The organism is Lacrimispora sphenoides JCM 1415 (assembly GCF_900105615.1).
GTDB classification, from domain to species: Bacteria; Bacillota; Clostridia; order Lachnospirales; family Lachnospiraceae; genus Lacrimispora; species Lacrimispora sphenoides.
Window position 1 is genome coordinate 115,343 of record NZ_LT630003.1, and the last position, 115,343, is coordinate 230,685.

The 115,343-nt window shown below is 45.3% G+C and carries 101 protein-coding genes and 1 riboswitch (2 of these 102 running past the window's edge); of the genes, 85 read left to right on the plus strand and 16 right to left on the minus strand.

Translation table 11 applies throughout. The annotated features are described in order from the left end of the window. The 21 genes from BMX69_RS00460 to fsa form a co-directional block, all read left to right on the plus strand. Positions 1 to 288, plus strand: the end of a protein-coding gene (locus BMX69_RS00460; protein WP_100041232.1) for a nitrogenase component 1. It extends 972 nt beyond the left edge of the window; only the last 288 of its 1,260 coding nucleotides appear in the window; its start codon lies beyond the left edge, outside the window; the stop codon is at positions 286 to 288. After that, the gene (locus BMX69_RS00465; RefSeq protein WP_100041233.1) at positions 285 to 1,454 is read left to right on the plus strand and encodes a nitrogenase component 1; all 1,170 of its coding nucleotides are present in this window, start codon (positions 285 to 287) and stop codon (positions 1,452 to 1,454) included. Before BMX69_RS00460 ends, BMX69_RS00465 begins: the two co-directional genes overlap by 4 nt. A gap of 24 nt (positions 1,455 to 1,478) precedes the next feature. Then, positions 1,479 to 2,669, plus strand: coding sequence for an ABC transporter substrate-binding protein (locus BMX69_RS00470; RefSeq protein ID WP_054790643.1), 1,191 nt, complete (start codon positions 1,479 to 1,481; stop codon positions 2,667 to 2,669). A 2-nt stretch (positions 2,670 to 2,671) separates the two neighbouring features. Beyond that, positions 2,672 to 3,688, plus strand: a complete 1,017-nt coding sequence (locus BMX69_RS00475; protein WP_100041234.1) for a FecCD family ABC transporter permease — start codon at positions 2,672 to 2,674, stop codon at positions 3,686 to 3,688. Next, complete coding sequence (locus tag BMX69_RS00480) at positions 3,685 to 4,473, plus strand: ABC transporter ATP-binding protein (protein ID WP_100043732.1); 789 nt, start codon at positions 3,685 to 3,687, stop codon at positions 4,471 to 4,473. The genes BMX69_RS00475 and BMX69_RS00480 overlap by 4 nt, the downstream gene beginning before the upstream one ends. A 150-nt stretch (positions 4,474 to 4,623) precedes the next feature. Further along, entirely contained in the window at positions 4,624 to 6,450 is a 1,827-nt protein-coding gene (locus BMX69_RS00485) for a sensor histidine kinase (RefSeq protein WP_100041235.1), read from the plus strand. A gap of 20 nt (positions 6,451 to 6,470) precedes the next feature. After that, on the plus strand, positions 6,471 to 7,982 hold the full coding sequence (locus BMX69_RS00490; RefSeq protein ID WP_100041236.1) for a response regulator transcription factor: 1,512 nt from the start codon (positions 6,471 to 6,473) through the stop codon (positions 7,980 to 7,982). A gap of 3 nt (positions 7,983 to 7,985) precedes the next feature. Further along, positions 7,986 to 9,242 (plus strand): ABC transporter substrate-binding protein, encoded by a 1,257-nt coding sequence (locus tag BMX69_RS00495; RefSeq protein WP_100041237.1) that lies wholly within the window; start codon positions 7,986 to 7,988, stop codon positions 9,240 to 9,242. 309 nt (positions 9,243 to 9,551) lie between these two features. Then, the gene (locus BMX69_RS00500) at positions 9,552 to 10,973 is read left to right on the plus strand and encodes an extracellular solute-binding protein (RefSeq protein ID WP_054790650.1); all 1,422 of its coding nucleotides are present in this window, start codon (positions 9,552 to 9,554) and stop codon (positions 10,971 to 10,973) included. Between the two features lie 112 nt (positions 10,974 to 11,085). Next, complete coding sequence (locus tag BMX69_RS00505) at positions 11,086 to 11,964, plus strand: carbohydrate ABC transporter permease (RefSeq protein ID WP_100041238.1); 879 nt, start codon at positions 11,086 to 11,088, stop codon at positions 11,962 to 11,964. A gap of 12 nt (positions 11,965 to 11,976) precedes the next feature. Then, the gene (locus BMX69_RS00510) at positions 11,977 to 12,798 is read left to right on the plus strand and encodes a carbohydrate ABC transporter permease (RefSeq protein ID WP_100041239.1); all 822 of its coding nucleotides are present in this window, start codon (positions 11,977 to 11,979) and stop codon (positions 12,796 to 12,798) included. Positions 12,799 to 12,818: 20 nt separating this feature from the next. After that, complete coding sequence (locus tag BMX69_RS00515; protein ID WP_100041240.1) at positions 12,819 to 15,959, plus strand: alpha-mannosidase; 3,141 nt, start codon at positions 12,819 to 12,821, stop codon at positions 15,957 to 15,959. Positions 15,960 to 16,172: 213 nt separating this feature from the next. Then, positions 16,173 to 16,868 (plus strand): FadR/GntR family transcriptional regulator, encoded by a 696-nt coding sequence (locus tag BMX69_RS00520; RefSeq protein WP_100041241.1) that lies wholly within the window; start codon positions 16,173 to 16,175, stop codon positions 16,866 to 16,868. Between the two features lie 349 nt (positions 16,869 to 17,217). Next, the gene (locus BMX69_RS00525) at positions 17,218 to 18,207 is read left to right on the plus strand and encodes a sugar ABC transporter substrate-binding protein (protein WP_054790653.1); all 990 of its coding nucleotides are present in this window, start codon (positions 17,218 to 17,220) and stop codon (positions 18,205 to 18,207) included. Positions 18,208 to 18,259: 52 nt separating this feature from the next. Continuing rightward, on the plus strand, positions 18,260 to 19,768 hold the full coding sequence (locus BMX69_RS00530) for a sugar ABC transporter ATP-binding protein (protein WP_100041242.1): 1,509 nt from the start codon (positions 18,260 to 18,262) through the stop codon (positions 19,766 to 19,768). Continuing rightward, a complete protein-coding gene (locus tag BMX69_RS00535; RefSeq protein WP_025231612.1) occupies positions 19,762 to 20,769 on the plus strand; it encodes an ABC transporter permease in 1,008 nt (335 codons plus the stop codon). The genes BMX69_RS00530 and BMX69_RS00535 overlap by 7 nt, the downstream gene beginning before the upstream one ends. 34 nt (positions 20,770 to 20,803) lie before the next feature. Continuing rightward, positions 20,804 to 21,616 carry a transketolase gene (locus tag BMX69_RS00540; RefSeq protein WP_025231613.1) on the plus strand — a complete coding sequence of 271 codons (813 nt, stop codon included), beginning with the start codon at positions 20,804 to 20,806 and terminating at the stop codon, positions 21,614 to 21,616. 4 nt (positions 21,617 to 21,620) lie between these two features. After that, positions 21,621 to 22,556: a transketolase family protein gene (locus BMX69_RS00545; protein WP_100041243.1), complete on the plus strand. Its 936-nt coding sequence runs from the start codon at positions 21,621 to 21,623 to the stop codon at positions 22,554 to 22,556. Beyond that, positions 22,553 to 23,191 carry an RpiB/LacA/LacB family sugar-phosphate isomerase gene (locus BMX69_RS00550; protein ID WP_054790654.1) on the plus strand — a complete coding sequence of 213 codons (639 nt, stop codon included), beginning with the start codon at positions 22,553 to 22,555 and terminating at the stop codon, positions 23,189 to 23,191. Before BMX69_RS00545 ends, BMX69_RS00550 begins: the two co-directional genes overlap by 4 nt. A gap of 10 nt (positions 23,192 to 23,201) precedes the next feature. After that, entirely contained in the window at positions 23,202 to 23,576 is a 375-nt protein-coding gene (locus BMX69_RS00555) for a VOC family protein (protein WP_054790655.1), read from the plus strand. A 34-nt stretch (positions 23,577 to 23,610) separates the two neighbouring features. Continuing rightward, positions 23,611 to 24,264 (plus strand): fructose-6-phosphate aldolase, encoded by a 654-nt coding sequence (gene fsa / locus BMX69_RS00560; protein WP_054790656.1) that lies wholly within the window; start codon positions 23,611 to 23,613, stop codon positions 24,262 to 24,264. A gap of 166 nt (positions 24,265 to 24,430) precedes the next feature. On the opposite strand, the gene BMX69_RS00565 is transcribed toward fsa, so the two are convergent. Further along, positions 24,431 to 24,943 (minus strand): AraC family transcriptional regulator, encoded by a 513-nt coding sequence (locus tag BMX69_RS00565; RefSeq protein ID WP_054790657.1) that lies wholly within the window; start codon positions 24,941 to 24,943, stop codon positions 24,431 to 24,433. Between the two features lie 287 nt (positions 24,944 to 25,230). Between BMX69_RS00565 and BMX69_RS00570 the strand changes: the two genes are divergently transcribed. The 9 genes from BMX69_RS00570 to BMX69_RS00610 all read left to right on the plus strand — a co-directional run bounded on the left by BMX69_RS00570 (position 25,231) and on the right by BMX69_RS00610 (position 35,742). Continuing rightward, positions 25,231 to 25,806, plus strand: coding sequence for a MarR family winged helix-turn-helix transcriptional regulator (locus BMX69_RS00570; RefSeq protein ID WP_100041244.1), 576 nt, complete (start codon positions 25,231 to 25,233; stop codon positions 25,804 to 25,806). Between the two features lie 131 nt (positions 25,807 to 25,937). Further along, a complete protein-coding gene (locus tag BMX69_RS00575) occupies positions 25,938 to 26,366 on the plus strand; it encodes a hypothetical protein (RefSeq protein ID WP_100041245.1) in 429 nt (142 codons plus the stop codon). A 37-nt stretch (positions 26,367 to 26,403) separates the two neighbouring features. Then, positions 26,404 to 28,581: a protein translocase subunit SecF gene (secF, locus tag BMX69_RS00580; protein ID WP_100041246.1), complete on the plus strand. Its 2,178-nt coding sequence runs from the start codon at positions 26,404 to 26,406 to the stop codon at positions 28,579 to 28,581. A 250-nt stretch (positions 28,582 to 28,831) separates the two neighbouring features. Further along, positions 28,832 to 29,344 carry a ferritin gene (locus tag BMX69_RS00585; protein ID WP_054790660.1) on the plus strand — a complete coding sequence of 171 codons (513 nt, stop codon included), beginning with the start codon at positions 28,832 to 28,834 and terminating at the stop codon, positions 29,342 to 29,344. 107 nt (positions 29,345 to 29,451) lie between these two features. Then, on the plus strand, positions 29,452 to 30,465 hold the full coding sequence (locus tag BMX69_RS00590) for an AraC family transcriptional regulator (protein ID WP_054790661.1): 1,014 nt from the start codon (positions 29,452 to 29,454) through the stop codon (positions 30,463 to 30,465). A 121-nt stretch (positions 30,466 to 30,586) separates the two neighbouring features. Beyond that, positions 30,587 to 31,906, plus strand: coding sequence for an ABC transporter substrate-binding protein (locus BMX69_RS00595; RefSeq protein ID WP_054790662.1), 1,320 nt, complete (start codon positions 30,587 to 30,589; stop codon positions 31,904 to 31,906). 24 nt (positions 31,907 to 31,930) lie between these two features. Then, on the plus strand, positions 31,931 to 32,824 hold the full coding sequence (locus BMX69_RS00600) for a carbohydrate ABC transporter permease (RefSeq protein ID WP_100041247.1): 894 nt from the start codon (positions 31,931 to 31,933) through the stop codon (positions 32,822 to 32,824). Next, positions 32,817 to 33,623 (plus strand): carbohydrate ABC transporter permease, encoded by an 807-nt coding sequence (locus BMX69_RS00605; RefSeq protein ID WP_025231634.1) that lies wholly within the window; start codon positions 32,817 to 32,819, stop codon positions 33,621 to 33,623. Before BMX69_RS00600 ends, BMX69_RS00605 begins: the two co-directional genes overlap by 8 nt. An 82-nt stretch (positions 33,624 to 33,705) precedes the next feature. Further along, on the plus strand, positions 33,706 to 35,742 hold the full coding sequence (locus tag BMX69_RS00610; protein WP_100041248.1) for a beta-galactosidase: 2,037 nt from the start codon (positions 33,706 to 33,708) through the stop codon (positions 35,740 to 35,742). 95 nt (positions 35,743 to 35,837) lie between these two features. Here the strand turns inward: BMX69_RS00610 and BMX69_RS00615 are convergent, their stop codons facing one another. From BMX69_RS00615 to xdh, 3 genes are all read right to left on the minus strand, one after another. Further along, complete coding sequence (locus BMX69_RS00615; protein ID WP_100041249.1) at positions 35,838 to 37,031, minus strand: FprA family A-type flavoprotein; 1,194 nt, start codon at positions 37,029 to 37,031, stop codon at positions 35,838 to 35,840. A gap of 101 nt (positions 37,032 to 37,132) precedes the next feature. Then, positions 37,133 to 38,161, minus strand: coding sequence for an XdhC family protein (locus BMX69_RS00620; RefSeq protein ID WP_100041250.1), 1,029 nt, complete (start codon positions 38,159 to 38,161; stop codon positions 37,133 to 37,135). A gap of 86 nt (positions 38,162 to 38,247) precedes the next feature. After that, the gene (gene xdh, locus BMX69_RS00625; RefSeq protein ID WP_054790666.1) at positions 38,248 to 40,866 is read right to left on the minus strand and encodes a selenium-dependent xanthine dehydrogenase; all 2,619 of its coding nucleotides are present in this window, start codon (positions 40,864 to 40,866) and stop codon (positions 38,248 to 38,250) included. 471 nt (positions 40,867 to 41,337) lie between these two features. Between xdh and BMX69_RS00630 the strand changes: the two genes are divergently transcribed. From BMX69_RS00630 to BMX69_RS00645, 4 genes are all read left to right on the plus strand, one after another. Continuing rightward, positions 41,338 to 41,805: a 2-thiouracil desulfurase family protein gene (locus tag BMX69_RS00630; protein WP_100041251.1), complete on the plus strand. Its 468-nt coding sequence runs from the start codon at positions 41,338 to 41,340 to the stop codon at positions 41,803 to 41,805. Between the two features lie 44 nt (positions 41,806 to 41,849). After that, positions 41,850 to 42,431: a hydrolase gene (locus tag BMX69_RS00635; protein ID WP_100041252.1), complete on the plus strand. Its 582-nt coding sequence runs from the start codon at positions 41,850 to 41,852 to the stop codon at positions 42,429 to 42,431. A gap of 121 nt (positions 42,432 to 42,552) precedes the next feature. Continuing rightward, complete coding sequence (locus BMX69_RS00640; protein WP_025231645.1) at positions 42,553 to 43,872, plus strand: aspartate kinase; 1,320 nt, start codon at positions 42,553 to 42,555, stop codon at positions 43,870 to 43,872. A 180-nt stretch (positions 43,873 to 44,052) separates the two neighbouring features. Then, positions 44,053 to 44,790, plus strand: a complete 738-nt coding sequence (locus BMX69_RS00645; protein WP_025231646.1) for a MurR/RpiR family transcriptional regulator — start codon at positions 44,053 to 44,055, stop codon at positions 44,788 to 44,790. Positions 44,791 to 44,849: 59 nt separating this feature from the next. Here BMX69_RS00645 and BMX69_RS00650 read toward each other — a convergent pair whose 3' ends face one another. The 6 genes from BMX69_RS00650 to BMX69_RS00675 form a co-directional block, all read right to left on the minus strand. After that, positions 44,850 to 46,469, minus strand: coding sequence for a glycoside hydrolase family 13 protein (locus BMX69_RS00650; protein WP_054790668.1), 1,620 nt, complete (start codon positions 46,467 to 46,469; stop codon positions 44,850 to 44,852). Between the two features lie 16 nt (positions 46,470 to 46,485). Next, positions 46,486 to 47,316 (minus strand): carbohydrate ABC transporter permease, encoded by an 831-nt coding sequence (locus tag BMX69_RS00655; protein WP_100041253.1) that lies wholly within the window; start codon positions 47,314 to 47,316, stop codon positions 46,486 to 46,488. Beyond that, a complete protein-coding gene (locus BMX69_RS00660) occupies positions 47,316 to 48,194 on the minus strand; it encodes a carbohydrate ABC transporter permease (protein WP_330387568.1) in 879 nt (292 codons plus the stop codon). The genes BMX69_RS00655 and BMX69_RS00660 overlap by 1 nt, the downstream gene beginning before the upstream one ends. 24 nt (positions 48,195 to 48,218) lie before the next feature. Continuing rightward, positions 48,219 to 49,496: an ABC transporter substrate-binding protein gene (locus BMX69_RS00665; protein WP_242941334.1), complete on the minus strand. Its 1,278-nt coding sequence runs from the start codon at positions 49,494 to 49,496 to the stop codon at positions 48,219 to 48,221. Positions 49,497 to 49,603: 107 nt separating this feature from the next. Beyond that, positions 49,604 to 51,139 (minus strand): response regulator, encoded by a 1,536-nt coding sequence (locus BMX69_RS00670; protein ID WP_160117902.1) that lies wholly within the window; start codon positions 51,137 to 51,139, stop codon positions 49,604 to 49,606. Between the two features lies 1 nt (position 51,140). After that, positions 51,141 to 52,958: a sensor histidine kinase gene (locus BMX69_RS00675; protein ID WP_100041255.1), complete on the minus strand. Its 1,818-nt coding sequence runs from the start codon at positions 52,956 to 52,958 to the stop codon at positions 51,141 to 51,143. 211 nt (positions 52,959 to 53,169) lie between these two features. Here BMX69_RS00675 and BMX69_RS00680 point away from each other — a divergent pair, with 211 nt between their 5' ends. The 21 genes from BMX69_RS00680 to BMX69_RS00780 all read left to right on the plus strand — a co-directional run bounded on the left by BMX69_RS00680 (position 53,170) and on the right by BMX69_RS00780 (position 75,665). Continuing rightward, positions 53,170 to 54,084 (plus strand): AraC family transcriptional regulator, encoded by a 915-nt coding sequence (locus tag BMX69_RS00680; protein ID WP_100041256.1) that lies wholly within the window; start codon positions 53,170 to 53,172, stop codon positions 54,082 to 54,084. A gap of 86 nt (positions 54,085 to 54,170) precedes the next feature. Beyond that, on the plus strand, positions 54,171 to 55,835 hold the full coding sequence (locus BMX69_RS00685) for a glycoside hydrolase family 13 protein (RefSeq protein ID WP_100041257.1): 1,665 nt from the start codon (positions 54,171 to 54,173) through the stop codon (positions 55,833 to 55,835). 61 nt (positions 55,836 to 55,896) lie between these two features. After that, entirely contained in the window at positions 55,897 to 56,478 is a 582-nt protein-coding gene (locus BMX69_RS00690) for a DUF1349 domain-containing protein (RefSeq protein ID WP_100043735.1), read from the plus strand. Positions 56,479 to 56,756: 278 nt separating this feature from the next. Further along, positions 56,757 to 58,364, plus strand: a complete 1,608-nt coding sequence (locus tag BMX69_RS00695) for a PTS transporter subunit EIIC (protein ID WP_100041258.1) — start codon at positions 56,757 to 56,759, stop codon at positions 58,362 to 58,364. Positions 58,365 to 58,375: 11 nt separating this feature from the next. After that, complete coding sequence (locus BMX69_RS00700) at positions 58,376 to 59,707, plus strand: 6-phospho-alpha-glucosidase (RefSeq protein ID WP_100041259.1); 1,332 nt, start codon at positions 58,376 to 58,378, stop codon at positions 59,705 to 59,707. A gap of 232 nt (positions 59,708 to 59,939) precedes the next feature. Beyond that, the gene (locus BMX69_RS00705; protein ID WP_100041260.1) at positions 59,940 to 61,055 is read left to right on the plus strand and encodes an aldo/keto reductase; all 1,116 of its coding nucleotides are present in this window, start codon (positions 59,940 to 59,942) and stop codon (positions 61,053 to 61,055) included. Between the two features lie 32 nt (positions 61,056 to 61,087). Continuing rightward, on the plus strand, positions 61,088 to 62,587 hold the full coding sequence (gene pap, locus BMX69_RS00710; RefSeq protein ID WP_054790674.1) for a polyphosphate:AMP phosphotransferase: 1,500 nt from the start codon (positions 61,088 to 61,090) through the stop codon (positions 62,585 to 62,587). A gap of 145 nt (positions 62,588 to 62,732) precedes the next feature. Next, positions 62,733 to 63,989, plus strand: a complete 1,257-nt coding sequence (locus BMX69_RS00715) for a BaiN/RdsA family NAD(P)/FAD-dependent oxidoreductase (protein ID WP_100041261.1) — start codon at positions 62,733 to 62,735, stop codon at positions 63,987 to 63,989. Continuing rightward, complete coding sequence (cmk, locus tag BMX69_RS00720; RefSeq protein ID WP_100041262.1) at positions 63,986 to 64,681, plus strand: (d)CMP kinase; 696 nt, start codon at positions 63,986 to 63,988, stop codon at positions 64,679 to 64,681. Before BMX69_RS00715 ends, cmk begins: the two co-directional genes overlap by 4 nt. Continuing rightward, positions 64,672 to 65,523, plus strand: a complete 852-nt coding sequence (gene ispH, locus BMX69_RS00725; protein ID WP_100041263.1) for a 4-hydroxy-3-methylbut-2-enyl diphosphate reductase — start codon at positions 64,672 to 64,674, stop codon at positions 65,521 to 65,523. Before cmk ends, ispH begins: the two co-directional genes overlap by 10 nt. Beyond that, positions 65,504 to 66,601 carry a 30S ribosomal protein S1 gene (gene rpsA / locus BMX69_RS00730; RefSeq protein ID WP_100041264.1) on the plus strand — a complete coding sequence of 366 codons (1,098 nt, stop codon included), beginning with the start codon at positions 65,504 to 65,506 and terminating at the stop codon, positions 66,599 to 66,601. The genes ispH and rpsA overlap by 20 nt, the downstream gene beginning before the upstream one ends. A gap of 89 nt (positions 66,602 to 66,690) precedes the next feature. Further along, on the plus strand, positions 66,691 to 68,751 hold the full coding sequence (locus BMX69_RS00735) for a M13 family metallopeptidase (RefSeq protein ID WP_100041265.1): 2,061 nt from the start codon (positions 66,691 to 66,693) through the stop codon (positions 68,749 to 68,751). Between the two features lie 262 nt (positions 68,752 to 69,013). Continuing rightward, entirely contained in the window at positions 69,014 to 69,229 is a 216-nt protein-coding gene (locus BMX69_RS00740; RefSeq protein WP_025231665.1) for a FeoA family protein, read from the plus strand. Between the two features lie 15 nt (positions 69,230 to 69,244). Further along, positions 69,245 to 69,463, plus strand: a complete 219-nt coding sequence (locus BMX69_RS00745; RefSeq protein WP_025231666.1) for a FeoA family protein — start codon at positions 69,245 to 69,247, stop codon at positions 69,461 to 69,463. 70 nt (positions 69,464 to 69,533) lie between these two features. Further along, entirely contained in the window at positions 69,534 to 71,717 is a 2,184-nt protein-coding gene (feoB, locus tag BMX69_RS00750; RefSeq protein ID WP_100041266.1) for a ferrous iron transport protein B, read from the plus strand. Positions 71,718 to 71,775: 58 nt separating this feature from the next. Further along, a complete protein-coding gene (locus BMX69_RS00755; protein ID WP_035286472.1) occupies positions 71,776 to 71,913 on the plus strand; it encodes a FeoB-associated Cys-rich membrane protein in 138 nt (45 codons plus the stop codon). A 39-nt stretch (positions 71,914 to 71,952) separates the two neighbouring features. Then, on the plus strand, positions 71,953 to 72,444 hold the full coding sequence (locus BMX69_RS00760) for a transcriptional repressor (RefSeq protein ID WP_025231668.1): 492 nt from the start codon (positions 71,953 to 71,955) through the stop codon (positions 72,442 to 72,444). 172 nt (positions 72,445 to 72,616) lie between these two features. Further along, positions 72,617 to 72,729, plus strand: a riboswitch (TPP riboswitch). Between the two features lie 63 nt (positions 72,730 to 72,792). Then, positions 72,793 to 73,089 (plus strand): thiamine-binding protein, encoded by a 297-nt coding sequence (locus tag BMX69_RS00765; protein ID WP_025231669.1) that lies wholly within the window; start codon positions 72,793 to 72,795, stop codon positions 73,087 to 73,089. Next, on the plus strand, positions 73,058 to 73,819 hold the full coding sequence (locus BMX69_RS00770) for an ABC transporter permease (protein WP_100041267.1): 762 nt from the start codon (positions 73,058 to 73,060) through the stop codon (positions 73,817 to 73,819). The genes BMX69_RS00765 and BMX69_RS00770 overlap by 32 nt, the downstream gene beginning before the upstream one ends. A gap of 22 nt (positions 73,820 to 73,841) precedes the next feature. After that, positions 73,842 to 74,852, plus strand: a complete 1,011-nt coding sequence (locus BMX69_RS00775) for an ABC transporter substrate-binding protein (protein ID WP_100041268.1) — start codon at positions 73,842 to 73,844, stop codon at positions 74,850 to 74,852. A 69-nt stretch (positions 74,853 to 74,921) separates the two neighbouring features. Next, positions 74,922 to 75,665 carry an ABC transporter ATP-binding protein gene (locus tag BMX69_RS00780; RefSeq protein WP_054790693.1) on the plus strand — a complete coding sequence of 248 codons (744 nt, stop codon included), beginning with the start codon at positions 74,922 to 74,924 and terminating at the stop codon, positions 75,663 to 75,665. A gap of 79 nt (positions 75,666 to 75,744) precedes the next feature. Here the strand turns inward: BMX69_RS00780 and BMX69_RS00785 are convergent, their stop codons facing one another. After that, on the minus strand, positions 75,745 to 76,515 hold the full coding sequence (locus tag BMX69_RS00785; RefSeq protein ID WP_100041269.1) for a MurR/RpiR family transcriptional regulator: 771 nt from the start codon (positions 76,513 to 76,515) through the stop codon (positions 75,745 to 75,747). A gap of 184 nt (positions 76,516 to 76,699) precedes the next feature. On the opposite strand from BMX69_RS00785, the gene BMX69_RS00790 reads away from it, so the two are divergent. The 10 genes from BMX69_RS00790 (at position 76,700) to BMX69_RS00835 (ending at position 89,047) form a co-directional block, all read left to right on the plus strand. After that, positions 76,700 to 78,313 carry a PTS transporter subunit EIIC gene (locus tag BMX69_RS00790; protein ID WP_100041270.1) on the plus strand — a complete coding sequence of 538 codons (1,614 nt, stop codon included), beginning with the start codon at positions 76,700 to 76,702 and terminating at the stop codon, positions 78,311 to 78,313. 3 nt (positions 78,314 to 78,316) lie between these two features. Further along, on the plus strand, positions 78,317 to 79,642 hold the full coding sequence (locus BMX69_RS00795; protein WP_100041271.1) for a family 4 glycosyl hydrolase: 1,326 nt from the start codon (positions 78,317 to 78,319) through the stop codon (positions 79,640 to 79,642). Positions 79,643 to 79,668: 26 nt separating this feature from the next. Continuing rightward, on the plus strand, positions 79,669 to 80,388 hold the full coding sequence (locus tag BMX69_RS00800; protein ID WP_197678655.1) for a ChbG/HpnK family deacetylase: 720 nt from the start codon (positions 79,669 to 79,671) through the stop codon (positions 80,386 to 80,388). 189 nt (positions 80,389 to 80,577) lie between these two features. Continuing rightward, positions 80,578 to 81,432 carry a MerR family transcriptional regulator gene (locus BMX69_RS00805; RefSeq protein WP_025231675.1) on the plus strand — a complete coding sequence of 285 codons (855 nt, stop codon included), beginning with the start codon at positions 80,578 to 80,580 and terminating at the stop codon, positions 81,430 to 81,432. A 107-nt stretch (positions 81,433 to 81,539) separates the two neighbouring features. Next, on the plus strand, positions 81,540 to 82,580 hold the full coding sequence (locus tag BMX69_RS00810; protein WP_100041272.1) for an NAD(P)H-dependent amine dehydrogenase family protein: 1,041 nt from the start codon (positions 81,540 to 81,542) through the stop codon (positions 82,578 to 82,580). A 283-nt stretch (positions 82,581 to 82,863) separates the two neighbouring features. After that, positions 82,864 to 83,061 carry a DUF4177 domain-containing protein gene (locus BMX69_RS00815; RefSeq protein ID WP_054790679.1) on the plus strand — a complete coding sequence of 66 codons (198 nt, stop codon included), beginning with the start codon at positions 82,864 to 82,866 and terminating at the stop codon, positions 83,059 to 83,061. 263 nt (positions 83,062 to 83,324) lie between these two features. Next, the gene (locus tag BMX69_RS00820) at positions 83,325 to 84,209 is read left to right on the plus strand and encodes a DMT family transporter (protein WP_100041273.1); all 885 of its coding nucleotides are present in this window, start codon (positions 83,325 to 83,327) and stop codon (positions 84,207 to 84,209) included. Positions 84,210 to 84,293: 84 nt separating this feature from the next. Further along, the gene (locus BMX69_RS00825; RefSeq protein WP_054790680.1) at positions 84,294 to 85,703 is read left to right on the plus strand and encodes a L,D-transpeptidase family protein; all 1,410 of its coding nucleotides are present in this window, start codon (positions 84,294 to 84,296) and stop codon (positions 85,701 to 85,703) included. A 380-nt stretch (positions 85,704 to 86,083) separates the two neighbouring features. After that, positions 86,084 to 87,409 carry a 6-phospho-alpha-glucosidase gene (locus tag BMX69_RS00830; protein ID WP_100041274.1) on the plus strand — a complete coding sequence of 442 codons (1,326 nt, stop codon included), beginning with the start codon at positions 86,084 to 86,086 and terminating at the stop codon, positions 87,407 to 87,409. Between the two features lie 114 nt (positions 87,410 to 87,523). Then, a complete protein-coding gene (locus tag BMX69_RS00835) occupies positions 87,524 to 89,047 on the plus strand; it encodes a PTS transporter subunit EIIC (protein WP_100041275.1) in 1,524 nt (507 codons plus the stop codon). Positions 89,048 to 89,110: 63 nt separating this feature from the next. Here the strand turns inward: BMX69_RS00835 and BMX69_RS00840 are convergent, their stop codons facing one another. Next, positions 89,111 to 89,893 carry a MurR/RpiR family transcriptional regulator gene (locus tag BMX69_RS00840; protein WP_054790681.1) on the minus strand — a complete coding sequence of 261 codons (783 nt, stop codon included), beginning with the start codon at positions 89,891 to 89,893 and terminating at the stop codon, positions 89,111 to 89,113. Beyond that, positions 89,877 to 90,701, minus strand: a complete 825-nt coding sequence (locus BMX69_RS00845) for a MurR/RpiR family transcriptional regulator (protein ID WP_100041276.1) — start codon at positions 90,699 to 90,701, stop codon at positions 89,877 to 89,879. Before BMX69_RS00845 ends, BMX69_RS00840 begins: the two co-directional genes overlap by 17 nt. A gap of 194 nt (positions 90,702 to 90,895) precedes the next feature. Between BMX69_RS00845 and BMX69_RS00850 the strand changes: the two genes are divergently transcribed. The 4 genes from BMX69_RS00850 to BMX69_RS00865 are packed head-to-tail and all read left to right on the plus strand — an operon-like array spanning position 90,896 to position 94,733. Then, complete coding sequence (locus tag BMX69_RS00850) at positions 90,896 to 91,636, plus strand: nucleoside phosphorylase (protein ID WP_025231684.1); 741 nt, start codon at positions 90,896 to 90,898, stop codon at positions 91,634 to 91,636. Positions 91,637 to 91,663: 27 nt separating this feature from the next. Beyond that, positions 91,664 to 92,266, plus strand: coding sequence for an ECF transporter S component (locus tag BMX69_RS00855; RefSeq protein ID WP_029701498.1), 603 nt, complete (start codon positions 91,664 to 91,666; stop codon positions 92,264 to 92,266). Between the two features lie 20 nt (positions 92,267 to 92,286). After that, positions 92,287 to 93,060, plus strand: coding sequence for an energy-coupling factor transporter transmembrane component T family protein (locus BMX69_RS00860; protein WP_100041277.1), 774 nt, complete (start codon positions 92,287 to 92,289; stop codon positions 93,058 to 93,060). Next, complete coding sequence (locus tag BMX69_RS00865) at positions 93,051 to 94,733, plus strand: ABC transporter ATP-binding protein (RefSeq protein WP_054790682.1); 1,683 nt, start codon at positions 93,051 to 93,053, stop codon at positions 94,731 to 94,733. Before BMX69_RS00860 ends, BMX69_RS00865 begins: the two co-directional genes overlap by 10 nt. Positions 94,734 to 94,818: 85 nt before the next feature. Here the strand turns inward: BMX69_RS00865 and BMX69_RS00870 are convergent, their stop codons facing one another. Next, entirely contained in the window at positions 94,819 to 95,349 is a 531-nt protein-coding gene (locus BMX69_RS00870; protein ID WP_242941335.1) for a hypothetical protein, read from the minus strand. Positions 95,350 to 95,527: 178 nt separating this feature from the next. Here BMX69_RS00870 and BMX69_RS00875 point away from each other — a divergent pair, with 178 nt between their 5' ends. The 6 genes from BMX69_RS00875 to BMX69_RS00900 all read left to right on the plus strand — a co-directional run bounded on the left by BMX69_RS00875 (position 95,528) and on the right by BMX69_RS00900 (position 102,913). Beyond that, complete coding sequence (locus tag BMX69_RS00875) at positions 95,528 to 97,225, plus strand: L,D-transpeptidase family protein (protein WP_100041278.1); 1,698 nt, start codon at positions 95,528 to 95,530, stop codon at positions 97,223 to 97,225. Positions 97,226 to 97,400: 175 nt separating this feature from the next. Further along, positions 97,401 to 97,676: a GNAT family acetyltransferase gene (locus BMX69_RS00880; protein ID WP_100041279.1), complete on the plus strand. Its 276-nt coding sequence runs from the start codon at positions 97,401 to 97,403 to the stop codon at positions 97,674 to 97,676. 111 nt (positions 97,677 to 97,787) lie between these two features. Beyond that, positions 97,788 to 99,461: a glutamine--tRNA ligase/YqeY domain fusion protein gene (locus BMX69_RS00885; protein ID WP_100041280.1), complete on the plus strand. Its 1,674-nt coding sequence runs from the start codon at positions 97,788 to 97,790 to the stop codon at positions 99,459 to 99,461. A 151-nt stretch (positions 99,462 to 99,612) separates the two neighbouring features. Then, a complete protein-coding gene (gene pdxR / locus BMX69_RS00890; RefSeq protein ID WP_100041281.1) occupies positions 99,613 to 101,061 on the plus strand; it encodes a MocR-like pyridoxine biosynthesis transcription factor PdxR in 1,449 nt (482 codons plus the stop codon). Beyond that, complete coding sequence (locus BMX69_RS00895; RefSeq protein WP_054790684.1) at positions 101,054 to 101,935, plus strand: MORN repeat-containing protein; 882 nt, start codon at positions 101,054 to 101,056, stop codon at positions 101,933 to 101,935. Before pdxR ends, BMX69_RS00895 begins: the two co-directional genes overlap by 8 nt. 15 nt (positions 101,936 to 101,950) lie before the next feature. Beyond that, positions 101,951 to 102,913, plus strand: coding sequence for an AraC family transcriptional regulator (locus BMX69_RS00900; protein WP_100041282.1), 963 nt, complete (start codon positions 101,951 to 101,953; stop codon positions 102,911 to 102,913). Here the strand turns inward: BMX69_RS00900 and BMX69_RS00905 are convergent. Further along, positions 102,910 to 104,811, minus strand: a complete 1,902-nt coding sequence (locus BMX69_RS00905; RefSeq protein ID WP_100041283.1) for a DUF5696 domain-containing protein — start codon at positions 104,809 to 104,811, stop codon at positions 102,910 to 102,912. The genes BMX69_RS00900 and BMX69_RS00905 overlap by 4 nt on opposite strands. 80 nt (positions 104,812 to 104,891) lie before the next feature. Next, positions 104,892 to 105,836, minus strand: coding sequence for an AraC family transcriptional regulator (locus BMX69_RS00910; RefSeq protein WP_100041284.1), 945 nt, complete (start codon positions 105,834 to 105,836; stop codon positions 104,892 to 104,894). Positions 105,837 to 106,282: 446 nt separating this feature from the next. Here BMX69_RS00910 and BMX69_RS00915 point away from each other — a divergent pair, with 446 nt between their 5' ends. The 10 genes from BMX69_RS00915 to rhaD all read left to right on the plus strand — a co-directional run. Beyond that, the gene (locus tag BMX69_RS00915) at positions 106,283 to 107,563 is read left to right on the plus strand and encodes a Gfo/Idh/MocA family protein (RefSeq protein ID WP_100041285.1); all 1,281 of its coding nucleotides are present in this window, start codon (positions 106,283 to 106,285) and stop codon (positions 107,561 to 107,563) included. Between the two features lie 64 nt (positions 107,564 to 107,627). After that, positions 107,628 to 108,923, plus strand: a complete 1,296-nt coding sequence (locus BMX69_RS00920; protein ID WP_100041286.1) for an ABC transporter substrate-binding protein — start codon at positions 107,628 to 107,630, stop codon at positions 108,921 to 108,923. An 8-nt stretch (positions 108,924 to 108,931) separates the two neighbouring features. Next, positions 108,932 to 109,840, plus strand: a complete 909-nt coding sequence (locus tag BMX69_RS00925) for a carbohydrate ABC transporter permease (protein ID WP_100041287.1) — start codon at positions 108,932 to 108,934, stop codon at positions 109,838 to 109,840. Positions 109,841 to 109,854: 14 nt separating this feature from the next. Then, positions 109,855 to 110,682 carry a carbohydrate ABC transporter permease gene (locus BMX69_RS00930; protein ID WP_054790686.1) on the plus strand — a complete coding sequence of 276 codons (828 nt, stop codon included), beginning with the start codon at positions 109,855 to 109,857 and terminating at the stop codon, positions 110,680 to 110,682. Positions 110,683 to 110,907: 225 nt separating this feature from the next. Continuing rightward, complete coding sequence (locus BMX69_RS00935; RefSeq protein WP_100041288.1) at positions 110,908 to 111,327, plus strand: RrF2 family transcriptional regulator; 420 nt, start codon at positions 110,908 to 110,910, stop codon at positions 111,325 to 111,327. 269 nt (positions 111,328 to 111,596) lie between these two features. Then, positions 111,597 to 111,830: a hypothetical protein gene (locus BMX69_RS00940; protein WP_054790689.1), complete on the plus strand. Its 234-nt coding sequence runs from the start codon at positions 111,597 to 111,599 to the stop codon at positions 111,828 to 111,830. A 249-nt stretch (positions 111,831 to 112,079) separates the two neighbouring features. Continuing rightward, positions 112,080 to 113,513, plus strand: a complete 1,434-nt coding sequence (gene rhaB / locus BMX69_RS00945; protein ID WP_100043737.1) for a rhamnulokinase — start codon at positions 112,080 to 112,082, stop codon at positions 113,511 to 113,513. 23 nt (positions 113,514 to 113,536) lie between these two features. Then, entirely contained in the window at positions 113,537 to 113,851 is a 315-nt protein-coding gene (gene rhaM / locus BMX69_RS00950; RefSeq protein WP_100041289.1) for an L-rhamnose mutarotase, read from the plus strand. 65 nt (positions 113,852 to 113,916) lie between these two features. After that, positions 113,917 to 115,167 carry an L-rhamnose isomerase gene (locus BMX69_RS00955; RefSeq protein WP_054790690.1) on the plus strand — a complete coding sequence of 417 codons (1,251 nt, stop codon included), beginning with the start codon at positions 113,917 to 113,919 and terminating at the stop codon, positions 115,165 to 115,167. Positions 115,168 to 115,180: 13 nt separating this feature from the next. Beyond that, a protein-coding gene (gene rhaD / locus BMX69_RS00960) for a rhamnulose-1-phosphate aldolase (protein WP_054790695.1) crosses the window boundary here: on the plus strand, positions 115,181 to 115,343 show its beginning. 665 nt of this gene lie beyond the right edge of the window; the window shows 163 of its 828 coding nt (coding positions 1-163); it begins with the start codon at positions 115,181 to 115,183; its stop codon lies off the right edge, out of view.

Sequence of the window (115,343 nt, forward strand, 5' to 3'; positions counted from 1 at the left end):
GAAAAGAAACATGCGGACTGGATCCATGAACATATGCCGGAAATTCAGATTATAAATCCGATCGGCTATGATATTCCTTCAAAGATCGGAGTATTTCCGGAGGATGGCATTGCCATTGGCTTTGAAGCCGCATATGTTACCCGTTCCCGCCATGTGTATGGTCTGGTTAACAATGAAGGGAACTTTGGATTTGACGGTATCATCCGGCTGATGCAGGGAATCGTCCATGCGGTCCAGGTGGAAGAAGACTTGGAAACGCTGATAAAAAATTATGGGTTGGTGATATGATGCATAAACTTTCGATACAACTGCCTCCCTTTGCTCCTGATTATTCCGGTGTATGCTCTGCCCTGTTTGCGTTGGGCGGCCTGCTGGTAATTCATGATGCTTCCGGCTGCACGGGGAATTATACCGGTTATGATGAACCCAGATGGTATGATTCCCGCAGCCTGTTGTACTGTTCAGGACTCAGGGAAATGGATGCGATCCTAGGCAATGATGAAAAATTTATACAAAAGATAGAAAATGCCGCAAATAATCTGAAGCCAAACTTTCTTTGCTTTCTTGGAAGTCCGGTTCCTATGGTTATTGGAACGGATCTGGAGGGAATAGCGGCAGAACTGGAAGAGCGTACCGGAATTCCTTCTATCGGACTGGCAACAACCGGTTTGCATTACTACGATAAAGGGATCTCAGATGCTTACATAGCTTTTGCAAAAAAGTTCTTTCCGTCACCGCAGGAGGTCAGCCCGTCAGGGGACAGTATCAATATTCTGGGATTAACACCCCTTGATTTCTCCAACAACAGCAATGCAGTTGACTTGATTGGCGAGCTGGAGAAACGGGGCTTTACCATTCAGGCGGATTTCTCTATGATATCTGATTTCCATAAGGTTTGCCAGGCACCGTCTGCCGGTGTAAACCTGGTGGTGTCAAAGAGCGGTCTTGGCCTGGCAGAATATATGAAAAAACGATATCAAATTCCTTACGTGACAGGGGTTCCGGCCGGGGAGCCGGCGGCGGACCGTTTGGCAGCAATGCTGAAAGAAACAATGGAAGATAAGCAGGAGAGGGTATTGGAAACGGCAGCAAATGAAACGAGTCAGATTCTGATGATCGGTGAAGAGGTTCTGATCCGGTCGCTGGCGTTTCATCTTCAGGAAGAGATGGGAATAAGGGATATTCAGCCGGCGGTTTTATTCGGAGGAACACAAGGAGTGTACCGGCAGGCCAGCCTTTCCTTAAATAGTGAGAGTGATATCAGAAAACTGGTGAACAGTGGAAGTTATCATACCATTATAGCTGATCCGCTGATCCGGCAGTTGATCCGGGAAAAAGAAAATGTGCGATTCATTGAGCTGCCTCATGTGGCGGTTTCCAGCAAGGTATGTTGGGACCATGCACCTCAGCTCATGGGAAAACGATTGAGTGGAAGCTTATTTAGCTTTCAATGATACGAAGAAGGGAGAAATGAAAAGATGAAAAAAACAGTAACGCGTGTATTGAGCATGGCTCTGTGCCTGGCTGTATTATCCGGCTGTACGGCTAAGTCAGCTTCCACGGAGACTCCGGCCTCAGCAGCCGGAGAAGCGGCGTCAGCGGAAGACAAACCGGAGGCCGGGAAAGAGGAAGAACCCGCACCGGCAGCCGGCGAGACCAAGACGATCATTGACCAGGGCGGTAATGAGGTGGTCATTCCGGTTAATATTGAGCGTGTGGCGATTGCGTCTTTATGGCCGCTGCCGTCGGTTTATGTATTGTATCAGGGGTCAGGCGCAAAACTGGTGGGCATGCATCCGGCTTCTAAAAGTGCGGCAGAACATTCTTTGTTGATGAAAGTGGCTCCTGAATTAAAGGATGTGGATACTTCCTTTATTCAGGGCGGTGAAGTCAATGTGGAAGAACTCATTAAACTGAAGCCTGATGTGATCTTTTACAATGCCAACAATGCAAAAGAAAGAGAAGTGCTGTTAAAAACCGGTATACCGGTGGTTGGCTTCAGCACTTCCATTGCCGGGTTTGATACGGTGGAAACAGTGAACCAATGGGTCGAACTGTTGGGAGAAATATTTGATGAGCCGGATAAGGTAGCCGGTATTACTGATTACGGACGTGAAGTGGCTGCTGATATTGAAAAACGCTTAAAGGATGTAAAAGAGGAAGATAAACCGAAAGTAATGATTATTTATCATTATAAAGACGGGGTATTCCAGACCTCCGGCAATCAGTTCTTCGGTCAGTACTGGTGCGATGCAACCGGAGCCATCAGCGTATCAAAAGATATTCCCGGGTCAGGCGTGGATCTGACCATGGAACAGATCTATGAGTGGGATCCGGATATTATCTATGTAACAAACTTCAGTCCCTACCTGCCTCAGGATTTTTATGACAACAGCATTGAAGGATTTGACTGGAGTCCGGTTAAGGCCGTACGGGAACATAAAGTTTATAAATTCCCTCTGGGAATGTACCGCTGGTTCCCGCCGTCTTCCGATTCTTCTCTTTGCCTTTATTGGATGGCCCAGAAAAATCACCCGGAAGTTTTTGCGGACCTTGATTTGAACCAGACAATTAAAGACTTTTATCTGAAGTATTATTATGTAGAGCTAACGGATGAAGAGGTGGAAGGCATATTTAATCCTCCCCGTGAAGCAGCAGACGGAGTATAAACATGTTGATGAAACGATATGGAACCGGAACCAGGATCTTACTGATCCTGGCTCCGGTGTTAACGGCCCTGATCTGTCTGGGCATCGGACGCTATTCTTTTAATCTGGCTGACATCTGTAAACTGTTATATACCTATGCGGTTTCCGGAAAAGATGCCATCGAACCTCAGGCATACAGTGTTGTATTCAATATCCGGCTGCCAAGAATCATACTGGCAGTTCTTTGCGGAGCAGGGCTGGCTGTCTCGGGAGCGGCTTTTCAGCCCTTATTTTCCAATGCGCTGGCGACTCCGGATACTCTGGGGGTGGCACAGGGAGCATGTTTTGGTGCGGCACTGGCCCTTTTATTTTCTGACAGTCTTTTATGGGTTCAGCTGGTGGCCCTGGTATTTGGCCTGATTGCGATTATGCTTACTTATTCCATCAGCAAGGTTAAAGGTCAGTCTTCCACGTTTATGATCATTCTGGCGGGAATCGCGGTTTCTTCTCTTTTTACTTCCCTGGTATCCCTGGTTAAATATGTGGCTGATCCGGAATCTCAGCTGCCAACCATTACCTACTGGCTGTTAGGAAGTATGGCCGGAATTACCTACAAGAGTCTGGCTATCGGAGGTCCCTTGATCTGCGGGGGAATTCTGATAATTTACCTGCTTCGCTGGCGGTTGAATATCCTGTCAATGTCTGAGGATGAAGCAAGGTCCATGGGAATTGACTTAAGAAAGCTTCGCATTATTATTATTCTGGCAGCAGCATTGATTACAGCCTCCTGCGCCTCCATGTGCGGACGGATCGAGTGGGTGGGGCTATTGATTCCCCATGGGGTCCGGATGTTATTTGGAAGCAATAACGAACGGGTCATTCCAGCCAGCATCAGTCTGGGCGCAGTATTTATGCTGGTTATGGATACGACTGCCAGGGCTGCAACGACTGCTGAAATTCCCCTGTCGATCCTGACGGCAGTGATCGGAGCCCCGGTATTTATTCTATTGCTGAGAAAGACAGGAGGAGGATGGCTGTGATTTTTGAAGTAAAGAAAGGCTGCTTTGGATATAAGGCAGGGGAAGAAATTTTAAAAGAAATCACATTCCGGCTTCAGGATGGAGAAGTACTGGCTATCCTGGGACCAAACGGCGTAGGCAAAACCACGCTGCTTCGCAATATGATGGGACTGCTGAAATGGAAATCAGGCGGAAGCTATCTGGATGGAACATGTCTGGCGGAAATGTCTGTAAAAGATGTCTGGCAGACAATCGCCTATGTTCCCCAGGCGAAAGCGTCGCTTTTTTCTTATACGGTAGAAGAGATGGTCTTACTGGGACGCAGTGCCCATATCGGAAATTTCAGCCGTCCGAAAAAGGTGGATGTGGAAATTGCCGATGAGGCGATCCGGAGTGTTGGAATTGATTATTTAAGAGGGAAGCTGGTGAGCCGGATCAGCGGCGGAGAGCTTCAGATGGTTTTAATTGCCCGGGCCCTGACTGCAAAACCCCGGATACTGGTGCTGGACGAGCCGGAGAGCAATCTGGATTTTAGAAACCAGCTGATTATTCTGGATACAATCCGCCGCCTTGCGGATGAAAAGAACATATCCTGTATTTTTAATACCCACTACCCGGCACATGCGCTAAAGATATCCGATAAGGCATTGATTTTGAACCGCAGCGGAAAAAGTATATTTGGCAAAGTGGATGAAGTAGTATCGAAAGAACATATGGAAGAGGCATTTGGGGTAAAGGTTCTGATCAATGAAATTGAAGAAGAAGGGCATCGTTTTAAATCCGTAACTGCCCTGGCATTAACCTGACATGCTTCAAAGACTAATAGAAGGCTTCGGCATTTTTGCTGAGGCCTTCTTTTTTGCCGGACTGATTGAAAATATTATCCTTATTTATAAATTATGTTATAATACAAAAAAGAAGAGATTTGGAAGATTTTAACAAAGGGGGAACATGGCTTGATCAAATATTTGGTAAACAGATACAGAGGATGGGGGATTGCCAAAAAAACATTGATCATCCTGCTTTTTGTCTCAATCGTCCCTGTCATGGTAATCGAAATCATAACCTGTATCATAGCCGCCAACACCATAAAAAAGCAGATGGATATTCTGGTGGAAAGCAATATGAAATTATCCCAGAAAGGGCTGGAAGATTTCTTTTCCGAATATGACAGCATCATCATGTCTATTTATACGGAAAATGAATATGCCCTAAAGCTGGAAAAGCTGAATGTATGGGACTCCAGGAATTACTATCTGTTAAAGAAGCAGCTGGAAGAAGATCTGGAAAATATCTCCTATCTTCATCCGGAAATATTGGGGATTGCGGTGGTGACACAGAAAAAGGAATGCATCCTGTACGATTCCATTACCAACAGCACCATGGACAGCTATTGCTTTCCGGAAAAGGATAAAAGCTGGCTGGCTGTGACCGATGAGACCTTTCATAACACCCAGACCGTTTATTCCCATGTCATAAACCGGGAGGAGGCAAACGGGACAAAAAGAAATATCATCTATCTGGGACATCGGATTGCGGATATTAATAATTACAGACAAGGAACGGTTGGAAGCATACTGATCTGCCTTGACGAAACCAATATCCGGGAAACCTATTCCCAGGAAAACGAAAGCGAAATCAATGTATCCTTTCTTTGTGATGCCAATGGAAGCATCCTTTCCAGTACCAGGGCGGATTTAATAGGGACAGGCATCTTTGAAGAATGGGAAGACTCCAGAGAGGAGCTGTTTTCCCAGCCGGAACTTAAGATCAGGCAGGCGGCGGAAACCCATCAGATCATGAACAACGGATATTACAGCATTTACACAAAGCCTGTGTTAAAAAACCAGTTTGTCCTGGTCAGCCTCCGGGATTACAGAGAGCCTTTAAAGGATTTTAAATATATCTTTGAGGTGATCATTCTGCTTACGATATTGATTATCATTACCAGCATTCTTATTATGATCCAGTTTGCAGGTTCCTTACAGGTCTGTGTTGAAAAGATCACCTCTGCCATGGACAGAGCCTATAAGGGGGATTATACGGTACAGATCGAGCACACCTGGCGGGATGAGTTTGGAAAGATTGCAAGGCACTTCAATCATATGGTACAGAAGATTGACCAGTCCGGAAAGATAGAAAAGGAAGCCCTTCTCCGTGAGAAAAATGCGGAATTAAAGGCTTTGGAGGCCCAGATCAACCCTCATTTTCTTTATAATACCCTGGATGCCATCAACTGGATGGCCATAGAAAATGAACAGTTTTTAATCAGTAAAATGCTTAAAAATCTTGGATCCATCCTGCGTTACAGCGTACATAAAAGCAATGGTGTGGTAAGTGTGAGAAGTGAACTTGAATATTTAAAGCAGTATATCTTTCTCCAGCAGCAAAGGTTTTCCTTTTCCTTTCACTGTATTATGGATGTGGATGAGGAGGTCCTGGATTTAAAGATGCACAAGCTGTTGTTCCAGCCTCTCATTGAGAATGCCATTATCCATGGATTTCCAGGTGATACCGGGCAGGATATGCTTACGGTATCCATCAGAAAGAAGGGAGATAAGCATCTGGTGGTTAAAGTGGAGGACAATGGAAAAGGCATGGATGGGGAACTGGTCAGGGAACTGAATCACTATGATTATTCAAGCGGCACCATAGAGGGAAGCATCGGAGTACGGAATGTGATTATGAGGATCAAATACTATTATGGAGAAGAAGGGCATTTCTTTATTGAATCAAATGACAGGGGAACCCAAATAACGGCTGAGATTTTGTTTGAAGAATAGACAGGGGGAACGATACTTGCATGAGAGTGGTAATTGTGGAAGACGAACCAAACACCAGGAACGGGATCATAAAAATCATTGAAAAGTATACGTCACATGAAGTGGTTGCAGGGGAGAGCGATGGAGAGACAGGGCTTGAAAAAGTGTTATCTTTGCATCCGGATGTGGTTATAACAGATATCAACATGCCAAAGATGGATGGACTTACCATGATCCACAAGATCAGGGAAGCGGGGATTATGACGGCGGCAGTCCTTCTGACCGGGTATTCGGAGTTTGAATATGCCCAGCGCGCCATACAGTTATCCGTAGCCGAATATTTGCTGAAACCTCTTGATGTGGAGGACATCATAGAGGTCCTTGGGACCGTGGAGAAAAAGTTAACAAAGAACAAGGTGGAGCAGGTTTCCGCAGAGCAGCTGCTGTTTTCTTTATTGACTGGAGACGGAAACGATGAAGAAATGGTTCAAAAGCAATTTTCTGAAAAGATACGAAAGCAAAAGGACCAGGTCATTTCCATGTTTCTGATCCAGTCGGAAAGCATTCTGGAAGATACAACGAACCAGATGACGGAAGTCCTGAAAGACAGCCTTGATGCAATCTGTCTGACCGGCTTTTTCATCTTTAAGCTTCCCTATGAAAAACAGATCCTTGTGATGATATCAGACGGCCAGAACGTTAAGTATTTAAAGACCATATTTAAAACCCAGATTCTGAAGGAGCTGAAGGAGAAGGGGGAATTTCTCATCAGCTATGGGGAACTTGGAAGTCTTTCCAGTCTTAAAGATACTTTAAAGCAGATGCAGGAATATCTTTCCTATACCTTTGTATTTCAGGACCAGCGGGTCATTGACAGGGAGCTGGTTAAGAATCTGTCCTTTGAAAGGGTGGAATATCCGGAATATTTGGAGCGCGGAGTAAAAAGGGACATAAGAAATGGAAACAAGGAGGGAATCAGAAGAAACGCCAGGAAATTTGAGGAGATGGTCATTCAAAGCAGGGAAGAGCCAAAGGTGATAAAAAACCATACCGTCCGTTTTGTTATGGCTGCCTTAAATACCGCGAGGGACCTGATGAAAAACAAAGACATTGAGGCCCTCTACCAATACCTGTTAAACGATATGATGAAAACCGGAATCAGGGAAATCTTTTTGAACAATTACTGGAAAGTGATTGACATGCTTGCAGATGACAGGGAAAAGGATGCTTTAACCGGCAATGGCATGATCTTAAATGTGATCGAATTCATAAGGCAGAATTATGATAAGGATGTTTCACTTTCCGATGCGGCTGATCTGGTGGGGATCACACCGGAATATTTAAGCAAGCTGTTTACCAGGGAAATGGGGATCAACTTTTGTACCTTTTTAGGGGAATTCCGTGTCAGCATTGCAAAAAAACTGCTGGCAACCGGCAATTATAAGATCCATGAGGTAGCTGAAATGGTGGGGTATAAGGATACGAAGTATTTTAATAAGGTATTTCGTTCCATTATGGGAGTGTCTCCCTCAGACTATAGAAAGGTATTCTAGGATATGAACAGGACCGTACAAAAACTTTTAATCGGTTTATGGCTGCTGGTTTCCTTTTTATTGATCAGCGTAATTTTAAAATATTACAGAGAATCCAATGAGGTGGCAGCTGAGGAGGAGAAAAGGGACCAGCTTGTGGTCATGGCTGTCAGCGAGGAGGATGAAAGCGGTGATTACTTAAAGAGACTTGTAGATGAATATTCTAAACTGCCGGGGAACCCGGAGGTCAGGATCCAGTATGTCTCTCAGTCCGGTTTTCAAAAGCAGCTGTGCATTGATAAGGATCAGAATAACCTCCCTGATCTGATCATTTGTGAAAACGTCATGACGCCTGCCCTTGAGTCCATGGGAATTCTTAGGGATTTGTCCGATTTCATGACAGCGGAGAGAGCCTCTCTGTATTTAAAGAATGCATACAGCAGCACGGTGGTAAACGGCATCTGCTATTCCGTTCCCTTTACCAGCAACCCCTATGTGGTGTTTTATAATGAGGATCATTTAAGGAAGCATAATGCCACCATTCCGGAAACGATGGAAGAGCTTCTTAAGCTGTGCAGGGAAACCAGTACCCTTGGCACCTATAATTTCGGTTTTGCCATGAAGAATAAAGAGGATATCGCCTCCAGTTTTCTGCAGATGATCTATTCTGCCGGAGGAACCTTAAGGAGCCTGGATACGGAAAACTGCATGAAACTATATGAAATGCTTGGCAATATGAGGGATGAGGGGATCATAGACCAGGATGTGATCAACTGGAATCAGAAGGAGCTAATGAAGGCATTTTCCAAGGGATATGTAAAGATCGCCATTGCAGAGCTAAGCTCCATGTCCATATTGGAGAATTCGGATAAGAAGTGCAAGTATAAAATCGCGGAAATCCCTTATATCCAGAAACAGACGTATCTGCTGCAGGGAGACAACATCGGGATCACGGTAACGGCGGATATGGAAGAATCCATAAAACTGCTGGATTACCTTACATCCAGGGAGGTGGTTAAGAGCTATTACGAAAACACCTGCTGCCTTTCCGTAAGAACGGATGTAACGGTAAATCCCGGACTGGTAAGAGGTCTTCCGGATGAATTCGTGGAACGGGAGAGAAACCAGAGCATCTTAAAAAATGCCTACACCACATGGTTTATCATATCAGATGGAATTGCAGGGAATCTAACGGCTTTTCTCGGAGACAAGACCATGACACCGGAGGAGGTTTCCAAAAGGCTTCAGGGTGACATCAGGAGCGCCATTTTAGAAAGGTAGGCGGTAAGAGTCAAGTTCCCACCACTTCAATGCCGGAAAGGCATAAGTGGTGGGGACTTACTTAATGAGATTAAAATTATACCCCTTTTCTAAAATTTTGGAATACTCTGTAAAACTTTCTTATGATATCATTTTCTTAACCACTATAAGAAACACGATTCACGGGTTACTTATAGTTAACGCGGCAGTCGCCGGAATAAGCATGCAGGCATAGTTATCCGGTTCGTTGCCCGCGTAGATAAAGATACCTTACAGGTATATGTTTCTTCCCAGAAAGTCTGGGAGACGAATAAGAGATGGGAGGGTTTTATGAAGAAAATGAAGAAAGTTGCAGCAGCGGTGCTTGCATCGGCCATGATTCTTTCCCTGGCAGCATGCCAGGGCTCCGGGACAAAGACGGAGACAACAGCCGGAGGAAAGACAGAAGCAGCTTCCGGGGAAACCGGAAAACCAGCAGAAACCCAGAGCACAGGCGGAAAGACGAAAATTTCCATCACCTTCCGGGATGGAGGAAGCGATGCTCTGAAGAACTGGTTTGAGAATGCGTATGAGACATATGATAAAAAGGATTCCATCGAACTTGACATTGCCCCCATTACTGCTTCAGAAGGAGATTATTTTGCAAAGGTGGCGCTGGCACTTCAATCAGCGGATACGGCTCCGGACATAGTCTGCGAAGATACGTTCCAGCTTCCCTCAGACGTGGCAGCCGGTTATCTTACCGATCTTTCAGCCTACTTAAAGGATTATAAGGAATGGAATGACGGGACCTTTTACGGGCCGCTGGTGGAGGGAGTTACATACAGTGACGGAAGCGTGTACGGAATCCCTTACTGTACCGATACCCGCGGATTGTGGTATAACAAGGACATATTTAAGGCAGCCGGCTTAGATACGGAGTGGCAGCCAAAAACCTGGCAGGATATCCTGGATACCTGCAAGGTCATCAAGGAGAAATGCCCGGACGTGGTGCCCTTCTGGTGCAATTCAGGAGTAGCGAGCGGAGAAGCCACCTCTATGCAGACCTATGAGATGCTTCTTTACGGGACAGGTGAGCAGCTGTTAGATGAAAATGACAAATGGATCGCATCCAGCGAAAATATTTTAAAATCCCTGAGTTTTATCAACACCATATATAAGGAAGGATACGGTCCCTCCCTTTCCAAGGTATTAAACGGAGAGGCAGGAAACATTGCTTCCAGAGAATATTTACCTGGAGGCAAGCTTGCCATTTCCTTAGACGGATACTGGATGACAGGAAATTACAAGGAAACAGGATCAGCTCCATGGCCGGAATATAAGGATAAGCTTGGTATCGCAGCCATGCCCACCTCTGAGGGGCAGAAACCGGGTAGCATCACCATGTCAGGCGGCTGGGCATTATCCATACCACAGCTTTCCGATCAAAAGGATGCGGCAATGGATTTTATCAAGCACTGCATGAGTTATGATATTTATCTGGATACCATCATTGCCCAGGGAAATATTGCAACCAGAACTGATATTGCAGCAGATCCTACATACGCTTCCCAGCCCTTTATGGAAAAGTGCACCGGCTTTTTATCCGGAGCTTTCTACAGGCCAAGAAACAGCCAGTATTCAACGGTTACCACCCATATACAGACTATGGTAGAATCGGTGGTGTCAGGTACGAGTCCGGAGGATGCAATGGCGCAGTATAAATCAGACGTGACGAACAGCGTTGGCGCAGATAATACCGTGACAAAATAAACGTTCAGGATTTGAAGGGGAGGGCTAACGTGCAATAACAAAGCACCTGGCTCTCCCTGTTTTTATCCAAACGGATATATGCCCTGAAAGACAGGGCGGAAATGAGGAAACCATGAATAAAAAAAGCAGCCCGCTGTTTGCGGAAGCAAGAAAATCAGTATTAATTCTGCCTTCTATGGTCCTTTTACTTATATTTTTTGTGATGCCGATTTTATTGACTGTTTATTATTCCTTTACAAACCTGGCATTATCAGGGGAGAATGCAAAACAGCTTAAATTTATCGGCCTGTCCAATTATGTCAGCATGTTTAAAGACCGCACCGTACGCATCAGCATAGTCAACACCCTTGTTTTTCTCCTTGGAAGCCTGATCGGGCAGCAGGTACTGGGTTTTCTCATTGCCCTTAACATGAGAAACAGAAACAGGATCTTCCGGGGGATCGTAGGTCCTGTTTTCCTGGCAGGCTGGATCATGCCGGAGGTGGTTGTGGCTTTATGCTGCAGCACCTTTTTCGGAGATGAAGGTACCTTAAACCAGATCTTTTCTTTTTTCCATCTTCCCACCGTGGAATTCCTGTTTGCCATTCCCATGGCAACGGTCATTTTAGCAAACATATGGCATGGGACTGCATTTTCCATGATGAACTTTCAGTCAGCGTTAGATGGGGTACCGGCGGATATTGAGGAAGCGGCAAAGGTGGATGGGGCAGGCCCTTTTCAGACCATGATCAGGATCATCCTTCCCTGCATCAAGAACACCATAGCCACAAATACCATGCTGAATACCTTATCGACCCTGGGCGTATTCGGGCTGATCTACATGATGACAGGCGGGGGACCTGGAACCAAAACCCTGACCCTTCCCATTTTTATGTACCGGCAGGCGTTTATTTCCCAACAGCTGGGATACGGCACGGCTATTTCCATGATTCTGCTTGTGATCGGGATTGTGCTCAGTGTTTTTTATACAAGAGTCATGAGAAAGGACTAGAGGAGGTGCTTCATGTATTGGAAATTAAGAAAAACGGTGCCCTATGGGGTGCTGACCCTATTAGCGGTTATATTTGTCCTTCCCCTGCTTTGGATCGTGCTGGCTTCCTTTGACGGCAACGCTTCTCAGGCGGTGAAGGTGCCCACCCAGTGGACCCTTGATAATTACAAGGTGATCCTGTCCAGTCAGACCAATCAGCGTGCATTTGCCAACGGACTGCTCATTTCCTTTGGACAGTCGGTCCTGGTGGTGTTTTTTGCAGGTCTGGCAGCCTATCCCCTGTCAAGATATGAACTTCGTTATAAAAATCTGTTTTTATATACGATTTTATTTATGACATCCCTTCCCATAACGGCAGTCATGGTCCCGGTGTATAAGATGTTCCTGACCATTGGACTCTATGACAAGACTTTAGGTCTCATATTATTTTTGACGGCTACCTCCATGCCTTATGGGATCTGGCTTATGAAAAATTTTATGGACAATGTTCCAATAGAACTGGAGGAGGCGGCCTGGGTAGATGGTGCGTCCACATTGGCAAGCATTAGGAAAATCATCGCTCCCTTAATGTTTCCGGGAATTTGCGTGGTTTTCATCTTTACCTTTTCAGGGAGCTGGGGCAACTTTTTTATACCCTATATCCTGTTGCAGACCCTAAATAAATTACCGGCATCTGTAACCCTATATCAATTTTTCGGACAGCATGGTATGATAATATATGGACAGTTGGCCGCTTACTCAGCCATCTATGCCATTCCTTCTATATTCCTTTATATTTTGTCACAAAATTATATGTCAAAGGGCTTTAATATGGCCGGCGCAGCCAAAGGCTGATGCATAAGGAGGAGATTACAATGATACTGATCAAAGAACGGATTGGAAAATTGGTGGAAGATCTTAAGGAACTTATCTATGTGAAAGAAGTTCCTGTCACCAGTTACCGGATGTTAAAATCCGGGGAACGCTTTTTAAATGTCCAGGACCTTCGTACCGATGACTGGGAAGAGCTTACTAGTGCAGAACTGTGGGGCGGCCACAGGGAATATTTCTGGTTTGAAACAGTCATTACCATTCCTGAAGATTTTAAGGATCAATGGGTGGTGTATGAATGCAAAACAGGAAGAGAAGGGCTGTGGGATGCCACAAATCCCCAGTTCACCATTTACGTCAATGGTGTCAGGCGGCAGGGGCTTGACGTCAATCACAGGGAGGTACTGCTGACGGAAAAGGCAGAGCCAGGTGAGACGTTTCGAATCGTTTTATCCGCATTTACCGGGGATCAGAATTTTAAGCTTGTCATGGATTCCAGGATAAAGGTGTTAGACAGGGAATCAGAACAGTATTATTATGATATTTCCGTTCCCTATCAGGTCGCCAGGCTTCTTCCTGACAGCGACAGTGCCTATCTCTCCATCATTCATGCAGTGAATGAATCCTTAAATCTTCTGGATTTAAGAAAGGAATATTCGGAAGAATATTATGAAAGCCTTAAAAAAGCCCGGCAATACATGAAGGAAGAATTCTATGATAAATATAGCGGAAACAGCAAAGAAACGGTTTACTGCGTGGGCCATACCCACATTGACGTAGCCTGGTTATGGACCCTTGCGGTTACGGAGGATAAGGCGGTAAGAAGCTTTTCCACGGTGCTGGAGCTGATGAAACAGTATCCGGAATACATCTTCATGTCAAGCCAGCCCCAGCTTTATAAATATGTTAAGAAGCATGCTCCTGAGGTTTATGAAGAGATACAAAAACGTGTTGCAGAAGGAAGATGGGAGACAGAAGGCGGCATGTTTGTGGAAGCAGACTGCAATCTTTCCTCCGGGGAGTCCCTTGTGCGCCAGTTCCTTCATGGCAAAGAATTTTTCAGGGAAGAATTGGGGAAGGACAATGAAATTCTATGGCTTCCTGATGTGTTCGGATATTCTGCCGCCCTGCCTCAGATCATGAAAAAATGCGGCATCAAATACTTTATGACTACTAAAATCAGCTGGAATGAATTCAATAAAATGCCCTATGACACCTTTGAATGGGAAGGAATTGACGGAACCAGAATTTTAACCCATTTCAGCCCAAGCCGTGACTATCATAAGGCAGCGGAAGAAGGCGGAACAGAAACCGAGCATTTCACCACCTATAACGCATACATAAATCCTTCACAGGTAAAAGGAGCCTGGGCCAGATACAGCCAGAAATACCTAAATGATGAGGTCTTAATGTCCTTTGGCTACGGAGACGGTGGCGGCGGCCCTACCAAAGATATGCTGGAAAACCAGCGGAGGCTTGAAACAGGCATACCAGGCTGTCCAAGGACTGTGATGAGTACGTCTAAGGCATTTTTTGAAAAGCTGGATAAAGAAGTAAGAGGAAAAAAATATCTGCCTTCCTGGGTCGGAGAATTATACTTGGAATACCACAGGGGCACCTATACCTCTATGGCAAGAAATAAAAAGTTCAACCGGAAATCAGAATTTTTATTTGAGAATGCAGAATTTTACTCCATGTTAGATGGAGTATTAAATCAGAATCCTTATCCCAGAGAGACCATAGAGGATGCATGGGAAGTGATTTTAAGAAACCAGTTCCATGATATCCTTCCGGGATCTTCCATTAAAGAGGTATATGAGGATTCCAAAAAGGAATACGAAACAATAGGGAAAGCTGGAAGGGAACTGGTGGATCATGCTCTTTCCAATGTTTTAGAGGGTGTGTCTGCCCATAAGGATAATTTGGTTGTATTTAATCCTAACAGCTTTGAGGGGGAGGGAGCCGTATCCTTTAAGGCTCCTGAGTACATGGAAAGCTTAGCGGTAAAGGATGGAGAGATCCTGTTTCCTGCACAGAAAGCTGGAGATGGTTCCTGGCTGTTTTGTGCTTCCCAGGTTCCTTCTAAGGGCTATAAGACCTTTGAACTGCGGGAAGGAAGCTGTGATACCGGCTTAAGAGCAGATGAGAGACATCTGGAGAATGAGTTTATCTGCGTGACCTTCCATGAAAACGGACAGATTTCTTCGATTTATGATAAGCAGAATGAACGGGAAGTGTTAAAAGAAAACAGGCATGCCAATGTACTCATGACCTATGAAGACAGACCTCACAACTATGATGCCTGGGATGTAAACAACTATTATGCAGAAAAGTCCTGGGAAATTACTGACGTAAGCAGCATGGAACTTGTGGAAAACGGTCCGGTCCGCGCTACAATTTGTGTAAAGAGAAGATATCTGGACTCCGTCATTGAACAGTACATCTCTCTGTTATACAACAGCCCGGAAATCATCATTCGCAATGAGATCGACTGGAAGGAAAACCATATCTTCTTAAAGTCGATTCTCCCGGTTGATATCCATACGGACGAAGCTACTTTTGAGATTCAGTACGGAAATGTAAAAAGAAAAACCCATTATAATACTATGTGGGATTATGCAAAATTTGAGGTATGCATGCATAAGTGGGTCGATGTTTCAGAAGATGATTATGGAGTCAGCATGATCAATGACTGTAAGTACGGCTGTCACGTCCATGACGGTGAGATCGGAATCTCCATGTTAAAGTCGGCAACCTATCCAAACCCGGATGCAGATAAGGAGCACCATAGCTTTGTATTTTCCATCTATCCTCACAAGGGCGACTGGAAAACGGCAAAAACAATACAAAAGGCTTATACCATGAATAATCCAATGACAGCTCTTGTAAAAGAGAAAGATGGAGGACACCTGCCCGGAGCCTTTTCTCTGGTAAAAGCGGATGCCGATAACGTTGTCATTGAGGTTGTGAAGCAGTCACAAAAGGGGAATGAACTCATCCTTCGCTTTTATGAGACAAACAACAGACGAACCGCCGGGAATATGACCTTTGGCATGGACATTCAGAGGATCATGGAATGCAACATGCTGGAAGAAGATGAGGCAGAAGTAACCTGCCAGGACAGAATGGCTTCTTTTGCAATTCATCCTTATGAGATCAAAACGTGGAAGGTTACGTTCCGGTAATCCTTTTTTCAAGCCGAAGCAGCAGACTTTTTAAGTCACTGCTTTGGCCTTTTTTTATGCAGCGGAAAAATAACTGGATTGTCTGATGGGTATGAAAAAAGTAGAAAAATCATGTTTATGTTTGCAGTTTTCTTCAAATGTGATACAATGATTGTATGACATCATGGAATATTTAGACGAAAGATGAATTTGAAGAAGAGGGAGTGTGAATAAATGGAAGAGGTTTCTAGAATTCCGATCGTGCAGCAGGTGGTGAACAGTATGAAGGAATTTGCTGCAGCAGACGGAATAGAAGTCGGGCAAAAATTGCCTACGGAAAAAGAATGGTGTGAGAAGCTGACGGTGGGTCGTGGTACAGTCAGAGAAGCTTTCCGTATTCTAGAGGCCCGTGGCCTGGTGGAGATCAAACCCGGACGAGGAGCATTTCTGGTCAGTAAAAAAGAGCTGGGGCAGGAAGAACTGGCAGAATGGTTCCTTAAAAATGAAGTGGAATTAAAAGATTATATCGAGGTCCGAAGTGCCGTGGAACCCTTATGTGCAAGGATCGTAGCGAAACGGGCCACTGATGCGGAGCTTGAGCAGATTGAACGGATCCATTTCCGGTTTATCCGCGCAGTGGAGGAAGAGGACATCGCCGGGATGGCAAAATATGATGAGAAGCTGCACCGGCAGATCGTGGAAGCCAGCAAAAATAAGATGCTGATTTTTATGAGCAGAAAGATTGATGAGTGCATACGGGATTTCCGGTTAAAGACTTTCCAGGTACCGCAAAATGCACAGAATGCCATAAAAGCACATCATAATATAGTGGAAGCCTTAAAAGCGCGGGACGAAGAGGTGTCAGAGCTTTATGCAAAGAGGCATATCTCTCTGATCAACACGGATTTGAATGTTATCATTAAGCGGTAAGAGGTATAAAAAGCAGCAGCAGAACGAATGGAAGTAGATCGTTCTGCTGCTTTTTTAGGGGAATTTCCAGAAAATGGAAGAGGTGTAATACAATCTCAGAGGGAAAGTGTATGACAGACCTTTGTTAGTTTTGCATAATTTTAAAAATCCTATTGACAAATTTCGATAAAAAATGTATTATTTAGTTGCGATATTGTATGACAGCAGACAAAAATGCAAACCCGGGAACGCAATAGAGAATGATATCATACAATGGTTTAAACATTTGTAACAAAAACTAGGGTATAAAAACAAAAACAAATCAAAGTATGCTACAAAAGAATGAAAAAATGTTGAGAGGTGGATTATTATGAGAAAAGTTACTGCAATTGTATTATCAGCCATGATGGCCTTATCTTTAAGCGCTTGCGGTTCCACTGCAAAGGAAAGCAATGTAACGGAAACCACAGCAGCAAGCTCTGGATCAGAAACAACCGCAGCAAAAGCAGAAGAAACCAGAGAGCCGATTAAGATCGGAGTTTCTGCACCGGATTTAACCAATGTGTTTTTCATCCAGATCAAGGATGCCATGCAGGCAGCCCTTAGCGACCCGAAGGATGAACTGATCATTCAGGATGCCGGCGGTGACCAGAATAAGCAGATGAATGACGTGGCTGATATGATCAACCAGGGCTGTGACGTTATCTGTATTTCCGCGATCAACTCAGAAGGAGTACGTGCCACTCTGGAAGCATGCAAGGAAGCTGACATACCAGTCATTGCATTCAATACCTCAGTAAAGAACCCGGAACTGGTTCAGTGTACGGTTGTTTCTGATAATAAAGAAGCCGGAAAACTGTGTGCACAGGCTCTGGCAGATTCTTTAGGCGGTAAAGGTAAAGTAGTAGAAATTACATATAGTACCACAGAAGTTTGTTATGACCGTCAGTTCGGTTTTGAAGAAGAATTAAAGAAATATCCAGACATTGAAATCATCCAGGCCAAAGACGTTGAGAAGCCAAAGTCTGATTATTCTCAGCCGATCATGGTAGACTTTATCAACGCAAACCCGGTAATCGACGGAGTATTCACAATCAATGACCCGACAGCACGCGGTGCCATCGCAGCCCTTAAAGAAGCAGGCCGCTTAGACGCTACCAAGGTTGTTTCCGTGGACGGCTCTGATGAAGGTAAAGGCTTTATCCGTGCCGGCGAAATGGTAGCATCTGCAGCACAGGATCCGGCAGGAATCGGTACAACCTGTATCGAAACCGCTTATCGTCTTCTGTCCGGACAGACCATTGAGGAGAAGGTAGTCGTACCGATGTCTATCATTACAGAGGAGAACGTAGATCAGTAATCCGTAAAGTGTTGACCCGTAGCGAAGAATGCAGAACAGGAGTGTTAAAAACATGTCAAATGAATATGTTTTTGAAATGAAAGATATAACCAAAGCGTTTGGTCGCAATGTTGTACTTGACGGAGTCAGTATTTCCATAAAGCCCGGAGAAGTCCGGGCTCTTATGGGAGAGAATGGAGCAGGAAAATCCACCTTAATGAAGATCCTTGGCGGAATTTTCAGTGCTGATTCGGGCATCATCTACATGGACGGGAAGGAAGCTTCCATAAAGACCGTAGACGATGCCCGCAAGTATGGTGTCAGTTTTATTCATCAGGAAATCACCAACATTCCTGAGATGACGATTGCAGAAAATATTTTTCTTGGCCGGGAACCAAAAAACCATTTGAAGTTGGTGGATTACCGGAAAATGAAGCATGAGGCGCAGAAAGCTCTTGATGCGCTGGGACTGGATCTGGATGCTGGAATGCTGATTCGGGGGTTATCCGTAGCCCAGCAGCAGATGATAGAAATTGCAAGAGCGGTGAATGAGGGGGCAAAAATCCTGATTCTGGACGAACCCACAGCATCTTTGTCAAAAAGCGAGACAGACAATCTGTTTGCACAGATCGACCGTTTAAGAAAAGCCGGAGTTGCGATGATCTACATCTCCCATCGTATGGAAGAGACCTTTAAGGTCTGCGATTCGGTAACGGTACTCCGTGACGGTAAGTTTATAGGAACCAGAGATACAAAAGAAACAACAGAAAATGAATTAATCAGTATGATGGTAGGCCGTGAATTTAACAACATGTATGGAAACAAACGTGTCATCGGCGGGGACGTCATCATGGAAGTGAAACATTTAACAACCGATAAGGTATTTGATATCAGTTTTACATTGAGAAAAGGGGAAATACTTGGATTCTCAGGATTAGTAGGGGCGGGGCGTACCGAGCTGGCACTGGCGTTATTCGGCATTGACAGCATTCAGTCAGGAGAGATCTGGCTGGAAGGGAAAAAACTTACCATCAGTAAACCGGGGGATGCAATGAACGCAGGCATCGCACTGGTGCCGGAAGAGCGTAAGGAGCAGGGGCTTTTCCTTAGCCATAGCATTGCAACCAATCTGACATTCCAGGTGCTTTCTGATTTTATACATCAGTTACGAGTGGACAAGAAAAAGGAATCGAATATTGTAGATGAGTTCAAGCAGAAGCTTTCTATTAAGATGGCCTCCGTGGAACAGACGGCAGGAGAGCTTTCCGGCGGCAACCAGCAGAAGATCGTTATATCCAAATGGCTGGCAGCAAAGCCGAAGGTACTCATTCTGGACGAACCGACCCGAGGGATCGACGTAGGCGCAAAGGCAGAGATATATAAGCTGATGCACAGCCTGGCCAGTGAAGGAGTTTCTATTATTATGATCTCTTCGGAGCTTCCTGAGATCATCAATAACTCCAGCCGGGTTGCCATCATGAGGGAAGGACATCTGGCCGGAATTCTAGACCAGCAGGAGACGGAAGCTACACAGGAAACGATCATGTCATTTGCAGTGGGAGGAGAACATACAACATGTTAAGCAAGAAGAATCAATCAGAGACATCTGAGATACAAGCACCAAGCCTCTGGAACACCAATCCCTTGATGATCTGGCTGAAGCGCAATATGGCAGCCATGATCGCGTTGGTATTCCTGTGTATTATTTTATCGATTACAACCGATACCTTTCTTGTTAAAAATAACCTGCTCAGCGTATTGCGCCAGGTCTGCGTCAATGGTTTTATTGCATTCGGTATCACATGCGTTCTGATTTGCGGCGGCATTGACTTATCCGTAGGCTCCGTTGTAGCGGCTGCCGGTGTTATTGCCGTACGCTGCGGAAATGCAGGACTGCCGGTTATCCTTTGCTTTCTGATCCCCCTGTTATTTGGTGCGGTCATCGGTCTTTTCAATGGATATGTTATTTCGCACACAACTCTGCCGCCATTTATCGTAACCTTATCCATGCAGATTATCGTACGAGGTGTCAGCTACATATTAACAGGCGGTCAGCCCGCACAGTCCAATAACGAAACATTCAACAACATGGGAGTAGGAAGCTTCCTTGGAATTCCCATTCCGGTTGTATTTGTAATCGTTGCATTTGTAATTCTTTATTTCATCATGAACCGTACCTCCTTTGGTCGTCATGTCTATGCCACCGGCGGAAACAAGGAAGCAGCTAAATACGCCGGTGTTGATACCAAATGGATCCAGGTAAGGGTATTCATCATCAGTGGTGTGATGGCAGCCTTAGCCGGCGTGGTTCTGGCAGCAAGGCTGTATTCCGGTCAGCCATCCGTAGGAGAAGGCTTTGAGCGAGATGCAATTGCAGCTTCCGTACTTGGCGGTACAAGCTTTAACGGCGGTATCGGTACAATGGGCGGAACCGTGATCGGTGTGCTGATCATCGGTGTTCTCAATAACGGTATGAACTTACTTAAGATAAGCAGCTACTGGCAGTTTGTAGTAAAGGGATGCGTAATCCTTGGAGCGGTGTACGTGGATTACTTAAAAAAGAGAGGTTCTCTCAAAAAGTAATATTACATAATTTAGACGGAGGCATAAGAACATGATGGACATTGTGGAATTAAAAGGGAAATGCAAGGATATCCGCAAGGATATTATAAATATGACAGCTGATGCAGCCAGCGGCCATCCAGGCGGTTCTTTATCAGCGGTAGAGCTGATGGCAGCACTGTTTTATACACAGATGCGGGTAGATCCAAAGGATCCGGACAATGAGGACCGGGACCGCTTTGTACTGAGCAAGGGACATGCAGCTCCCTGCTATTATGCGGTATTAGGCGAGATGGGCTTTTTTGACAAAGCGGAATTCAAGAACTTCCGTCAGCTCCACAGCATTCTTCAGGGACATCCAGATGCAAAAAAGGTTCCCGGAATCGATGCTTCCACCGGCTCTCTGGGACAGGGAATCTCCATTGCGGTAGGAATGGCACTTGGAGCAAAGGCTCAGAATAAGGATACAAAGGTATATACCCTGCTTGGAGATGGAGAGCTTCAGGAAGGACAGGTTTGGGAGGCATGCATGGCAGCAGCCAACTACCATCTGGACAATCTTACGATCATCATTGATAATAACGGTCTTCAGATCGACGGAAGCAATGAACAGGTTATGTCCCTCGGTGATTTATCTTCCAAATTCAAAGCTTTTGGATTTAATGTACTGGAGCTTCCGGATGGCAACAATCTGGAAGAAGTTCTGGCAGCATACTCCATCAGCACCATGGAAGGAAAGCCAAAATGCATCCTGGCACACACTGTAAAAGGAAAAGGCGTTTCCTTTATGGAAAACCAGGTAGGCTGGCACGGTAAGGCACCAAGTGAAGCAGAAAGACAGCAGGCATTAAAGGAACTGGAGGGTTAATGACATGAGTGAAATGAAAGCAATTAGAGTGGCATATGGTGAGGCACTTGCTGAACTTGGCGAGGCAAATGAAAAAGTTGTTGTAATGGATGCGGATCTGGCACATGCTACCATGACTGCGACCTTTGCAGAAAAGTTCCCGGAGAGGTTTTTTAATGCAGGCATTGCAGAAGCAAACATGGTTGATATGAGTGCAGGCCTTTCTACCATGGGATACATACCTTTCTGCAGCACCTTTGCCATATTTGGCGCAGGACGGGCTTATGAGCAGGTAAGAAATGGTGTCGCTTACCCTAATTTCAATGTAAAGCTGGGTATGACCCATTCCGGAATCACACTTGGCGAAGACGGCGGAAGCCACCAGGCCATTGAAGATATGGCTCTTATGCGGGTAATCCCCGGCATGACCGTGATCGTTCCCTGTGATGCCAGCGAAACCCACCGTGCCGTTAAGGCAGTTGCAGATATGCAGGGTCCTGCTTATCTTCGCCTCGCAAGACTTCCAAGCCCGGTGTTTGAAGAGGATATGCCCTTTGTAATCGGAAAGGCAAACGTATTAAAAGAAGGTACGGATGCAGTGGTATTTGCCTGCGGCATCATGGTATCTACCGTACTGGAATGCTCAAAGAAGCTTGAGGCAGAAGGAAAATCCGTCACTGTTGTCAATATGCATACCATTAAGCCTATTGACAGGGAGTGCATTTTGAAATATGCTGAGAAGTGTAAGAATGTTATAACCGTGGAAGAACACAGCATCATCGGCGGTCTTGGAGATGCAGTTGGCGATGTTCTTCTGGAAAATAAGTGTAATGTCACATTTAAAAAGATCGGTGTACAGGACCGGTTCGGTCAGTCCGGAAAGCCGGAAGAGCTTCTGGAGGAATACGGACTGAGTGAGAAACAAGTATATAATCAGATAAAAGGAGTGTTGGAAGCATGAGAATCGCATTAATTAATGAGAACAGCCAGGCGGCTAAAAACGAAATGATTTACAACAGCTTAAAGAAGGTTGCAGATACAAAGGGCTATACAGTGGATAACTATGGCATGTATTCTGCAGAGGACAGCAATTCCCTGACTTATGTACAGAACGGAATCCTGGCAGCCATTCTTTTAAACTCCGGAGCAGCGGATTATGTAATTACCGGATGCGGAACCGGCGAAGGTGCCATGCTGGCTTTAAACAGCTTCCCGGGCGTGATCTGCGGTCATGTGTGTGACCCAAGCGACGGCTACATGTTTGCACAGATCAACGACGGCAATGCGATCGCAATGCCATTTGCAAAGGGCTTTGGCTGGGGTGCAGAACTGAATCTGGAGTATACATTTGAAAAATTATTCTCTGAAGAAAGCGGACAGGGCTATCCAAGAGAGAGAGCCATTCCGGAGCAGAGAAATAAAAAAATCTTAGATGTGGTAAGAGAAAATAACTTAAAGGATATCCTGACCTGCTTAAAGGGACTTGACCAGGAACTGGTAAAGGGAGCTGTTGGCGGCGAGAAATTCGGAGAGCTGTTCTTCGCAAACTGCAAGGATGAATCCATTGCAGAATATGTAAAGAGCCTGCTGGCATAGGAGGTTCCTAATGCTGAAAAACAAACCATCGGGAGTTGCCCATGTGGCGATTCCCACGGATGAACCGGAAGCAACCGTATTTTTCTACGAGAATCTGGGATTTACCAGACTGGTGGATGGAGGAATCCGCGGAATGCTGCAATGCGGGACCTGTGTCATTGAATACTATCCCAGACGCCAGGAGATAAAGCCCATCGGTAACATCGATCACATTGCCCTGACTTGCGAAAACCTGGATGAAGCATATGAGGAAATCGTGGCCCTGGGACATAAACTTTTATCCGACGGAATAGAATCCAACCAGATGTTTGCACCTCTCCCCAATCGTTTCTTTCTTTTTCAGGGACCGAATGGTGAGAAGATTGAATTTTGCAAAGTTGGCTAGTTATGAATAAATATAACATTTAAGGAGAATTGCCATGAGATTTTTTATCGATACAGCAAATACGGAAGACGTAAAGAAAGCAAACGATATGGGCATCATCTGCGGTGTTACCACGAATCCTTCCCTGATCGCCAAAGAAGGCCGGGATTTCGTTGAAGTCATCAAAGAAATCACTTCTATTGTGGACGGACCCATCAGCGGAGAAGTGAAAGCGACAACTGAGGATGCAGAAGGCATGATCAAAGAGGGCCGTGAAATCGCAGCGATCCATCCCAATATGGTAGTAAAGATCCCTATGACCGTGGAAGGACTGAAAGCCGTTAAGGTATTGACTGCAGAAGGAATCAAGACCAATGTGACACTGGTGTTTTCTGCCGCTCAGGCACTTTTGGCTGCCCGCGCAGGCGCAACCTACGTTTCACCGTTTTTGGGCCGTCTGGATGATATTTCTATGCCAGGCATTGATTTGATCTGTGACATCATGGATATTTTCAGGGAACACGGAATTGAGACAGAAATCATTGCAGCCAGCGTCCGCAATCCGATCCATGTCATCGACTGTGCAAAGGCAGGAGCCGACATTGCTACGGTACCTTACAGTGTACTGGTACAGATGGTAAAGCACCCGCTGACCGATCAGGGAATTGAGAAATTCAAGGCGGATTATAAAGCAGTATTTGGTGAATAACCAGTAGAGTAGTTTAGGGCGGAGCCTTTTCAGGCTTCGCCCTTTCTTTCTATTTTTTGATTCAGGTTATCAGACCCAGCAGCTTCAGACCCAGCAGCTTCAGAACTTCGCGTGGTCCTTCTGACGATTCCTTAAGCCATTATCATGCCGGACGTTCAACCAGGATTTATTGAATAGGGATACAGATTTCACAAAGGTGCCGCTCTATAAGTTCTGCCTTATAACGTTCTAAAATCGGCCGTGAAGAATCAGGAATATAGCTTTCTGCAAAAAGCTGCGGGAAAACTTCTTCCCAGGCCCGCTTAACTGCCTCGGCTGTGTGATCGATGGTAAAGACTCCATACTTGCCCCCGGTGATGCTGCCAATGTGAACCTCCTTTTCAATGGAAGAGTTACCAACAGAGCCGCCAACAGAGCCACCAACAGAACTACCGCCAGGGCATCCGTCAGGCAGAAGGATACAGGCATCATACCGGCATGCTTCGGGCGGTATCATCTGTGGATTATCCTGGGCGATACCCAGAATGACGGAATGGCTGTTCATTAAATCCCTGGACTTTGCCCAGTGCTTTAAGCGTTCCATGGTCTCTGTATTGCCCGGACCATAAGGGCCGGTATGCCTGATATAAGCCATGGAGCAGGGAGCTATTTGTTCTATTTGTTCTATTTTTAAAGTCATTGTATTTCCTTCTTTCCTTGTATTAGGACCGGTCCTTTTCCACAGTACAATGATATAAAATGAAATGCAACTGAACTTTTAAACGTTGTGCAATTTCACCAATGGATTCCCCGGAACAGGAGCCTGGGGATCTTACTCTTGCATAATTAAAAAAGTAGTAATAAAATGGTTATAAGATTTGATTTGTTATGGTAACGGATCATGGCCATTACTGGAAATTTAAGGAGAATGGCAAGCTTTGCAATGTTGGAATAGAAGTTTTATAATGCACGAACGGAGGAACCGGAATGAAAAATGAAATACTTGCTAAAGAACACTGCCCATACTGTAAAAGACATTGTTCTTTAATAGATCCCCACTGCGGAAAAGGAAGAGCATTGGCGGAAAAGAGAAAAAAGGAAGAGAAGAAGGTAAAAGAAGAAAAAAAGGAACCAGCCATGGATCCTGAAACGGTAGAATGGAAAGATATCCAGTCCGAAATCAGACTGATACACCTTTTTAATAATGTCAGCTGTCTGCTGCCTGAGCGGAAAGCCGGGAAGCAGGGAGGGAAAGGGGTCAGGCTTTATATAATGGCAGAATTGGCTGAAAAAGGTGACCTGACACAAAAGGAGCTTAAGGAAAATTCCGGGCCGCTTTTTAAAGAGCTGGAGGAGGCTTTGCAAAAGCTGGAGAAAAAGGGCTATATCAGCCGGAAGCAGGATGAAGGAAAAGACATAAAGATCTCACTGACCGGTAAGGGATACGAGTCGGCCAAAGAACATATGAGGGAGTGGAAGAGGGAGAATGACAGTATTTTTTCCCCGCTTACAGAGGATGAAAAAGGTTCGCTGGAACAAATTCTGAAAAAAATTCACCCCTGAATAAACTACGCCATGAATATGGCATTTTCCATAAGACCAGGGTTGTGTTTCGTTAAAAATTGTAGTACAATGCAACAGGATATCATCCGATTATTATGTTTTATGATGCGGCTGCCGCAGGAGGAGTACCATTGAAATACCAGGTAAAGAAAACCAGGTCTGTCAGCCGGATACTGGCACTGTTATGTTGTATTGCCTTACTTTTTGGAGAACTGAATGCGCTGGGCATGGACTGGAATCCTGGACAGGCGTTTTTAATTATAACGCAGGCCCTGCCAAAAGGATATACTCATCCGAAAAAGAATGACGCGGTTGCTGAGTTTCCGGGAGCCTTAGAGGAAGAGGCTGCGGGTGAAACTCTGGTTGATGCCTGGAGCAGGTACTTAATCGGAATCTTACCATTAAAGTATCTGGCGGTCAAAGAATTATTCCTGCCTGCCCCGCTTATTTTATGGTCGGAACGAACCATGTTGATGAAGGAGGGGTATGCCGGCAGAGAGTATCTGATCAGGTACATCCATGATTCGGATGGTGAGAAAGGAGTAAGGGTTAAAATTTAAAAGTATTTAAAATTATAATAAGAAAAGAGGATAACCAATGAAGCCAGGAAAGAAAATGCTTGCTGCAATTTTAATAGTAATTGCGGCTCTCATTTGTGTTGCGGCATTTGGGGCCGGAAGCGGTATTAAGGGCGTACGTGAAATGCGTTACGGTATCGACATCCGCGGAGGAGTAGAGGCAGTATTTGAACCACAGGGACTTGACCGCACCCCATCAGAAAAGGAACTTGATACAGCCAGACAGGTCATAGAGACCCGTATGGATAACCAGAATATTGTTGACCGCGAAGTGACCGTGGATAAAAACGGAGGATATATCATCGTCCGGTTCCCATGGAAATCCGGTGAGACCAATTTTAACCCGGAAGAGGCCATTGCGGAGTTAGGTGAGATGGCTGAGCTTACATTCCGGGATCCTGATGGTAATGTTCTGATCCAGGGAAAAGATGTACAGAACGCAGCCCCTGAGACCGCAAATAACAACGGGATCAAGAGCTATCAGGTAGCTCTTAGCTTTAATGCAGAAGGCTCCAAGCTGTTTGAAGATGCGACAGGAAAGCTGATCGGAAAACGGATGAGCATTTACATGGATCAGGATCTGATTTCCAGTCCTACAGTACAGACTAAGATATCAGGCGGACAGGCAGTTATTACAGGAATGCAGGATTATGATGATGCAAAGAATCTGGCTGAGAAGATCAATGCAGGCTCTCTTCCATTTTCCCTTAAGACCACCAATTTCTCCACCATAAGCCCTTCTCTTGGAAACAATGCTTTGTCGATTATGATATATGCAGGATTGGCTGCGTTTTTAGTGATCTGCTTGTTTATGCTGGTATTTTACAAGCTGCCAGGCGCTGTTGCCTGTGTCACTCTGGTCCTGCAGACGGTTCTGCAGATGCTTGCCGTCTCGATTCCGCAGTACACCTTAACCCTTCCGGGTATTGCCGGTATTATCCTGACCATAGGTATGGCGGTGGATACGAATATCATTATTTCAGAGCGTATCTCGGATGAACTGAAAAAAGGCATTTCCGTAAAAGGCGCAATACTGGCTGGATATAAAAATGCTTTCTCGTCTGTATTAGACGGAAATGTGACCACAGCCATTGTTGCAATAATCCTGATGTTTTTAGGTTCAGGCACCATGCTGAGCTTTGGTTATACGTTGCTGATCGGTATGATCGTGAACCTCTTGGTAGGTGTTTCTGTTTCCAAGCAGCTTTTATTATCCATGATCCAGAGTGATACATGGAATGCTGAAAAATGGTTCCGGATCAGAAAAGATAAAAAAACCATTCCGTTCTATCAAAAGAAATATATTTTTGGAATCATTTCCGGGGCGGTCATCCTTTCCGGAATTGCAGGCTGCTTTATTTTTGGAGTAAAGCTGGATACCCAGTTTACCGGAGGTGCAGTATTAAGCTATTCCGTATCAGATGAAGCGGATACAGGTACGATCCAGGCAGCTATTGAGCGAGAGACAAACCGGCCGGTTACTGTTCAGATCAAGGAAGATAACATGACCGGGCTTAAGAGACTTTCCGTCACACTTGCGGGAAATTCAGGTATGTCTCCGGAAGATCAGAAAAAGGTAACGGATGCCATCAACAGTACCTCTGACAATGCAGATGCAAAACTGTCAGAGACCTATGTAGTTGAGCCTTATATCGGAGCAAAGGCAATGAAGAATGCAGCGGTTGCTATTGTACTTTCTCTGCTTTTCATTGTTATTTATGTTTGGATCCGGTTTTCAGCAATATCCGGCCTTCCTGCAGGAGTTACTGCAATGATTGCGCTGCTCCATGATGTAATTGTGGTGTTCTTTGTATTCGTGCTGTTCCGGATTCCGTTAAACGATGCTTTTGTGGCGGTCGTCCTGACGATAATCGGTTATTCCATCAACGATACCATCGTTATCTATGACCGAATCCGTGAAAACAGAAAGAAGGATACCAAAATGCCGGTCGATGAGCTGGTAAATATCAGTACCACCCAGACCCTTGGAAGGTCCATCAATACATCCTGTACCACGGGAATCTGTGTGCTTATCATTCTGGCAGCTTCCGTTTACTTCCAGATCGGGTCTATTTTGGAGTTCTCACTTCCAATGTTCTTTGGTATCCTGACCGGATGCTACTCCTCCATTTGCGTGGCAGGTACGCTTTGGGCTATGTGGGAGAATAGAAAAGTTAAAGTTAAAGCTAAAAAGTAAAAAGCGATTTTTGAGCCTGTAAGGGCCGCTGCTTTGCCATTGAGGAATCGGGGACAAAGCAGCGGCCTTTTTCGTGAAGATGTTTATAAATAATGCCAGATCGGGATATTATCAGACGCTATTTAAAATAAATAATTTTTATTACACCATTGAATAATTTGGTAATAAATGTTAGAATATAACATATCATTTTGAATGCCAATTCAATCTGATAGAAAAAAACAAAACAAGGAAAAAGGAGGCGTAGATTTTGTTAAATAAAGAAATTGTTGCAAAAATTAACAAACAGATCAATTTTGAACTGTATTCGGCATACATCTATCTGGATATAGCAAACTATTATGCGGACAGTAATTTAAACGGTTTTGCTAACTGGTTTAAGATCCAGACCCAGGAAGAGCGGGATCATGCCATGCTCTTTATGAATTATTTACTTAACAACGGCGAAAAGGTTGTACTGGAAGATATTAAGGCTCCTGATTTTGTTTACACGGATTTCCGCCAGCCGGCCATGGCTGCCTATGAACATGAGGTGAAGGTAACGGCTTCCATTCATGATATTTACGGAGCAGCTTACGAATTAAAAGATTTCCGTACCATGCAGTTCCTTGACTGGTTCGTAAAAGAACAGAATGAAGAGGAAAAAAATACGGACGAGATTATAAAGAGATATGACTTATTTGGAAATGATCCCAAGGGATTGTATTTGCTGGATTCGGAGTTGACGGCAAGGGTTTATACGCCGCCCTCTCTTGTAATTTAAACCTCAGCAAGCAGGGTCGCGGATTGCGAATATCCGATTGACTCTATACGGTATCATAACCATAAACAAAAGAAGAGCAGTCTCTGCCATGATAGAAGCAATGTTTCATGGCAGGGGATGCTTTTTCTGTTTTTACCGCCAAAAGCTGCGGCTGCTTTAGAAACAATCTGGACAAAGGGGGAAAGATGTTTGTGGCAAAACAAAGGGAGAAGGTGGAATTGCGCTACTATGTGATTCCGGAGACGGAAGTGGTTCTGGCTCTATTGGGGGAGGATTGGATCCGGGAATATGGGAAAGATATCAAATACCTTCATTTTCACGATCTTATGGAAATCGGATATTGCCACTGGGGGGACGGAGAAGTGGTCCTGGGGCAGGAACGCCTTCCTTTTTCCAGCCATTCCATGATGATCGTACCGCCAAGGCTTCCTCATACCACGAACTCTGTGGATGGGACAAAGGGGTATTGGGAGTGGATGTACATTGACCTGGAAAAAACAGTATCTGAAGTGTACGGCCATGACCCGGTGCACCAAAGCACCATATTAAAAAGGCTCCATCGAACCGGGTACCTTCTGTCAGAAGAGGACAATCCCGGCCTGTCCAGACTGATTTTAGGGATTATGGAAGAAGCGCGGCATAAAAAGCCTTATTACAAAGACAGCATTCGAGGCTATCTTAATGCTTTTGTGGTGGAACTTCTGCGGCTTTCCGATGATGAGGAGCGGATCGTAGGAGGCAGGGGCAGTACCGCCGTTTTAGCAGGAGCCCTGGATTATGTTGCAACGCATTATCACCAGGAAATCAAGGTCAGCAGTCTGGCAGAGGCCTGCAACATGAGTGAAAGCCATTTCCGCCGTGTTTTTGAAGAGGGAATGAATATGAAGCCTTTGGACTATATCAACTTAATCCGGGTTCGGAGTGCCTGTGAACTGCTGAAAAAGACAGGGAAATCCATGGAAGAGGTTGGAGAGGAGTCGGGATTTGCTTCAATTTCTGCATTTAACCGGAATTTTAGAAAAATATTAAATGTTTCCCCTTATCAATGGAAAAAATCAAAAGAAAATTATGAGGGAAAGCTGCTCCACTACAGAATCAGCGCTCAAAAAGGCTGGGATTAAGGGATTAATGATCGAATATGCGCGTTTTTTAATTGAATCTAAAGACTTTTAATCAAAAAACATTGGTATAATGAATTTATCATACAAGCCAATTTTTTTATGAAAGAGGAGGAGTTTTGCTATGAAGAGAAGAATTGCATCCATATTACTGGCCGGAGCCATGATGGCTTCCCTGACAGCCTGCGGGAGTTCTGGCGGTGCAGGACAGAATGCAGGAGGAAAGACAGGAGATGGGGCTAAGGCCGCAAACGAACTGACTGTCTGGTGCTGGGATCCTGCATTTAACATTTATGCAATGGAAGAAGCGGCAAAGGTGTACCAGAAGGATCATCCGGATTTCAAGCTGAATGTAGTGGAGACGCCCTGGGCTGACGTGCAGACCAAGCTGACGACGGCGGCTACTTCTAAAAACCTGGATACTCTTCCTGATATCCTGTTAATGCAGGATAATGCATTTCAGAAGAATGTAATCAGCTACCCTGACGCCTTTAAGGATTTAACCGGAAGCGGAGTTGATTTTTCAAAGTTCCCAAATGCTAAAACTGCCTACTCTGTTGTAGATGGGAAAAACTACGGAGTTCCCTTTGATAACGGAGCTGCGATTGCAGCCTATCGTACCGATGTATTAAAAGAAGCCGGATATACGGAAGCAGACTTTACAGATATTACCTGGAGCAAGTATCAGTCCATGGGCGAGGAGATTTTAGCAAAGACAGGAAAACCTCTGTTATCCTGTACAGCAGGAGAGTCTGATCTGATCATGATCATGCTCCAGTCCGCAGGGGGAAGCCTCTTTGATAAGGACGGGAACCCAAGCATGGTTGGAAATGATAAGCTGAAAAAGGTTATTGAAACCTATGTTTCCCTTGTTAAGAGCGGCGTGCTTGTGGAAGTCAATGACTGGGATCAGTATGTTGGAACCATGACAAACAGCACAGTGGCAGGAACGATCAACGGCTGCTGGATTATGGCGAGCATCCAGACCGCAGAAGACCAGTCCGGCAATTGGGCGATTACCAATATCCCGAAGCTTGAGGGTGTAAACGATGCAACCAATTATTCCAACAACGGTGGTTCCAGCTGGGCAGTCACTGCCGGAAGCAAGAATCCGGAACTGGCTGCAGATTTCCTGTCAAAGACCTTTGCAGGAAGCGTTCCTTTCTATGAGACCATTCTTCCAAAATCCGGAGCACTGGCAACGTATCTTCCGGCAGCGGACAGTAAGGTTTATGGAGAACCTCAGACATTCTTCGGAGGAAAGCCGGTATATGCACAGATCACAGAGTTTGCATCAAAGGTTCCTTCCAATAATACCGGCGTTTATTATTATGAGGCCCGTGATGCGGTTGCAACTGCCATTACTCATGTAGTCTCAGGAGCTGACATAGATTCAGAGATTAAAACAGCAGAAGATACAGTTAAGTTTGCAATGGGTAAATAAAAATAAGAGGGAGGAGGCATTTCAGTGGGAAATTCGAAGAAAAAGCTGTCCTTAGGCCAGAAGCAGAGTCTTGCGGGCTGGACATTTTTAACGCCTGCGGTCATCCTGATTGCGGTTATGAGCTTTCTGCCCATGATCCAGGCACTGTTCCTTTCCTTTCAGACAGGAATCGGCGCGGCAATGAAGTGGACAGGCGGGACCAATTATGTAAGAATGTTCAAGGATCCTGTTTTTATGCAGGCTCTAAAAAACAATTTTATTTACCTGATCATACAGGTACCGATCATGCTTGTATCGGCTCTGGTCCTGGCTTCTCTGCTGAACAATAAAGACCTGCGGTTCAAAGGGCTTTTCCGTACTGCGATTTTTCTGCCCTGTGCAACCTCCCTCGTATCCTATGCAGTAATTTTCCGTTCCCTGTTTGCAGTGGATGGGCTGGTCAATATCGTTCTGATGAAGCTTGGAATATTGACCACAGGATACAACTTCCTGGGTCATCCAAATTCTGCAAGGATCGTAATTATCCTTGCCCTCATCTGGAGGTGGACAGGCTATAATATGGTGTTTTATCTATCCGGCTTACAGAACATTGAGTATTCCGTGTATGAAGCGGCAAAAATTGACGGAGCCTCTCCAATTCAGTCCTTCTTCCGGATTACGATTCCGCTTTTAAAGCCCACCATTCTGCTGACGGCCATCATGTCCACCAACGGTACCCTGCAGCTGTTTGATGAGTCCGTGAACTTAACAAACGGCGGACCGGCTAATTCCACCATTACCATGTCCCACTATATTTATAATGTATCATTCAAGTATGTGCCAAACTTCGGGTATGCAGCTTCTATGTCTTACCTGATCCTGATTCTGGTTGCAGTTCTTGCATTTATACAGCTGAAGGTAGGTGATAAGCGTGACTAAGGGAAAAAAGTTTTTTGCATATGCATTTTTGACCATTGTTTCTGTCATCTCAGTGTTTCCCCTGTACTGGATGATGGTTGCGGCTACCAATAAAAGCGTGGATGTGACCAGAGGGACCCTGATATTCGGAACAGCACTTTTTGACAATGTGAAGAAGCTGTTCGCTTCCCAGAATGTTGCCACAGCCCTTGGGAATTCCTTTAAATATTCCATTATCATGACGTTTTTCTCCCTGCTGGTCTGTTCCATCGCAGGATATGGGTTTGAAGTCTTTCATGACAAGGCAAAGGACCGGGTCATGAGCGTGATCCTGCTGGCCATGATGGTTCCCTTTGCAGCCACCATGATTCCCCTTTACCGGATGTTTTCAAGTGCAAGGCTGTTAAACAGTACCCTGGGATTTATCCTTCCCACCATATCCACCCCGTTTCTGATTATGATGTTCCGCCAGAGTGCAAGATCCTTTCCGTCGGATATCATGGAGGCGGCAAGGCTTGACGGGTTAAGTGAGTTCCAGATTTTCTATCGGATGTTTCTGCCTACCATGCGCTCCACTTATGCGGCAGCTATGACCATTACCTTTATGAGCGCCTGGAACAGTTACCTTTGGCCTAAGGTGATCATGTCCGATGCAAGCAGCATTACCATGCCAATGCTTGTGGCCAACTTAACGGAAGGATATGTGACCGATTATGGTATCCTTATGCTGGCAGTATTAGTCTGCACCATTCCTACAGTAATCGTTTTCTTCCTGCTGCAAAGAAGCTTTGCAGAAGGTATCACAGGAGCAGTAAAATAAAAAAATCAAATCAGATGCCGCGGCCGGCTTCCGGATATGGAATCGGCTGCGGTATTTTTATGAAGAAAAGGAGCAAGAAAATATGAAAAATCTTGGCATATGGCACGGAGGGGATTACAGCCCGGAACAATGGCTTCAAGAGCCTGAGATTCTTGAAAAGGATTTGGAATATATGAAAAAGGCCGGGATCAATACGGTTACCATGGGGATGTTTGCCTGGTCCTTCCTGGAGCCGGAGGAAGGAAAATTTGAGTTTTACTGGTTAAAGGAACGGCTGGATCAGCTCTATGAAAATGGAATATACACCATCCTGGGTACCCCATCCGGTGCCCGTCCCAAATGGCTTGCAGACAAATATCCGGAGGTACTCCGGGTGGATGATACAGGGAGGCGCCAGCGTTTTGGGGGACGTCATAATCATTGCTACACCTCTCCTGTATACAGGGAAAAGGTAAAACGTATCAACGAAAGGCTGGTTAAGGAGTTTGGCTCTCATCCTGGAGTTCTTCTTTGGCATCTTTCCAATGAATACGGCGGTGAGTGTTACTGTCCATTGTGCCAGGATGCGTTCCGGAAATGGCTGGAGCAGAGGTATGGTTCCATCGACCGCTTAAACAGAAACTGGTGCACGGCATTCTGGAGCCACGGCTATCAGTCCTTTGACCAGGTGGAAAGCCCCTCCGCCATAGGAGAGAGCATGGTACATGGATTAAACCTGGACTGGAAACGGTTTGTGACGGATCAGACCATGGATTTTGTCCGGTGGGAGGCTGCCTCTTTGCGGGAAGCGGGAGCAAAACAGCCTGTTACCACCAATTTTATGTATGACTATCAGGGGCTTAATTACCGGAAGCTTTCTCAAGCAGTGGATGTGGTTTCCTGGGACACCTATCCTTTGTGGCACAAAGAAAAGGAGATTCTAACAGCCAGGGACAACGGCATGCAGCATGATTTCATGAGAAGCTTAAAGAAGAAACCGTTTCTGCTCATGGAATCCTGTCCAAGCAGCACAAACTGGCAGGGTGTCAGTAAGCTTAAAAAACCCGGCCTTTTAAGGGTGGCTTCCTGGCAGGCAGTTGCCCACGGGTCGGACAGCGTCTTGTATTTCCAGATCCGCCAAAGCCCGGGAAGCTCTGAAAAGTTCCACGGAGCAGTCATTGACCATTATGGAAAGACAGACACCAGAGTATTTGAGGAGGTCAGCTCCATAGGAAAAGAGCTTGCCCTTTTAGGGGAATTGTACGGGACAGGAGTGCGGCCCAAAACAGCCCTGATCTATGATATGGAAAACCGCTGGGCAATGGAAGATGCACAAGGTCCCAGAAATAAAGGACTTTATTATCATGAGACCTGTGTAAAGGTCTATAGCGCTATAAAAAAGCTGGGATTTAATGTGGATGTGATTACCATGGATGACGGCCTGGAGGATTACCAGCTTGTGGCCGCTCCCATGCTTTACTTATACCGCAGCAGGATTGAGGAAAAAATCGAAGGGTTTGTCCGTAATGGCGGACAACTGGTAACGACCTACTGGTCCGGAATCGTGGATGAATCAGACAGGTGCCTTCCTGGAGGCGTTCCCCATGGGCTCCGGGAAGTGGTAGGGCTTCGCAGCACGGAAATCGACGGACTCTATGACTGGGAGAGCAATTATATGGTTCCTGCCTCCGGAGAAAAAGGAGACCGGTATGAGTGCCGTAATCTCTGCGATCTGGTGAGGCTAGAAGGGGCAGAAGCCCTTATGGTATATGAAAATGATTTTTATAAGGGATATCCGGCCCTTACGAAAAATCACTATGGAAGCGGAACTGCCTTTTATGTATGCGCAGATGCCGGGCAGGATTTTTATGATGATTTATTTTGGAATGTGACTTGTGAAGCCGGAATTAAGCCTCTTGTGGAAGGGAGGATACCGGAAGAGGTTGAAGTGACTTCCAGGGAATCGGATCAGTATGAGTATCTGTTTTTGCAGAATTTCAGCCAAAAACCGATTGCGCTGGAACAGAAGCTTTTGGACTGTCTTACGGAGGGGATGGTTCTGCTTGGGGAGATTTCTGGGAAGGGTGAAATAGAATCATATGGGACGGTGATTATAAAGAGAGATCTGCACCAAAACTGAAGGAATATCCCGAATCGATATCAGTAAGAACAGGTAAATGAGGAATACCGGGGAAACGGCTGCTTCAGGCTGTTTCCCCGGTATTTTTTGAGAATTTACTTTATGGATTCTGCGATGGCATTGGCCAAAGCCCCGATATCAGCCAGCTGATCCTCTTTTATAGATGATTTGATGGTAATGGTCTGATCCAGTATGGTCATATTTTTCATTTCAGAAATAATCTCAGTCATTTTCTTGCCTGCCATGATACCCCAGGAACCGTTTTCCATAAGGGCTACGGTGCGGTTTTGTACGTTATGGGCTTTCATATCCAGAAGCAGGTGTTCCATGCTGCTGAAAATACCTCCGTTATAGGTGGCTGAAGCAAATACCAGATGGCTGCAGCGGAATGCTTCTGAAATGAGCACAGACGGATGGGTATTGGATACATCATACATGACAATGTTGTGGATGCCGCGTTCTGCCAGGCGGCATGCCAGGATGTTGGCGGCATTCTCCGTATTGCCGTAGATGGAGCCATAGGCGATCATCACAGCATTCTCTTCCGGAGTATAGCTGCTCCATTTAAGATACTTATCCATATACCAGCAAATGTCGGAACGCCATACAGGTCCGTGAAGAGGGCAAAGGAACTGAATGTCCAGACCAGCGATTTTCTTTAAAAGAGTCTGGGTAGACGGTCCGTATTTTCCTACAATATTGGAATAGTATCTTCTGGCTTCATCAAGCCATTCCCGTTCAAAATTTACTTCATCTGCAAATAAGTTTCCGTTCATAGCGCCAAAGGCGTCGGCTGAAAAAAGAACCTTATCCGTGGTATCGTAGGTGACCATTACTTCCGGCCAGTGAACCATGGGAGCCATATAAAATGTAAAGGTATGTTTGCCGGAGCAGAACGTGTCCCCCTCCTTCACGACGACAGCTCTGGAATCAACGCCGAATTCGTAAAACTGGTTGATGATCGGGATTGTCTTGGCATTGCAGATCACCTTTACATCCGGATACCTTCTGACCATTTCACCCAAAGTGGCACAGTGGTCCGGCTCCATATGATTTACAATGATATAATCCAGATTCCGCCCTCCAAGGACTGCTTCCACATTTTCCAAAAACTGTCCGGTGATAGCCCGGTCAACAGTATCAAAAAGTATTGTTTTTTCATCTAGCAGGACATAGGAGTTATAGGAAATCCCTTTCGGAATGGGGTAGGCGTTTTCGAACAGGGCAAGACGGCGGTCACTTCCTCCAACCCAGAACAAATCATCTTTAATAGTTTTTACACAATACATGGTGCAGCCTTCCTTTCTTTCGTTCATACTAATCCATCTATAGAAGTATACTATAAATTTCAGAAAATGTCATTGTGTTTTTTAAAGGCCAATTTGTGTGTTCAGCTTAAGACCGGCTCAATATATACTTCTACAACGCCTCCGCATACCATGCCTTCGTCCTCCGCGTTGCCCGGAGTCATGTCAACCTTCATTAATACCGGCTTTTTATCTCTGGCAACTTCTCTTGCTGCGGTGCACACCTCAGATTCCACACAGCCGCCTCCGATGGTCCCGATGGTGCTCCCGTCAAGCATGACAACCATCTTTGAGCCTACATCCCTGGGAGCGGAGCCTTTTCTGGAAACGATGGTAACAAGGGATTTTGGCATGTCAGATAACTCCTGGGAAGTGAGACCGTCAAGGATTTCCTTTGGATATCCAAAGCTTTTTTTACTTCCGTTTTTAACCTGAATGATCTCTGCCATAATTGCCACGGCGATTTCCTCCGGGGTCTGGGCGTTGATCTTTAGTCCGATAGGTGTGTAAACCTGGTCAAGCAGCTCTCTGCTGATTCCTTCGTCTGCTAAAAAATCCTTTACAAGCTTTACCCTGACTTTGCTGCCGATCATACCGATGTAGGCATTTTTTTTGCCGATGATCTGGGATAAACAGTCCTGGTCATACCGGTGTCCTCTGGTGACGATGATAAAGTAATGGCCGGTGCTTCCATTGATCTCTTCTAAGGCTTCCCCAAAAGGCTTGCAGATAACGGTGTCAGCCCCTTCTTTTCTTGCGGTATTGGCAAAAGATAACCGGTCATCAATTACTGTAACATGGAATCCCAGCATCTTTCCGATTCTGATGATTGGGATGGAAATATGGCCGGCCCCGCATACCACCATATACTTTTCTCCTGTCACAAATTCGCAGAACAGAGTGCTGTCCTGAGATTTTATGGTCTGGGTTTTGTCAATGCTCTTTAAATCCTCTGAAAAAGCATCAAAAGCCTTTTCATCCCCCTGACTGCAGATGATTTCTCCATTCGACCACAGGGCTTTGGCTCCAAGCCCCTGTCCTTCGACGATTGTCAGGCTGACTAAGTTCGTGTTTTTATCGGCATTTTTTAATTCTTCATAAAAATCTGTCATATGAGTACTCCTTTTGCTGCCTCGCGCTTTTGTAATAAAAAAGGGCGGTATACATTCCGCCCTTTTTTGGGTATTCTGGTAACTATTTATTTTGCTGGCTTTGGTTTACGGTAGAACGTATTGTCCAAAGGAAGTTTGTAACGGAATACGCCATCCTTCTTGAAATAAGCATTCTGCAAAGCAGGTGCTCCCATAACACATACGATCTCGCCTACGCCTTTTGCTCCAAATGCTACATCAGATGGATTCTTTTCAATGAACCGTACGTCAACAGGAGGCATCTGAGGTGCTTTAAAGAGGCCTAAAGTACCTAATTTAGCCTGAGGAACGCCGTCCTTTAATGGGAAGTCCTCTGTCAGTCCATAACCAAGGCCCATTGCAACGCCGCCTTCTACCTGGCCTTCTGCAGCAAGTGGATTGATGGCTTTGCCTAAGTCATGGGCTGCAATTACATTGACAACTTTTCCTTCGGTGTCAAGAACATAAAGCTGAGTTGCATATCCATAAGCAATATGACTTACCGGATTTGGCTTATCGCTGCCGATAGGATCTGTCTTAAAATCAAATTCGCCATAATATTCTTTGCCTTCCAGATCACTTAAGGAATGTCCTGCATCCAAATCCTCTTTCAGTTTCATTGCGGCAATGTGGATTGCTTCTCCTGTAAATACGGTCTGGCGGGAGGCGGTTGTGGTTCCGGAGTCTGGTGTGTATTTTGTATCCGGATGTCCAATGATTACCTGTTCCGGTGTAAGACCTGTGGTCTGACAGACCATCTGTAAGGTTATGGTCTGAAGTCCCTGGCCGATGGCAGCAGCAGAAGAACCTGTAACAACTTTTCCGTCACGTACTCTTAAGATACAGCGGCCTACGTCTGCAAGGCCGACACCGATTCCTGCGTTCTTCATGGCAGATGCAATTCCTACGAAATAATTTGGGTCTGCCTCATATTTTTCAAAATCTTCTTTTACTGCTTCCAGGGTTTCCACCATACCGGTGCCTTCATCGGCGATCTGCCCGTTAGGAAGGGACTGGCCTGGTCTGATGGCATTGCGGTAACGGATCTCCCAGCCGGATATTCCCATCTGATCTGCTAACTGGTTGATCAAAGCTTCCGTTGACATACAGGACTGTGTTACGCCGAACCCGCGGAATGCACCTGCAGGCGGATTGTTGGTATAGTAAGCATCTCCTTCAATGTCCACGTTCTGGTAATTATATGGACCGCCCGCATGGGTACAGGCTCTTTGAAGTACAGGTCCGCCTAAAGAAGCATAAGCTCCCGTATCAGAGAGAAGCCTTGCCTTCATGCCCTGGATAATACCGTTTTCATCACAGCCGATCTTGCAGTAGATTTCCATGGCGTGACGCTTTGGATGATAATTAATGCTTTCCTGACGGGAGAAGGATACTTTTACAGGTCTCTTTGATAAATAAGCACAAAGAGCAGCCTGGTGCTGAACGCTCATATCTTCCTTTCCGCCGAAGCCGCCGCCGACAAAAGCACTCTGAATTCTTACTTTCTCCAGAGGGAGGCCAAGATATGCACTTAATTCGTGATGTTCATCATAAATACCCTGTGCTCCGGTAATTACCTTAACACCGTCGCCGTCAGGAATACCAACAGCAGTTTCCGGTTCCATGAACGCATGCTCTGTTGGCGGAACGAAGAAGGTGCCTTCTGCAACATACTTGGATTTTGCAAGAGCTGCCTCTGCGTCACCCCGTTTAACCTCCTCGTGGTCAAGCAGGTTATTTACCGGAGTTCTGAATTTGCCAAAATGCATAAAGCCTTCGCCATGTACCTGGTGAGCGCCTGGTACCATGGCTTCCCTTGGGGAGCGGATTGGCTCTAATTCTTCACAATCTATTTCAACAGCTTTCACTGCCTCCAACGCCTGTTCCATTGTTTCAGCCACAACGATAGCAAGGGTGTCACCGATGCATTTTGTCTCTTCGCCTACATCGATCATACCGGGCCAGTCATGTGCCAGATGTCCGATATACCTGTCTCCAGGAATGTCCTTTGCCGTATAGACAGCGACTACGCCGGGCATTGCAAGAGCCTTGCTGGTATCAATTCCATTTATTTTAGCGCGTGCATATTTGGTGAACACGTTCTTTCCGTAAAGCATGCCTTCCAGATAATAATCATCCGCATATTTGGCAGTACCCAGTGTTTTTGCTTCCGCATCCACACGGCAGGTTCTTTCTCCTATGGCAGCAGTCTGCTTAAGTTCAGGAACCTCTAAATTTTCATTGAACATTTTTGCTGCCAGCAAAATGCCGTCTTCTATTTTGGTATAGCCTGTACAACGGCATATATTTGTGCGGATCGCCTGTTTTACATCATCTCTGGTTGGATTAGGATTCTGGTCAATTAAGCACTTGCCGCTGATCACCATGCCCGGAATGCAAAAACCGCACTGTACGGCGCCGGCTGCCGCAAAGGCATAGACAAAGACATCCCGTTCTCTCTGTGTAAATCCTTCTATGGTCTGCACCTTCTTGCCCTCCAGTTTGGACAATTTCAGTATGCAGGCACGGACAGTCTTCCCATCCACTATTACTGTACATGTACCGCAGGCACCTTCCTTACAACCGTTTTTAACGGAAGTGATACCAAGCCTGTTTCTGAGAAAATCCATTAATGTTAAATCTTCTTCTGACTGGTAATCCTTGCCGTTGACATTTACTACATACATGACAATACCTCTCTCTCTTCATTCTTAGTTGATATTATATAATTCCGCACATTGTTTTTAACAATACTTTCTTGCATAATTTTGTTAAAAATGGCGTTTGTGATTCTTCTTTCTCATACATTTTAACATATAAACGATACAAAAACAATTGATATTCTATGAAAATATAAAAAATTTTTAGTCACATACAAAAAAAGTTAGAACATGCGTTTTTTCGCTTAAACAGGAGGTTTCCTCACTTTTACTTATAGATAAAATCTATAAGTAAAGCTGGAAAATAAAGGGGTTTTTAAGAGTTATCTAACAAATTTTTATATACTGGAAAAATATTTTGAACTTCAAAAATATTGCAAATTTTACTCCGTGTGCTATAATGAAAAGAGACTAAGAATTGATGTCCTCTGGGCTTTTGCCTGGAGGATGTTTTTTTACAAAAAGGTGTGAAAGAAGTTAGGAAAAAGGAGGCGGAAGATGGGCGGAGAAAAAGAAAACATTCTGGTGAGTGCCTGCCTGCTGGGAGTCAATTGCCGCTATGACGGCGGAAATGGCAGGCAGGAGAGCCTGATCAGGCTTATAGAGAAATACAATTTCATACCGGTCTGTCCGGAGCAGCTTGGAGGTTTAGAGACGCCAAGAGAGCCTGCGGAGCAGATTATTAAAGTCGTAACAGGTGATCACGATGAGATCCGCGTGGTGGACCGGTCAGGAAAAGACGTGACAGACAGCTTTATAAAGGGAGCAGAGGAAACCTTGAAACTGGCAAGGCTATATGGTTGTAAGCGGGCAATTTTGAAGGAACGGAGTCCGTCCTGCGGCCATGGGTGCATTTATGACGGGACGTTTTCAGGGACAAAGGTTCCAGGAGATGGGGTGACCGCAAGGCTTTTGGAAGAAAACGGAATTCTCGTATCAGGAGAAAGCAGCATAGAGTCCTTTTAAAGGAAACAAAAAGCTAAATTTTATAGATAAGGAGACAAGACGCTATGAATACAGCAATCACAAGACAACAGGCACTGGAGTTACTTAAGAAATATAATAAGGAACCGTTTCATCTGCTTCACGGTCTGACCGTAGAAGGAGTAATGCGCTGGTACGCAGGAGCAATGGGTTTTGGATCAGAGGAAGAATTCTGGGGAATCGCAGGGCTTCTTCATGATGTGGATTTTGAACAGTTTCCCGAGGAACACTGTAAAAAGGCCCCGGAGCTTCTTTCCGAAATCGGTGCGGAAGAAGAACTCGTTCATGCCATATGCAGCCATGGCTACGGTATCTGTTCTGAGGTAGAGCCGGAGCATATGATGGAAAAGATCATGTTTGCAGCGGATGAGTTGACCGGGCTCATCGGAGCAGCCGCCAGGATGCGCCCTTCAAAAAGCGTGATGGACTTGGAAGTCTCAAGCCTTAAGAAAAAATTTAAGGACAAGAAGTTTGCGGCAGGCTGTTCCAGGGAAGTAATCGCGTCAGGCGCAGAGAATTTAGGCTGGACTCTTGATGAGCTGTTTGAAAAAACCATCCTTGCCATGCGTTCCTGCGAAGAGAAGGTAAACCGGGAAATGGAGGGGTAAGTTTATGCATAAAAATGGAAAAATATGCATGATTATCGAAAAATACTTGACAGCTGATACCAATTAGGATATTATTTCCGTTAAATATGTAATGATAACCTGTATCAGAGGAGATATGCCTATGAAAAAAGTTGTGAAATTCGGAGGAAGCTCTTTGGCCAGCGCAAAGCAGTTTAAGAAAGTTGGCGAGATCATCCGCGGGGACAAGAGCAGACGGTTTGTGGTGCCATCAGCACCAGGCAAACGAAATGACAAGGATGAAAAGGTGACTGATCTGTTATACCAGTGTTATGATGGGGCAGCAGATGGAAAAAGCTATAAAAAGATTCTGGAAAAAATCAAGGAGCGTTATATGGAGATCATTGACGGACTTGATATTAATCTGAATCTGGATCATGAGTTTGTGACCATTGAAGAAAATTTCCTTAAAAAGGCTGGGCGTGATTATGCGGCTTCCAGAGGAGAGTACTTAAATGGAATGGTGATGGCGGAATACTTAGGCTACGAATTCATTGACGCAGCTGAAGTGATTTTCTTTGATGCAGACGGTAATTTTAATGCAGAGCTTACCAATAAGGAGCTTTCAGAGCGCCTGGAACATGTGGAGAGAGCTGTGATCCCGGGCTTTTACGGAGCGAAGGAGGATGGGACCATAAAGACCTTTTCCAGAGGCGGTTCAGATATAACAGGCTCCATTGTTGCAAAAGCCATTCATGCGGATATGTATGAAAACTGGACGGATGTTTCCGGTTTCCTGGTGGCTGATCCCAGGATCATCAAGAATCCTGAGGTCATCGAGACCATTACATACCGGGAGTTAAGAGAGCTTGCCTATATGGGAGCCAGTGTTCTTCATGAGGATGCCATTTTCCCGGTGAGAAAAGAAGGAATCCCAATCAACATCCGGAACACCAATAAGCCTGATGATAAAGGAACTTTAATTGTGGAGAGCACCTGCAGAAAGCCTCATTATACCATTACGGGAATTGCAGGAAAGAAAGGCTTTTGCTCCATCAACATTGAAAAGGCCATGATGAATGCGGAAGTTGGTTTTGGGAGAAAGGTTCTTGAGGTATTTGAAAAGTACGGCATTTCCTTTGAGCATATGCCGTCAGGAATCGATACCATGACCGTTTTTGTCCACCAGTCAGAATTTGAAGATTATGAGCAGTCTGTCATTGCAGGGATCCACAGGGCCGTAGAACCAGATTTCCTTGAGATGGAATCAGACCTTGCGCTGGTGGCTGTGGTAGGCCGTGGCATGAAGGCGACCAGAGGGACTGCCGGAAGAATCTTTTCGGCTCTTGCCCATTCCAGGGTAAACGTAAAAATGATTGACCAGGGATCCAGCGAACTCAACATCATCATTGGCGTAAAGAATGCTGATTTTGAGGAAGCGATCAAGGCAATTTATGATATATTTATCACGACTGAGGTTTAAGACAGAAAGACAGGCTGAAAGGAAGTACCTGACAGCCTGTCTTTTTTCTTGTGCGTCTTAAGAGCATTGCTGAAAGCCAAGGATGCTGTCTGAGGTCACCAATTGATGGACCAGTGGAATGAATGATATTGACATCAGGGGATATCATAAAAACGGAAGGGATTAAGGTGAGCGGGCGATATGAAATTTGATGTTTATAAACTGGCGGATAAATACAAGCTGACAGATACGGAAACCCAGATATTAAATTATATTCTGGAAAATAATCAACAGGTACTTCATATGGCAGTACGTGAAGTTGCAAACCAAAATTTTGTATCTGCTGCAACGATCATCAAATTATCAAAAAAGATGGGATATACCGGATATACTGATATGATATACCGTCTTAATTTTATGATTACGAGTCATAGGAAAAATAGAGAAAGACTGTCGGATATTACCAGCTTTATCAGCGATATACCAGATGAATTACTAAATGATTTTATGGGCCAGTTAAAAAAACACAGAAATGATATTATTTTAGTATCTGCTACCGGATTTTCTTCACCACTGGCAGAATATATAGAGCGTAAGCTTTTGGTAACCGGTTTCCGGGTTATTAAGACCAATGCCTATGCAGTATATGATAAAAACCGTCTTGGCGCATCACTTGTTATCGTGGTTTCCAAGAGCGGGGAAACAGATACCATTGCAAAGCTTGTTGACTACGCAAATGAAAATCAGGTGGATATCGTATCCTTTACAGGAGAACAGAGCAATTATATTGGCCGTACGTCTACCGTCAATATTCCGATTCTGGATGATAAGACGCTGGATGACCGGAATCTGCAGTCCAATTATTTTTATGCAAGGGTGATTGTGGTATTTGAATATTTAATGAGCCAGGTGTTAGAGGAACTAAATGAGTGCCAGTAAAAGACGCCCATGGCTGACAAACGAAGGAAGAGAGCCGGAAACGGCTCTCTTCCTTTCAATTACCTGATCAGATACATTCTGGCTTCATACGGCCTGAGCACATCTGTAAGGCCTTCATCCGTATAAGAGCTGATTAACTTCTTTTTCTCACGGTCAAGCTCTTTCGGCAGCTGAAAATGAACTGTTTTATCGTAAAAATTACAAATTACAAGCAAAGTAGTTTCTTCCAGTGTACGGGTATAGGCAAACAGATCGGGATCCTCCGGCATCAGAAGCCGGTATTTCCCATCTACGAATACGTCGTAGATTTTTCTTAATCCAATTAACTTCTGGTAAAGGTGAAAAATGGAGTTTTCATCTGCCATTGCGGCCTCTGCATTAATTTCCGGATAGTTTGGATTCACCTTGATCCAGGGAGTTCCATCTGTAAAACCAGCTTCTCTGCCATTATTCCACTGCATCGGTGTTCTCGCATTATCCCGGCCTTTTGCATAGATAGACTCCATGACGTCCGCTTCTTTATATCCGGCCCCGGTTCTTTCCCTATAGATATTTAACGTTTCAATATCCCGGTAGTCTTCCATATCATATCTTACATTGGTCATTCCAAGTTCTTCGCCCTGATAGATATAGGGGGTGCCCTGCATTCCATGAAGGAGGATTGCAAACATTTTGGCAGATTCTATTCGATATTCCTTATCATTTCCCCAGCGGGATACAATTCTCGGCAGATCATGGTTGTTCCAGAACAGGCTGTTCCAGCCTTTGCAGTATAGGGATTCCTGCCAGGTGGATAAAGCACGCTTTAATTCCAGGAATGGAAGAGGGGCTAAGTCCCATTTTTCTCCGCCCTTTTTCTGGTCAAGGCAGATATGCTCAAACTGGAATACCATGGAAAGCTCACTGCCATCCGGATTGCTGTAATAAACGGCATTTTCCGGATTTGCACTCCATGCTTCCCCCACGGTGACTAAATCTCCTTTCTGAAAGGTCTCCCTGCTTAATTCCTGTATAAATTCATGGAGCCTTGGCCCATCCGCTGTGATCATCCGGTCAGGCTCCTTGGCAACTAAATCGATGACATCCAGCCGGAACCCGCCGACTCCTTTCTCCATCCACCAAAGGATCATATCCTGTATCTCCCGGCGTACTTTTGGGTTATCCCAGTTTAAATCCGGCTGTTTCACTGAAAACTGATGGAAATAGTATTGCCCAAGTTCCGGAACCCACTCCCAGGCGGAGCCTCCAAAAGCGGCTCTTAGTTCATTTGGAGCAGTTCCTTCCACACCATCCCTCCACACATAATAATCATGATAGGGATTATCCTTACTTTTTATCGCTTCCTTAAACCATGGATGCTCATCGGAAGAATGGTTTAAAACAAGGTCCATGATAATCCGGATCCCACGGCTGCCTGCTTTTTCAATCAATTCTTCCATGTCTTCTAAATTCCCGAACACTGGATCAATGTCCTGATAATTGGATATATCATAACCATTGTCATCCTGTGGGGAACAATAGACCGGGGAGAGCCAGAGAGCATCTGCCCCAAGTTCTTTCAAATAATCAAGTCTGGAGATAATCCCTTGAAGATCTCCGATCCCATCCCCGTTGCTGTCCTTAAAGCTTCTGGGGTAAATCTGATATATAACCGCTTGTTTCCACCATTTTCTGTCCATATTCTTTTTCCTTCCGTCAAGCTTTTACAGAACCGCTAGTCACTCCTGCGATGATCCATTTCTGACAAAAAACATATACCGCTAAAACTGGCAGCAGCACCATCAAATACGAGGCAAAGGCAAGGTTATACTGCGTGGAGAACTGGCCTTTAAACACATACTGGGCCAACTGCAAGGTTTGCTGGCTTGCATCGCTCAGCAAAACCAGGGGCATTAAGAAGTCATTCCAGGTCCACATAAAGGACAGGATTGCCACTGTAGCGCTCATGGGCTTAAGAAGAGGAAATATAATGCGCCAAAAGGTCTGGAACGTATCTGCCCCATCGATCCTCGCCGCCTCCTCTAATGCCACAGGCAGGGATTTGATGTAACCTGAATAAAGAAACGTATTCATTGGCAGTCCGAATATAATATAAATTAATGTGATGCCATAGATGTTATCAAGGTGAAAGGCTGAGGCCTGTTTTACCAGGGGAAGCATAATCACATTAAAAGGGATAAACATGGCGCTGATAAAATAATAATACATGAGATTGAAAAATCTGCTTTTATCCTTATTCCGTATAATGGCATAAGCCGCCATGGAATTGGTCAGGATGGTAAATACCAGATTGATGCTTGTGATAAAAAACGTATTTAAGAACTTTCTGGGATAGTCGGTAAGCACCCATGCCCTGGAAAAATTCTCTAAGTGCAGGGAAGTGGGAAGTGCCAGTACATGTTCCATGTCTGACGGTGATTTTAAAGCTATTACCACCGTAATATAAAGGGGACCAAGGATAACGAAAACAGCGATTGCTGACAGAAGGATTGTCAGGAGCCAATTGGTCTTTTCTTTCTCTTTCATCAGTTTATTTTCGCCTCCCTTTTTTCTAAAATCTTTAGCTGTAATACGGAAATTGACGCCACAACCAAGAATAAAATAACGGCATTGGCTGACTGGTAAGCAAACTGTCCGCCGTCAAATCCCCGCTTATAGATCAACATGGAGATCGTAGTGGTCGCTGTTCCGGGCCCTCCCCCTGTCATTGCCATAATCTGGTCAAATGCCATAAGAAAACTCTTAACACTTAATACCATATTGATGGTAAAAAAAGGAGCGATCAGTGGAAATGTGATCTTGATAAACCGCTGGAGGCCTACGGCACCGTCAACGGATGCCGCGTCATAGATATCCTTATCCACCGTCTGAAGGCCGGAGAGATAGATCATGGTGTTAAAGGCCATGGATTGCCAGACGGTAACGAACAAAACCCCAAGCCATGCTTTGCTGGTACCAAGAATATTGACACTCAGCCCATCGATACCCGCCAATTTACCAAATCCCGGAATGATATTTCCAAAGATAAAGTTAAATACAAAACCGATGATCAGAGTACCCAGCATATATGGTAGGAAATACAGCGCCTTTAAAAAATTCTTTCCACGAATTTTCCCATTGAGCCCGCATGCCAGCGCCAAACTTAATACGTTGACAAGGACAGTGGCGGAAAGTGCAAACTGAAAGGTAAAGCCATAGGCCTGCTTTATGGAAGGATCCTTAAAAAACTGCAGGAAATTTTTAAAACCGATAAATTCCCAGTTCCCATAGCCCTTCCAGTTGGTAAAGCTGTAAAAGATACCTTTTAGAAAGGGAACCGTATGGAGTAAAAAGAACAGTGCCGCCACGGGAACCACCATAAGATAGAACGCTGGGCTAATGTGGTTACTTCTATGTTTATTCAATGCCTTATCCTCCTTTTACCAAGCTTAACGGGTATTGAGGATATCATATTGTTCATCGCACTTTTTCAGTATTGCAGCAATGTTCTCGCTTTCATCCATACCATTTGCCTTGTTTAAGAAAAATTCGGATAAAATAGCGGACAGATTATAACCGTTGGGATAATAATGGTCTACAAAATCCGTAACCTTTCCATCTGCAATATCCTTTGCCAGTCCGGCCACCGAAGCATCCTCCTGTACAACGCCTTCCACCGGAGAAAATGCAAACTGCTCGTTAATGTAAAGCTGACTGTTTTCCGGTTCCAACATAAATGACACAAAACGCTTGGCAGCTTCCGGGTTTTTGCATTGGTTTGTCACCATAAGCATGACATCGATTCCGGATACAACCTTATTTTTACTCTTATCATTGGTTGCCGGATAAGCAAACATATCAAGATTGATGGATTCATTGGTTTTCTTGATTTCAGGTACGGTCCACACGCCGTTAATCAGCATTGCTGCTTCACCATTTGCAAAGCTGCGGTTGCCGTCATCATAGGAAGTTCCCATAAAATCTGCCTGGGCATAATTCACCAGCGTGCTGTACTTTTCCAAAACTTCTTCATGAGTGCCAAGGAAAGTAGTGGTTCCTTCTTTCTTCGCCTCTAAAAAGCTTTCGGGCTGTGTTGCCGGCGCCAGAGAGTTCCAGGAAGGCAGGATGGTCCAGCTATCCTTAAAGCTTAATTCAAAGGGCTGGATGCCTGCTGCGGACAGCTTTTCGCATACCTCAATGAGCTCATCCCAGGTCTCAGGAATCGTTACACCTGCTTTTTTAAACAGATCTGCATTATAGATAATTCCGGATGCATTGGCAGCAAACGGGATGCCGTATGCTTTTTCTGCTTTATCTCCATTGATATCATAGACCATCTGCATATATGAATCGTTTATGGTCTTTAAAACCTCCTGGTCACTTAAATCCAATAAGATCCCTGCTTCTGTAAGTTCCGTATAGATGTTATCGCCGCCATAGGCAATGATATCAGGCAGATCATCCTTGGTCATCCTGGTTTTTAATACAGTTCCCGCATCTGCCGGGGAATTTAAGGTAACCTGGACATCGGTATTTTGTTTGTTGAATTTGTCCACGAGCTTTTGCATGGTGGATACATTTTCCATCTTTGATGAGAAAAACTCCAGGTGTGCGACTCCTGAATCGGAACTCTTGCCTGAGGTTTTACCTGATTCACTGCAACCCGCAGCAAGCATCGCTGCCAGAGAGCAGGTCAAACCAACTGCCAACATTTTTTTCATTTTCATATACATCATCCTCGCCCTTTCTGTTTCCTGTTATTTGGTGGTTCCATTATACAAAACAAATTATAGCCACCTATATAAGGTATCTGAGATGTTTCGTAAAACATTTTTTACCTTTTTTCTACCTGGGCGCGATATTGCTCGGGAGTCATCTGATAAAGGCGCTTGAAGGTGTGGATAAAATAGGAGGTATCATTATAGCCTACATAATCGGCGATTTCGCTTATCTTAAAAACTGTATTTTTTAAAAGCTCCTTTGCCCGTTCCATGCGGTAGGTAATTAAGTATTTGGAAAAATTCATCCCTGTTTCTGATTTAAACAGACGGCTTAAATAACTGGAATTCATAAAATACTTATGGGCCGCCAGTTCATTTAAGGAAATCTCGTACCGGAAGTTAAGGGATACGTAATTCTTGATCTCCTCGATGATGCTACCTTTTTCCTCCTGGGAGCCGCAGGTGTTTTCCAGAATTTTAAACATATACCGCTCAAGCTCTTCCATGGTCCGGAACTGATAAAGATCTGATTTGAAGGAAAACAGAAGATACCGGTTTACCTCTTCTGATTCAGAAGAAGCCTCCCTGTTACAATAGGCTCTGCTGATCACGGAAAAAATCTGCATGATACCGCTGTATAAGGAATATACATTCCAGATTCCCTCCTTGCATTTTACAAAAAACTGTCGGAGAGCAGCCTCAGCCTGCTGGTAGCTTCCCTTCATCACACTTTCGTAGATCAACAGCTCCTCCTGCTGTGTCAGGATCTGTTCCATAGAAAGCTCCGGTTCATATTCAAACACTCTGGTCTTTTCATCAAGCAGTCTTCCGTTGATGGCATAAACACAGTCCCGGTATGCATCTCCCAGCAGTTCTTCCCCTTTATAAACCCTGCTTATGCCACAGGTGATTTCTATTTCCCTATGGGATAGTTCCTGCTTCAGACGGAGTAAAAACTTTTGATCCCACAGCCCCTCCTGCCCGTCAAACTTCATGGCGATCACCTCATCCGGCTGCTGGAAATAAAAGACCTGGATATTGGAGTGGTCTGATGCGGATTCTAAGAATTCTGCCAACGTCTTTGCCTCCTCCCGGCTCATACGCTGTTTCCCTTGCAATAAGAGCATCTGGTAGGAGCGTTCCCTTAACTGTACGCCGCACAGGTCACGGAAGGTATCCATCAGGGCCCGGTTTGCCAGAATGCCGGAGATATTCACATATTGGAGGGATTCCTGCAAAAGCCTGCGGTCCACCTGTTTTTCAAGCAGCCTTTTCTCTTCTTCTCTGGTTTCTGTAATATCCCGTATGGCCTTTTCCAGTTCCTCGGGTTTTACCGGTTTGGTAAGGTAATACCGGACCCCATACTTCATCGCTTCCTTGGCGTAATTAAAATCCGAATAGCCGCTTACGATAACCACATCCGTTGCAGGGCAGTGTTCTTCCACATATTTTGCGAGGGACAGCCCGTCCATTTCCGGCATGCGGATATCGGTTATCACAAGGTCTGCGTCCTTGACGGCAAGATAATCTGCCGCCTGTTTCCCGGTTTCGGCTTCCAGACATACGGTGATATCCATATCAATCTTAGTTAATAGTTTAACGAGCATTTTTTTTGCGTAATATTCATCTTCCGCAATGATGACCTTCATTCTACCCCTCCTTCGTTCTCTTGATCCGCATGTGAATGCAGGTAAAGCTTCCATACCGGCTTTCCACCACAATTCCGCAATCTTCTCCATAAAAGTTTTTAAGCCTTGCATTTACATTGGCTAATCCGATGCCTGTTCCATCCTCTCCCAGCAGGGTGTTGGCTTTTGTATTCCATAATGCATGGTTTAATTCATCCACCTTCTCTTTTGGCATACCGCACCCGTCATCGTACACGGAAATCATAAGATAGTCTTCCGAGTCCGGTGATACGGAGATCTTTAAAAAGTCCTGGTCCCGTTTACTCTTAAACGCATGTTGTATGGAGTTTTCCACAATGGGCTGCAGGATGAATTTAATAACCCCATTATTTTCGTATTCCCCGGGGATATCATACTCCACTGCAAAGCGCCCGGGGAACCGGATGGACTGGATTCGGATATAGTTCTTTAGCTGAATCACTTCATCCTTTACGGTTACAAAATCAGTCCCTTTTATGTTATAGCGGAACATATCCGACAGACTTTCTGTAATGGCTGGGATTTCTTTAATTTCTTCCAGCCTGGCAATGGCTGTAACCGTGTTCAGCGCATTATACAAAAAATGGGGATTGATCTGGAACTGAAGCATTTTAAGCTCTGCCTGCTTTTGATTGATCTGCATAATATACAGTTTGGTAATGCTGTCATTGATCCTCTTTCCCATTTCATTATAGATTTCAATTAAGTTTCCGATTTCATCCTCCCTGGGCTCTAATCCTGTTAAAAGCTTTACTTCTCCCTGCCTTGCCTGGTTCATGGTTTCTGCCAGTGCTTTGATCGGCCGGCTGACCTGCCTGGATAATATAAGGCTTAAGATCCCTGCTGCAGTCAGGATAAGCATCACCCATGCCATGACATTTAACATGCTTTCCATGCTGGTGTTGATCAGCAGGTGCTTTGGGATATACTGTACCAGATACCAGCCGGTGGATTCATTTTTTAAAACAGCAGCAATGCAGAGGGTACCATTTAGAGAAAGCTGCCCTGATCCCTTTCCGGAGGCCTCAATCTGCTCCAGATGAGGAAAGGCCTCCTGCTTTTCCTTTTCTGAAAGGTCGGTTTCCAGATTGATGTGGGCGTTTCTGGAATTATAGATGACCTGGTTTTTATATACAATGGCAAAGGAAGAAGCCAGACCGTCCGCTGCATCAGTGGAATTAAAATCTTTTGCAATGGACCCAAAATCCAAGTCTGCCAGCAGATATCCATAGGTTTTATACTCGCCGATATCCGAAAGCTGGTGGTATACCGTTACCAGGGAATAGCCGGTATTGCCTATTTTCTGGGGATAAGGGATTGTATAGTATTTCTGGCTCTTTGTTTTCCAATCAACACTTTCGATGGTCTTCCATGCATTTTTTATATAATCCTCTGATATATTGTTTATGCTGCAATAGGTGTCTCCTGCAGATGTCAGGATGGTTGTCCTTTGTACATGGGGATTGATGACCGTAAGCATTTTTAGAACGGTCTGCATATAATAGTCTCTTTCGTAACGGTCTTTGGGGGACATGTTACTGGACTTTTCATGGAGTATGACATTGATCTTGGGATCGATGAGATGCAGAAGATTTAAGGAGATGTTATTTCCCATGGCAATATCTAAGTTCATGTTTTTCTGCTGGTTCGACTGTTTCATGTATTCAATGTTGTAGGTAAGGGCAGAAGAGACCCCCTGAATATAGCAGATGGCAAAAATAACCACGGTAAACAGCAGTAAGAGCAAATAGGTAAGCAGTATTTTGGACTGAAAAGATAATCTTCGGAATCGTTTGAGCATAGTATTCCTCCTGGTATTCTGGCTTGGGTTATGTTACTAAGTGTACTATAAACATAACTTCTTGACCAGTATGCTTTTGCTTGAATCCCTTTCCCTCCCTGTGTTATGATACACGTAATATACCGTTTGTTTGACCGAATCAGGCAGGGAAGCGGATAGCCAAATCTGTCTGTCGAAAAGACATTAAAACGGCCGGGAAATGAGGATAATCATGAATCCAGAGACAAAATCCAAATTAAAAGAGGGACGTCCCCATGGTACCAGTTCTTTTCCATGTGGGATTTACCGGACACAATCAGCGCAAAAAGGCATCTTAGTAAAGCACCACTGGCACGAGGAAATTGAAATGATCCACTTCCTTAAAGGGCATTTTCGTTTATTAGTCAACATGGAGTCCTATGAAATCAAGGAAGAATGTATTTTTTTTATCAATCCGGGGGAGCTTCATGGAATCATCAGTGAATCCAAAAGCCTAAAAGAGGAACATGCCATCGTGTTCCAGCCGGGTCTTTTAAGCTTCGATGCTTATGATTCCGCACAGATGTATTTAATCAATCCCCTAAAAAACAATAAACTTTCCTTTCCCAGATGCCTTCAGCCAGATCATCCGTCTTATGCTTCTATTCTGGAGTGCTTTATGAATGTGACCGATTCCTTCGGCGGAGAGGAAGGCTTAGAGCAGGAGGAAGACGTTTTTGAAGCTGTGATCTCCCAGCTTAAGATCAAAGCTTCCCTTCTTAAAATGCTTGCCACTTTGTATCAGTTCCACCTGTATTCCGATTCCCACCACAACACGGATACGCGGGTAGAACTGATCAAAGCCTCTATTACCTTTATCAGGAACCATTACAGGGAAAAGATTTATATCCGTGACCTTGCGTCCCTAGCCAATATGAACGAACAGTACTTCTGCCGCTTTTTTAAAAAGGCCCTTGGCAGGACTCCCACCGAATACATCAATGATTACCGGATCCGAAAGGCAATTACTTTGCTGGAGACAACCGATCTGCCGGTCATGAACATATGCCTGGATTCCGGCTTTTTTAACCTTGGAAATTTTTTAAAAATATTCCGGAGGTATACCGGAACGACTCCCTTGCAATATCGGAAAGAAAAGTCAAAATAGTGTATCTTTTAATCATAGAAGTGTAAGACATATCTTGTTCTGAGAGGTAGAATGAAGCTACTACTGAAAAGAGAGGTTGACATACGATGACTAAGAAATGGTGGCATGATAAAACAGCTTATCAGATTTATCCAAAGAGCTTTCTGGATACCAATGGAGACGGCATTGGAGACTTAAAAGGGATTATCAGTAAATTGGATTATTTGAAGGACTTAGGTGTGGATATCCTGTGGCTTTCCCCGATATATGTTTCCCCTTTTGCAGATCAGGGATATGACATTGCCGATTATTACAACATAGACCCCAGGTTCGGGACCATGGAGGATATGGAGGAACTCATTGAAAAAGCGAAAGAACGAGAGATGTATATCGTCATGGATCTGGTCGTAAACCATTGCTCCGATGAGCATGAATGGTTTAAAAAGGCGTGTGCCGATCCGGATGGTGAATATGGAAACTACTTTTATATCCGTGAGAAAAAAGATGGTAAATCACCGACCAACTGGCGTTCCTACTTTGGGAATTCTGTGTGGAGCGATATTCCCGGTACCAATAAGCAGTATCTCCACTCGTTCCATAAGAAACAGCCGGACTTAAACTGGGAAAATGAAGCAGTCCGGGAGGAAGTCTATAAAAATATCAATTGGTGGCTGGATAAAGGATTGGGCGGTTTCCGGATCGATGCAATCATTAATATAAAAAAGGCCCTTCCCTTACAGGATTATGAACCGGACCGGGCGGATGGTTTATGCAGCATCCAGGAAATGCTGTCCCGCGCCAATGGAGTCGGTGAGTTTTTAGGCGAAATGCGGGACCGCTGCTTTAAACCTCATGATGCCTTTACCGTTGGGGAGGTCTTTGATGAAAAGCCGGAAGAATTAGAATCCTTTATTGGTGAAAATGGTTACTTTTCCAGCAAATTTGATTTTAATGAAACCATATTCGGAGGAAGCGAAAAGGGCTGGTACGATGCCAAAGCGATCACTCCGGAAGATTATAAGCGTTGCTGCTTTGCCGCCCAAAGGCATGTGGGAACAACCGGATTTTTATCCAACATCATTGAAAACCATGATGAGCCAAGAGGAGTCAGCCATTACCTTCCGGAAGGAGAATGCAGCCTGGAAGCCAAAAAGATGCTTGGCGGCTTAAACTTTATGCTCCGGGGAATCCCCTTTATTTATCAGGGACAGGAAATCGGTATGGAAAATACTGTTTTTTCCAGCATTGATGAAGTGGATGATATTGCCACTCTTGACCAGTACAAGACCGCCCTGGAGGCAGGGTACTCACCGGAAGAGGCGCTTAACATTGTAAGCCGCTACAGCAGGGATAATGCAAGAACTCCCATGCAGTGGGATGCATCGGCCAATTCCGGCTTTTCGGAAGGCACTCCCTGGCTGAAGGTAAACCCTAATTACAGGGATATTAATGTGGCTGACCAGATGACCGATGATCATTCAGTTTTCATGTTCTATAAAAAACTGATCCAGTTAAGGAAACATCCCAGGTGGAAGGAAACCATAATCTATGGAACCCTGGAACCTGTTCTTGAGGATGAAACGAATATTATGGCTTACTACCGGAAAGGGCCGGAAACACTTCTTATCATTGGAAATTTTCAAAAGGATGCACAGGAAGTACCTCTTCCCCGGATGCCAAAGACCGTTTTGATCAATAACTATGACGAAGTATCTTTTGACGAGACCAGGATTCATTTAAAGGGCTGGCAGTTCCTTGTGATGGAAATTTAACAAAAAACTATGATGGAATGCAGAAAACGTGTGAAAAAGAAAGGCGGAAATTATGAACCAGATGAATGATAAAGAATTTTTCTGGATCCGCAAGCCAAAGTTCTGGGATTTCTCTGATGATGTTCTCACCATGACAACCGAACCAAACACAGACCTCTGGCAGCGGACCTATTATGGTTTCCAGGTGGATAATGCACCTGTATTTCTGATGAAAACAACGGAACCCTATTTTTCATTAGTTGTGAAAACAGAGTATGAAAGCAAACGCAGATTTGACCAGTGCGGCATCGCCGTTTATTTAGACAGTGATAACTGGATAAAAGCTTCTGTTGAATATGAGAATGAGCAATATCAGAGGCTGGGCAGTGTAGTGACCAATCACGGATATTCAGACTGGGCGACGACTGATATTGATGCATCGATCAAGGCGATGTGGTATCGTCTGAGCCGGCGTGAATCGGATTATTGTCTGGAATACAGCTTTGATGGCAATTGTTTTAAGCAAATGAGAATCCTCCATTTGTTTCAGGGAGCTAAACAAATACAATTTGGATTCTATGCATGCAGTCCTGAAAATTCATCATTCAAAGCAACATTCCGCAACATCCAGATAAGCGAATGCAAATGGGAAGCTCATAAATAAAAACAAGAAGGCGGAGAGAAGGAATCCCAGGGAATAATAGATATAAAAGAGGATAGCGTTAACACTCATTTCATGAAAGGAATTGAGTGTTAACGCTTTTTTTATGCCTTTTACTCGATCTGGCATCAAAATATATCATGAATCTAAGTAAATATGTTCACTATATGGTCAACATGTTGTGAATAACGTTTAAAATATTCTGATTTGTATTCAAGTATGATAAAATCCCACCACAAGGTAATTACCAGTGTAAACAACTATATATGGAGGAATAAGAGATGAGGGATAAAGTAGTAAAATCCATGCAAAGCTTTTCCAAAGCGATGATTGGACCAGTGTTATTTTTGCCTGTCGTAGGTATGATGATTGCTTTAACAGCGATCATGACCAATACCGCATTTGTTTCAGAAGGTGGACTTATGTGGACGGTTGGCAAATTTTTTAACAGTATGCTGAATTCCATAATGGGGAATTTAAGTATTTTATTTTGTGTGGGAATTGCAAATGGTATGGCAAAAAAGAAAAAAGCAGATGCATCATTCGTAGCGCTGATGTCATACATCATGTTCTTAGGTGCCAACAGCAAGTGGCTGGAACTGTCAGGAAAGATGGTGGAAGGGGCAACTGCCGGTGCCTTATATGGTACAGGACAAACCATTCAGTTAGGATTTCATGTAACAGATATGGGCGTGTTTCTTGGTATGATCATCGGTGTTCTGGTGGCCCTGGTTCACAACAAACACTGTGATACCGAGTTCAAGGGCGGATTCGCTCCTTATGGCAACAGCAAGCTTGTTTACATGATCATGATCCCGGTAATTGCAGTATTAAGCATTGGCGTGACTTATGTGTGGCCGGGAGTCGCAAACGGAATATCTGCTCTGACCGGTTTTATGAGTACTGCCGGAGCAGCAGGTGTATTTGTATACGGATTCTTAAACCGGTTCCTGATCCCTACCGGTCTGCACCACTTAATCTGGTCACCGTTCCTTTATTCGGCGGTTGGCGGGCAGGCGGTGATCGGCGGAGAAAGCGTAATTGGAGCAAAGCCGATCTTCCTGGCACTGTTAAGTGATCCAGCAGCCGGAATGATGCCGGATACCAGCCGTTTCCTGACCTATGGCCTGATGAAGACATTTGGTATCATCGGTGTGGCACTGGCTTTCTATGTAACAGCCAGGAAAGCGAAAAAGGCGAACTTAAAGGCTCAGATGATCCCGGCTACTTTAACTGCTGTGATCGCCGGAATTACTGAACCCCTGGAATTTACCTTTATTTTTGCAGCTCCTTTATTATGGCTGGTATATTCCGTTCTGGATGGCTTTTTTCAGATGGTAGTTTACTTGATCGGCGTCCGTGTCTGTGCCACCAACGGAATCCTGGATTTCCTTGTATTAAATCTTCCGGCAGGAATCGGCAGAACCTTATGGCCTTTGTATGTACTGGTCGGCCTTATTGAGATCGTTGTGATTTTTGTTGTCTTTAAGTTTATGATTGAAAAGCTGAACTTAAAAACTCCGGGACGCGAGGATGATGATACGGATATGGCTTTGGATTTAAATGCCAATGCAGCAGCAGTAAAAAAAGAATTAAAGACAAAACAGTCCGGAACCGGAGAGACAGAGGAAGACCGGTTGAACCAGGGCAGGATCATCGTAGAAGCATTAGGCGGGAAAGAAAATATTTTAAGTCTGGAAAACTGCTTTTCCAGGTTAAGAGTAGAAGTTGCAGACAATTCAAGGATTGATGAAGAGGCATTAAAGGGCACCGGAGCAGCCGGTATTATGAAAAAGGGAAATGATGTCCAGGTAGTTTACGGCCTTAGCGTCTCTAAAATGAGAACCTTGGTGGATGATGCGTTAGAGAAGATGGAATCACAGAAATAGGAGGAATCACTATGAACAGAACGTTTAAATTAGTCATTGTAGGCGGCGGAAGTACTTATACGCCGGGAATAGTCAAGAGCCTTCTGGACCAGAAGGATCAATTTAAACTTTCCGAATTAAGACTTTACGATAATTTCAAAGAACGCCAGGACAAAGTTGGAGTTTTGGTGAAAAAGGTTATTGAGATGTTTGATCCGGAAGTGAAATTGGTTCTTACAACAGATCCAAAAGAAGCGTTTACGGATGCAGATTTTATCTTTGCCCAGATGAGGGTAGGATTGTATCATATGAGAGAGCTTGATGAGAAGATCCCTTTAAAATATGGTGTAGTGGGCCAGGAGACCTGTGGGCCAGGCGGCCTTGCCTATGGTTTAAGAACCATTTATCCGATGGTAGAAATCATCGATTATTGTGAAAAGTATGCAAGCAAAGATTATTGGATCGTAAACTATTCCAATCCGGCGGCCATTGTCGCAAAAGCAATGCATAAACTCCGGCCAGATGCCAGAATCTTAAATATCTGTGATATGCCGGTAGCGATCATGAGAAACATGGCTAACATTTTGGAATGTGACAGAAAAGAAATTGTGCCGGATTACTTTGGACTGAACCATTTTGGCTGGTTTACAAAAATCCGCGTTGGGGAAGAAGACCGGACGGAAGAATTAAAGGCATATGTAAGAGAACATGGCTATATGCCTCCGGATGACAGAAGTGAAGTACGTCATAATGATGCATCCTGGAAACACACCTTTGACAATGCAAAGAATTTAATGAGAATGTTCCCGGATTATCTGCCCAATACCTACATGCAGTACTATCTGTTAGGGGATGAGATTGTAAAACATTCCGATAAGAGCTATACAAGAGCCAATGAAGTCATGGATGGAAGGGAAAAACGGATTTTCCAGGCAGCAGAGCAGTATGAAACAACCGGAGAAATTGATATGACTCCATTCTTTACCGGCGTTCATGGGGAATTTATCGTGGAAGTAGCGATGAGCCTGGCATTTAATTTAAAGAAACGTCATCTGGTTATGGTCATGAACAATGGTGCTGTTAAAAATTTACCAGACGACGCCATGGTAGAAATTCCTTGCTATATTACCAACGAAGGACCGGAAGCTACCAGAGTAGGGGAAATCCCGACTTTCTTTAAAGGAATGATCGAGCAGCAGGAGGCCAGCGAAAAATTGATCGTAGAGGCGGCAATAGAAGGAAGCTATGACAAAGCATTAGCAGCATTTACATTAAATAAGACCATACCATCAGCAATGGCCGCAAAGCATATTCTGGATGAAATGATTGAGGCGAACAAAGATTACTGGCCGGAGTTAAAATAAAATAATTATCAGAACAGATCCGGCTCTGATATTGCATAACAGGGGAGTATTTATTGCGCCGCGGTGTACTGAAATTCAGTATTGCCGCGGCGTTTTTGTCTGATCCTTTTTACCTGACGTTATATTCTTCGGATTTAGAAAAAAGTCTTTGGTACGGGAATGAAATATGGTACAATAAATGGAAGAACGGCGGGCAGAAAAAGCCGTAATACATATAAATCGGAGGAAGATTATGCAATATCGTGATTTTGGAAAAACAGGAATTAAGGTATCGGCCCTGGGGTTTGGAGCCATGAGACTTCCGATTCTTCAGGAGGAACAGGTGGATGAAAAACGGGCGGTATCCATGATCCGCCATGCCATTGATGAAGGGGTAAACTACATTGATACGGCATATCCTTACCATCAGGGAGAAAGCGAAAGGATCGTAGGAAACGCTTTAAGGGATGGCTACCGGGAGAAAACATATCTGGCTACCAAATGTCCTGTATGGAAGCTTGAAAAGCCCGAAGATTTTGATGAGGTCTTAGATGAGCAGCTTAAAAAGCTTCAGACCGACCACATTGATTTTTATTTGCTTCATGCTTTAAGCAGGGACCGCTTTGAAGATAAAGTTAAAAAATTCGATCTTGTAACGCGCATGGAAAAAGCCAGAGAAGAAGGTAAAATAAAATATCTTGGATTTTCCTTCCATGATTCATATGATGTATTTCAGGATATCCTAGATTATTATGATGGATGGGATTTCTGCCAGATTCAGTATAACTACGTGGATTTAGAGCATCAGGCCGGAGTAAAGGGACTGAAGGCTGCGGCAGACAAAGGACTTGCGGTAGTTGTCATGGAACCGCTTCTTGGAGGAAAGCTGGCTGATCCTGCGGAACATGTAAAAAAGGTATTCCCTGAGGGAAAATCTACTGTGGAATATGCCCTTGATTTTTTATGGGACCAGCAGGAGGTGAGCCTTCTTCTAAGCGGAATGAGCGACGAAAAGCAGCTTGAGGAAAACCTGGTTTATGCAGACCGCAGCCAGATCGGAATGGTAAAGCCGGAAGAAAAACAGGTTTATAAAGAGGCAAAGGAAATCTTTGATTCCATGGCCCTAGTAGGCTGCACCGGATGCCGTTATTGCCTCCCCTGTCCCTTTGGTCTGGAGATCCCGGAGATTTTTTCTTATTACAACATGACAGCTGCCCATAAAGAAAGCGAGGCAAAGGCCGGATACGAGGCTATGCTTGTAAAGGCGGAAGGCTGTAAAGCATGTCATCACTGTGAAAAGGAATGTCCGCAGATGATAAAGATCAGTGAAGTTATGCCGGAAGTAGCTCACGTGTTTGCAAAGCTTTAAGCTTAACTGTTGAAACAAAGGAGGGACGGTTTATGCTGGAGAAACTTGATTTATCGAAAAAAATAGACAAAGAAACCTATAAAGACACTAAAACTAAGCAGGGGGAAAGGCTGGGCCTTTTGCAGCGGGAGTGCAAGGAGGCAGGAATTCCTGTTATGATCGTGTTCGAGGGCATGGGAGCATCGGGAAAGGGCACCCAGATCAACCGCCTGATTCAGGCGCTGGATCCCAGAGGTTTTGATGTATATGCCAATGATAAATCAACGGAAGAGGAACGGATGCGCCCGTTTTTATGGCGCTTTTGGACCAAGCTTCCGGCCCAGGGCAGAATCGCCCTCTTTGACAGAAGCTGGTACCGGCAGGTGACCATCGAACGATTTGAAGGCAAGATCCCGGAGACGGCTCTGCCAGAGGCTTTTCAGGATATTCTGTCCTTTGAGCGTCAGCTGACCGATGACGGTATGGTTATCATAAAGCTGTTCCTCTATATTTCTAAGGAGGAGCAAAAGAAGCGGTTTAACCGGCTGGAAGCCTCCAAGGAAACCAGCTGGCGGGTGACAGAAGGGGACTGGCGCAGGAATAAGGAATACGGGCGTTTTCTGGAAATCTCCGAGGAAATGCTTCAAAGGACGGATATGGACTACGCCCCGTGGACCATCATTGAAGGTACTGACAGAGATTATGCCTCCGCAAAAATCATCACACAGGTGGCGGACTGCTTAGAGGATGCCCTAAGGCAGAGGAAGCTTAGGGGAGAGAAAAAAGAAAAAGAGGTGCCGGTACGTTCGGAGAAATACCAGAGCGGAGTCTTATCCGGGGTGGACTTATCAAAGACCATGACAAAGGAAGAATATAAGAAGGAGATGAGACAGCTAAAGGAAAAGCTGGAATCCCTTCACAGCCAGATATACCGGTTAAGGATCCCTGTAGTGCTGGGCTTTGAGGGCTGGGATGCGGCAGGAAAGGGCGGGGCGATCAAGCGCCTGACCAGCCATCTGGACCCCAGAGGCTATAAGGTATACCCCACTTCGGCTCCCAACGATATGGAACGGGTCCACCATTACCTGTGGCGTTTCTGGAATCATGTGCCAAAAGCAGGCCATATCGCCATCTTTGACCGGACCTGGTACGGCCGGGTCCTGGTGGAGCGGATCGAGGGCTTTTGCAGCGAGGCTGAGTGGAAGCAGGCTTATCAGGAAATCAATGAGATGGAGAACCACATGGCAAATGCCGGAGCCGTTGTCATTAAATTCTGGCTCCATATCGATAAGGATGAACAGGAAAAACGCTTTCAGGAGCGTCAGGAAAATCCGTCCAAGCAGTGGAAGATCACGGAGGAAGACTGGAGAAACCGGGATAAATGGGATCAGTATGAATCCGCGGTCAATGAGATGCTGGTACGTACTTCCACCACCTATGCTCCATGGGTGGTCGTGGAGGCGAACTGTAAGTATTATGCCAGGATCAAGGTGCTAAAAACCGTTGTAGAAGCTATGGAGTCAGAGATAAAAAATTGTAAGAAAAATTCATGACCGCTTGTTTTTTCGCTCTTTTTCGTGTAAAGTAGAAAAATAGTAAACGAAAGCAGGAGAAAACATCCTGCGGGTCTACTTTAATGCCCAAATAACATGGGCGGAAAAGAGGAAATCCCTTCCAGGGTTAGAAAGAGGAATAGGCATGAATACGGTTTTAATCGTGGGCGGTGGCGCTGCAGGGATGCTGGCTGGAATAGCAGCAGCCATGAAGGGCGGTACCGTCCACATTTTTGAGAAAAATGAAAAACTTGGAAAGAAGGTCTATATCACCGGCAAGGGACGCTGCAATGTGACCAATGCCTGTGATACAGAGGAGCTGTTCGGAAACGTAGTGACCAATGCCAAATTCCTTTACAGCAGCTTTTACGGCTTTACCAATTTTGATATGATGGACTTGTTGGAAGATCTTGGCTGCTCCTTAAAGACAGAGCGGGGCAACCGGGTATTTCCGGCTTCTGATAAGTCTTCAGATGTAATAAAGGCTCTTACAAAAAGGCTTTTAGATCTTGGAGTCTCCATCCATTACAGAAACCAGGTGGAGAATCTTTTGATAGAGAATGGCACACTTCTGGGTCTGGAGATAAAAGAGGCCGGGAAAAAGGCAAAGGTGTACGGAGATTCCGTGATCGTAACCTGCGGCGGATTGTCCTATCAGGCAACCGGCTCCACAGGAGACGGTTATGAGATGGCAAAAGAAGCCGGCCATAAGGTTACCTCTCTTTCTCCCGCCCTGGTTCCCTTTGTGGCAGAGGAGCCGGTGGTAAAGGAGCTGCAGGGCTTATCCCTGCGTAATGTGGAGGCTTCCATATTAAACGGTAAAAAGGTGGTTTATAAGGAATTCGGGGAAATGCTGTTTACCCATTACGGGGTCAGCGGTCCGGTACTTTTAAGCGCCAGCAGCTATGCGGTAAAGGAACTGAAGAAAGGGCCTTTGACTCTTTCCATTGACTTAAAGCCGGCTCTTTCCGAAGAACAGCTTGACACCAGGATTCTGCGGGATTTTGAAGAGGCCGCTAACAAGCAGTTTAAGAATTCCCTGGATCATTTGTATCCTTCCAAGCTGGTGCCGGTCATGGTGGATAGAAGCAAAATACCGCCGGAGAAGAAGGTCAATGAAATCACCAGGGAAGAACGTCAGCGCCTTGTCCGCGCAACCAAAGGCTTTCTTCTGACGCTTACAGGACTTCGGGGCTACAATGAAGCCATCATCACCCAGGGCGGTGTTTCTGTTAAGGAGGTTAACCCTTCCACACTGGAATCCAAGCTCCTTCCCGGTCTTTATTTTGCCGGAGAAGTGCTGGATTTAGATGCAGTGACCGGAGGCTTTAATTTACAAATCGCCTGGTCTACGGGTTGGGCGGCCGGAAGTGCTGCCGGAGAGGAGAAATTCAAAGGATGAAAAAAGTTTATAATATAGCCATCGACGGACCGGCCGGGGCAGGAAAGAGCACCATTGCAAGGTCTGTTGCAGAAAAACTTCATTTTGTTTATGTGGATACGGGTGCCATGTACCGCGCTATGGCGCTGCATTTTTTAAGAAATGGAATCCCGTCAGATGATGAGGAAAGGATTTCAAAGTCAGCCGGAGAGGTGAACGTCACCATCTCCTATGAAAACGGGATGCAGCAGGTGATCTTAAACGGTGAAAATGTTTCCGGACTGATCCGCACAGAGGAGGTCAGTGCCATGGCTTCTGCGGTTTCCGTTTACATGCCGGTGCGCAATAAACTGGTGGAGCTTCAGCAGAATCTGGCCTTAGAAGAAAATGTCATCATGGATGGCCGGGATATCGGAACCTGCGTGCTTCCGGAGGCGGACTTAAAGATCTATTTAACAGCCAGCAGCCTGGTCCGGGCAAAAAGGCGGTATGAGGAGCTTAAGGCAAAGGGAGAGGAATGCAGCCTTGATGACATTGAAAAGGATATCATTGAACGGGATTACCGGGATATGAACCGGGAGAATTCTCCCCTTAAGCAGGCAGAGGATGCAGTCCTTTTAGATTCTTCCGCCATGACCATTCCTCAGGTAGTGGACCGGATTCTTGCACTTTTTCAGGAAAGAAAAGTAGAAGGAGGAAGCCTATGGAAGTGATTGTTGCCAAATCCGCCGGGTTCTGCTTTGGAGTAAAGCGGGCGGTGGAACAGGTTTATGAACAGCTGAAAAGAGATGACAAACCCATCTATACCTATGGCCCCATCATTCATAACGAGGAAGTGGTACGTGATTTAGAGGAAAAGGGAGTAAAAGTCATTCATTCGGAAGAGGAGCTTGAGAAGGTCAGGGACGCAGTCGTTGTCATAAGATCCCATGGAGTAGGGAAGCGGATTTATGAGATCATGGAGCAAAACGGGATCGAGATTGTAGACGCAACCTGCCCCTATGTGAAGAAGATCCACAGGATCGCTGAGGAGCAAAATCAGGCGGGAAGGCGGCTTCTTATCATCGGGAATGAATCCCATCCGGAGGTGGAAGGTATTAAAGGCTGGGGAAATGACAATACTTTAGTGGTGGAAACACCCGAGCAAGTGGAAAGATTACCTCTATCGGAAGGGGAAAAGCTGTGTATTGTATCACAGACGACATTTAATTACAATAAATTTCAAGATTTAGTTGAAAAAATTTCTGAAACGCGGTATGATATACTTGTTTTAAATACGATTTGCAATGCAACACAGGAAAGACAGGTGGAAGCAAAGCGGATAGCTTCAGAAGTGGATGCCATGATTGTTATAGGCGGAAAAAGTAGTTCCAATACCCAGAAGCTGTACGACATATGCCGAAGGGAATGTAAGAACACTTACTATATCCAGACACTAGGTGATTTAGATCCTGATTGTGGAAATTCTGTGCGCAGCGTAGGTATTACAGCCGGGGCTTCAACCCCGAATTATATTATCGAGGAGGTTCATACTAATGTCAGAGTTAAGTTTTGAACAAATGTTAGAAGAATCATTGAAAACTATACGTACAGGAGAGATCGTCACTGGTAAAGTCATCGACGTAAAGGAAGATGAAATCGTCTTGAATATAGGTTACAAGTCCGACGGCATCATTCCGCGTAGCGAGTACACGGATGACCAGAATTTAGATCTTACAACTGTTGTACAGGTTGGTGAAGAGATGGAAGCCAAAGTCATCAAGGTAAACGATGGCGAAGGCCAGGTAGCCCTGTCTTACAAGAGATTGGCAGCAGACAGAGGCAATAAGAGATTAGAAGAAGCATTTGAAAACCACGAGGTACTTATTGCAAAAGTTGCGCAGGTACTTGACGGTGGTTTAAGTGTGGTTGTAGAGGGAGCAAGAGTCTTCATTCCTGCAAGCCTGGTATCCGATAGCTATGAGAAGGATTTATCCAAGTATGCAGATAAGGAGATTGAATTTGTCATTACCGAATTCAATCCTAAGAGAAGAAGAATCATCGGCGACAGAAAGCAGATCATGGTAGCAAGAAGAGCCGAGCTGCAGAAGGAATTATTTGAAAGAATCCATACAGGTGATGTGGTAGAAGGTACCATCAAGAATGTAACCGATTTTGGTGCATTCATTGATCTTGGCGGTGCTGACGGCCTGCTTCATATTTCCGAGATGAGCTGGGGCAGAGTAGAGAGCCCGAAGAAAGCTTTCAAGGCAGGAGAGAAAATCAAAGTCCTGGTTAAGGATATCAACGGTGATAAGATCGCCCTCAGCTTAAAGTTCCCGGAGACAAATCCGTGGAAAGATGCTTCTACAAAATATGCAGTAGGCAACGTAGTAAGCGGAAGAGTTGCACGTATGACGGATTTCGGCGCATTTGTTGAGCTGGAGCCAGGCGTAGATGCACTGCTTCACGTATCCCAGATCTCCAAGGAGCATGTGGATAAACCTTCTGATGTTTTGGCAATCAGCCAGGAAATCGAAGCCAGAGTGGTTGATTTCAACGAAGGCGAAAAGAAAATCAGTTTAAGCATTAAAGCACTTCAGTCACAGGATGAGGCTGCAGACGACGGAACAGTATATTCTGACGAAGTTTAAGCATAATAGAAGATAGAACCTATAAGGAAGTGGAGAGATCCACTTCCTTTTTAGTGCAAAAAAACCTGTAGAAAGAAATGAGGTACAATATGAAAAACAGGATTAAGTTCTGTCTGGCAGCCATTCTTGTGCTGTCTCTTCTCCTGACTGGGTGCCGGAAGAAGATAGAGACACCTCCGGAGCAGACAGCAGCCCAGCCTGTCAACGTTCAGGGAGAAGCGGGAAGTGCTGCATCGGATGAGTCAGCGGTCGTGCGGCTGGAGGATGACTATTATGATCATGTGGACCGGAAAATCCTGGACCAGGTGGAAATACCGAAGGATTCCAGCGGATGGAGTTATTTTTATCAGCTGGAAAAGGACTCCTATGAAGTTCTTGAGGGGGTATTGGAAGAGGCTGTAAAAAACCGGAAACAGGCAAAGCCAGGTTCCCTGGAGCAGAAAATTGCGGACTTATATTTAACGGCTCTGGATATGAAAGGGCGGGAAAAAGCGGGATTTGGCCAGCTTAAACCCTATCTGGATGAGTTGAATAATGCCTCAGACATCGATGGGTATTTAAAAGCAGTGGGAAACATCTATGGGGATCTGGGAGTAAACAGCATTCTTACGGTACAGTGGATGGAAGATATGAAGGATTCCAGCCGGTACGCCCTGTACGTGGATGGAGCGGATCTTGGTCCGGGAAAGGAAACCCTGGAGGATAAAACCCAGGCAAAGCTGATGGACCGGTACCAGGATTACATCAGAAGTACCCTGGAATATACGGGCATGAGCCGTGAGGAGGCAGAGAAAGCTGCTGCTGATATTATGGCGCTTCAGAAGGATTTAGCTGCAAGTGCCCTTCCCTTAAGCCAGCAAAATGACCCCGATATCATATACAACCCCTATTCCATGAAGGATTTAAAGGGTTTGCTTCCGGAAGGTGCTGCCGATTCTTATCTTTCGTCGGCGGGATTGACCGATGTTGATACCTTAGTGGTAACCCAGAAGGCGCAGATGGTAAAAATCGGTAAGTATCTGACCAATGATCATCTCCCTGTTTTAAAGAACTATTCCATATTCAGCCTGGTGAATGATTTTGCACCATATCTTACCCCTGAAATCAGAGATAATTATCAGGACTGGAATAATACCCAGAACGGTATTAAGGAAAGAAAGACCGACCAGAAGCTGGCTAGTGAAAGAACCCAGAATATGCTTGGGTTTGAATTCGGCAGGCTATATGTGGAAAAGCGTTTTTCAAAAGAAGATAAAACGGCCATTGAAGAGATGGTCCGCCATATCCTTGAGAATTATAAAAAGCAGATTATGGGCCTGGACTGGATGGGAGAAGAAACAAAGTCAGCCGCTATTAAAAAGCTGGATAACATGACCCTTAAGATCGGATATCCGGATAAATGGCCCAACGATTATGCAAAAGCCACCATTACACCGGTTGAAAAGGGGGGGAACTTAATCAACAATGTCATTTCCCTTACAAAGGCTCAAAATGCTGTGAACAGGGAAAAGGTCCGTAAACCGGTGGATAAAACGGAATGGGGCATGACGCCTCAGACGGTGAATGCCTATTATAATCCCACTGGAAATGAAATCGTATTTCCAGCCGCCATATTGCAGGCACCTTTCTATGATGCTGACAAGGATTATGCATCAAATCTGGGAGGGATCGGAACGGTCATTGCCCATGAAGTCAGCCACGCCTTTGATTCCTCCGGTTCTCTTTATGATGAAAATGGAAATTATCATGTATGGTGGACCAGTGAGGACAGAGCCAAATTTGAACAGCTGGCGGACCAGGTGGTGGCCTACTATGACGGGCAGGAAGGTTATAAAGGACGTCACGTAAACGGAGCACAGACTTTAAATGAAAATATCGCGGATCTCGGTTCCATGGCCTGCATCACCTCCATTGTTGGAGATGATGCAGAGAGTCTGAAGCTGGTTTTTGAGCAGTTCGCAACCATATGGGCGGCGAAATATACACCGGAAAGCATGATCAGGAGGTTAAACACGGATGTTCATTCTCCGGCCAAGGTGAGGGTTAATGCAGTGCTTAGCGCTACCGACGCTTTCTATAAGGCTTATCCGGAAATAAAGGAAGGAGATGCCATGTACGTGGCACCCCAAAAGCGGGTGAAAATCTGGTAAGACAAGATAAGAGTGGCTGCGGCAAATAGTTATGCTATTTTGCCGCAGCTTTTCTTTCTGTGCTTTTCTGTGATGGACAAAAAGATTTCACAAAAATCTTGACAACTGCCCTGCGTTAGTGTATACTAACTATTGCGTAATGGGAATGATTCTCATTAATATTATTAAATAACATTTCATAGGTATACCTTTACGTCCCGCAATGCAGAACTGGCCCCTGTCCTAAATGCAAGGGCAATATGAAAAAGAAAGAAGATGATGGATGATGCCTCTGACAATGGTGAGAACAGGCGAACCGAATGTGATCCGCAAGGTAGGCGGCAAGGAGGAAACAAGACGCTTTTTAGAGAATCTGGGCTTTGTGTCCGGAGGAGTTGTGACGGTTGTTTCTGAAATGGGCGGTAATATGATTGTGAATGTTAAGGATTCCAGAGTGGCCATTGGCAAAGATATGGCCAATAAGATTCTGGTGGAATAGAGAGGGAGGAAGACAATGACATTAAAGGAAATTCCATGCGGAAAAACAGTTAAGGTAACAAAGCTTACCGGGGAAGGACCAATCAAAAGACGGATCATGGACATGGGAATCACAAAAGGTGTGGACATTTATGTGAGAAAGGTTGCTCCCCTTGGGGATCCGGTTGAAGTGACGGTAAGAGGATATGAATTATCCCTGCGGAAAGCGGATGCGGAAATGATTCTTGTAGAGTAATTTTTGCAAGTAAGTTAGTTAAGACTAATATCCGATAAATCAGATGCTGACAGGCAGAAAGAGGTAGAGTATGTCAATTAAGATTGCATTAGCAGGTAATCCAAACTGCGGAAAGACAACACTGTTTAACGCGCTTACGGGATCCAATCAGTTTGTGGGGAACTGGCCGGGCGTAACAGTAGAGAAGAAAGAAGGAAAGCTGAAAGGCCATAAAGATGTGATCATCATGGACCTTCCCGGCATTTATTCACTTTCTCCCTATACCCTGGAAGAGGTGGTAGCGAGAAATTATCTGATCACTGACCGGCCGGATGCGATTTTAAATATCGTAGACGGAACCAATATTGAGCGTAACTTATACTTGTCCACACAGCTTATGGAACTGGGTATTCCGGTGATCATGGCAGTCAACATGATGGATATTGTTGAGAAAAACGGAGACAAGATACATATCCAAAAGCTGAGCCAGAAGCTGGGCTGTGATGTCGTTGAGATTTCCGCATTAAAGGGAACCGGAATACAGGAAGCGGCAAAAAAGGCCGTAGCCCTGGCTAATCTGAAAAACAATACGGCTCCAGTCCATAAATTCGCACCGGAAGTGGAATCTGTTCTGGATTCTATAGAAGATAAGCTGGGGAATGAAATTCCGGAAGAGCAGAAGCGCTTCTTTGCCATCAAGCTTTTAGAAAAAGATAATAAGATCCAGACCCAGATGAAGCATGTGCCGGATGTATCGGAAGAAATCAACCGGATCGAAAAAGAAATGGATGACGACACCGAGAGCATCATCACCAATGAGCGTTATGTTTATATTTCATCCATCATCCATGAGTGTTTTACTCGCAATAAAGTAGAAAAACTGACTATTTCTGATAAGATTGACAGGATCGTAACAAACCGCTTCCTGGCTCTGCCTATCTTTGCACTGGTTATGTTTCTTGTATATTATGTTTCTGTAACAACCGTTGGAACCTGGGCAACTGACTGGGCCAATGACGGCGTATTCGGAGAGGGCTTTAGTTTCTTTGGCCTTGAAGTTCCCGGTGTGCCTGTTGTTGTAGAAGGCGTTTTAACTGCTGTAGGCTGTGCAGATTGGCTGCAGGGACTGATTCTTGACGGAATTATAGCCGGTGTCGGCGCTGTTCTTGGTTTCGTGCCTCAGATGCTGGTACTCTTCATCTTCCTGGCGTTTTTGGAGGCCTGCGGCTACATGGCGAGAGTTGCTTTCATCATGGACCGTATTTTCCGCCGGTTTGGTCTTTCCGGCAAGTCTTTTATCCCGATGTTAATCGGAAGCGGCTGCGGCGTGCCTGGAATTATGGCTTCCCGTACCATTGAAAATGACCGTGACCGTAAGATGACGATCATGACAACTACCTTTATTCCCTGCGGAGCAAAGCTTCCCATCATCGCTTTGATTGCAGGTGCATTGTTTGGCGGAGCAGCCTGGGTGGCTCCAAGTGCTTACTTTGTAGGAATAGCAGCCATCGTTTGCTCAGGAATTATTTTAAAGAAGACAAAAATGTTTGCAGGAGATCCGGCGCCTTTTGTTATGGAACTTCCGGCTTACCATATGCCTACCGTTGGAAATATTTTAAGAAGTATGTGGGAACGCGGCTGGTCCTTTATTAAAAAAGCAGGTACCATCATTCTTTTAGCAACCATCTTTGTTTGGTTTACTTCCTTCTTTGGCTGGGTTGACGGCCAGTTCAGGATGTTAGACGCTTTGGAACTTGATCACAGCATTCTTGCGGCAGTTGGAGGAACAATTAGCTGGATCTTCGCACCTCTTGGCTGGGGTGACTGGAAATCTGCGGTTGCAGCCATTACCGGACTGATTGCAAAAGAAAACGTAGTAGGCACGTTCGGTATCCTGTTCGGTTTTGCGGAAGTTGCAGAAGACGGATCTGAAATCTGGGGAACGCTTGCAAGCAGCATGACTCCTTTGGCAGCATATTCCTTCCTGATATTCAATCTACTTTGTGCCCCGTGCTTTGCTGCTATGGGAGCCATCAAAAGAGAGATGAACAATATCAGATGGTTCTGGTTTGCTGTCGGATATCAGTCACTTCTGGCTTATGTCGTATCCCTGTGCGTTTTCCAGATCGGGTCCCTGATTTACACAGGAACTTTTGGAATCTTTACTATCGTTGCCTTTGCCCTGATCGCAGGATTTATTTACCTGCTGGTAAGGCCGTCAAAAGAACAAAAGGTATCAAACATTCATTTAAACAAAGTGGCAGGAGCGAAATAGGCTTGCCCCATGAGAGCCTGCACCTAATCTGCAGGCTCGAACTATAAGGAGGTACTTTATGGGAACACTGGTTGTTTTTATCGTTGTTGCCGGGCTGGTGTCATTGGCAGTAAGAAGCATGGTCAATGACAAAAAGAACGGAAAATCCATTCAGTGCGGCGGAGATTGTAAACACTGCGGAGGCCATTGCCATTAAGAACGGCGGCAGCTGGAAGAATTAAGCGGAGGCGCGCAAATGGAGAAATTAACGAACATCAATGAAAAAAGAAAAACGCCTGATTCCAGAAGCTATCACAGGACCAGAATGCAGAAAGAGCTGATCATAGAAAAGCTGAAGGAAAAGGGCTGCAGAATCACAAAGCAGCGCAGTACGCTGTTAGATATCATATTGGAGCATGAATGCTCCAGCTGCAAGGAGATTTATTATAAGGCATCAGGCGTTGATGAGACAATCGGCGCTGCGACCGTCTACCGGATGGTCAATATCCTGGAGGAGATCGGAGCCATCAGCCGAAAGAACATGTATAAGGTGGTTTATTCGGAAACCTGCCCCATGGAGGAGGCATGTACAGTAGTTTTAGACGATGAGACCACCTATCAGCTTTCTGCAAAGAACTGGAACTCAGTGGTTCAGGCCGGCCTTGCCGCCTGCGGATACCTGGACGGTCAGAAAATATCCTCCATCATTGTCAGACCTTGTGATTGTGAAAACGCTGACTGCATCTGATATCTGATATGAAGTTGACGATAACCAACTAAAGGAACAGGTTTAGAAACCTATGAATAGAGGATCAGAATTTAAGTTATGCACGAATAATGTACGATCCGGTGATCGGGGCCCTGGCATTAAAGCATTGGGGTTACTTGACTTTCTGACCGTACCGTTGTATACTTGCAATGAAAATTAAAAGGGGTGCTGGAGAAAATCCGGCTGAGATAAGGCAGCATTGCTTTAAACCCTGTAACCTGATCTGGATAATGCCAGCGTAGGAAGCTTTCAGGCTAAGCCTGTTCACCCGCCCGGATATCCGGGCGGGTTTTTGATTTCTATTAATGATAAAAGGAGAGAGAAGACATGAATGCAAGCGTAGCGATCCAGACATTGCCTGAGGCAAAGAATGATGAGGAACTGATCCGTATTGTTGACCAGGTGATCGATTATATTAAGAGCACAGGACTGAACTATTATGTGGGGCCTTTTGAAACCGCCATTGAAGGGGATTATGATGAACTGATGGACATTGTTAAGGAATGCCAGCACATTGCCATAAGAGCAGGTGCTCCCTCTGTTGCCGCTTATATCAAAGTCACCTACCGGCCGGAAGGGGAGGTACTTACCATTGAAAAGAAAGTCACAAAGCATCACAAGTAAGCTTTGGTCCAGCTCTGCGGTTATTGGGCTTCTGGTATTGTGGCAGGGGATCAGTTCATTCGGTCTTGTGGACCGCTTTCTGCTCCCTTCGCCCGTCAGTGTCGGAAGGGCATTCGCCAAGGAATTCCCGGTACTGGCAGTCAATGCGGGAATCACCCTTGCCGAGGCGTTTACCGGGCTTTTCCTGGGGGTGGCAACCGGTTTTGTGATCGCTGTGATCATGGATCATTTTGAAGGACTTTACCGGGCTTTTTATCCGCTGATCGTTCTGACACAGACCGTTCCCACGGTTGCCATTGCCCCTCTACTGGTATTGTGGTTTGGCTACGGAATGGCTCCTAAGGTGATCCTCATTGTCTTAACTACCTTCTTTCCCATTACCGTGGGCATGCTTTCCGGTTTTAAATCAGTGAATCCGGATGCGGTGAATCTTTTAAAATCCATGGGAGCCGGAAGAGTAAAAATATTTCGTTATATTAAGCTTCCCGGAGCTATGGGACAGTTTTTTGCAAGTCTTCGCATCTCGGTTTCCTATGCCGTGGTCGGAGCGGTCATCTCCGAATGGCTGGGAGGCTTTGGCGGACTGGGGGTATACATGACCCGGGTGAAAAAATCCTTTGCCTTTGATAAGATGTTTGCGGTCATTTTTCTCATATCGGCCATCAGCCTACTTCTTATGAAAGGGGTGGACGTGCTTTCTAAGAAATGCATGCCATGGGATAATCAGTGATATGATACAATTGGAGGAATATATGAAAAAATCAGGTTTGGTAATCTTAATGGCGGCAGCGGCTGCCGCAATTCTCACTGCCTGCGGGGGAACCGGGAAACAGGCAGCAAATACGAATTCATCGGATTTAAAAAAAGTGACATTTGTCCTGGACTGGACTCCCAATACCAATCATACCGGACTTTATGTGGCTGAGGAAAAGGGATATTTCAAAGCCGAAGGGCTTGAGGTAGAAATCGTTCAGCCTCCTGAGGATGGGGCGGCAGTTCTGGTAGCCTCAGGAAAAGCCCAGTTCGGAATGTCCTTTCAGGACTCCATGGCACCGGCTCTTGCAGGGGAAAATGCCCTTCCCATAACGGCAGTAGCAGCGGTCATCCAGCATAACACCTCCGGTATTATTTCCAGAAAAGGCGAGGGGATGGCATCTCCAAAGGGAATGGAAGGAAAGAAATATGCCACCTGGGATATTCCGGTGGAAAAGGCCATGGTAAAAGACGTGGTAGAAGAAGGTGGAGGAGACTTTTCAAAAGTGCAGCTGATTCCCAGTACTGTTACGGATGAGGTTTCCGCATTAAAATCAAAATCAGTAGATGCCATCTGGATCTTTTATGCATGGGCTGGTGTCAAAATGGAAGTGGAAGGTCTTGATACGGATTATTTTGCATTTGCAGATTTGAACCCAGTGTTTGATTATTACACGCCGGTCATTATTGCGGGAAATGATTTCTTAAAGCAGGAGCCTGAGACAGCCAGAGCCTTTTTAAGGGCTGTGAGCAAAGGATATGAGGAGGCAGGAAAAGACCCGGAGGAGGCAGCCCGTATCTTACTTAAGGCGGCGCCGGAGCTTGATGAAAAGCTGGTAATGGAAAGTCAGAAATACCTGGCGGATAAATATCAGGCAGATGGGAAAGCGTGGGGATCTATAGATCCGGAACGGTGGAACAGGTTTTATGGCTGGCTGAATGAGAATGGCCTTTCCGATCCTGAGATTCCAGAAAATGCCGGGTTTTCAAATGATTATCTGCCTCAGTAAGTTAAGAGGATTTGATCTTTGCAGCATTCGCCGGAGGCAGGAAAGCCTGCAAACATAAAGGAGGAAACCATGACTCACTTAAAGGTGGAAGGCATTACAAAATCCTTTGATGAAAAGACGGTCTTAAAAGGCGTATCCTTAGAGCTTAAGGAAGGGGAGCTGGTATCTCTTCTTGGAGTCAGCGGAGGAGGAAAGACTACACTGTTTCATATCATTGCAGGCCTTTCTCTGCCGGATGAGGGACATGTATATCTGAATGAAGAAGAAATTACCGGAAAGCCGGGGTCTGTCAGTTATATGCTGCAAAAGGATCTTTTGCTGCCATACCGCACCATCGTGGACAATGTGGCCCTACCCCTTTTAATTAAGGGCATGAAGAAAACAGAGGCCAGAAAAAAGGCAGGAGAATATTTTAAACAGTTTGGGCTGGAAGGGACGGAGAAACAGTACCCTTCCCAGTTATCCGGCGGTATGAGGCAGAGGGCAGCTCTTTTAAGGACGTATCTGTTCTCCAACCGCATCGCTCTTCTTGATGAACCTTTTTCCGCTCTTGACATGATGACCAAGCGGGGGGTGCATGAATGGTATTTGAAGGTAATGGATGACATTCATCTTTCCACCCTTTTTATCACCCATGATATTGACGAAGCCATTCTTTTATCAGACCGCATCTGTATGCTGACCGGATCTCCCGGCAGGATTACAAAGGAAATCATCATAAAGGAACCAAAACCGCGAGATAAGGATTTTAATATTTCAAAGGAATTTCTGGAATATAAGAGGGAGATTTTAAAGCATTTGGAAGGGATATGATTGCAGCGGGCTTTTTTAAAGCCCGCTGTTTTTTTAAAATTAAAACCTTATTGAGAATATCTGTTTTAAGCACGATTTCTTAATTAATTTCATCCTCTGACTGCTGTTCCAAACGAAAAAGCTTCATATATTCTTCCAGAATCAATTCCGTCACCAGATAAAAACCAATTCTTGATGTAATATCGGCATCTCTGTAATTCATTTTTCTAAAATAGGCATACAGGCTAACCACACTGCTGCCGGAAATCGGGTTCTGACTCATTCCTGTAAGGGTAACGATAGGAACTCCCCTGGTCTGGGCAATGTAGGAAAGCTTGCATATGATATCGGTACTTCCAGAATAACTGATGAAAAAAGCGATCTGTCCTGGTGCCAGGTTATTGGCATACAAGATACAGTTATCACGGTCATCAGGGACAATAATGATCTTATTCAGATGCTCAAGTTTTTTTGCCAGATCCAAAGCTACGATCCTGGAAAGGCCCAGTGCAAAAAATATCACCTGGCGGCTTTCATAAATCAGCCTTGCCGTTTTCTCAATGTTCTGCCGTGAATTAATGGCCAGTGTCTGTTTTAAGCTGTCCATAACAGTGGTCTGCTGCTCAGCGGCCTCTATTCCATACTGTCTCCGTTCATGTATGATCTGGTATTTCAACTCACTGAACCCGTGATAGCCCAGTTTTTTACAAAGTCTAACAATGGAGTTTGGCGACAGATATAACTCTTCCGCCACCTTTGCGATCTTTAAATCTTGCAATATACCGTAATGTTCCAGTAAATAATTGACAATTCTTTCTTCTGTAGGATTCAGCTTTATTCCCCTGTTTGACAGCTGGTCAAAAAAATTCATCTTTCACCCTCCGGAGCCCTATTCTTGATGTGAAATATTACACATTTTGTGTTTATTGATACCTTTTGTATATAAATAATAATATACTTCCAAACACTTGTAAATTAAAATCAATCCATTATTATAAAGTTATAATTTCATACCGGTATTGAAATCATAACTTTAAGGAGATGGAGGATCTTAAATGAAAGAGTTTTGGCAAAAATTTGGAAAATCGCTGCTTCTGCCCATTTCTACCATAGCAGTCGCCGGTATATTCAGCGGTCTTGCGGCAGCAATGCAAAACAGCGCAATTGTAGGGGAAACTTTTGCAAATCTTGTTTACGTCCAGAATTTTATTGGCTTTATCCGAAAGCTGGCTGGACTGGTATTCGGAAACCTGCCTTTGTTTTTCTGTATGTCTATCGCTATAGGCATGGCAAAGGATGAAAAACCGACCGCGGCATTTTCCGCTGTCCTGGGCTTCCTTGTATTCCATTACACGTTAAATTACATTCTGGGACTGAAAGGTATTACCGCTGAATCCACCAGCATCAGCAAGCTTATGGAGCAGGGGATGTCACAGGTGGATGCAACCATTGTAAATGCGAAGTATGAGACCATGCTGGGATATTTCACACTCCGCATGAATGTATTCGGAGGCATTTTGGTAGGACTTCTTGTAAACGCTTTACATAACCGGTTCTACACCATCACACTTCCAAGCGCCGTTAATTTTTTCGGCGGAAAACGCTTTGTCCCGCTGATTACCATTATCACCATCCCACTGGCAGGAATCGCATCTTACTTCATCTGGCCGTTCTTTAACACATTCATCGGACTGATTGGCAACTGGATCAACTCCATTGGTGTATTCGGGCCTTTTGTATACGGTGCTGCCAACAGGCTTTTGATCCCTACCGGCCTTCATCATATTCTAAACCAGGTGGTACGCTTTACACCGGTAGGCGGAACAGCAACCATAGATGGCCAGACTGTCATGGGCGCGTTAAATATCTTTAATACTGCCATTGCATCAAACAGCCAGGTTCCAAATGATGTATTCCAGATGGGCGCCCGCTACGTAGGCCAGGGGCACTCCCTTATTGTTATCTTCGGCCTTCCGGCTGCTGCCTTTGCAATGTACCGGTCTGCAGATGATCAAAACAAAAAAAGAGTCAAGGCACTGCTCTCCGCAAGTGTTACCGCTTCAATCCTTACAGGTGTTACAGAGCCGCTGGAATTTTCCTTTATGTTTATCTCACCGGTGCTTTTCCTGTTCCATGTATTCATGACAGGAATCGGCTATATGGCGGCCGCTTTGCTCCATTGCAGCGTGGGGGGCGTACAGGCAGGACTGATTGATTTTACGATTTTCGGTATTTTCCGGGGAGCACAGAGTAAGTGGTACCTTGTGGTACTGATCGGCATCGGTATGGCGGTTATCTACTACTACGGCTTTACCTACCTGATCCAAAAGTTCAATATTTCAACCCCCGGAAGAAATGAAGGGGCTGATGCAGAAGACGGGGAAACGGCACTTGTGAATTCCGGAAGCGGCACAAAGATGGCGGAACAGATCCTGGAATACTTGGGCGGCAGAGAGAACATCGGTGAAATCAACAACTGCTTTACCAGACTGCGTGTTACCATCAAGGATATGTCTCTGGTTCAGGAGCACAATTTAAAATCGACCGGCGCATCAGGCATTGTCTGTCCTTCTGCCAATCAAATACAGGTCATCTACGGATTGAAAGTTGAAAGCATTGCAAGAGATGTGAAAGCATTGTATCACGCGAAGCATACAGGAAAGGATTAAAAAATGGAACATAAGTTAAAGATTACGATCGTGGGAGGCGGTTCCACATGGACCCCCGGAATATTGAATGCATTTATCCGCCACATGAATACTCTCCCGGTCACAGAGCTGGTACTTTTTGATAGTAACGCAGAACGTCAGGCTCCTATTGGAGAATATGCGCAGTTGCTATTCCGCCTGCACGCTCCTGAAGTAAAAGTCACTTACACAACAAGCAAAGACGCAGCCTACGATTCTGTGGATTTTGTTATGGTTCAGATCCGTACAGGTGGATATCCTATGCGGGAAAAAGATGAAAAAATCCCCATGGAATACGGAGTGCTCGGTCAGGAAACCTGCGGGCCCGGAGGTTTTGCCTACGGGATCCGTTCCTTAAAAGACATGATTGAAATTGTAAAGGATGTGCGCAAACACAGTAAAAATGCCTGGATCCTGAATTATACAAATCCTGCCGCTATTGTAGCCTACGGCCTGCAGCGGGAGTTTCCTGATGACAAAAGGATTCTCAATATCTGTGACCAGCCGATCAACCTGATTAATTCTTTCGCCAAGCTGCTCGATGTACCGGCCGAATCCCTGGAACCCACCTATTTCGGGCTCAATCATTTTGGATGGTTTACCCATCTTTACAACCAGAATGGCCAGGATTTGCTTCCCCTTCTAAAGGAGCGGATAAAGGATAAGGGATTTCTGCCTGCCGATGCCGCTGAGCGCGACCCTTCCTGGCTGGATACTTATGCACTGGTACAGGATATGGTACATGATTTTGATGAGTATGTGCCTTCCACTTACCTCCAATACTATATCTATCCCGAGTACAAGGCTTCCAAATTAAACCCGGATTATACCAGAGCAAACGAAGTCATGGATGGCCGTGAAAAACAGGTGTTTTCCGAATGCCGCCGCGCAGTCAGTCAAAACAGTCTGGATGGAATCCATGTAGTAAAAAATGAAGCTCACGGTGATATGATCCTTTCCATAGCGGAAGCTATTTACTTAAATAAAAATGCGTACTATATTATTATGGTTAAAAATGAAGGAATCATCGAGAACCTTCCGGATGATGCAGTCGTGGAAGTAACCTGCCTGCTGGGCAGCCGCGGACCTAAGCCATTCCACACCGGACCTGTCTCTGTTTTTTATAAAGCGTTGCTGGAAAACCAGTATGCCTACGAACGCCTGACCTGCGAAGCTTATTTTGAAGGCAGTTACACAAAAGCATTGCAGGCGCTGACGTTAAACCGTACCGTTACAGACGCCAAGAAAGCGAGAAAGATCCTGGACCGCCTGATTGAAGAAAACAAAGGCTATTGGCCCAAACTGACCTGACAGAAAGGATTGTATCTATGTGCAAAATGATAATAAATGCAGATGACTTCGGTTATTGCCGGGCTGTCAATTATGGGATTATAGATGCTCATCTGCAAGGGGTACTTACATCCACTACACTTTTAACCAATACTCCAGGCTTCCAGCACGCTGCTGACCTGTCAAAAGAATGCCCCTCACTGGGAGTTGGTCTGCATTTAAACATCGCCCTTGGGCAGCCTCTTACCAAAGGAAGCAGCCTGACCGGAGAGGACGGGTCTTTTATTAAACCACGAAATCTATCCTCCTCCCACAAGTATCTTCCGGAAGATATCCTGGCAGAACTAGAGGCTCAATACCAACGGTTTGTGGAGGTAATGGGTAAAAACCCGACTCATCTGGACTCCCACCTATTTACAACGGACAGCAATCCTGTTATGGCTGCCGCCGCCAGGACACTCGCTGAAAAATACCGGCTGCCGCTGAGAAACCACGATATAACAGGTTTTCCCCACGTGGATTTTATACAATTCCGCACGTACCACGGGGAACCGGGGCTGTCTTATGTATACGATCATATGGACGATATCTCTTCCAGGCCATATGTGGAGCTGATGAGCCACCCGGCCTATGTGGACTCTTACCTGCTTCAATCCTCCACTTACAATTTACAGCGCCTTGCAGAACTGGATTTTCTGGTTAGCAATAAAACAAAAGACATGCTACAAAAATATTCGGTCCAATTGATCAATTACAGTCAGTTGTGATAGGAAAGGGTATTTTCAGATATTTGTTTAACGATAAGAATTAAAAATAAACTGTGCGGGCTATTTTTAGCCCGCACAGTTTATTTGAAACTATGTGAAGGAAATATCAAAAACCTTATTGTAAGTATCAGGTTAATTTTGTATAATAAAGAGAGAAACTACCATGATTGACTGCGGAGATTGATGAATATGATAAAATTGACAAATTTTGATGTTAAAAAAATGACGATCGGAGAAATGGCTAAAATCAATCACATATCAGAGCAGACCTTAAGACTTTACGACCGGGAAGGGCTGTTTTCCCCCGTAAACAGGGATGAGAACACCGGATACCGCTACTATGACATTCGCCAAAGCGCCCAGCTTGACATGATCCGGTACATGAAAGCCTTAGGGATGCCCTTAAAGGAGATCCGGGTTCACATGAAAAAGTGGGATATGGGGCGGGTAAAACAGCTTCTCAGGGAGAACCGGGATGCCATTGACCAGAAGATTGTGGAACTTAATCTTCAAAAGCGTGCCATAGAACGGACTCTTGACAGCTATGACCGCTATGAAGCGGCTCCTCCCGATGGAGCCATTGTTATGGAGTACATACCAAAACGCCGGATGTATATAAAAGAGACGAAAACTAATTTTTATGACTATGAAATCGATGAATACGAACGTCTATTACGCAGCTTAAAGGAGGATATGGGAGCCCGTAAGATATCTCCGTTTTACTTTGCCAATGCAGGGACCATATTAAAGCGGGAGAATTTTATGAAGCGAAACCTGTATTCCACCCAGGTGTTCGTGTTCGTGGACCAGGAATACGTTGAGGAAGAACTGATTACCGTCATACCGGCCAATTCCTATCTTTGCATATACTGCGACCGATTTTCCAAAGAAAAAGAATACATTGACCGTCTGCTGGCGACCATAGAAGAGAATCACTATACGGTTATCGGAGATTACATCTGCGAAGTCATTGTTGAGATGCCTCTTGACTATAAGGAAAGGGGCATGTTCCTGCGTCTGCAGGTACCGGTCCGTATGTCCTGATATTTGGTGATTTTGCTCCATTGACCTGATACCATCTATAACCTTTATAATAAATGCATCAGGAGCTTGGCTCCATAACAGGTTCTTATATAGAAAGGATGACGACGATGATGAATAATGAAAAAATCCGTGTGGTACAGTATGGCTGCGGAAAAATGGCAAAGTATATTCTAAGATATTTATATGAAAAGGGCGCGGAAATTGTAGGCGCCATTGATGTGAACCCTGATGTGGTAGGCATGGATGTAGGTGAATTTGCCGGCCTTGGATTTAAAATCGGTGTTCCCATCCGAAGCGACGCAGATGCGGTTCTTGACGAGTGCGATGCAGACATCGCCGTCGTGACCCTGTTCAGCTTTATGGATGATGTATACCCTCATTTCGAGAAATGTGTTTCCAGAGGAATCAATGTGGTGACGACCTGTGAGGAAGCCATTTATCCATGGACCACTGCTTCCGCCATTACCAATCGTCTGGACCGGCTGGCGAAAGAAAACGGATGCACCATCGTTGGAGCAGGAATGCAGGATATTTACTGGATCAATATGATTGGCTGTGTGGCAGGCGGTGTACATCGGATCGACCGTATAGAGGGAGCAGTCAGCTATAACGTGGAAGACTACGGACTGGCCCTTGCCGAGGCTCACGGAGCAGGCCTTACCCCTGAGGAATTCGAAGAAAAAATTGCTCATCCAACCACGTTGGAGCCTTCCTACGTATGGAATTCCAACGAGGCGCTGTGCAATAAGATGGGCTGGACCATCAAATCCCAGACACAGAAATGCGTTCCTTACTTTTATGATAAAGACTTATATTCCGAAACTCTGGGAGCTACGATCCCCAAGGGAAACTGCATCGGTATGAGCGCGGTTGTAACTACGGAAACCTTCCAGGGACCGGTCATTGAAACCCAGTGCATCGGCAAGGTTTATGGTCCGGATGATGGTGACATGTGTGACTGGAAAATTATTGGAGAGCCGGACACTACCTTCTTTGTAAAGAAGCCGGCTACGGTAGAGCATACCTGTGCAAACATTGTAAACCGCATTCCAACCATACTGAATGCTCCGGCAGGGTTTGTAACGGTTGAAAAGCTTGACGATGTTCAGTACTTGTCCTATCCAATGCATTTATATCTGGAAAGCTAAGAATTAAGGATAAATAAGAATTAAGGATAAATAAGAATTAAGGATAAATAAGAATTAGATAAATAAGAATCCGCAGAGAAATCAGACTCTGCGGATTCTTTGCGTCCTTTAACATAGGCGGCTTCACAGAACGGGTATGGCAGTCTGACAGGAAAAAGTTATCCCTTTTCCCGCCCGCTGGAAAATGGTATTATGGGAATAAGGCAGCTGTTATCGGCAAGCAGCCGGAGACTTGTTTTGTTTTTTCCTGAATAAGAAAGGAAAAATTACAGGAGGTAAGAACATGGAGCGATTTGAGTACAAGACATTATTCACCGATGCAAAGGGAATGCTTGGTGGAAAAGTAGACCAGGGTGCATTTCAAAAAGAGTTAAATGAGTTAGGCCAGCAAGGTTGGGAGCTGGTAAATACAGTTCCTGCCGCACAAAGCTATGGGAGCACAAGGTGGATCATCTCGATATTTAAACGAAAGGCCGAGTAAGTCTGTAACGTGACGAATGATGAGCGATATATAATAGATAGTTGTAGAAATATAAGTAATTATGCATGAATAGAGTTGAAAAACCCGAATAATCAACAGAATACAACAATGAACCCTAATGGACAATCGAAAAAACATGATAAAAATGATATGGATCAGCAAACACGAATTTTCTTTATTTCCTTATAATGCTTTGACAATACCGGAAGTGATGCTATAATCAGGAGGCATATATTGAGACAGGATAACAAAGGAGAAGAAAAATGAAAGTTCTTGAAAAGCATCCCATGGTCATGATCGCAATCGGTGTCATAGGAATTTCCCTTTCTGCGATTTTTGTCAAATATTCCGATGCACCTTCCGTGGTGACGGCTGCTTACCGGCTCTTGTGGACGGTGGGGCTTATGACACCTGTGGTATTTGGGAAAGCCCAGGTCCGGGTGGAGTTGAAACAGACGAATGGGAAGACCATTGCATTATGCGCAGTGAGTGGAATATTTCTGGCTCTTCATTTTACGTCATGGTTTGAATCGTTAAAGCAGACTTCTGTGGCAAGCTCGACGGCGATCGTCTGTACGGAGGTCATCTGGGTGGCTTTGGGATTTGTCGTGTTCTTAAAAGGAAGGATAGGAAAAACTGCCCTTATAAGCATTGCCGTTACCGTATTCGGCAGTCTGCTTATTGCCCTATCTGATTATTCGGCAGGAGGGGATCATTTGTCCGGAGACGGGCTTGCCCTGGCAGCGGCAATTTTTTCTGCCGTCTATACCCTGATCGGCCGGGAAGTGAGAAAAGGAATGTCGACAATATCTTACACCTATATTGTCTATTTCTTCTGTGCATTGGTGCTTTGCATATCTACGGTAGCGGCCGGAATTCCTTTCCATGGTTATGGGATGAGCTCTGTGGTGGTAGGTCTTCTTCTGGCGGTATTCTCTACCCTTCTTGGACACAGTATTTTCAGCTGGTGCTTAAAATTTCTGTCTCCCTCTTTTGTATCGGCTTCCAAGCTCTGTGAGCCGGTGGTTGCGGCCATATTTGCGGTGTTCCTTTTTGCTGAACTTCCTGCTCTTTTACAGATAGCCGGAGGACTGATCACCATAGGCGGTGTACTGCTGTACTCCAGGGTTGAGAAAATTGGGGAATGATTTTTCTTGTGATTCCATTAAAATAGTGATAACCTAGAAATTGTGGAATTAATTTCCAAATATTTAGTAAAGGATTCATGGTAAATGAGCAGAAAAGGAAGTCATGCAGGTACGATGAGAAGGGGTGTCCTTCTGGCAGTCATATTAATGCTGGCAGGGACGACAACTGCACTGGCAGATGACACTTCTAAATTTGTCCCGGGAACCAAAATAAACGGAGTTCTTGTGGGAGGAATGACAGTCGAAGAAGCGAAGATACAAATAGAAGGCTTTTATGGCAGGGAATATCGCCTTTCCATCAAGGAGAAGGGAGAGGTGACAGAGGTCATAAACGGTCCTGATATCGGCTATCAGGTAGTTTTTACGGAAGGGCTTAAGACGGTTTTAGAAGAGCAGAACGCTTCGGGGCGGGTGACAGGCCCTGCAGCTGATAATACCTATAGCCAAAAGGGAGCAGTCAGTTATGATGAAGGGAAGTTAAAGGAAAAGTTGAATTCTCTTTCATGTATAAGCGGCGAGGGTATTACGGCTACAACGAATGCCCGGATTTCTGACTGGCAGCAGGGAGTCCCTTTTGCCATCCTGCCGGAAGTACAGGGGAACAGCGTAAGCCTGGAAAAATTAGAAGCAACCGTCAAGGCTGCATTAAATGAAGTACTTCCCCAAATAAACATTGAGGAATCAGGCTGTTATGACACCGTAACCGTCACCTCAGAGGATACCGGATTGATCGCCCAGCGGGATGCTCTCAACCGTGTCAGGGAAATGGAAATCACCTATATCTTAGGAGACCAGTCGGAGGTTTTAAAAGGAGAGGAAATCTGTTCCTGGATATCGGGGATGACGGGAGAAGTGATCAACGTAAGAGGAGACAAGACTTCGGCTTACATAAAGGCTCTGGCGGACAAGTATGATACTGTAGGCAAGGAACGGGCATTTCGTGTTACAGATGGTAAGGCCCGTCTTCTACCAGGTTCCTATGGCCAGAAGATAGATCAGGCAGGAGAAACCGCGGCACTGGCTGCTATCATACAATCCGGGCAAAGCCAGAAAAGAGAACCGAAGTATGTTCAGACAGTGGCTAACCGGAGCAATGCCTGGGGCGGGGCTTATGTGGAGGTAGATATGGCGGCCCAGCATGTTTACATGTATAAAGATGGTGTTCTGGTATGGGATTCTCCGTGTGTCACAGGAAATGTTTCTAAAAAGTACACGACTCCGGAGGGCATTTTCACCCTTTACAATAAGGAGACAGATCGAATCCTGCGGGGAAAGAGACAAGCGGATGGTACCTACGAATATGAAAGCCATGTGAATTACTGGATGCCGTTTAACGGGGGGATCGGTCTTCATGACGCAAACTGGAGAAGCAGGTTCGGCGGAGATATCTATCAGACAAAGGGAAGCCATGGATGTATCAACCTTCCGCCGGATAAGGCAAAGGCTTTATATGGCCTTGTATATTCAGGAATTCCCGTAATCTGTCACTATTAAGTCATGTGCATGAAAAAGAGAGAAACGATGCGAAAGCCGGTTCGGGTATTATATCCGAACCGGTTTTTTAATAGGACTTCTGAAGGATTCTCCGGAGTCCTTTTTTTATCTCCAAAAATACAGGAAACATTATCGGAACCTCTGCTTTTCGTGAGAGAATCTGAATGGCCTTAGCTCAGAATCTCCACCATTTAATGCAGGCATTATCTCTGATAGAAATCATAATTATAATGGAGTGAAAAATATTACTGTAGGAGTAATAAATGTTGAAATACGGGATCGTATCCGTATGCATGTGAAACTATTTACACGTCAAATAAAATAAAGTATCATAAGGCCATCAGATAAGGATAAGTAGAAAGAGAAAAAGGAGAAAAACAATGAGAACATATAACGTATGCATCGTTGGAGGGGGAAGTACTTTTACATTAGGTTTCTTAAAGTCCTTTGTCAGACTTAAAGAGGAGTTCCCCTTAAAGAAGCTGGTGCTGTTCGATATCGACAATGACCGCCAGGAACCGATTGGGAAGTATGGTGAGATTCTATTTAAGGAAAGATTTCCGGAGCTGGATTTTTCTTACACAACCGATGTTAAGGAAGCTTATGAGGGAATGGATTTCATATTTATGCAGATGCGCTCCGGAGGGCTTCCGATGCGTGCAAAGGATGAGCACATTCCGCTGAGCATGGGAATCATCGGACAGGAAACCTGCGGGGCAGGAGGGATGGCTTATGGTCTCAGGTCCTGTGTGGATATGATCAAAGCCGTACACGATATCCGCACCTATGCACCGGATGCATGGATATTAAACTACTCCAATCCCGCTGCAATCGTTGCGGAAGCGCTCCGCAGGGAATTTCCGGATGACAAGAGAATCTTAAACATCTGCGACCAGCCGGAGAATGTGGTACGTTCCTGCAGCAGACTATTAAAATGCAGTTGGGAAGATTTAGACCCGGTTTACTTTGGACTGAACCATTATGGCTGGTTCACCCATATGTATGACGTTCATACAGGAGAAGACTTACTTCCAAGGATCAGGGAAATGGTTGCCCAGAACGGTTTCCTTCCCCAGGATGCGGAACAGAGAGATAAGTCCTGGCTGGATACCTATGGAATGGTAAAGACAATCATGGAAGATTTCCCGGAGTTTCTCCCCAACACCTACGACCAGTATTACTTATATCCGGAATATAAGGTCAGCCATCTGGACGCTGATTTTACACGTGCGGATGAGGTTATGGCGGGGAGAGAAAAACGGGTCTTTCGCGAATGTGCCCAGGTGATCAAAGAAGGAAAGCTGGGAGATAAGTTTGATGAGATTTCTGATGCCCATGCAGAAATGATGATTAAGGTTGCGGAATCCATTGCTTTTAATAAAAATGACAGACATATCCTGATTGTTGAGAACAACGGTGCGATCGCCAATATGCAGGACGATGCCATGGTAGAGGTAGTATGTGAACTTGGAGCAAATGGCCCACGCCCCATGAGAGTAGGAAATATTCCTCAGTTCTATCTGGGACTTTTGGTTAACCAGGTATCCTGTGAAAAGCTGATTGTAGATGCTTATTTTGAGAATTCTTATCAGAAGGCTCTGGAGGCATTTACCCTTAACAGGCTGATAGGCGATGCAAAGAAAGCAAGAACGGTACTGGATGCTTTGATTGAAGCAAATAAAGGCATGTGGCCGGAGTTAAAATAAGGGGAAGCAAAAACTTGGCGGGAGTGAAATGAAATGTGCTCCTATGGAGAATCATAAGAAAACAGGATGTAACGTTGCAGGGCAGGGTTGCCTGCGACGGGAGAGGATATTATCATGAAAAAAAACAGAGCAATGGATTTTTTCTCGGCTCTCGGTCGTAGTTTGCTGATGCCGATTGCTGCTTTGGCCGCATGCGGTATCGTTTTGGGGTTGACCTCTGCGCTTATGAAAGCGCAGGTACAGGCGGCTGTTCCGTTTTTACAGCAGGGGCTTATCTTTTTCATAATTTCTACTTTAAATAAAATATCAGGTGTTGTGTTTACATTGATTCCGGTGCTGTTCTCCATTTCCATTTCTTTCGGCATGGCGAGGGAGGAAAAGGAAATAGCGGCATTTGCAGGATTTATCGGTTATTATACGTTTCTTGTGGCATCGGCATGTATGATCAATTCCGGCTTTATGAATTTCGGCGCTTTAAAGATATCCACGATTCTGGGCGTAGAAACCCTGGATATGGGTGCGGTCGCAGGTATTGTTGCAGGTATCGTCACCGCCTCACTCCATAACCGGTATCATAAAGTTACATTTCCGGTGGCAATCTCCTTTTATGGAGGAAAACGTTTTGTTGCCATTGTTGTTATTATGGCTATGGCAGTTGTTGGTCTTGCCGCACCGATCCTATGGTCACCGGTTTCCATGGTCATTGACGGGCTGGGAGGTCTGATTTCTGCCACAGGGCTGGTCGGGGTATTCGGCTATGGGTTCCTGGAGCGGCTGCTGATTCCTACCGGTCTGCACCATGTATTAAACGGCATTTTCCGTACCACCTCCATTGGTGGAACCTATGAAGGAGTAGAAGGATGCTTAAATATCTTCCTTCAATTTGTCGATAAAGTAGACATCTCAGAGTTGAGGCCGTTTACGGTATTTTTAGGACAGGGCAAAATGCCCATGATGATGTTTGGTCTTCCGGCAGCAGCACTGGCTATTTACAGGACCTCTCCTCCGGAGAAAAAAAATAAAGTAAAGGCTCTCATGATTGCAGGCGTCGCAGCCAGCATTGTGTCAGGTATTACGGAACCATTGGAATTCTCATTCATGTTCATTGCACCGCCGCTGTTTTTGTTCCATGCGTTGATGGGCGGCCTGTCCTTCATGCTGATGTCGGCATTTAAGGTTATTATCGGCAATACTGGCGGCGGTCTGATTGACTTCCTGATCTGGGGCGTATTCCAGCCTGGATCCCGCTGGTACTGGGTGATCATTACCGGACCGTTCTTCTCTGTCATTTATTATTTTGTATTTAAAAGCTATCTGACGAGAAAACAGCTTTCCATTGATGTATCTGACGAAGAGCAGGAGGCGGATGCCCAGAAGAGCACCATGGAAGAAAAACAAAAAGCCCTCGCATCGAAAATCATAGAGGGACTTGGCGGATATCATAATATCACAACAGTGAACAACTGCCTGACCAGACTTCGGGTGGATATTAAAGATATGGCAATGGTGAGTGATGAACTTTTAAAGAAAACAGGCTCCATGGGAATTGTCCGCACCAGTGATACACATATCCAGGTGATTTATGGGCCGAAAGTGGAAGGAATTGCATCAAATGTAAGGGAAGTATTAAAATATTAAAGTAATAAAGAGGAAGCTGCCCGGCCATGGGAAACATGGAACCGGGCAGCTTCCTTATTTTTGTTAAGACAGGGAATCAAAGGTATCACCGTCTGTCTGGGAATTCTTGATCCTGGCGGCCAGTTCAATCAGAAGCTGGACAATCGTCAGGATTCCAAGTCTGGGATTGATATCTACATGACGGTACTCCTCATTCCGGTCATTGGTGCAGAGTGCGATGGTGCTGTAGGGGATCAGAGGGCTGTCCTTCTCGCAGGTGAGCAGAATCGTGATGGTACCGCGGGCCTTGGCCTTCCGGAATACAGACAGATACCGCCTGGCATCTCCATGGGCCGTGATGATGAAAAGAACGGCATCACTGTTTATCTCATGTACAAGACCATTTAACAGGCGCCGCCATTCAACCAGAATACAGGGATAGTCAAGTGTGTTTAAGACCGTCTGGAGATATTTGGCGGCAAGAGAGCTTAAATTGGAGCCATAAATATAGATGGGCCGGTCACTGGTTAAAAGCCCGGCGATCTCTTTAAGCTTCTCTTCATCGATCTGATCTAAATTATCCTTAAACAGGGCGAGAGAATGATGGACCAGATCATCGGTACGGAAGTTCTGGGGATGAAGCTGCTTTAATTCCTTTCGTACCTGGTATTTGAATTCGTTATAGCCCTTCAGTCCCAGCTTTTGGCAGAAACGGACAATGGTAGCATTGGAGGTATACAGGCTGGCACTTAAGTCATTTAAATTGGTATACACGGACGATGGAAGATTGGATTCAAAATACTTAAGGATTTCTTCCTCCGTATCCGTAAGGTGCAGCTCATGCGCTTTTTCAAATAAAGGAATCATGGTTTTCCCCCTGTTCCGTTTGTTCCCGGCCGGACAGCTTGTACTGAAGGTAACAGCGTATAATGGCGTTGATCATATAAAACACCGGAAGCCTGGAAGTGAACTCCGCTCCCCGGTTCTCGCGCTGGTTGGTGAAGAAGCGGAAGTTGACAGTGGCTAAATTGGCAACTTCATTGTTGGTATATGGGGTGATGGATAGAATCGGGACATTGTTCATCCGGGCGATTTTGCCAAGGCGTACGGTCGGGCCGAAATCCCCGGTGGTGCTGATTAAGATCAGCAGGGATTCCGAGCGGATATTTCTTAAAATGTGTTCTCCCATTTTACTGGATTCGATCTTGTATACATTCTGGCGCCCGATGGAGAATAGAAGCTTCTCAAAGTAGTCGCTCAGAATAGAAGTGATCCCTCCCGGGGCCCATAAGTAGATGGGACAGTTGCTGTCAAAATACCGGAACGTATGGCTGAGCTGATCTTCCGATATCAGATTGGAGGTTCCTTCCACGTTGGAACACAGACTGTCAATCATGATCCGGGTATTAAAATCCTGGGCTTTTGCAGCCGAGGGTCCGGGATTTTCTTTTCTTTCCTCGGCACGGAGGGCATATTTGAATTCCGCAAAGCCGGAATACCCAAGCTTCTTGCAGAAGCGCAGAATCGTGGCAGAGGAATAAGATGTCTGGGCGGCCAGAGTCTGTATGCTCATATCCAAAACCTCATCCGAGTGTTCATAGACATATTTCAGGACATTCAGTTCATTGTTGCTCAGGCTTTTGATAACAGCGTCATCCAGATGAAGTGTGACCATAGAAAACCTCCTCGTAAATCTCTCAGTCCATTTTAACACGAATACATGATAAGTCAATGCAGACGGGTGGAAATAGACGGACTGTTTCGTGAAAAAGGTATTATTATCAGGTTATAGTTTGTGTCAACAGATTGACAGGATGGCCTCTTTGTGCTACATTCAGGACATAAAAAAGGTGAAAGGAGATGATACCTGTGGCTGAGATCATGCCTCATATCAAGCTGTCAAAAGAACATGCCGTTCCCTATGCGCTGCTGCCGGGTGACCCAAAACGTCTGGACCGGATTGCAGCCTGTCTGACGGATACGGAGGAACTGGCGTTTAACAGGGAATTCCGAAGTATTAAGGGAAAATACAGAGGAGTACCTGTTATGGCGGTATCTACAGGGATTGGAGGTGCGTCTGCGGCAATCGCAGTGGAGGAACTGGCAAGAATCGGGGTTAAGGCCATGATCCGGATCGGAAGCTGCGGAGCGCTTCAAAAGGGGATCCGCCTTGGCGATTTAATTCTGGTGAATGGAGCTGTCCGGGATGATGGAGCCTCGTCCTCCTATGCAGATTCTATCTATCCGGCGATACCGGATACAAAGCTTTTGCTGGCCTGCATGGAAAGTGCAGGGGAATTGGGAGCGAGATCTCATGTGGGAATAGCCAGAAGCCATGACAGCTTTTACATTGATGAGGAAAAAGAGGTCTGCGCTTACTGGGCAGGTAAAGGTGTCATGGGTTCTGATATGGAAACTGCCGCATTATTTGTGGTAGGCGGACTGCGGGGAGTAAAAACCGCCTCCATATTAAACGTGGTGGTGGAGTCTGAGGAGTCCATAGAGGAAAACATCAACAGCTATACGGGCGGAGAGTCCGCCATGATGAGGGGAGAGCATTTGGAGATCCTTACGGCATTGGAGGCCTTTGTCCGTATGGATAAAGGTTGAAAGAAAAAATAAATGGAGGAAATTGAGATGAAAAATTTATTTAAAACCAAATTGAATGCAGCTTGTTTTGTATTGATTCCGGCTTGTATTGGAATTAATTATTTAGGAAAGCTTTTTGCGTCTGTTTTAAAGCTTCCGCTTTGGCTGGATTCTATCGGTACCTGCATCGGCGGTATTCTTGGGGGACCCGTGATCGGGGGAATCTGCGGTGCGGCTAACAACTTAATTTACGGCTTTACCACCGGTGATTCGATCACTCTTGTATATGCCTTAACCAGCTTAGGAATCGGTGTCGCTGTAGGAATCATGGCTAGGCTTGGCCGTATGGAAAAGCTCTCAGGGGCTATTCTTACCGCATGTGTGGCAGGCCTTACGGCTGTTGTAATCTCCACTCCTTTAAATATTATTTTCTGGGGCGGAACAACAGGCAATATCTGGGGAGACGCTGTCTTTGCCTGGTCACAGGCTTCAGGGCTTCCTGTTGCTTTTGGCTCCTTCCTTGATGAGGTCCTCGTGGATGTGCCGGATAAATTAATCACCCTTTTGATCGTGTACGCCATCATCAAAGGTCTTCCAAAGAAACTGACTTCCCTTTACGAACTGGATGATGAAGTGGCAAGTCTGGATTAAAGCAGGAAAGGCAGAATTATATGAAAAGTATCAGTCTTTACGTGGATAAAGATACCTACTTAACCAGGCTGCATCCATTTGCCAAGATGTTTTATATTCTGGCAGCTGTCAGCGCACCCCTTATTGGGGGTGCGCTGTGGATATACGGCCTTTTTCTGGCCGTCAGCCTGGGGCTTTTGATCAGCGGTAAGATCATCAGAAAGGTTTTCCCTCTGATTGCCTTTTCTTTTACCATCATAATCACCATTTTTTTGATCCATGGCCTTTTTAATCAGGAAAACCAGAAGATTCTCTTTCATATAGGGCCTCTTGCCTTTTATCAGGAAGGGCTTCTTTATGCCACCAGGATCGGGCTTAATATCTTAAATATGCTTTTGGCCTTTGCTACGTTTGTATTGACTACCAAGCCTGCGGACCTGGTGGAGACCATGGAGCAGGCGGGCTTTTCACCCAGGTTCGGATACATGATCAGTTCTGTTTTTCAGATTATTCCCCAGATGATGGGGACCATGAACACCATCATGGATGCCCAGAGAAGCCGGGGAATGGAAACAGAAGGCAGCCTGCTTGTAAGAGCCAGGGCATTTATTCCGCTAATTTCGCCTGTGGTCAGCAGCTCCCTGATCAACACCAGAGAAAGGGCCATTGCCCTGGAAGTGCGGGGATTTGATTCAAAAAATAAAAAAACATTTTTAAGGGAATACAGGCTGGCAGGCAAAGACAAGGCATTCATGTCGTTGATGGCTCTGCTCATTGCAGGTTCTATTGTATGGAGGGTGCTTACATGGCTTTGATCGAAGTGACAAACTTAAAATACCGGTATCCCCATACGGAAAGTCTGGCTCTTGACGGAATTGATTTTCAGGTGGAAAAGGGGCAGTTTATCGGGATCGCCGGTGAAAATAAGGCTGGAAAAAGCACGTTGTGCCAGGCCTTTGCAGGTCTGGTTCCTACCATGTTCCGAGGGGCATACGGCGGGAAGCTCCTCATAGACGGAGTGGAAGCGGCGAAAACTCCCATAGCCGAATTGTGCCAGAAGGTTGGCCTTGTGTTTCAGAATCCTTTTAACCAGCTTTCAGGAGCAAAGGATACGGTCTTTGAGGAAATCGCTTTTGGGCTTCAGAATCTGGGAATTCCCAGGGATGAAATTCTTAAGAGAGTGGAAGAAAATTTAAAGCTTCTGGATATTGAAGAATACAGGGACAGAAATCCCTTTGATTTATCAGGAGGGCAGACGCAGCGGGTGGCCATTGCCAGCATCCTTGCCATGGAGCCTAAAGTCATTGTGCTTGACGAGCCAACCTCCCAGCTGGACCCTCAGGGAAGTGAAGAGGTATTCCGGGTGGTTGATAAGCTGGCAAAAACAGGTATAACCATTATCATGGTGGAACAGAAGATGGAGAAGCTGGCTACTTACTGTGATAAGATCCTCCTTCTTCATAAAGGAAAGCAGATCGCTTATGATACTCCGGAACGGATTTTTTCCAGGAATGACTTAGAGGAACTGGGCGTTAAACCGCCGGTCTATACCCAGGTTTGCAGAGCGCTGGGAGTGAGCAGGAAAGAGGGAGAGGACAGGCTTTATCCGGTCACGTTAGGGCAGTTGGAGCGTTTAAGGGACCAGTTTCCTTCAAAGCTTTCCGGCAGGGCTTCTATAAAAGACCGGGAGAAGATAAATGGTCAGGCAGTATTTAAGATCCAGGATTTAAAGTTTCATTACAATCCTGATATTCCGGTGATTGAACACCTGGATCTTTGCCTTGATGCAAGGCCTACCGCAATCATCGGCCAGAACGGCGCGGGAAAAACCACTCTGGTCAAGCTGTTAAAGGGACTTTTAAAGCCAAATGCAGGGAGTATTTCCTTTGAAGGCGAGGATATATCCAGAAGAACCGTAGCACAGCTTGCCGGAAAGGTGGGATATGTGTTCCAGAATCCGGATGACCAGATATTCAAAAACCGGGTGATGGAAGAGGTCATGGTAGGACCATTAAATTTAGGAAAGAGCCGGGAAGAGGCGGGGGAGCTGGCTGCAGAGGCTCTTGAGATGGTAGGGCTTATGGAGGCGGCGGAAGAAAATCCCTATGATTTGGATTTATCGGAACGGAAAATGGTAGCCATTGCTTCGGTGGTGGCGATGGATCCTAAGGTGCTTATCTTGGATGAACCGACCATTGCCCAGGATGCAAAAGGCCGGGCGGTGCTGGGTAGGATTGTCCAAACCTTAAGCGAAAAAGGAAAATTTGTGCTGGCGATTCTTCATGATATGGACTTTGTGGCAGAATACTTTGAACGGGTCATTATTATGGCTCACGGGAAAGTGCTTAAAGACGGGCCGGGGGAGACGGTCTTTTATGAGAAAGAAAGCCTGTTAAAGGCCCGGCTGGAACAGCCCCATACTGCCCGGCTGTGTGAACTCCTGGGGTATGAGGGTGCTTTTATGACAGCGGAAGATATGAAAGCTTAAGGAATGTAGCCTCCTGTAACAATTTTGCTCCGGCAAAGAGTCTGCGATGCAGACTCTTTGTTTTTTGCCGGAAAAAGGGGCTTTCTTAAGTTTTTTTCTCAGGAGCGCAGAAGACCACAATCGTCTGGGGAGTGGTAATTGCCGGAATGCTGCGGGTGGTGAATGCATAAAAGACAAGAAGAAAATGGCCGCCTGGGTGGTAAAAGAAGATCTGACCATTGGAAAGGAGAATCGCTGTCTCGCTTTGGTCGGACAGGTTCAGCTGCAGAGTTTGTGATGAATTTAACAATTCGTCATCAAAATAATCAAAAACAGCCTCATACCCATCACTGTTATCCGCGAGGACGACTGCTGTGAATTGAGGTGGATAAATGAGGGGAACAGGCGCTTTTGTATCATAGAAGGCGACGATGGAATCACCTGGGTTAAAGGTGTGCTGGTTAAAAACGTAGGTTTGTGGAGTGACAATAAAGTTGGTCTGTCCTATGCTCTCGCTCATTATGGAAATGATCATAGAACAGCTTTTGTCGTCAGAGGAGGTCCTTAGAGGGTTAACAGAAGTTACTGATCCGTAAACAGGGGTATAGCGTGCCATGGAAGAATCCTTTTTCATCATTCTTAATCTTATATTTATGAAGGCGCCGGGTGGATTATGAAATATTTTGTCACCAAGGAGTGCCAGAAAAATCGTAATAAAAATGTCAAGAAAAATACCGTAAAAATTTAGACAAATTTCGCGGTTTTCATGTATAATGAATACTGAATAAAAAGGCTGGTAAAGAGGTAGATAGTAAATGGAAAATGTAAAACCGCGCAGCAGAAAGAAAAAGCCACTTGGATTAAAGGGCTTGGCAGCAATTGGAAGCGGGACTGTAGCTGCAGCGGCGCTGATTGCTGCTCTTGTCTATCTTCAGACGGGCAAGCAGTATGAGAAGGTGTTTTTCCCCAACACCACGATCAATGGAATGGATGCATCAAAGAAATCTGTTGAAGAAGTAAAGAAGTCGATTGCTTCCGTCACACAGAACTATGTGTTGTCAATCGGGGAAAGAGGAGGAAGCACACAAGAAATAAAGGGACGGGATATCGGCCTTGAGTCAGTTTTTGACGGAAGCCTTGAAAAGCTTTTGGCAGACCAGAAGACTTATGAATGGCTGAAACATACGAAAACGCCCCAGGAATTTGATATAGGAACCATGATACAGTATGACCAGGACAAATTTGAAACGGTTGTTTCAGGCCTAGACTGTTTAAAGGATGAATTTGTGGAAAAGCCGGAAAACGCGCACGTGTCCGATTATGTATCAGGACAGGGCTACCACATTATAGCTGCCAAGGAAGGAAACCAGCTTGACCCGGAAAAGGTGAAGACAGGAATTTCCGAAGCTGTGATGGGCTTAATCCCGGAAATTTCCTTAGAAGAGCTTGGGGCATATGTAAAGCCTCAGATTCCTGCTGACGATCCTCAGTTGATCGAGCAGGTACAGACATTGAACAAGTATGCCAATGCCACGATTACATACAGCTTTGGAAATGAAAAAAAGGTGTTAAACGGAGATACGATTTCCAAGTGGATCGGGATCGGAGAGGATGGCAAGGTTTATTTAAGCAGCTCCTCTGTTTCTGCATTCGTGAAAGAGCTGGCTTCCCAGTATGATACGTCCACCAGGGCCAAAAACTTAAAGACCTCCTATGGTCAGACCGTAAGGATCACGGGTGGCAGCTATGGCTGGAAAATCGATCAAAGCAAGGAAGCGGATGAACTGGCAGAGCTGATCCGTTCCGGGCAAAGCCAGGTAAGAGAGCCTGTCTACAAACAGAAGGCAGCCAGCCATGGAGACAACGATTACGGCACCACATATGTGGAAATCAATTTAACAGCCCAGCACCTGTATTTTTATAAAGACGGAAAGCTTTTGGTAGAATCAGATTTCGTATCAGGCAATGAGTCAAAGGGCTGGTCCACTCCTGCAGGCGTATTTCCCCTTACCTATAAGCAAAGGGATGCGACACTAAAGGGAGAAACTTACCGGACTCCCGTATCTTACTGGATGCCATTTAACGGAAATATCGGCCTCCATGATGCCACATGGCGCAGTACCTTCGGCGGAACCATCTATAAGACCAGCGGTTCCCACGGTTGTGTCAATCTGCCCCCGGCTGTGGCAAAGACCATCTTTGAAAATATAGCAGCAGGAGTTCCGGTTCTTTGCTATCATCTGCCTGGAACGGAATCCCAGACAGCTTCTAACGGAACGTCAAAGCCGGCAGAGACAAAGCCTGCCACTGAGCCGACCACTGCAGCGAAGCCTACGGAGGCGCCGACGACGGCTCCGCCTGCAACAGCAGCGCCAACGACTGCGGCTCCTCCTGCGACCAAGGAACCGGAGACAGAGACTTCAACAAGCGCTCCTTCAAAAGACGGTGAGGTCGGACCTGGGGTTTCAAATAGCTCTGGAAAGAAGAAAACAGGGCCTGGCGTACATAAGTAATGCTGTCCGCAAAGGAATATATGGGAGCAAAACCCTTTGGCTGCGGTGCCGGCTGTTTACATGAGCCTGCGCCGCAGCCTTTTGTTTTTACATGGTAACATAGGATTTTCTTGACAAGGGCATAATACTGGTATAGGGTTTCAATAGAGAAAGCCATATGTAGGAGGAATATAAAATGCTTAATAAAGATACCTTCGTACCCATACAGTTTTTTAAAAAAGAGGCTTATACCGGAAGCATGAAAGGAATGCGTTACCGGGTGGCAAAGGAGGAAGAGGAATTTTCAGCCGTGGTATATCCGGAACCCTATTGCTATGAAGCGACTCCTGAGGAGCAGAAAATAAAAGCCTCATTTCCTTTTACGGAAGAGGGACGGGGACAGGCTGTGGACTGGATCAATGAGCAGTATGAAAAAAACCGCCCGGCCTGGGAAAAAGCCGCAAGAAAATGAATGTTCGATCCGCCAAAAGCCCGGTTCTTTGCTGTATTTTCCCCCTTTCCTAAATGGATGAAGTATGGTATGATAGTGTAATATTGGGATTACTGACATGGAGGAAGAGAAATGGAAGAGAACAAAGAAGAAGTAGTTTCTAAAAACTTTATCGAACAGGAGATAGATAAGGATCTTGCAGAGGGTGTTTATGATCATGTGCAGACCAGATTTCCGCCGGAGCCTAACGGCTATCTGCATATCGGACATGCAAAATCGATTTTACTTAACTATGGCCTGGCTCAGAAGTATGGTGGAAAGTTCAACCTCCGTTTTGACGATACAAATCCGACAAAAGAGAAGACAGAATTTGTAGAATCCATCATGGAAGATGTGAAGTGGCTGGGAGCTGATTTCGAGGACCGTCTTTTCTTTGCGTCCAATTATTTTCAGGAGATGTATGATTGTGCTGTCCTTTTAATAAAGAAGGGAAAGGCATTTGTCTGTGATTTGACTGCGGAGGAGATCAGGGAATACCGGGGAGATTTTAAGACTCCTGGAAAAGAAAGCCCTTACCGGAACCGCAGCGTGGAAGAGAATTTAAAGCTGTTTGAAGAGATGAAGGAAGGCAAGTATCAGGATGGGGAAAGAGTTCTCCGTGCCAAGATCGATATGGCATCTCCCAACATCAACATGCGTGATCCGGTCATTTACCGTGTGGCCCGCATGACGCATCATAATACCGGCGATGAGTGGTGCATTTATCCGATGTATGATTTTGCCCACCCGATCGAGGACGCCATTGAGCATATCACCCATTCCATCTGCACTCTGGAATTTGAGGATCACAGACCGCTTTACGACTGGGTAGTTGTGGAGTGTGAATTCGTTCATCCGCCCCGCCAGATTGAATTTGCAAAACTGTATCTTACCAACGTGGTAACGGGAAAACGTTATATTAAGAAGCTGGTAGAAGACGGTATCGTTGACGGCTGGGATGATCCCCGCCTGGTATCCATTGCAGCTTTAAGAAGAAGAGGCTATACGCCGGAATCCCTCCGCATGTTTGTTGACCTGGTTGGTGTCTCCAAGGCTAACAGCTCTGTTGACTATGCCATGCTTGAATACTGTATCCGTGAGGATTTAAAGTTAAAAAGACCGAGAATGATGGCGATCCTGGATCCCATTAAGCTTGTCATCGATAACTATCCCGAGGATACCATAGAGTACCTGGATGTTGCAAATAACCTGGAAAATCCTGAATTAGGAGAGAGAAAGGTTCCCTTTGGGAAAGAGCTTTACATTGAACGGGAAGATTTTATGGAAGAACCCATTAAGAAGTACTTCCGCCTTTTCCCAGGCAATGAAGTCCGCCTGATGAATGCCTATTTTGTGACCTGCACCGGCTGCGAAAAGGATGAGGACGGCAATGTCACTGTGGTTCACTGTACCTACGATCCGGAGACAAAGAGCGGCTCAGGCTTTGAAGGCAGAAAAGTAAAGGGAACGATTCACTGGGTAGCTTCCTCCACCGCAGTACAGGCAGAATGCCGTCTGTATGAAAACATTGTGGACGAAGAAAAAGGAAAGCTTAACGAAGACGGCAGCTTAAACTTAAATCCAAATTCTTTGATCATCTTAAAGAACTGTATTGTGGAACCGGGCCTTCTAAGTGCAAAAGCTTATGACAGCTTCCAGTTCGTAAGAAACGGATTTTTCTGTGTTGACTGCAAGGACAGCGGACCGGAACAGCTGGTATTCAACCGGATCGTTTCATTAAAGAGTTCATTTAAAATAACAAAATAATCGTTGACTGCCAGGCGGCAGGTCAAACAAGTAGAATGCTGCATGACCGGGAGAGATAAGGACGTGCGGCATTTCTTCATATCCGGTAAAGTGACAACCTGTGTACACAATATCTAAATGCCAAAAGCACGGGCAGGAAAGGAGCTTTTTTATGGAGCTGATGATACCTTTAAAGAACCAGCCTGGGTCGCCCTATTACAGCCAGATTTACAGCTATATCAAAGAAGAAATAAAAAAAGGAAATCTAAGGCCGGCCAACCGCCTTCCTTCCACAAGGAGGCTGGCAGAGAATTTAAAAGTCAGCCGCAGCACCACCCAGATGGCTTATGAACAGCTTTTATCGGAGGGATACATTGAGGCTGTCCCCTGTAAGGGATATTTTGTATGCAGAATCGAGGATCTGGTGCATACCGGGCAGGAACAAAGGGATAAAATCCCCTCCCTTCTTAGTCCCTCATCTGTTGGTAAGGAAAAAGTTCCGGACTGGAAGGTGGATTTTTCACCCAGAGGCATTGATCTTTGTGCATTTCCTTTCAATACATGGAGGAAGATATCGAAAAACACCCTGGTAGATGATAACCGGGAGATGTTCATGCCGGGAGATCCCCAGGGAGAACCGGCCCTCAGGGAGGCCATCCGTTCCTATCTCCATTCCGCCCGCGGGGTAAACTGTCTGGCAGATCAGATCATCGTAGGCGCCGGAAGCGAATACCTTTTGATGCTGCTGTCCCAGATCCTGGGAGCTGACCGTGTGATTGCCATGGAAAATCCGACGTATAAGCAGGCATACCGGGTCTTTGACAGCTTAAAATACCAGGTGGTCCCCGTTGCCATGGACCGGTCCGGCATGGATGTGGAGCTTTTGGAAAAGAGCGGAGCGGATATTGCCTATGTTATGCCTTCCCACCAGTATCCCACCGGCATCGTTATGCCGGTAAAGCGAAGGCAGGAGCTTCTTGTCTGGGCTTATGAAAAGGAAGGGCGGTATCTCATTGAAGACGATTATGACAGTGAATTCCGATACAAGGGAAAGCCTATCCCTGCGTTACAGGGAATGGACGGAAGAAACCGTGTCATTTATTACGGTACCTTTTCCAAATCCATTGCCCCGGCCATCCGCGTAAGCTATATGGTACTGCCTGGCCCTCTTTTGGCTGTTTACCGGGAGCGGATGAATTTCTATGCTTCCACTGTATCCCGCATTGACCAGAACATTCTTTATCAGTTTATGGCAGAGGGGTATTACGAACGCCATTTGAACCGGATGAGGGCAGTCTATAAGGCAAAGCATGATGCATTGGCCGCAGGTCTGAAACCTTTTGAAAGCCAGTTCTTGATCAGAGGAGAACATGCGGGACTCCATCTTCTTTTAACTGACTGCAAGGGAAGGGCGGAGAGCCAGCTCATCCATATGGCAGCAAAATTCGGGGTTAAGGTTTACGGTATGTCGGGATACTTTATCCATGAACAGCATAATACGTATCCTTCAACCATAGTTCTTGGGTTTGCAAGCCTTACGGAAGAAGAGATAAGGACAGGCCTTGCGCTTCTTTGCCAGGCGTGGTCTGTAGATGACGGGAAGGAGGGATTTTGTGTTTGAGAAATGGACGGATCCGAGAAAAAGAGAAAACCTCCGCCTCCTCCTTTGGATCGGGCTCATCACGGTGCTTTTGCTTCTGCTTAGCCTGGCAGGCACCATCAGGAATGGAAAACGATACGAAGAATACGCGGAACCAAAAGCATTGGCTGATACTATAAATGATACTATCAGTGAGACTATCAGTGAGACTATCAGTGAGACTTTATCAGATGAAATAGCCCTTTCTCCCGGAGATAAGGAGTTTTTAACCCAACTGACCGGGTTCTTTGACCAGGGGGATTTAGAAGGAGCGGCCAGACTCTTAAACAGTTATGACGTCCCCTGGAAAGAGTTTCCCTGCATGTATGATGGAGCGGCGATGAGGGGGAAAATATCCACTGGCAAAGGTCTGGTATTTGTAAAGGCTTCCACCGTTTTTTATGGGAATTTTGATTATGGGAAGCCTGAGGGAGAATGTACTGCCCTGCAGGTCCTGGAACTGGAGGAGGGGAAGCGTTACGATTACTCCTATGGAACATGGGCGAATGGAAAGATGAACGGGAACGGAGAGTGCGGTTACAACTATTATGACGGAGTAACAGAGAATATCACGAAGCTCAATGCAAAAAGGGGTGTTTTTAAGAATGATCTGATGCAGGGAGAGATTACCTATTCCAGCACCAATGCAGAAGGGGAAACCTCCGTCTGGCAGTTTCAGGTTGCAGATGGCGTGATTATTAAGGATGATCGATGGATCCAGGATACGGACAGCTCCGGAGCCGTTATTTACAAACTGATGGCAAAGGATGATATGATCCATGCCTATGCCTTGGGAGAAAGCGCCATGGGAGAGGACAGGTGGAAAAACCTGATCCTATTTCCCTATGTTTCATAAAGGAGGCCTTGACGGATGAATCAGGAAATCTTAGACCGTCTGGGAGTCATTACAGACGAGGAACGGGAAATCATAAACGGACGGACAGAAATTGACCGCAACCGGTATACCGAGGGGCGGGATCTGGTCATTGACAGCAAAAAGATGCTGGAGCATGGGAAAATGATCAGCATCAGGCCTCACACCAGATTCGTCCATTTCCCAAAGCATAAGCATAATTACATTGAAGTGATCTATATGTGCAAGGGAGAAACGGTCCATTATATTGATGGGGAAAAGGTGGTTTTAAAGACAGGGGAGCTGCTGTTTTTAAACCAGCATGCCACCCAGGAGATCCTTCCGGCAGGAGAGAAGGACATTGGAATAAACTTCATTATCCTGCCGGAGTTTTTTGATACTGCCTTTGAAATGATGGGAGAAGAGGAAAACCTGCTGCGGGATTTCCTGGTAGGCTGCCTCTGCTTTGATCCCCGTTACGCCAGCTACCTCCATTTTCAGGTGGCAGATGTGCTGCCGGTCCAGAATCTGGTGGAAAACATGGTGTGGACCCTTTTAAGCGATCAGCCTAATAAAAGGAGCATTAACCAGGTTACCATGGGGCTTTTGTTTCTTCAGCTCATGCATTATACGGATAAGATCAGCCATACTTTAGAAAGCTTTGAACAGAAGCTTATATTTCAGGTACTCACCTACATTGATGAAAATTATAAGGATGGAGAGCTGACTGAGCTTTCGGCCCTCTTAAGTTATAACATTTACTGGCTGAGCCGGGCGATAAAGCGATTGACCGGCCGGACCTATAAGGAGCTTTTGCAGGTAAAGCGGCTGAATCAGGCTTCTGTCCTTCTTTTAAACACCAGGCTTTCCGTAACAGATATCTCCATAGCGGTAGGGTATGATAATACCAGCTATTTCCACAGGATCTTCCGGAACTATTACGGAATGTCCCCAAAGGAATACAGAGCTTTTAACACTTAGGAGATCACTTTTTCAGTTCTGATCTCATAGGTTCCCTGAAGAAGGTCGGCTTCCACTGCGGTGCCGTCAGAAAAAGTGGTACGCTGCCGGAATGGGTCCCCGTCAATAAATTCATGGGAGAGCATTTCACACATGGCGACCCTTTCGTGAAGGGAAGCGACAATGCCGCAGCGGGCTGCCATTTCTTCCTCTGAGAGGGTTTGATGGCCGCCAAAAGAGCCGTCAATGTTCTCATAAGCTCCATCCCGGATAAAATACGGGGCGCCGCCGTTTAAGAGAGCATAAAGCATGAAGTCCTCTTTTTCGTATTTTTCCATCATCCACGGGATGATCAGACAGTCATGATAAACCAGGTTAAAGAGAGGTACAGGGATTCCCTGGCGATCAGCCCCTGGCTCGTGCATCATAAAGGAATAGGGGGCATAGTGGCAGAACACAAGACTTTTTACAGACCAGTCCGTCACTTCCTCGGAACTTGGAAGGATCCCTTTGGAAAGCAGGTATTCAAAGCAAAGGCTACGGTAATCCAGACATTCCTTCCGGTTGATCCGGTGCCATGGGTGGTCGCATTCGTCAGGTTCATTGCACGTAAACACATCTAAGTAAGCACAGTCTAATTCCACACCGTTCTTCTTGATTTCAGTAAAATTCCTTTTTACATAATAGGGAGCCTGAGTGGCACACAGATAGGTCTGAGGTCCGCCTGCCCAGTTAGCATGCTCCGTAAGAGTTCCGTCAGGCTTTTGCGCTGCAAAATTCTGGTCAAAGGTTTTGGCCCTGCTGTAATAATCCCGGTACTGGTCATGGATGCCAAAGGAATATCCGTACCCGTGCATGGTATCCGCAAGCTCCTTCATCTTTTCCCAGCCTCCAGCCTCTTTACAGGCGGGAAGGTAGTCGGGATGCTGGTTATCATAACCTGGCTCCGCCCAGCCATCCAGATGGAGATACAGCTTTTTAAGCCCCAGATCCTTGTGGAAATGATGGATCTCACCGGTTCGTTTCTCAAAGCTGTATACATGGTTATTTTTGTCCGGGTTTTCCGGGTCAAAGAAGCGGGAATCCGGCATGACCTGGGTTTTGATTCCCTTATGGATAAAGGAAGCACCGACCAGCTTATGAACAGGGGCCTTGGCCGCCTTTTCTTTCAGAGAACAGAAGGTGCCCTGTTCCTTTACGTAGGTCCGGTAATGCTTGCAGATATCATTGTAATCACAGTCTGGCAGAAAGGAATACCGCATCGTCCTGCGGCCATTCATCCTGCCCAGGCTTGGCAGCCACTTGATGCCGGTGTGGGTATAGGGGCCCTTTGCCGGATGCTCCGCATAATAAGCGGCATCCCAGGGCTGTTCACAAATGGCTAGGTAGCCGCCTCCCTCCTTTACCTGTCCAAACCATGGCATATAAGAGCCGGCTGTGCACATCATGCCGTCAAAGGGCAGCTTTTCAAGTGCCGTTTCCCAGGTATTTGGGATGAGAAGCCCTTGCTGGATATTTAATAGAGTATACCAGCGGTCACTTTCTTTTTCAAATTCCATGTATCCGGGCCAGTATATTTCTGAAACCGGAAGGCTGCTTTCTGTCAGAGGGATCCATTCAAAATGAACGTCTTCCGTGGCATACTCGATCCATGTGACCGTTTCAAAGGCTAGTTCAAGATCCATGCCGTCCAGCTGAAAGCCCTGGTAGTGGCTGATGATTCCTTCCCCTATTCCTGTTTTCCATTGCCTATGAGTAATGGAAGCGGCACCCTGGAAATAGACGGTCTGTCCGCCTATTACAAGGCGGGGCCTGTATTCTTTGTCCCATTTCCAAAGCACATTCCCATGCTGAATGGAAAAAAGGAGGGAGCTTTCCTCAAAGCTCAAGGCTGTTTGGTTGAATATAATATCGTGCATTGTCCATCCTCCACTGTATTGATGGTTCTAATATAGCACTTTTTCAGAAAAAAGCCTTACGGAATCATCACGGAAGCTTGTCAAATCATCCGGTTATCCTCTTTTCTTTTCTTACTTGCATTTGTGATTTCATTGGAATATTTTTTTACGGAATTAAAATATTCCAAAGGAGACATTCCGGTTGTTTTTTTAAACTGCTTGGAAAAATACTGCAGGGAGCTGTAGGAAAGGAAATATGCAATTTCCGTAAAGTTCATGTTGCCATCCCGCATGATCTCCTTAGAACGCTCGATTTTCATTAAATTGAAATAGTCGATAGCCCCGCAGTTTTTTTCTTTGTGAAACAGGGAGTGAAGGGTGGAACGGCTTATAGAGAATTCGTTGCAAATGGTTTTTATAGTAAGGTGTTCGCAGATGTGAAACTCCATAAACTGAATGATCTGTTCCAAATGGCTGGAATTGGAGGAAAGGACCATCTGCTCGGTCGGAAGGTTATGGATCGGTGTACCGCCTTCTTCAAAATGATTCCGCTTCACGTGGATCAGGAATACTTGTAAGTATAATAGGATGAGCTGGGCGGCTCCGAATGGCGGGGAAGGGGCCAGCTCCACCTTTTCCACGGAAGGAATATGAAGGGGAGTGGAAAAGGCCTGTTTCGCTTCTGCAATAATCCTGGAAATGAGGAATCGCTCTTCCTGATTTAAGGAGCAGGATTTCTCTTCAAAAAACCTCATGCTTTCGCTGGAGCAGCGGAAGGACATGGCTACCAGATTGGGAGCCTTGTTTCCGGACGCTTTTAAGGCATGGAATTCATTTGGCTTGTGAAAAATTACGTCTCCGGCTTTTAGCTGATAGATGGATTGATTTGCCTGTACGGTAATTTCCCCCTTGTCCACGTAAAGAAACTCCCAAAAATCGTGGGATTCTCCCGAAAATACAAAATCCTTCATGTATTCAAAATAGTGGATGGTTATGATCTCATGGATTTCAAATTCGATGGTTAGTGCTGTGCTGCAATATGCCATTTGAAATACCTCCTTTGAACTTTATGGTAGCATGAAATGAAGCCGCTGGCAAGAATGGTTAATTTGATAACAAGACAGGACAATCCTGCAATTCAAACCCATTGAATTAGAGTATAATGAATAAAATATTAATTCGCCAATGGAGGCATTCATCGATTCGTATGGATGCCTCTTTTTATATTTTTTGTTAAAATCCGTTGAAATAACCTAATGATGGAATATTTTACAGGATGATTTGTGCACAATAACTGCAAAACAAGGAATTTGGCAATGAGTCTGGATAATAGTATAAGCATATCATTCCGATTCATTATATAATTATGATACATTATAAAAAGAACCAAGATAGAATGAGCGCAAGAGAGTGCAGATGAGTTTGCTCATCGGCGCGAAGGTTGAATGTCGATCATGAATCGCAGGTTCATGATACAGGAGGGGAAGATCATATGAAACGAATTACAGTTGCCATTGCGGGCCTTGGAAGCAGAGGCAAAGATAACTATGCACCGGTTGCAAAGCTGCTTCCTGAAAAGATGGAGATTACTGCCATAGCGGACATTGTTGAGGAAAAGGTAGAAGAGGTATCCAGGGAATACGGAGTGCCAAAGGAACGGTGTTATTCCAGTGCAGAGGAGATGCTGAAACAGGAAAAGCTTGCTGATGTGATGTTCATCGCCACACAGGACAGACAACATGTGGGCCATGCGATTCCGGCCCTTGAAAAGGGATATGATCTTTTGCTGGAAAAGCCGGTTTCACCGGATTTAGACGAATGCAGAGAGTTATTAAAGGTTGCCGGCGAAAGAGGCCGGAAGGTGGTAGTCTGCCATGTTCTGCGGTATACTCCTTTTTACACAAAGGTAAAAGAACTCATCGATTCCGGAGTGATCGGAGATGTGGTCACTGTTATGGGGATTGAAAATGTAGGCTACTGGCATCAGGCCCACAGCTTTGTCAGGGGAAACTGGAGAAACTCAGAAGAGACCAGCCCCATGATCCTTCAAAAGTGCTGTCATGACATGGACCTTTTATTGTGGCTGACAGGAAAGACCTGCGAATCCGTGACCTCCTTTGGAGGCACCTATTTATTCAAGGAGGAAAAAGCGCCGGAGGGTGCGGCAAAACGCTGTCTGGATGGATGTGCTGCCAAGGCGGAATGTCCCTTTGATGCAGAAAAGATTTACATAACCAATGAAAAAACCGGCATTGCCCATGGTAAGTCTGACTGGCCATGCAACGTGCTTACCCTTCATCCTACGGAGGAATCGGTTATGGAAGCCATAAAGACCGGTCCTTACGGAAGATGTGTATACCATTGTGATAACAATGTGGTGGATCATCAGGTAGTAAATTTAAATATGACTGACGGCTCTACCATCAGCTTTACCATGACAGGCTGTACAGAAGAAAATTCCCGTTTTACCAGATTTATGGGAACAAAGGGAGAAATTGAAGCAAGTCTTCACTCCAATTTCATAACCGTAAGACCATTTGGTAAGGAACAGGAAGTCATAGACATTTCCAAATTGTCCGATGACTTTTCCGGCCATGCCGGAGGCGATAACCGGATGGTGGAGCAGTTACTTGATATGGTCAGGGAAGGAACCGAACCGAGTCGATCCATGACCACACTGGATAAATCCCTGGAAAGCCACTATATTGCCCTGGCGGCGGAACAGTCCAGAATCTCGGGAGGAAAGCTGATTCACTTAGAGGATATTCGTTAAAGGGATATGCAGGCATATCCGCTTAATGTATAAAAAATATCAATAAAAAAGGAGAGAGCAGATTATGAAGAAAACGAGAGGAACCAAAGTTCTGGCAATGGGAATGGCACTTGCCATGGCGGCAATGAGTCTTACGGGATGTGGCGGCGGAGACAAGGCTTCTGGAGGAGGCGCTACGACTTTAAGCTTGGGAATATGGGATGAAAAGCAGCGCCCTGTCATGGAGTCCATGATCCAGGCCTACCAGAAAACTCATGAAAATGTAAAGATTGATATCCAGCTTACCCCTTATAAGGGAGGCGAATACTGGACCAAGCTGGAGGCTGCGGCAACAGGCGGAACAGCACCGGATGTATTCTGGGTCAATGTACTTCACGCAGAGGATTACTATGACGGAGGAATTCTTCTGGATTTAAATGATTATTTGAAAAAATCAGACCTGGATCTAGACAAGAATTTTCCGGAAGCCCTTGTAAAGGCTTATAACTTTGAGGATAAGCAGATCGCAGTACCAAAGGATTTTGATACCAATGCTCTTTGGTATAACAAGGATATCTTTGATAAGGCAGGAGTGGCATATCCAACCGATGACTGGACCTTTGATGATCTTGCAAAGGCATGTAAGGAATTAAAGGCAGCAGGTCTTGACTCAGGAGCATATCCTTTTGCCTGCCCTATCGATTTCCAGACATGGTATTATCCAACCGTATATGCGGGTGGCGGCTGGATTTTAAATGCTGACAAAACAGAAACCGGTTATACAGATCCTAAGACCCAGGAAGGAATCCAGTGCTGGATCGATCTGATCAATGAGGGATATTCCCCATCAGCAGCCGCATTGTCAGAAACCACTGCCGATGCCATGTTCGAAGGCGGACAGCTGGCAATGGTTTTAGCAGGCTCCTATATGACACCGGAGTATACTTCTAATGATGCCATCAACACCAAGATCAACCTGGTAGAATTCCCGGAATTTAACGGAAAAGAGCCAAATATCATAAACGGACTTGGTTATGCCGTGTTTGCAGGAAGTAAAAATAAGGACGCAGCAGCAGATTTTGCATTATGGCTTGGAAGTGAAGAGGCCATGAAGATCCAGGGAGAGAGCGGAGTCGTTATTTCCGCACGGAACGATGCCCAGAAGTATTTTGCCGATTCCAACAAGAATTTAAACCTGGCGGCTTACACCAATCATTCCGGGGAAGCAAATCCCCTTCCTGTATGCAAATCTGTGGCAGAGCTCTATGATATAGAAGCAGAAGCTTTGAAGGCAGCTTATTCCGGCGATAAGACTTTAGCGGATGTATGCAGCCAGCTTAAAACAGACGCTGATGCGATTTTAGCAAAAAATAATAAGTAGGTGTTTATATGCAGGGTACGACAAAAAAGAAAATAACTAAGCGGCAATGGAAAGAATGGGGAGAGGGGTACTTATTCATAACACCCCTGTTGCTTGGAATCTTCGTATTTTATATTTTTCCCTTTATTCAGAATTTCTGGTTCAGCTTTAATGAAGTGAATAAATTCAATGTAGCCACCTTTTATGGCCTTAACAATTATTTGGAAATGTTTAAGGATAAAGAACTGTGGAACTCTCTTGGCAATACACTTCTCTACGTCGGGATCACCGTGCCCCTGGGCCTTATGTTATCCTTGTTTGTAGCTGCCCTGCTCAATACGAAAATCAGGGGAACTTCTTTTTACCGGACCATCTATTTTCTGCCATCCGTGACCATGTCGGCCGCGGTGGCAATGGTCTGGAAATGGATTTATAATGAGCAGTACGGTCTTTTAAATGCGGCGTTAAAGGCTGTGGGCTTTGCTCCTCACGGCTGGATCACCGACCCCAAAACAGCTTTGTTCATGATTATGATCGTTGGGATATGGGGAACTGTAGGTTATAACATGATCATTCTTTTAGCAGGCATGCAGGGGATATCAAGATCCTATTATGAGGCGGCATCTGTGGATGGGGCAAGCGGCATTCATCAGTTTTTTAAAATCACAATCCCCATGCTGTCACCGACCATATTTTTCGTCATGATCACCTCTATCATCAGTGGATTTCAGGTGTTTGATACCATTTATATGATGGTTGTAAAAACGAATACGGCCTATCGAAGCACCCAGACCCTGGTCATGATGTTCTACCGGAATGCCTTTGATTATGGCCATAAGGGCTATGCAGCAGCCATATCCATTTTGATCTTTTCTATCATCATGCTGGTTACAGTGATTCAGATGATAGGACAGAGAAAATGGGTCAATTACGACTAAGGAGGTGAAGCCGGATGATGAAATCGAGCAGACGTAAAAAACTATTGATCCACCTGATACTGATCGCAGGAATCGGTATTACCGTGCTTCCATTTCTTTGGATGCTATGTACCTCATTTAAAACAAAGGGAGAATCCATGATGATACCTCCCACGATTCTGCCGGAACGATTTGTCACAGAAGCCTATCATAATGTTCTGACCGCCCTTCCTTTTGGAAGAATTTATATGAACACGGTATTTTCTACGGTTATAACGGTTGCGGGACAGGTAGTGATCTGTACCCTGGCTGCATATTCCTTTGCCAGGATTAAGTTTCCGGGAAGAGATATCCTGTTTTTGCTGGTGCTTTCCGTCCTGATGGTACCGGGACAGATCTTTCTGGTACCTCAGTACCTTATCGTGCAGAAGCTGGGGCTTTTGGACACCATGTTTGCACTTTTTCTGCCAAACTTATTCAGTGCCTTTGGAACTTTTATGATGAGGCAGTTTTTCTTATCCCTTCCTGATGAACTGGAGGAAGCAGCCATACTGGACGGGTGCGGCAGGATCCAGATCCTGACCAGGATCATGGTCCCACTGGTAAAATCAGGAATTGTAGCCCTTGTGATTTTCACGGCAAAGTTTGCCTGGAATGACTTTATGTGGCCTTTGATCGTAAATACGACCACAACAAAGATGACCCTGGCTCCGGCACTTTCCACGCTTCAGGGACAGCATACCAACGATTATCCTGCACAGATGGCTGGCGCTGTTCTGGCTGTCATCCCAATGGTTGTTTTGTTCTTTGTTTTCCAGAAACAGTTTATTGAAGGAGTGGCCCATACGGGAGTAAAAGGTTAAAGGACCGGCAGGGAATCGATTTAAGAAATGATAAGAGGATTGTTTGAAACAGGGAAAGGAAAGCGGATCATATCCGTTTTCCTTTCCTTTTAATTTATGGGCTTTCGTCTATTGAACATTCTACAATTGAAAAACAGTATATAATTATGTTACAATACCGATGCATTCTTAGGTGTTCCCAGCATTATATTACGATAAATGTAAATATCTTTAAGGAGAGATGCAATGAAATTACAAATCACAACAGATTATGCAATTCGAGTCATCATTTATTTAGCCCAGAATGAGGATAAAGTGACGACCGTAAAAGAAATGGCTGAGAGGCTGGGCATTACTGGTAATTATCTTATTAAAATTGTTACGCGTCTCAAACAAGAAGGTTACATAAAGTCTATACAGGGACCTGCCGGGGGATATTATCTGGTGAAAAAAACGGAAGATATTACACTGTATGATATCGTTCTGGTGATAGAGGGAGAAATTCGTATTAACCGCTGTCTGGAAGAGGACGGGTATTGCAGTAGAGATGCTTCGCAGTACTGCCCCGTACATAAAATTTTCGAGTCTGTCCAGAATGATTTGATTGCCAGTTTAAAAAGAGCAAAGATCAGTGAGATATTGAAAGCCGGGGATGAGATGCTTTAGGCGACGGCCGAAAAGCTTTTTTGCCGTTTAAGTCCGGGCGCTGGCTGCGAACTTTTTTTACAGTCTTAAGGGAAGGAAAGCGGATCATATCTGTTTTCCTTTCCTTTTAATTGATCCATAAAAAGACCTTTAAAACTCAAAAGCTTTCATAAAAGTTCTTCCTGGAAATTTTTCATTAATGGAGTTATAAAGTAATAAACAAATGAAACTATGCATATACTTGGTAATATATGGGTGATAAAAATATTTCTGTAAAGGAGAGAACCAGTATGCCAAGAGGAGTAAGAAAGACACCACTTGAAAAACTTCAGGAAGAATTAAAAGAGGTCCAGGAATCGATTCAGCAATACAAGAACAGTCTGGTAACTTTAGGCGAAAAAGAGAAAGATATTCAGGATAAAATAAAGCTGGAACAATTTAAGGAAGTATCAACAATATTGGACGAGCATGAGATGTCGATCATGGATTTAAAGGAATTGCTTATTTCATCAAAGGCAGAATGAAAAGCTTAGATGACCGAAGAACGGATATGCAAATAAGGACGCAGTTTAAGGCAAACAGCGTCCTTATTTTTTTTGCGGAAATCCGTTATGATTAAAGTAGAATAATCCTGCAGGCATACCTTTATGCCCGAAAAAACGGACAGGAAAGAAGGCATACCCTGCGGATATACCTTTACACCCGGTAAAACGGGGGGGCCCTGCCCGGAAAGCGTGGGCAGGGAAGAAGAAAATAAAGGGAGAGTGGTTTACATGGAGAAGTATTATCTTGCCGTGGACATTGGCGCATCCAGCGGCCGCCATATTCTTGGGACCGTAAAGGAGGGAAAACTGGTCCTTCAGGAGATTTACCGGTTTGACAATGGCATGAAACAAAAGGATGGGCATTTGTGCTGGGATGTGGAATCCTTATTTCATGAAATTAAAGAGGGCATGAAGCAATGCAGGAAGCTTGGGAAGATCCCGGCTGCCATGGGGATCGATACATGGGCTGTGGATTTTGTCCTTTTGGATGGAGAGAACCGGATCCTGGGAAATGCGGTTGGATACCGGGATGACAGAACAAAGGGAATGGATGAAAAATTATATGAGATCATTTCCTTAAAAGATTTATATGGAAGAACCGGCATACAGAAGCAGATCTTTAATACCGTTTATCAGCTCTTGGCAGTCAGGGAAGAAAATCCGGAATATCTGGAGAAAGGGGAATCCTTCCTTATGATTCCGGACTATTTCCACTATCTGCTGACAGGGGTGAAAAAGCAGGAGTATACCAATGCAACAACCACCCAGCTGGTGAGTGCGGAAACCGGAACCTGGGACTATGAACTGATCCGGAAGCTGGGCCTGCCTGAAAGGCTGTTCGGGGAGCTTTCCATGCCGGGAACATCAGTGGGACCATTGGCAAAGGCCATTGAAGAGGAAGTGGGATTTACCTGTCAGGTAGTCCTTCCGGCAACCCATGATACCGGCGCTGCCGTCATGGCAGTTCCACTGGATCCGGACGGAGAGGATTCCATGGACGGTCTCCTTTACATCAGCTCAGGAACCTGGTCTCTGATGGGAACGGAGCTTCCTAAGGCGAATTGCACCATGGAAAGCATGGAAGCAAATTTTACCAATGAGGGCGGCTATGATCACCGCTTCCGGTATTTGAAAAATATCATGGGACTTTGGATGATCCAATCTGTGAAAAAGGATCTGAAAGAAAAGGGAGAGGCTTACTCCTTTGCAGAGCTTTGCCGGATGGCCTCTGAGGAAGCGATCCCTTCCATTGTGGACTGCAATGATTCTGTATTTCTGTCTCCAGAGAGCATGATCATGGAGGTGCAGGATTTCTGTGGAAGGTCTGGGATGGCGGTGCCAAAGACTCCGGGACAGATCGCGGCAGTCATATACAACAGCCTTGCAGTCTGCTATGGAAATACGGTAAAGGAACTGGAATCCATCACCGGAAGGACCTATCCGGCTATCCATGTGGTAGGAGGAGGCTCCAATGCGGAGTATTTGAACCGGCTGACGGCAGACCGCACAGGTCGGACCGTTTATGCCGGACCGGGAGAGGCCACTGCCATCGGAAATCTTTTGGCCCAGATGCTGGCTGCCGGAGAATTTGAGAGCTTAAAACAGGCAAGGGAGGCAGTATACCGGTCCTTTGCCGTAAAGGAGTATAAGCCAGGGAATTAGTTGGCGCAGAATGGAGGGAATTCATGATAAGAAAATCTTTTATAATGTACTTAAATGAAGGAATGGCCGAAGAATACGAGAAAAGACACAATTTGCTCTGGCCGGAAATGAAGGACATGATCAGCCGGCACGGGGGACATAATTACTCTATTTTCTTAGATGAGGAAACCAATGTCCTCTACGGATACATTGAGATCGAGAATGAAGAGAAATGGGCAGAATCGGCGGATACGCCCATCAACCGGAAATGGTGGGATTATATGGCTGACATTATGAAGACCAACCCGGATAACAGCCCGGTTTCTATCGGCTTAAAGCCTGTATTTCATTTAGACTGAACGTTATCATAGGAAGCCCCGGCCTTAAAAGCCCGGGCAGAAATTAAGAAAAGGAGAAGAGAGCCATGACAATAAAAGAAAGATATGAAGCAGCAAAGGAAGCATACAAGGCCGTTGGTGTTAATACAGATGAGGCGCTGGAGGCACTGAAGAAGATTCCTATCTCCATGCACTGCTGGCAGGGGGATGACGTAATAGGATTTGACGGAGCCGGCGGGCTCTCAGGCGGCATTCAGACGACTGGTAATTATCCTGGACGGGCCAGAAATCCTCAGGAGCTGATGAATGATATGGACAAAGCGCTGAGCCTGATTCCTGGAAAACACAGGATTAACCTTCATGCAAGCTATGCCGTATTTGAAGAGGGAGAATGGGCGGACCGTGATCAGCTGGAACGGTCGCATTTTGCAAAATGGGCAGAATTTGCAAAGGAAAGAGGGATTGGCATTGATTTTAATCCCACCCTGTTTTCTCATCCAAAGGCAGAGAATGCCACCTTGTCCAGTGAAGACGAGGAAATACGCAGCTTCTGGATCAGACATGTAAAGGCGTGCATCCGTATTTCCGAATATTTTGCGGTTGAGCAGGGAACTCCATGTACCATGAACATCTGGATTCCTGATGGTTTTAAGGATATTCCGGCGGACCGTACCTCCCCAAGGGCGCGGTTAAAAGATTCTCTTGACCAGATCCTTTCCATGGATTACGATAAAACCAAGGTATATGTAGCCGTGGAATCCAAGGTGTTTGGAATCGGTGTGGAAAGCTGTACGGTTGGTTCCCATGAATTTTATATGAATTACGCTTCCAAGAATGATATCCTATGCCTGCTGGACAGCGGCCATTATCATCCAACGGAGGTGGTTTCCGATAAGATATCCTCCATGCTCCTGTTCTTTGACAAGGTGGCCCTTCATGTGACAAGGCCGGTGCGGTGGGACAGCGACCATGTGGTGTTGTTTGACGATGAGACAAAAGAGATTGCAAAGGAAATCATCCGGGGCGGAGCTGACCGCGTTCTTTTAGCCCTAGACTTCTTTGATGCAAGCATCAATCGCTTAAGCGCCTGGATCGTGGGAATGCGCAACATGCAGAAGGCGTTGTTAAATGCCCTTCTTCTTCCGAATGAAACGCTTGCCTTGTTACAGAAGGAACGAAAGTTTACGGAGCAGATGATGCTTCAGGAGGAGCTTAAGCTTTATCCTGTGGGCGATGTATGGAATTATTTCTGTGAGATAAACGGAGTTCCGGCAAAGGAAGACTGGTTTGAAGAAATACGCAGCTATGAAAAAGAAGTGCTGCTTAACCGGGAATAAGGAGAAAAAGAATATGAATATTTTAGATACTGAATTTGTAAAAGGCTTTATCCGCTTATGTGACGACGGATTCCGCCAGAACTGGCATGAGAGAAACGGCGGCAATTTAAGCTACCGCATCAAGGAGTCAGAGGTAGAATCAGTGAAAGAGAGCTTTACGGATAAGAATCCCTGGC

Coding starts and splice junctions, on each gene's coding strand:
- BMX69_RS00465 (WP_100041233.1), top strand. CDS start 285: ATGATGCATAAACTTTCGATACAACTGCCTCCCTTTGCTCCTGATTAT.
- BMX69_RS00470 (WP_054790643.1), top strand. CDS start 1,479: ATGAAAAAAACAGTAACGCGTGTATTGAGCATGGCTCTGTGCCTGGCT.
- BMX69_RS00475 (WP_100041234.1), top strand. CDS start 2,672: ATGTTGATGAAACGATATGGAACCGGAACCAGGATCTTACTGATCCTG.
- BMX69_RS00490 (WP_100041236.1), top strand. CDS start 6,471: ATGAGAGTGGTAATTGTGGAAGACGAACCAAACACCAGGAACGGGATC.
- BMX69_RS00495 (WP_100041237.1), top strand. CDS start 7,986: ATGAACAGGACCGTACAAAAACTTTTAATCGGTTTATGGCTGCTGGTT.
- BMX69_RS00500 (WP_054790650.1), top strand. CDS start 9,552: ATGAAGAAAATGAAGAAAGTTGCAGCAGCGGTGCTTGCATCGGCCATG.
- BMX69_RS00505 (WP_100041238.1), top strand. CDS start 11,086: ATGAATAAAAAAAGCAGCCCGCTGTTTGCGGAAGCAAGAAAATCAGTA.
- BMX69_RS00510 (WP_100041239.1), top strand. CDS start 11,977: ATGTATTGGAAATTAAGAAAAACGGTGCCCTATGGGGTGCTGACCCTA.
- BMX69_RS00515 (WP_100041240.1), top strand. CDS start 12,819: ATGATACTGATCAAAGAACGGATTGGAAAATTGGTGGAAGATCTTAAG.
- BMX69_RS00520 (WP_100041241.1), top strand. CDS start 16,173: ATGGAAGAGGTTTCTAGAATTCCGATCGTGCAGCAGGTGGTGAACAGT.
- BMX69_RS00525 (WP_054790653.1), top strand. CDS start 17,218: ATGAGAAAAGTTACTGCAATTGTATTATCAGCCATGATGGCCTTATCT.
- BMX69_RS00530 (WP_100041242.1), top strand. CDS start 18,260: ATGTCAAATGAATATGTTTTTGAAATGAAAGATATAACCAAAGCGTTT.
- BMX69_RS00535 (WP_025231612.1), top strand. CDS start 19,762: ATGTTAAGCAAGAAGAATCAATCAGAGACATCTGAGATACAAGCACCA.
- BMX69_RS00540 (WP_025231613.1), top strand. CDS start 20,804: ATGGACATTGTGGAATTAAAAGGGAAATGCAAGGATATCCGCAAGGAT.
- BMX69_RS00545 (WP_100041243.1), top strand. CDS start 21,621: ATGAGTGAAATGAAAGCAATTAGAGTGGCATATGGTGAGGCACTTGCT.
- BMX69_RS00550 (WP_054790654.1), top strand. CDS start 22,553: ATGAGAATCGCATTAATTAATGAGAACAGCCAGGCGGCTAAAAACGAA.
- BMX69_RS00555 (WP_054790655.1), top strand. CDS start 23,202: ATGCTGAAAAACAAACCATCGGGAGTTGCCCATGTGGCGATTCCCACG.
- fsa (WP_054790656.1), top strand. CDS start 23,611: ATGAGATTTTTTATCGATACAGCAAATACGGAAGACGTAAAGAAAGCA.
- BMX69_RS00565 (WP_054790657.1), bottom strand. CDS start 24,943: ATGACTTTAAAAATAGAACAAATAGAACAAATAGCTCCCTGCTCCATG.
- BMX69_RS00570 (WP_100041244.1), top strand. CDS start 25,231: ATGAAAAATGAAATACTTGCTAAAGAACACTGCCCATACTGTAAAAGA.
- secF (WP_100041246.1), top strand. CDS start 26,404: ATGAAGCCAGGAAAGAAAATGCTTGCTGCAATTTTAATAGTAATTGCG.
- BMX69_RS00590 (WP_054790661.1), top strand. CDS start 29,452: ATGGCAGGGGATGCTTTTTCTGTTTTTACCGCCAAAAGCTGCGGCTGC.
- BMX69_RS00595 (WP_054790662.1), top strand. CDS start 30,587: ATGAAGAGAAGAATTGCATCCATATTACTGGCCGGAGCCATGATGGCT.
- BMX69_RS00610 (WP_100041248.1), top strand. CDS start 33,706: ATGAAAAATCTTGGCATATGGCACGGAGGGGATTACAGCCCGGAACAA.
- BMX69_RS00615 (WP_100041249.1), bottom strand. CDS start 37,031: ATGTATTGTGTAAAAACTATTAAAGATGATTTGTTCTGGGTTGGAGGA.
- BMX69_RS00620 (WP_100041250.1), bottom strand. CDS start 38,161: ATGACAGATTTTTATGAAGAATTAAAAAATGCCGATAAAAACACGAAC.
- xdh (WP_054790666.1), bottom strand. CDS start 40,866: ATGTATGTAGTAAATGTCAACGGCAAGGATTACCAGTCAGAAGAAGAT.
- BMX69_RS00630 (WP_100041251.1), top strand. CDS start 41,338: ATGGGCGGAGAAAAAGAAAACATTCTGGTGAGTGCCTGCCTGCTGGGA.
- BMX69_RS00635 (WP_100041252.1), top strand. CDS start 41,850: ATGAATACAGCAATCACAAGACAACAGGCACTGGAGTTACTTAAGAAA.
- BMX69_RS00640 (WP_025231645.1), top strand. CDS start 42,553: ATGAAAAAAGTTGTGAAATTCGGAGGAAGCTCTTTGGCCAGCGCAAAG.
- BMX69_RS00645 (WP_025231646.1), top strand. CDS start 44,053: ATGAAATTTGATGTTTATAAACTGGCGGATAAATACAAGCTGACAGAT.
- BMX69_RS00650 (WP_054790668.1), bottom strand. CDS start 46,469: ATGGACAGAAAATGGTGGAAACAAGCGGTTATATATCAGATTTACCCC.
- BMX69_RS00655 (WP_100041253.1), bottom strand. CDS start 47,316: ATGAAAGAGAAAGAAAAGACCAATTGGCTCCTGACAATCCTTCTGTCA.
- BMX69_RS00665 (WP_242941334.1), bottom strand. CDS start 49,496: ATGAAAATGAAAAAAATGTTGGCAGTTGGTTTGACCTGCTCTCTGGCA.
- BMX69_RS00670 (WP_160117902.1), bottom strand. CDS start 51,139: ATGAAGGTCATCATTGCGGAAGATGAATATTACGCAAAAAAAATGCTC.
- BMX69_RS00675 (WP_100041255.1), bottom strand. CDS start 52,958: ATGCTCAAACGATTCCGAAGATTATCTTTTCAGTCCAAAATACTGCTT.
- BMX69_RS00680 (WP_100041256.1), top strand. CDS start 53,170: ATGAATCCAGAGACAAAATCCAAATTAAAAGAGGGACGTCCCCATGGT.
- BMX69_RS00685 (WP_100041257.1), top strand. CDS start 54,171: ATGACTAAGAAATGGTGGCATGATAAAACAGCTTATCAGATTTATCCA.
- BMX69_RS00690 (WP_100043735.1), top strand. CDS start 55,897: ATGAATGATAAAGAATTTTTCTGGATCCGCAAGCCAAAGTTCTGGGAT.
- BMX69_RS00695 (WP_100041258.1), top strand. CDS start 56,757: ATGAGGGATAAAGTAGTAAAATCCATGCAAAGCTTTTCCAAAGCGATG.
- BMX69_RS00700 (WP_100041259.1), top strand. CDS start 58,376: ATGAACAGAACGTTTAAATTAGTCATTGTAGGCGGCGGAAGTACTTAT.
- BMX69_RS00705 (WP_100041260.1), top strand. CDS start 59,940: ATGCAATATCGTGATTTTGGAAAAACAGGAATTAAGGTATCGGCCCTG.
- pap (WP_054790674.1), top strand. CDS start 61,088: ATGCTGGAGAAACTTGATTTATCGAAAAAAATAGACAAAGAAACCTAT.
- BMX69_RS00715 (WP_100041261.1), top strand. CDS start 62,733: ATGAATACGGTTTTAATCGTGGGCGGTGGCGCTGCAGGGATGCTGGCT.
- cmk (WP_100041262.1), top strand. CDS start 63,986: ATGAAAAAAGTTTATAATATAGCCATCGACGGACCGGCCGGGGCAGGA.
- ispH (WP_100041263.1), top strand. CDS start 64,672: ATGGAAGTGATTGTTGCCAAATCCGCCGGGTTCTGCTTTGGAGTAAAG.
- rpsA (WP_100041264.1), top strand. CDS start 65,504: ATGTCAGAGTTAAGTTTTGAACAAATGTTAGAAGAATCATTGAAAACT.
- BMX69_RS00735 (WP_100041265.1), top strand. CDS start 66,691: ATGAAAAACAGGATTAAGTTCTGTCTGGCAGCCATTCTTGTGCTGTCT.
- BMX69_RS00740 (WP_025231665.1), top strand. CDS start 69,014: ATGATGCCTCTGACAATGGTGAGAACAGGCGAACCGAATGTGATCCGC.
- BMX69_RS00745 (WP_025231666.1), top strand. CDS start 69,245: ATGACATTAAAGGAAATTCCATGCGGAAAAACAGTTAAGGTAACAAAG.
- feoB (WP_100041266.1), top strand. CDS start 69,534: ATGTCAATTAAGATTGCATTAGCAGGTAATCCAAACTGCGGAAAGACA.
- BMX69_RS00755 (WP_035286472.1), top strand. CDS start 71,776: ATGGGAACACTGGTTGTTTTTATCGTTGTTGCCGGGCTGGTGTCATTG.
- BMX69_RS00760 (WP_025231668.1), top strand. CDS start 71,953: ATGGAGAAATTAACGAACATCAATGAAAAAAGAAAAACGCCTGATTCC.
- BMX69_RS00765 (WP_025231669.1), top strand. CDS start 72,793: ATGAATGCAAGCGTAGCGATCCAGACATTGCCTGAGGCAAAGAATGAT.
- BMX69_RS00775 (WP_100041268.1), top strand. CDS start 73,842: ATGAAAAAATCAGGTTTGGTAATCTTAATGGCGGCAGCGGCTGCCGCA.
- BMX69_RS00780 (WP_054790693.1), top strand. CDS start 74,922: ATGACTCACTTAAAGGTGGAAGGCATTACAAAATCCTTTGATGAAAAG.
- BMX69_RS00785 (WP_100041269.1), bottom strand. CDS start 76,515: ATGAATTTTTTTGACCAGCTGTCAAACAGGGGAATAAAGCTGAATCCT.
- BMX69_RS00790 (WP_100041270.1), top strand. CDS start 76,700: ATGAAAGAGTTTTGGCAAAAATTTGGAAAATCGCTGCTTCTGCCCATT.
- BMX69_RS00795 (WP_100041271.1), top strand. CDS start 78,317: ATGGAACATAAGTTAAAGATTACGATCGTGGGAGGCGGTTCCACATGG.
- BMX69_RS00800 (WP_197678655.1), top strand. CDS start 79,669: ATGATAATAAATGCAGATGACTTCGGTTATTGCCGGGCTGTCAATTAT.
- BMX69_RS00805 (WP_025231675.1), top strand. CDS start 80,578: ATGATAAAATTGACAAATTTTGATGTTAAAAAAATGACGATCGGAGAA.
- BMX69_RS00810 (WP_100041272.1), top strand. CDS start 81,540: ATGATGAATAATGAAAAAATCCGTGTGGTACAGTATGGCTGCGGAAAA.
- BMX69_RS00815 (WP_054790679.1), top strand. CDS start 82,864: ATGGAGCGATTTGAGTACAAGACATTATTCACCGATGCAAAGGGAATG.
- BMX69_RS00820 (WP_100041273.1), top strand. CDS start 83,325: ATGAAAGTTCTTGAAAAGCATCCCATGGTCATGATCGCAATCGGTGTC.
- BMX69_RS00825 (WP_054790680.1), top strand. CDS start 84,294: ATGAGCAGAAAAGGAAGTCATGCAGGTACGATGAGAAGGGGTGTCCTT.
- BMX69_RS00830 (WP_100041274.1), top strand. CDS start 86,084: ATGAGAACATATAACGTATGCATCGTTGGAGGGGGAAGTACTTTTACA.
- BMX69_RS00835 (WP_100041275.1), top strand. CDS start 87,524: ATGAAAAAAAACAGAGCAATGGATTTTTTCTCGGCTCTCGGTCGTAGT.
- BMX69_RS00840 (WP_054790681.1), bottom strand. CDS start 89,893: ATGATTCCTTTATTTGAAAAAGCGCATGAGCTGCACCTTACGGATACG.
- BMX69_RS00845 (WP_100041276.1), bottom strand. CDS start 90,701: ATGGTCACACTTCATCTGGATGACGCTGTTATCAAAAGCCTGAGCAAC.
- BMX69_RS00855 (WP_029701498.1), top strand. CDS start 91,664: ATGAAAAATTTATTTAAAACCAAATTGAATGCAGCTTGTTTTGTATTG.
- BMX69_RS00860 (WP_100041277.1), top strand. CDS start 92,287: ATGAAAAGTATCAGTCTTTACGTGGATAAAGATACCTACTTAACCAGG.
- BMX69_RS00865 (WP_054790682.1), top strand. CDS start 93,051: ATGGCTTTGATCGAAGTGACAAACTTAAAATACCGGTATCCCCATACG.
- BMX69_RS00870 (WP_242941335.1), bottom strand. CDS start 95,349: ATGATGAAAAAGGATTCTTCCATGGCACGCTATACCCCTGTTTACGGA.
- BMX69_RS00875 (WP_100041278.1), top strand. CDS start 95,528: ATGGAAAATGTAAAACCGCGCAGCAGAAAGAAAAAGCCACTTGGATTA.
- BMX69_RS00880 (WP_100041279.1), top strand. CDS start 97,401: ATGCTTAATAAAGATACCTTCGTACCCATACAGTTTTTTAAAAAAGAG.
- BMX69_RS00885 (WP_100041280.1), top strand. CDS start 97,788: ATGGAAGAGAACAAAGAAGAAGTAGTTTCTAAAAACTTTATCGAACAG.
- pdxR (WP_100041281.1), top strand. CDS start 99,613: ATGGAGCTGATGATACCTTTAAAGAACCAGCCTGGGTCGCCCTATTAC.
- BMX69_RS00900 (WP_100041282.1), top strand. CDS start 101,951: ATGAATCAGGAAATCTTAGACCGTCTGGGAGTCATTACAGACGAGGAA.
- BMX69_RS00905 (WP_100041283.1), bottom strand. CDS start 104,811: ATGCACGATATTATATTCAACCAAACAGCCTTGAGCTTTGAGGAAAGC.
- BMX69_RS00910 (WP_100041284.1), bottom strand. CDS start 105,836: ATGGCATATTGCAGCACAGCACTAACCATCGAATTTGAAATCCATGAG.
- BMX69_RS00915 (WP_100041285.1), top strand. CDS start 106,283: ATGAAACGAATTACAGTTGCCATTGCGGGCCTTGGAAGCAGAGGCAAA.
- BMX69_RS00920 (WP_100041286.1), top strand. CDS start 107,628: ATGAAGAAAACGAGAGGAACCAAAGTTCTGGCAATGGGAATGGCACTT.
- BMX69_RS00925 (WP_100041287.1), top strand. CDS start 108,932: ATGCAGGGTACGACAAAAAAGAAAATAACTAAGCGGCAATGGAAAGAA.
- BMX69_RS00930 (WP_054790686.1), top strand. CDS start 109,855: ATGATGAAATCGAGCAGACGTAAAAAACTATTGATCCACCTGATACTG.
- BMX69_RS00935 (WP_100041288.1), top strand. CDS start 110,908: ATGAAATTACAAATCACAACAGATTATGCAATTCGAGTCATCATTTAT.
- BMX69_RS00940 (WP_054790689.1), top strand. CDS start 111,597: ATGCCAAGAGGAGTAAGAAAGACACCACTTGAAAAACTTCAGGAAGAA.
- rhaB (WP_100043737.1), top strand. CDS start 112,080: ATGGAGAAGTATTATCTTGCCGTGGACATTGGCGCATCCAGCGGCCGC.
- rhaM (WP_100041289.1), top strand. CDS start 113,537: ATGATAAGAAAATCTTTTATAATGTACTTAAATGAAGGAATGGCCGAA.
- BMX69_RS00955 (WP_054790690.1), top strand. CDS start 113,917: ATGACAATAAAAGAAAGATATGAAGCAGCAAAGGAAGCATACAAGGCC.